The organism is Cellvibrio sp. OA-2007, assembly GCF_000953825.1.
Lineage (GTDB): Bacteria > Pseudomonadota > Gammaproteobacteria > Pseudomonadales > Cellvibrionaceae > Cellvibrio.
Map to the genome: position 1 here is coordinate 1 of NZ_BBUL01000081.1, position 98910 is coordinate 98910.

General features: G+C 47.5%; 78 protein-coding genes, 1 other RNA gene and 1 riboswitch. Of the genes, 47 read left to right on the forward strand and 32 right to left on the reverse strand.

Features of this window, described 5'->3' with window-relative positions; all coding sequences use genetic code 11:
- The first annotated feature begins 266 nt into the window (after positions 1–266).
- Genes AWU77_RS05690 through rimI form a run of 3 tightly spaced genes read left to right on the forward strand, consistent with a single transcriptional unit; the run spans position 267 to position 3111 of the window.
- Positions 267–1817 carry a 2-isopropylmalate synthase gene (locus AWU77_RS05690; protein WP_062060220.1) on the forward strand — a complete coding sequence of 517 codons (1551 nt, stop codon included), beginning with the start codon at positions 267–269 and terminating at the stop codon, positions 1815–1817.
- A 7-nt stretch (positions 1818–1824) separates the two neighbouring features.
- The gene (locus AWU77_RS05695; RefSeq protein ID WP_062060222.1) at positions 1825–2583 is read left to right on the forward strand and encodes a hypothetical protein; all 759 of its coding nucleotides are present in this window, start codon (positions 1825–1827) and stop codon (positions 2581–2583) included.
- Between the two features lie 42 nt (positions 2584–2625).
- A complete protein-coding gene (gene rimI / locus AWU77_RS05700) occupies positions 2626–3111 on the forward strand; it encodes a ribosomal protein S18-alanine N-acetyltransferase (RefSeq protein WP_062060224.1) in 486 nt (161 codons plus the stop codon).
- A gap of 13 nt (positions 3112–3124) precedes the next feature.
- On the opposite strand, the gene AWU77_RS05705 is transcribed toward rimI, so the two are convergent.
- Positions 3125–3664, reverse strand: a complete 540-nt coding sequence (locus AWU77_RS05705) for a response regulator transcription factor (protein ID WP_062060226.1) — start codon at positions 3662–3664, stop codon at positions 3125–3127.
- The gene (locus tag AWU77_RS05710; RefSeq protein WP_062060228.1) at positions 3661–4986 is read right to left on the reverse strand and encodes an ATP-binding protein; all 1326 of its coding nucleotides are present in this window, start codon (positions 4984–4986) and stop codon (positions 3661–3663) included. Before AWU77_RS05710 ends, AWU77_RS05705 begins: the two co-directional genes overlap by 4 nt.
- 197 nt (positions 4987–5183) lie before the next feature.
- Between AWU77_RS05710 and AWU77_RS05715 the strand changes: the two genes are divergently transcribed.
- The 4 genes from AWU77_RS05715 to AWU77_RS05730 all read left to right on the forward strand — a co-directional run bounded on the left by AWU77_RS05715 (position 5184) and on the right by AWU77_RS05730 (position 9197).
- The gene (locus AWU77_RS05715; RefSeq protein WP_062060355.1) at positions 5184–6542 is read left to right on the forward strand and encodes an MATE family efflux transporter; all 1359 of its coding nucleotides are present in this window, start codon (positions 5184–5186) and stop codon (positions 6540–6542) included.
- Between the two features lie 112 nt (positions 6543–6654).
- Positions 6655–8232, forward strand: coding sequence for a peptide chain release factor 3 (locus AWU77_RS05720; RefSeq protein ID WP_062060230.1), 1578 nt, complete (start codon positions 6655–6657; stop codon positions 8230–8232).
- Between the two features lie 5 nt (positions 8233–8237).
- Positions 8238–8567 (forward strand): hypothetical protein, encoded by a 330-nt coding sequence (locus tag AWU77_RS05725; protein ID WP_062060232.1) that lies wholly within the window; start codon positions 8238–8240, stop codon positions 8565–8567.
- Positions 8568–8636: 69 nt separating this feature from the next.
- Entirely contained in the window at positions 8637–9197 is a 561-nt protein-coding gene (locus tag AWU77_RS05730) for a hypothetical protein (RefSeq protein WP_062060234.1), read from the forward strand.
- A gap of 91 nt (positions 9198–9288) precedes the next feature.
- Here AWU77_RS05730 and AWU77_RS05735 read toward each other — a convergent pair whose 3' ends face one another.
- Positions 9289–10491, reverse strand: a complete 1203-nt coding sequence (locus tag AWU77_RS05735) for a TonB family protein (RefSeq protein ID WP_084618118.1) — start codon at positions 10489–10491, stop codon at positions 9289–9291.
- 261 nt (positions 10492–10752) lie between these two features.
- On the opposite strand from AWU77_RS05735, the gene AWU77_RS05740 reads away from it, so the two are divergent.
- Positions 10753–11439 (forward strand): cyclic nucleotide-binding domain-containing protein, encoded by a 687-nt coding sequence (locus AWU77_RS05740; RefSeq protein WP_062060238.1) that lies wholly within the window; start codon positions 10753–10755, stop codon positions 11437–11439.
- 91 nt (positions 11440–11530) lie between these two features.
- Positions 11531–12205 (forward strand): flagellar brake protein, encoded by a 675-nt coding sequence (locus AWU77_RS05745; protein WP_062060240.1) that lies wholly within the window; start codon positions 11531–11533, stop codon positions 12203–12205.
- A gap of 67 nt (positions 12206–12272) precedes the next feature.
- Here the strand turns inward: AWU77_RS05745 and AWU77_RS05750 are convergent, their stop codons facing one another.
- Positions 12273–13142: a hypothetical protein gene (locus AWU77_RS05750; protein ID WP_062060242.1), complete on the reverse strand. Its 870-nt coding sequence runs from the start codon at positions 13140–13142 to the stop codon at positions 12273–12275.
- A gap of 1455 nt (positions 13143–14597) precedes the next feature.
- Here AWU77_RS05750 and AWU77_RS05755 point away from each other — a divergent pair.
- A complete protein-coding gene (locus tag AWU77_RS05755) occupies positions 14598–15023 on the forward strand; it encodes a biopolymer transporter ExbD (protein ID WP_062060244.1) in 426 nt (141 codons plus the stop codon).
- A 75-nt stretch (positions 15024–15098) separates the two neighbouring features.
- On the opposite strand, the gene AWU77_RS05760 is transcribed toward AWU77_RS05755, so the two are convergent.
- The 8 genes from AWU77_RS05760 to AWU77_RS05795 all read right to left on the reverse strand — a co-directional run bounded on the left by AWU77_RS05760 (position 15099) and on the right by AWU77_RS05795 (position 23771).
- Positions 15099–15623, reverse strand: coding sequence for an aminoacyl-tRNA deacylase (locus AWU77_RS05760; protein WP_062060246.1), 525 nt, complete (start codon positions 15621–15623; stop codon positions 15099–15101).
- A 343-nt stretch (positions 15624–15966) separates the two neighbouring features.
- Entirely contained in the window at positions 15967–17250 is a 1284-nt protein-coding gene (locus AWU77_RS05765; RefSeq protein WP_062060248.1) for an aminotransferase class I/II-fold pyridoxal phosphate-dependent enzyme, read from the reverse strand.
- Between the two features lie 126 nt (positions 17251–17376).
- Positions 17377–19323: a M48 family metallopeptidase gene (locus AWU77_RS05770; RefSeq protein WP_062060250.1), complete on the reverse strand. Its 1947-nt coding sequence runs from the start codon at positions 19321–19323 to the stop codon at positions 17377–17379.
- Positions 19324–19461: 138 nt separating this feature from the next.
- A complete protein-coding gene (locus AWU77_RS05775; RefSeq protein ID WP_062060252.1) occupies positions 19462–20055 on the reverse strand; it encodes a LemA family protein in 594 nt (197 codons plus the stop codon).
- 142 nt (positions 20056–20197) lie between these two features.
- Positions 20198–20803 carry a BON domain-containing protein gene (locus tag AWU77_RS05780; protein ID WP_238582317.1) on the reverse strand — a complete coding sequence of 202 codons (606 nt, stop codon included), beginning with the start codon at positions 20801–20803 and terminating at the stop codon, positions 20198–20200.
- Positions 20803–21387, reverse strand: coding sequence for an SIS domain-containing protein (locus tag AWU77_RS05785; protein ID WP_062060254.1), 585 nt, complete (start codon positions 21385–21387; stop codon positions 20803–20805). The genes AWU77_RS05780 and AWU77_RS05785 overlap by 1 nt, the downstream gene beginning before the upstream one ends.
- Positions 21388–21452: 65 nt before the next feature.
- The gene (locus AWU77_RS05790) at positions 21453–21857 is read right to left on the reverse strand and encodes a YraN family protein (protein ID WP_062060256.1); all 405 of its coding nucleotides are present in this window, start codon (positions 21855–21857) and stop codon (positions 21453–21455) included.
- Between the two features lie 24 nt (positions 21858–21881).
- Positions 21882–23771: a penicillin-binding protein activator gene (locus tag AWU77_RS05795; protein ID WP_062060258.1), complete on the reverse strand. Its 1890-nt coding sequence runs from the start codon at positions 23769–23771 to the stop codon at positions 21882–21884.
- A gap of 85 nt (positions 23772–23856) precedes the next feature.
- On the opposite strand from AWU77_RS05795, the gene rsmI reads away from it, so the two are divergent.
- On the forward strand, positions 23857–24711 hold the full coding sequence (gene rsmI, locus AWU77_RS05800; protein ID WP_062060260.1) for a 16S rRNA (cytidine(1402)-2'-O)-methyltransferase: 855 nt from the start codon (positions 23857–23859) through the stop codon (positions 24709–24711).
- Positions 24712–24799: 88 nt separating this feature from the next.
- Here the strand turns inward: rsmI and AWU77_RS05805 are convergent, their stop codons facing one another.
- Complete coding sequence (locus AWU77_RS05805) at positions 24800–25756, reverse strand: DMT family transporter (RefSeq protein ID WP_193747504.1); 957 nt, start codon at positions 25754–25756, stop codon at positions 24800–24802.
- A 215-nt stretch (positions 25757–25971) separates the two neighbouring features.
- Positions 25972–28320, reverse strand: a complete 2349-nt coding sequence (locus tag AWU77_RS05810) for a TonB-dependent receptor (protein ID WP_062060262.1) — start codon at positions 28318–28320, stop codon at positions 25972–25974.
- 239 nt (positions 28321–28559) lie between these two features.
- Between AWU77_RS05810 and rnpB the strand changes: the two genes are divergently transcribed.
- From rnpB to AWU77_RS05915, 21 genes are all read left to right on the forward strand, one after another.
- Positions 28560–28943, forward strand: an RNA gene (rnpB, locus tag AWU77_RS05815) — RNase P RNA component class A.
- A 353-nt stretch (positions 28944–29296) separates the two neighbouring features.
- On the forward strand, positions 29297–29737 hold the full coding sequence (mraZ, locus tag AWU77_RS05820; RefSeq protein WP_084618121.1) for a division/cell wall cluster transcriptional repressor MraZ: 441 nt from the start codon (positions 29297–29299) through the stop codon (positions 29735–29737).
- Positions 29738–29745: 8 nt separating this feature from the next.
- The gene (gene rsmH / locus AWU77_RS05825) at positions 29746–30675 is read left to right on the forward strand and encodes a 16S rRNA (cytosine(1402)-N(4))-methyltransferase RsmH (protein WP_062060271.1); all 930 of its coding nucleotides are present in this window, start codon (positions 29746–29748) and stop codon (positions 30673–30675) included.
- A gap of 77 nt (positions 30676–30752) precedes the next feature.
- The gene (gene ftsL / locus AWU77_RS05830) at positions 30753–31109 is read left to right on the forward strand and encodes a cell division protein FtsL (protein ID WP_062060273.1); all 357 of its coding nucleotides are present in this window, start codon (positions 30753–30755) and stop codon (positions 31107–31109) included.
- The gene (locus tag AWU77_RS05835; protein WP_084618124.1) at positions 31106–32929 is read left to right on the forward strand and encodes a penicillin-binding protein 2; all 1824 of its coding nucleotides are present in this window, start codon (positions 31106–31108) and stop codon (positions 32927–32929) included. Before ftsL ends, AWU77_RS05835 begins: the two co-directional genes overlap by 4 nt.
- A complete protein-coding gene (locus tag AWU77_RS05840; RefSeq protein WP_238582318.1) occupies positions 32929–34506 on the forward strand; it encodes a UDP-N-acetylmuramoyl-L-alanyl-D-glutamate--2,6-diaminopimelate ligase in 1578 nt (525 codons plus the stop codon). The genes AWU77_RS05835 and AWU77_RS05840 overlap by 1 nt, the downstream gene beginning before the upstream one ends.
- Positions 34503–35894, forward strand: a complete 1392-nt coding sequence (murF, locus tag AWU77_RS05845) for a UDP-N-acetylmuramoyl-tripeptide--D-alanyl-D-alanine ligase (protein WP_062060277.1) — start codon at positions 34503–34505, stop codon at positions 35892–35894. Before AWU77_RS05840 ends, murF begins: the two co-directional genes overlap by 4 nt.
- Positions 35894–36976 carry a phospho-N-acetylmuramoyl-pentapeptide-transferase gene (gene mraY, locus AWU77_RS05850; RefSeq protein WP_062060279.1) on the forward strand — a complete coding sequence of 361 codons (1083 nt, stop codon included), beginning with the start codon at positions 35894–35896 and terminating at the stop codon, positions 36974–36976. Before murF ends, mraY begins: the two co-directional genes overlap by 1 nt.
- Before the next feature lie 58 nt (positions 36977–37034).
- Positions 37035–38372 carry a UDP-N-acetylmuramoyl-L-alanine--D-glutamate ligase gene (gene murD, locus AWU77_RS05855; RefSeq protein WP_062060363.1) on the forward strand — a complete coding sequence of 446 codons (1338 nt, stop codon included), beginning with the start codon at positions 37035–37037 and terminating at the stop codon, positions 38370–38372.
- Positions 38369–39568 carry a putative lipid II flippase FtsW gene (gene ftsW, locus AWU77_RS05860; RefSeq protein WP_062060281.1) on the forward strand — a complete coding sequence of 400 codons (1200 nt, stop codon included), beginning with the start codon at positions 38369–38371 and terminating at the stop codon, positions 39566–39568. Before murD ends, ftsW begins: the two co-directional genes overlap by 4 nt.
- A complete protein-coding gene (gene murG / locus AWU77_RS05865; RefSeq protein WP_062060283.1) occupies positions 39565–40671 on the forward strand; it encodes an undecaprenyldiphospho-muramoylpentapeptide beta-N-acetylglucosaminyltransferase in 1107 nt (368 codons plus the stop codon). The genes ftsW and murG overlap by 4 nt, the downstream gene beginning before the upstream one ends.
- Before the next feature lie 4 nt (positions 40672–40675).
- Positions 40676–42097 carry a UDP-N-acetylmuramate--L-alanine ligase gene (murC, locus tag AWU77_RS05870; protein WP_062060365.1) on the forward strand — a complete coding sequence of 474 codons (1422 nt, stop codon included), beginning with the start codon at positions 40676–40678 and terminating at the stop codon, positions 42095–42097.
- 14 nt (positions 42098–42111) lie between these two features.
- Positions 42112–43083: a D-alanine--D-alanine ligase gene (locus AWU77_RS05875; RefSeq protein WP_062060285.1), complete on the forward strand. Its 972-nt coding sequence runs from the start codon at positions 42112–42114 to the stop codon at positions 43081–43083.
- A gap of 24 nt (positions 43084–43107) precedes the next feature.
- A complete protein-coding gene (locus AWU77_RS05880; protein ID WP_062060288.1) occupies positions 43108–44214 on the forward strand; it encodes a cell division protein FtsQ/DivIB in 1107 nt (368 codons plus the stop codon).
- A 60-nt stretch (positions 44215–44274) separates the two neighbouring features.
- Entirely contained in the window at positions 44275–45513 is a 1239-nt protein-coding gene (ftsA, locus tag AWU77_RS05885) for a cell division protein FtsA (RefSeq protein ID WP_062060290.1), read from the forward strand.
- Positions 45514–45562: 49 nt separating this feature from the next.
- Positions 45563–46744, forward strand: a complete 1182-nt coding sequence (gene ftsZ, locus AWU77_RS05890) for a cell division protein FtsZ (RefSeq protein WP_062060292.1) — start codon at positions 45563–45565, stop codon at positions 46742–46744.
- A 131-nt stretch (positions 46745–46875) separates the two neighbouring features.
- Positions 46876–47787, forward strand: coding sequence for a UDP-3-O-acyl-N-acetylglucosamine deacetylase (gene lpxC / locus AWU77_RS05895; protein ID WP_062060293.1), 912 nt, complete (start codon positions 46876–46878; stop codon positions 47785–47787).
- 333 nt (positions 47788–48120) lie between these two features.
- A complete protein-coding gene (locus AWU77_RS05900) occupies positions 48121–49050 on the forward strand; it encodes a M23 family metallopeptidase (RefSeq protein WP_062060367.1) in 930 nt (309 codons plus the stop codon).
- Positions 49051–49207: 157 nt separating this feature from the next.
- Entirely contained in the window at positions 49208–51937 is a 2730-nt protein-coding gene (gene secA / locus AWU77_RS05905; RefSeq protein ID WP_062060295.1) for a preprotein translocase subunit SecA, read from the forward strand.
- A gap of 97 nt (positions 51938–52034) precedes the next feature.
- Complete coding sequence (gene argJ / locus AWU77_RS05910; RefSeq protein WP_062060297.1) at positions 52035–53255, forward strand: bifunctional glutamate N-acetyltransferase/amino-acid acetyltransferase ArgJ; 1221 nt, start codon at positions 52035–52037, stop codon at positions 53253–53255.
- Between the two features lie 17 nt (positions 53256–53272).
- Entirely contained in the window at positions 53273–54226 is a 954-nt protein-coding gene (locus AWU77_RS05915) for a Nudix family hydrolase (RefSeq protein WP_202966628.1), read from the forward strand.
- Positions 54227–54275: 49 nt separating this feature from the next.
- Here the strand turns inward: AWU77_RS05915 and yacG are convergent, their stop codons facing one another.
- The 5 genes from yacG to pilB are packed head-to-tail and all read right to left on the reverse strand — an operon-like array spanning position 54276 to position 59030.
- Positions 54276–54488: a DNA gyrase inhibitor YacG gene (yacG, locus tag AWU77_RS05920; protein ID WP_062060299.1), complete on the reverse strand. Its 213-nt coding sequence runs from the start codon at positions 54486–54488 to the stop codon at positions 54276–54278.
- Between the two features lie 6 nt (positions 54489–54494).
- Complete coding sequence (gene coaE, locus AWU77_RS05925) at positions 54495–55121, reverse strand: dephospho-CoA kinase (protein WP_062060301.1); 627 nt, start codon at positions 55119–55121, stop codon at positions 54495–54497.
- Positions 55122–55130: 9 nt separating this feature from the next.
- Positions 55131–56027 (reverse strand): A24 family peptidase, encoded by an 897-nt coding sequence (locus tag AWU77_RS05930; RefSeq protein WP_062060303.1) that lies wholly within the window; start codon positions 56025–56027, stop codon positions 55131–55133.
- A 2-nt stretch (positions 56028–56029) separates the two neighbouring features.
- On the reverse strand, positions 56030–57301 hold the full coding sequence (locus AWU77_RS05935) for a type II secretion system F family protein (RefSeq protein ID WP_084618128.1): 1272 nt from the start codon (positions 57299–57301) through the stop codon (positions 56030–56032).
- A 4-nt stretch (positions 57302–57305) separates the two neighbouring features.
- Positions 57306–59030 (reverse strand): type IV-A pilus assembly ATPase PilB, encoded by a 1725-nt coding sequence (pilB, locus tag AWU77_RS05940; RefSeq protein ID WP_062060305.1) that lies wholly within the window; start codon positions 59028–59030, stop codon positions 57306–57308.
- A gap of 330 nt (positions 59031–59360) precedes the next feature.
- On the opposite strand from pilB, the gene AWU77_RS05945 reads away from it, so the two are divergent.
- From AWU77_RS05945 to AWU77_RS05960, 4 genes are all read left to right on the forward strand, one after another.
- Entirely contained in the window at positions 59361–59888 is a 528-nt protein-coding gene (locus tag AWU77_RS05945) for a pilin (protein WP_062060307.1), read from the forward strand.
- Positions 59889–59934: 46 nt separating this feature from the next.
- Positions 59935–61152 (forward strand): serine hydrolase, encoded by a 1218-nt coding sequence (locus tag AWU77_RS05950; RefSeq protein ID WP_152625284.1) that lies wholly within the window; start codon positions 59935–59937, stop codon positions 61150–61152.
- A gap of 37 nt (positions 61153–61189) precedes the next feature.
- Complete coding sequence (tfpZ, locus tag AWU77_RS05955) at positions 61190–61894, forward strand: TfpX/TfpZ family type IV pilin accessory protein (protein WP_062060311.1); 705 nt, start codon at positions 61190–61192, stop codon at positions 61892–61894.
- 203 nt (positions 61895–62097) lie between these two features.
- Positions 62098–62568 (forward strand): pilin, encoded by a 471-nt coding sequence (locus AWU77_RS05960; RefSeq protein ID WP_062060313.1) that lies wholly within the window; start codon positions 62098–62100, stop codon positions 62566–62568.
- Here the strand turns inward: AWU77_RS05960 and nadC are convergent.
- A complete protein-coding gene (gene nadC, locus AWU77_RS05965; protein WP_062060315.1) occupies positions 62541–63422 on the reverse strand; it encodes a carboxylating nicotinate-nucleotide diphosphorylase in 882 nt (293 codons plus the stop codon). The two genes, AWU77_RS05960 and nadC, sit on opposite strands and share 28 nt — an antisense overlap.
- A 213-nt stretch (positions 63423–63635) precedes the next feature.
- On the opposite strand from nadC, the gene AWU77_RS05970 reads away from it, so the two are divergent.
- A complete protein-coding gene (locus AWU77_RS05970) occupies positions 63636–66164 on the forward strand; it encodes a DUF1631 domain-containing protein (protein WP_062060317.1) in 2529 nt (842 codons plus the stop codon).
- A gap of 62 nt (positions 66165–66226) precedes the next feature.
- Here AWU77_RS05970 and uca read toward each other — a convergent pair whose 3' ends face one another.
- The 6 genes from uca to AWU77_RS06000 form a co-directional block, all read right to left on the reverse strand.
- Positions 66227–69841 carry an urea carboxylase gene (gene uca, locus AWU77_RS05975; protein ID WP_062060319.1) on the reverse strand — a complete coding sequence of 1205 codons (3615 nt, stop codon included), beginning with the start codon at positions 69839–69841 and terminating at the stop codon, positions 66227–66229.
- A gap of 79 nt (positions 69842–69920) precedes the next feature.
- Positions 69921–70562 carry an urea amidolyase associated protein UAAP2 gene (locus AWU77_RS05980; protein ID WP_062060322.1) on the reverse strand — a complete coding sequence of 214 codons (642 nt, stop codon included), beginning with the start codon at positions 70560–70562 and terminating at the stop codon, positions 69921–69923.
- A 13-nt stretch (positions 70563–70575) separates the two neighbouring features.
- Positions 70576–71310: an urea amidolyase associated protein UAAP1 gene (locus AWU77_RS05985; RefSeq protein ID WP_062060324.1), complete on the reverse strand. Its 735-nt coding sequence runs from the start codon at positions 71308–71310 to the stop codon at positions 70576–70578.
- Between the two features lie 3 nt (positions 71311–71313).
- Positions 71314–72090, reverse strand: coding sequence for an ABC transporter ATP-binding protein (locus AWU77_RS05990; protein WP_062060373.1), 777 nt, complete (start codon positions 72088–72090; stop codon positions 71314–71316).
- A gap of 106 nt (positions 72091–72196) precedes the next feature.
- Positions 72197–73018, reverse strand: a complete 822-nt coding sequence (locus tag AWU77_RS05995; protein ID WP_062060326.1) for an ABC transporter permease — start codon at positions 73016–73018, stop codon at positions 72197–72199.
- A gap of 95 nt (positions 73019–73113) precedes the next feature.
- Positions 73114–74175: a putative urea ABC transporter substrate-binding protein gene (locus AWU77_RS06000; protein ID WP_062060328.1), complete on the reverse strand. Its 1062-nt coding sequence runs from the start codon at positions 74173–74175 to the stop codon at positions 73114–73116.
- Between the two features lie 70 nt (positions 74176–74245).
- Positions 74246–74387, reverse strand: a riboswitch (guanidine-I (ykkC/yxkD leader).
- Between the two features lie 498 nt (positions 74388–74885).
- Between AWU77_RS06000 and AWU77_RS06005 the strand changes: the two genes are divergently transcribed.
- Both AWU77_RS06005 and AWU77_RS06010 read left to right on the forward strand, forming a co-directional pair.
- On the forward strand, positions 74886–77336 hold the full coding sequence (locus tag AWU77_RS06005; protein WP_062060375.1) for a DUF1631 family protein: 2451 nt from the start codon (positions 74886–74888) through the stop codon (positions 77334–77336).
- On the forward strand, positions 77333–77695 hold the full coding sequence (locus AWU77_RS06010; RefSeq protein ID WP_062060331.1) for a PilZ domain-containing protein: 363 nt from the start codon (positions 77333–77335) through the stop codon (positions 77693–77695). The genes AWU77_RS06005 and AWU77_RS06010 overlap by 4 nt, the downstream gene beginning before the upstream one ends.
- Positions 77696–77729: 34 nt before the next feature.
- On the opposite strand, the gene AWU77_RS06015 is transcribed toward AWU77_RS06010, so the two are convergent.
- Complete coding sequence (locus AWU77_RS06015) at positions 77730–78785, reverse strand: phospholipase A (protein ID WP_084618130.1); 1056 nt, start codon at positions 78783–78785, stop codon at positions 77730–77732.
- A 79-nt stretch (positions 78786–78864) separates the two neighbouring features.
- Positions 78865–79833, reverse strand: a complete 969-nt coding sequence (locus tag AWU77_RS06020; protein ID WP_062060333.1) for a hypothetical protein — start codon at positions 79831–79833, stop codon at positions 78865–78867.
- Between the two features lie 238 nt (positions 79834–80071).
- Between AWU77_RS06020 and AWU77_RS06025 the strand changes: the two genes are divergently transcribed.
- The 5 genes from AWU77_RS06025 (at position 80072) to AWU77_RS06045 (ending at position 92130) form a co-directional block, all read left to right on the forward strand.
- Positions 80072–81556: a tryptophan halogenase family protein gene (locus tag AWU77_RS06025; protein WP_062060335.1), complete on the forward strand. Its 1485-nt coding sequence runs from the start codon at positions 80072–80074 to the stop codon at positions 81554–81556.
- Positions 81557–81859: 303 nt separating this feature from the next.
- Positions 81860–84214 (forward strand): glycoside hydrolase N-terminal domain-containing protein, encoded by a 2355-nt coding sequence (locus tag AWU77_RS06030; protein ID WP_062060380.1) that lies wholly within the window; start codon positions 81860–81862, stop codon positions 84212–84214.
- Positions 84215–84270: 56 nt separating this feature from the next.
- Entirely contained in the window at positions 84271–87255 is a 2985-nt protein-coding gene (locus AWU77_RS06035) for a TonB-dependent receptor (protein ID WP_062060337.1), read from the forward strand.
- 102 nt (positions 87256–87357) lie between these two features.
- Positions 87358–89070, forward strand: a complete 1713-nt coding sequence (locus tag AWU77_RS06040; protein ID WP_062060339.1) for a DUF5597 domain-containing protein — start codon at positions 87358–87360, stop codon at positions 89068–89070.
- 75 nt (positions 89071–89145) lie between these two features.
- Entirely contained in the window at positions 89146–92130 is a 2985-nt protein-coding gene (locus AWU77_RS06045; RefSeq protein WP_238582321.1) for a TIM-barrel domain-containing protein, read from the forward strand.
- Between the two features lie 487 nt (positions 92131–92617).
- Here AWU77_RS06045 and AWU77_RS06050 read toward each other — a convergent pair whose 3' ends face one another.
- From AWU77_RS06050 to AWU77_RS06060, 3 genes are all read right to left on the reverse strand, one after another.
- Entirely contained in the window at positions 92618–93826 is a 1209-nt protein-coding gene (locus AWU77_RS06050; RefSeq protein ID WP_062060341.1) for a hypothetical protein, read from the reverse strand.
- Positions 93826–94173 carry a hypothetical protein gene (locus AWU77_RS06055; RefSeq protein WP_062060343.1) on the reverse strand — a complete coding sequence of 116 codons (348 nt, stop codon included), beginning with the start codon at positions 94171–94173 and terminating at the stop codon, positions 93826–93828. Before AWU77_RS06055 ends, AWU77_RS06050 begins: the two co-directional genes overlap by 1 nt.
- 172 nt (positions 94174–94345) lie before the next feature.
- Complete coding sequence (locus AWU77_RS06060) at positions 94346–95119, reverse strand: LuxR C-terminal-related transcriptional regulator (protein ID WP_062060345.1); 774 nt, start codon at positions 95117–95119, stop codon at positions 94346–94348.
- A 340-nt stretch (positions 95120–95459) separates the two neighbouring features.
- On the opposite strand from AWU77_RS06060, the gene AWU77_RS06065 reads away from it, so the two are divergent.
- From AWU77_RS06065 to AWU77_RS06075, 3 genes are all read left to right on the forward strand, one after another.
- The gene (locus AWU77_RS06065; protein ID WP_062060347.1) at positions 95460–96365 is read left to right on the forward strand and encodes an RluA family pseudouridine synthase; all 906 of its coding nucleotides are present in this window, start codon (positions 95460–95462) and stop codon (positions 96363–96365) included.
- Between the two features lie 63 nt (positions 96366–96428).
- A complete protein-coding gene (locus AWU77_RS06070; RefSeq protein WP_062060349.1) occupies positions 96429–96608 on the forward strand; it encodes a DUF6435 family protein in 180 nt (59 codons plus the stop codon).
- Between the two features lie 261 nt (positions 96609–96869).
- Positions 96870–98555: a carbohydrate-binding protein gene (locus tag AWU77_RS06075; protein WP_062060351.1), complete on the forward strand. Its 1686-nt coding sequence runs from the start codon at positions 96870–96872 to the stop codon at positions 98553–98555.
- Positions 98556–98645: 90 nt separating this feature from the next.
- Here the strand turns inward: AWU77_RS06075 and AWU77_RS20700 are convergent.
- On the reverse strand, positions 98646–98910 hold a 265-nt coding region (locus tag AWU77_RS20700; protein ID WP_238582322.1), incomplete at its 5' end, for a hypothetical protein.

Consider the following 98910-nt stretch of genomic DNA (forward strand, 5'->3'; position numbering starts at 1 on the left):
TGGTAGTGTGGGGTCTCCCCATGTGAGAGTAGGTCATCGTCAAGCTTCTAATACTAAAAACGCCCTGTAGAATTATCTGCAGGGCGTTTTTTTATGCCCGTCTTTTTCGTTTGACGAAAACTTTTTGGTTTTTAGCCGCGATAACTTTTGGCTCTTATTTTATTTTTCTTCCAAACTTTCCTTCCGGGCTGATTGGGTGCCCACGTTAATACTTATTGCTTTTGTATTGATCTATAATTGTCAAAATTTCTCTCGAGTAAATACCGATGACTCAAAAAGATAAGCTTGTAATTTTCGATACAACTTTGCGTGATGGCGAACAAAGTCCCGGTGCGTCGATGACACGCGACGAGAAGGTGCGCATTGCAAAGATGTTAGAGAAGATGCATGTCGATGTCATCGAGGCGGGATTTGCAATTGCCAGCCAAGGCGATTTTGAGTCAGTACGAGCTGTTGCTGAAGTGATTAAAGACTCAACCGTCTGCAGTTTGGCTCGTGCAATTAAGGGTGATATTGAGCGCGCGGGTGAAGCGATTAAACCTGCAAACTCCGGGCGTATTCATACGTTTATCGCAACCTCTCCGATTCATATGAAATACAAGCTGCAAATGGAGCCGCCCAAAGTATTGGAGCAGGCAGTTGCGGCGATTAAATTAGCGCGTCAATTGACCGATGATGTTGAGTTTTCCCTCGAAGATGCCAGTCGTTCCGAATTTGATTTTATGTGCCGCATTATTGAGTCGGTTATTAATGCCGGTGCGCGCACTATTAATTTACCTGATACGGTTGGGTACGGTGAGCCTGGCGAATATGGATTGTTATTTCGCCGTTTGATTGAGGCAATCCCCAATTCTGATAAAGCTATTTTTTCAACCCATTGCCATAATGATCTCGGTCTCGCCGTAGCAAATTCACTTTCTGCGGTCATGCACGGTGCGCGACAAGTTGAGTGCACAATTAATGGCTTGGGTGAGCGTGCTGGGAATGCTGCATTGGAAGAAATTGTAATGGCAGTTAAAACACGCAAAGATTTAATGCCTGTTGAGACCCAAATTGATATTAGCCACATTGTTCCCACATCGCGCTTGGTGTCCAGTATTACCGGTTTCCCGGTGCAGCCTAATAAAGCCATTGTTGGTGCAAACGCATTTGCACACGAGTCAGGTATTCATCAGGATGGTATTTTAAAACATCGTGAAACCTATGAAATTATGCGTGCAGAAGATGTGGGCTGGAATACTAATAAATTAGTTTTGGGTAAACACTCTGGTCGTGCAGCAGTTAAGACGAGGTTTGAAGCACTGGGTATTAGTTTTGCGGATAATGATGCACTCAATGCAGCCTTTGTAAAATTTAAAGATTTGGCCGATAAAAAACACGAAATCTTTGATGAAGACCTGCAGTCACTCGTCAGTCATGCTCACTCTCACACTTTGGTGGATGTATATGAGTTGGGGGCGATGGAAGTTGTGTGCAAAACTGGCCAGAGCCCTCGCGCAACGGTCGAAGTAAAAATTGATGGTAAATCTGTAACGGCTGAAGCGATTGGCTCAGGTCCAGTTGATGCGACGTTTAAAGCGATAGAAAGTTTGGTCAAGAGTGGCTCGAATTTAAAACTCTACTCGGTGAATGCGATTACCCAAGGCACTGATTCGTTGGGCGATGTAACCGTGCGTTTGGAGCACGATGGTCAAATTGTAAATGGCGTTGGTGCAGATACGGATATTGTCACCGCATCAGCAAAAGCCTATTTGCATGCGCTTAACTTGCTCAGTGCACATGCGGCTAAAGCGCATCCGCAACGCGACGGAATCTGAGCTGTTTATGAATGAGTTACAGCGGCAAGCTTACTTATCTGCGCTCGGCATAGAAAACTATGCCCCGCGGTGGTTATTGCCTTCTGCACCTGTATCTATTGCCTGTGTGATGCCGGCATTTGATATTCCTGTCGTCGATCCAGTGGCAACAATAGCGCCTTCTGTAACGACCGCAATTGATAGCCGTATAGAAAGTAATAATTCGGCCTCTGAGTTATTAACGGCGATTGTCGATATAGAAGAACCCAAAAAAGCGCCTTTAGCAATCAATGCGGCTTCGATTCTGCAGCAGTTAGAAGAAAAAAAAGCGCCTGTCGTCCAGCCTTTTTCGCTGAGTGTGTATCGGCCGCAAGCGGGTTTTTTAATTGTCGATACGCGAAATACGGCCTTGGCATTGCCGACAGAATTACTGCTCAATAATCTTTTGCGCGCTCATTTAAAAGCGAGTCAATTTACACTGGCTGAAGAGACTTTACGCTGGCCGATGATTGAAAATCGCTTTGTATCGCGCACAGAAGATGATGCGCGCAATGAATTGCAGACCTGGCTTGCGGTAGAAAATGAATTGCGACCTATTCAGACGCTATGGTTAATGGGCGATAACGCTGCGCGTTACTGGCTGGAATCTGGCAGTGATTGGTCAGCAGTATGTTGGACAATTCAATCTATCAATGATTTACCGCTACAGGCGTTGATTTTACCTAGCCTTAATCAGTTGCTACAAAATCCCGCGCAAAAATCCAAGTTATGGGCTTGTTTGCCATAATCTACTCCTGCATCAATTGCTGCTTATGTTGAAGTTAATGTCATGACTGAAGATCTTTCTCTGGTGTGCGAAACCTATACGGGCATGACACTAGATTTTCGCCTAATTACCGCCGAGGATATTTCGCAAGTAATGCTGTTGGAGCGCAGCGCGCATTCGCATCCGTGGCGGCAATCCAGTTTTGAAGATTGTTTGAATGGCAGGCAAAAGTGTTGGTTGGCAGAATATAAGGGTATTTTAGTGGGGTATGTGGTTGTTACCCATGGCGGTGGCGATGCAGAGTTGTTGAATATTTCTGTCGCGCCTAATTATCAGCGCAAAGGAATAGGTCAAACCTTACTGTCTCATGCAGTGAATTGCGTAAAAGAAAAAGCGGACATGTTATTTCTGGAAGTGCGTAGATCTAACCGTAAGGCGATTGCACTTTATGAGCGCGAAGATTTTTTTGAAGTCGGCCAGCGCAAAAATTATTATCCAACAGCAAATGGCCACGAAGATGCCATCTTGATGGCGCGACAGCTTTTATAGACAGCTTATCTTGTTATTGTTTTACCGGACGCTTGTGTAATTTTCGCTGCAGTGTGCGGCGATGCATACCTAGCGCTCTCGCAGTGGCTGAGATATTGCCATCATTTTCCTGCAGTATTTTTTGTATGTGTTCCCACTCCAAACGATCAATCGAGAGCGGCGTATAGTTTGCCTCTGAAACTGCCGATAATTTTTGTTCGCCGAAGGCCGCAAGAATTTCATCGGCATCAGCCGGTTTACACAAATAATTTACTGCCCCCAGTTTTACTGCTTCTACGGCGGTTGAAATACTGGAATAGCCAGTCAGCATCACAATTGCGATATTGGGCTGACGCAATTTTAATTCGCGAATTAACTGTAGGCCGGAATCATTGCCCAGTTTTAAATCGACAATTGCCCGTGCAAACTGGGTATTGCTTATTAATTGTAATGCCTGAGCTGCATCGCTGCCCGATTTTGTTGAAAAGCCGCGTCTCTGCAATACGCGCTCAAGCATGCCTGCTAGAGTCGGATCATCATCGACAATTAAAAAATCTGTTGTGGTCGCACTCATAGTGTATTTGGCTCGATAGATGTACCACGCGTGATGGGCAAAGTGAGTTGTGTAATGGTGCCGCGCGGTATGCGGTTGTGCAGTGATACAGTGCCGCCATAGCGGTTAATCGTCGCTTGCGTGAGCAGCAAACCAATACCCAGCCCTTTGGTTTTGGTTGAGATAAACGATTTTCCGAGATGAGCGGTGACCTCTTCAGCAATACCTGCACCCATATCTTTAATTATCCAGATAAGTTTTTGTTCGTCCCAATTAATTTCAATGTCAATTTCTTGCGGGCTGGCATCGGCGGCATTGTTTAATAAATTAATAATGGCCTGCGCGATAGTGGGATGAAACTGCGCGCGAATATCGGTGTTGGTGCCCTTATTGGTGTTGTGATCGGCAAGATGAATACGGGCAATCACATCCGGGCGCATAATTTTCCAGCGTTCAATTAGGCTTGCGCAGTAGCTGCCAATATCTTCGCTCGGTAATTGCCCATCTTTGGTGTGCTCTGCAGTAGCAACTAATTCGCGCAAGGTATTAGCGCACTGGTTTACCTGGTCTTGTAAAAGTTTTAAGTCGTTTTGCAGCGGCTCTACTTGCTGATACTCGGTGCGCAGTTCGCTAAGTAAAAGTTTCATGGTAGATAAAGGTGTGCCCAGTTCATGGGCAGTTCCCGCTGCGAGTGTGGCAACTGCCATGACCTGCTCATCGCGCAACTGATCTTCGCGCCAGCGATTTAATTGCGCTTCTTGTGCGCGCAGATCGCGTGCCATTTTCACAATAAAATAGGTAATCAAACAGGCGCTGATAAAAAAGTTCAGCCACATGCCCATCACATGCAGGTTGATAGAATTGTCGGCTTGATGATGGTGTGGCGAGAGGATTGGCAGCGGGATGTGAAAAAATAATAACAGCGAATAACTCAGCACACTCAAACCAGCAATCGCCAGGGTGTAAGTGCCACTTAAGGTTGCCGCACAAATACAAATAGGCACCAGAAAATAAGACACAAAAGGATTGTTCGCGCCGCCACTAAAATAAAACACGGCGCTCAAACAGGCTAAATCCACCAATAACTGGATAAAAAATTCCAGCTGGGCGACCGGCAAGGGTTTGCGTAGGCGCATAAACGTAAGCAGATTGACGCTGGTTAAAATCACCAGCGCAGTAAGAATTTCGCTAAACGGCAGATTGACCGTGCCATCCCACAAAAAAATTACCACCGCAATGCCAAGGCAAATCAAAATTAACGTGCGGATAATCACCCAATAGCCCAGATGCTGCGCGTGATCAGCCAGCGTAAAAGGAGGATTGATGATGGGTTTATTGGGCATTGGCAATCGATACGTCAGTAGGGATCAGTGTTTGATTATAGCGAACTGAGGCCGCGCAAAGTGCTAATCAACCATATCTGAGTGCGACACTTTGTCGCGCTTGGTTATTGCTTGGGCAGGGCGCGGTGAGGGGACTGGTGTATACTGCACGCCATTTTTTGATCATATTTTTCTGGTTACAACATCCGGCAGTGTTTATGGCAACCCCCTTACAAGCAACTCTCACCGAAGGACGGGTCTCTGAACAGCTAAAAATCCTCGCGTTGCCGCTGGTTTGGGGCTTGATGGCGACCATGTCGCTCAATGCGATAGAAACTTTTTTTATCGCTCAGTTAGGGCGTGAGCCGCTCGCCGCGCTCAGCTTTACCTTTCCTGTGATCATGGTGCTCACCAGTTTAGGGATTGGCTTGGGCGCTGGCACTTCATCGGCGGTAGCCAGAGCTATAGGCGAGGGTGATTCGAATAAGGCGCGTCGGCTTGCTACTGATGCCATGAGCCTGACCTTTATCATTTCTGCCAGCGTCTGTTTACTGGGCTGGCTCACTCTCGAACCACTGTTTTTTGCACTGGGCGCAACACCAGATTTAATTCCATTGATCCGCTCTTACATGTCCATTTGGTATTTCAGTGCACCCTGTTTACTGGTGCCCATGGTGTGTTTGTCGGCCCTGCGTGCAATGGGAATGAGTCAGGTGCAAGGCTATTTAATGGGCGGCGCTGCACTACTGAATGTGATGCTCGATCCCATCTTGATTTTTGGTCTGTTTGGTTTTCCCGCGCTGGGATTACAGGGCGCAGCGCTGGCCACTCTGATCACTCGAGTACTGATGCTGGTGGTGGCGCTGTATATTTTGCACACGCGCGTACATATGCTGGTCAATCCATTTTTGCCCTGGGAAAAGTTAAAACATTCATGGATGACGATTGTAGAAGTCGGGCTACCTGCAATGGTTGCCAATGTGATTATTCCGTTTGCGAGCGCTATTGTGGTCGCGATGGTAGCGGCCTATGGCACAGATGCAGTGGCCGCATTGGGTATTGCTATGCGTATCGAGCCGCTGGCGTTAATTGTGTTTTATGCGCTCTCCGGTGTGGTCGGGCCTTTTTTCGGGCAAAACTTTGGTGCAGGAAAATTAGAGCGGCTCTATGACGCGCTGCGAGTGCTCACGGTTTTTTGTTTGGTATTTGGTTTGTTGTTGGCATTGATTCTTGGTGTGTTTGGAGCCGAAATCGCCGGAGTGTTTGGCGGTCACGCCGAAGTAGTGACCATCACTGCAACCTATTTAATGATTGTGCCGATTAGCTACGGCGCCTATGGTTTGGTGATGGCTGTTAATGCCGCGTTTAATGGATTAGGCCACCCCTGGCCGGCGATGATTATTTCGGCCGGACGGGTACTTTACGTGTATCTACCACTCGCATGGTTGGGGCAGCACTGGTGGGGCATAACAGGTCTTTTCATCGCCACTGCACTGGCTAATTTTTTGCTCGGCCTCTGGGCATGGTTGTGGCTGCGCAAGCATATTCAGCAGCAGACGGCTTCTGCCGAGCCATAGCACGCTAATAATTCTCCCCCGGCGTTAGCCACTAAGTGAGCGCCCGCAGGGTATAATTCCCGCACATTTTTTCTCATCTTTTTTATTCTTTGTCTTTTAGCGCGATATTTTTATGATTAATTTAACTGCTGAGCTTGCCAAGCGTCGCACCTTTGCGATTATTTCCCACCCGGATGCCGGTAAAACCACGGTAACTGAAAAGTTATTGTTGTGGGGTAATGCCATTCAATTAGCTGGTTCGGTTAAGGGCAAACGCGGCCCCCATGCCAAATCAGACTGGATGACCATGGAGCAAGAGCGTGGAATTTCGGTAACCTCATCGGTGATGCAGTTTCCCTACAAAGACCGCATCGTCAATTTACTCGATACCCCCGGCCATGAAGATTTCTCGGAAGATACTTATCGCACACTCACTGCAGTGGACTCGGTATTGATGATGATCGACGGCGCCAAAGGTGTTGAAGATCGCACCATCAAATTGATGGAAGTATGCCGTCTGCGCGACACGCCAATTTTAACTTTCATCAACAAAATGGATCGCGAAAGCCGCGATGCCGTTGAGTTGCTCGATGAAATTGAAAGTGTATTAAAAATTTCTGCGGCACCGATTAACTGGCCCTTGGGCAGCGGCAAAGAATTTGTCGGCGTTTACAATTTTTACACCGATGTTATTCATGTTTATCAGCAGGGTATGGGGCACACCATTCCCGATGATATCCAAATTAAAGGCTTGGATAGCGATGAAGCGACTAAGTTGTTGGGCGCTTATGCGCAGGACGTTCGCGACCAAATTGATTTTGTGCGCGGTGCAACTAATCAATTTGATTTAGAAGAATATCTTGCCGGGCGAATGACGCCGGTATTTTTTGGTACGGCCTTGGGTAACTTTGGTGTGCGCGAAATGCTCGATGGTTTTGTCGAGTGGGCGCCAACACCGCGCGCGCGCGCTACTCATGAGCGTGTGGTTGAGCCGAGTGAAGAAAAATTTAGCGGATTTGTGTTTAAAATCCAGGCCAACATGGATCCTAAACATCGCGACCGTATTGCCTTTATGCGTATCTGTTCCGGCACCTATTCGCAGGGTATGAAAATGAAGCACGTGCGTTTGGGCAAGGATGTAAAAATCGCCGATGCGGTGACCTTTATGGCGGGCGACCGCAGTGCGGTCGAAGAGGCAATTGCGGGGGATATTATCGGCCTGCACAATCACGGCACGATTCAAATTGGCGATACCTTTACCGAAGGTGAAGGCTTGAAATTCACTGGTATTCCGCACTTCGCGCCAGAATTATTTCGCCGTATACGCCTGAAAGATCCGCTTAAAATGAAACAGTTGCAAAAAGGTTTGCAGCAGTTGTCAGAAGAGGGTTCTACGCAAGTATTTTTCCCCGTTAACAACAATGACATTGTTGTAGGGGCAGTTGGTGTGCTGCAGTTTGAAGTGGTCGCTTACCGGTTGAAAGATGAATACAAAGTTGAAGCGATCTATGAGCCGGTGAATGTGACCACGGCGCGCTGGTGCGATTGTACCGACTTCAAAAAACTGGAAGAGTTTAAACGTAAGTGTGCTGAAAATTTGGCATTGGATGGCGGCGGTCATCTCACTTACCTCGCGCCATCGCGGGTGAATTTATCGCTCACTCAAGAGCGCCACCCTGAGGTGGTCTTCCGGGCAACTCGCGAGCATTAATATCTATGCTAGTGTTTATTGGCACATTGGTAGTATTTCTGGGTGTGATAAGTGTTTTGCTTTGGGTAAAAACACCGCACTACCAAATGGGCCGGGCAGACTTGATACGGCTCTTGCAAAATATTTTGGTGGGGCAGGCAAGTGAAAATGACTGGGCGATTTTTTTGTCCTCATCCTTTCGTCACTGCCCTGAGCTAGAGCCCTTTCGCGATGCCTGCGTCGCTATAGATGAAAAGGAATATCTTGGTCACACCCGCACAGGCTTTTTATTAAGCGAGAAGGGCTTGGCACAAATTCGCTGGATTTTGGAAGAAGTGAAGGCGCTGGATTGCTAAGCTGAGTGTTAGCGAGAGTCTACTCAGCTATACTCAACCTATTCATTATTAATCAAAACAGGTTCTGCCTTGACCGCAACTTCCGATAATAAGGATCTTATTTGGGATCTGGATGCCTTTAACCAACGCCAGCGTGCGGTGGATTTTGTTATGGGGTTTGAAAACAAACTCTGTGTTTATTCCAGCTCGGTAGATCAACTCTACACTAACTACAATATTTTTTTTCCTAAAGAAGAAGATAGAAAGTTGGTTATTTTGCCTAATCCTTATATGCCGCACGATACTTTTAACGGCATACCCTCTAGTGCGGTTACCCCCACAGGGATGGAAATAATTCCCGGCGTCTATCAATCGCGCCCCTGTTTGTTTCTGCGGATTCCTTTTCGCAGTGGCACGGTTAAATATCGCGCGGTGCCACTACAAATGGGTTTAAACATCGTCCGGCAAAAGTTACCGCCCCATAAACCCTTTTTGCCGGTGTTGATGAAAGGGGATTTGCGTGAGTTAGATGCATCAACCCCATGTTTACATTTGCATGCAATTCATGTGGATCGCTTAATTGAACATTCGACATTGGAGCGCAACGGGATTCATAAGGTAATCGAGCAGCGCTTGCGACAGCTGAGCTAAGCCTTGCAGTTAACTCGATATCATAAAAAAGCCACCGCAATGGGTGGCTTTTTTATACATGCGATTTTGCTCTGCGAAGAGCTGTGAACATCTATTCTGGCAATGCCCAGCGCATGGGTACAGTAAACTCGAATCTCGCGCCTGCTATTTCTACTGGTAATGGAGGGAATGGCGCTGAGCGTTGGAGCGCATCAAGAGCCTCTTTGTTTAGCATGTCATATTTACTGCTTTCCAGCAGCTTGGTGCTAAGCACGTTGCCTTGACGATCGATCACAATTGCAACCCGCACGTTCCCAGCTTGACCGCGATCCAATGCTCGCTGTGGGTATCTGGTTTTGCTTCGAATTTTTTTGATGGCATCTGAAACATAAAATTGACGAGCCAATAATGTTTGTGCTGTTAGCGCTGGCCCTTCTTCTTCATCCTCTTCTGCGGCGGCAACTACAGGTTTTGCTGCTGTAACCGCAGGTTTCGCGGCGGCACTGCTCGTTGCTGCAACAGTTGTAACAGATGAAGCTTTTTCTGCTTGAGTGGTCGGGATTGGGATATTCAATGTTGGTTTTTCAATCGTCGGCACATCAAATTTGGGTACTTCAGGTTTTGCTATTACAGCAGTTTCTGTTTTCGCTTTTGCTGAAGACTTAGCTGAAGAGGCCTCTGCAGTTTTTACTTCAACTTGAGTGCCGGTCCAAGTCTTAATTTCTGCAGTACGTGCTGCAGTTGTCGATATTGCACTGTAACGGCCGCGTAAACCTGCATCCACATCACCGACTTTGAGCAAGCTGTCGCGATAATCAGAAGACAGAGGAATCTTTCCTATCCAGGTCGATAAAAGCATAGAAAAAAATTCGTTGTCACTAATATTGCCAAGCAGAACACCGTTGACGGCGACATCCACGCCTTTGCCAGGGTTGTTAGCAAAGCTAATGAAATCATTTTTTTGGAAGCGGCCTTTAAATAAGCCATCAAACTTCACCATGTTGTCAGCCTGAGCGGTGAGTACATCTACCTTGCTGTTCACTGCCATACCTTCGATCCACATGCGACTAAAGCGGCGGGTGGTCAATCCATCTGGCGCCACAATTTTTAACTCCATGCGCATAGGTTGGGCGCTGGTCATTAATGTATCAGCATCATTACTGAGTGATTCAGAATAGAGTGCGCCAATAAATACTTCTTGGCCCAACTCCTGATGCACGCCAATACCATTGAGCATAGGCTCGGCGCGGGCGATCTGGCATAACATAAGTAATACGACACTGGTAAAAACTCGGAATAGATGGTTGAAGCGCATAGTCTTGCTACTCTCTATACTTTTAGGGACTTTGTGGTTTTAGTTTAGTGTATCGTCCAGTCTTTAGGCTGAATTTTGATGGTACAACCCGGATATCATATAGAAAAAAAGCACTGGAGCGTACATCAGTGATAATTTCACTTATAGTTGTTATATGAATTTTCAGTAGTATCATACCTGCAGGAGTTTTTGAGACGGGAAAACTCATGCCAACCTGATCACCTCAGATGCATTAATAAAAACATATATTACGAGTAGATGATGGAAACGAAACCTCTGCATAAGGTACCGAGAGAGACGTTAGAACACTTATTATCGGGTATCCCATTCTTTAAATCTGTCAGGCAGCAGGACTTGAAGCAATTTGAGTTGTTGCTGCAAGCTTCGCGTATTGTTTCCTTTGTTCCTGGAGAAATTGTTCTGCAAAAAGGCGATACGGGTAATTGGCTCTATTTTTTACTCAAAGGAAAGTTAGCGGTTTACGTGGATCAGGCATTACAAGGTGACCTGATAAACTATGTGACACCGGGAGAAGTGTTTGGTGATTTGGCGCAACTGATGGGGCAGGCGCGGACGGCAACGGTAATTGCTGATCCGGCGGCGAAAGAATCAATGGTGCTAGCATTGGATTTCAATGTATTTGGACCATTAAACTCTGTGACCCCAATATCTCGGCAAACCAAGCTCACTTACTATCGCAATACCGCACACAATCTACGCTGGAAGCTAGAAGTTTATCGATCCCAGCACTTACAGCATGAGTTGGCCAATAAGCATCGACAAATAAAATTATATATTGGCCCTAAGGATACATTGGAAGAGCTAGTGTCGCTGCATGAACAATCCCAAGCCTTGGCATCGCTGCTACTGGAATGGAATAAAGAGTTTGGTGTGTTATCGGCAGAAACCTTAAATCAAAACCGACATATAACAGAGTCTGAGCACTAGATTAGCAACTGCTCCTTGCTCTTACAGCAATCCTGCCATCTGCTGCTACACTGCTTAAAATAACATCTCAATAATCGGCGTAGTTGCAGCGATGAAATTTGAAGAACTCAAACTCACCTATGGTTATCCATTGCAATTGCAGACTGCTGCTGTGGCAGGGCAGGTAGAGCGCTTTTCTTGCCGTTTGATTGGATGTTTGCCCGGACGAAGTGTTTTGCTCTCGGTGCCGAAGCAGGCCGGAAAATTGATTAGGTTCCGGGCGGGACAAAAATTAGTTGTACGCTTTATGATTGATAACGGTATTGGCGTTTTTGCTGGTGTTGTTGAAAGTCAAACCCAAGATCCATACCCAATTTTGCATCTTAGTTACCCTGACGCCGTAACCTTTAAGGGGATTCGTGGTGCGACCCGTGTTGCCGTGCGCGAAAAAATTGATGTTACCAATATTAGTAGAGAGGGAAAAACAAAAGTATCTGGTTTCATATCTGATATGAGTATCAGTGGCACCAGAATAGAATTGGGTGACGACATTGCTGAAATCGGGGATACACTTGAGTTGAAAGCGCTGGTGAGCATTCGCGACATAAGGCAAGAGCTAACCTTAATTGGCGTGATTCGGTCTCGTGTTGATCCGACGGATAATCTTGCAGATGGAGCGTTGGTTAGTTATGGCCTGGAGTTCGTGAGCCAGTCAGATGAGCAGCGCCTGATAATGTATGCATATGTATTCAATCAAATGGTGTTGCAGGAGAATTCAGTTCCATAGTTATTCTTTGTGTGGCACTAACAATAAAAAAGGCACCCGAGGGTGCCTTTTTTATTGGTGCTTGGAGTTAAGCGGCAGCTACAGGAGCGGCAGCTTTTGGCTTGCGGCCACGTTTAGCTGGTGCGGTACCAGCTGGCTTTTTAGCGGCTACTTTTTTTACTGCAACTTTCTTAGCAGCTGGCTTTTTGGCTGCTGCTTTCTTTGCAACTGGCTTTTTAGCAGCTACTTTTTTTACAGCAACTTTCTTAACAGCTGGCTTTTTGGCGGCAACTTTGGCTTTAGCTGCGGTTTTCTTGGCGGCAGCTTTTGCTTTAATTGCAGCTTTTTTTGCAGCGATTTTAGCTTTAGCAGCAGCTTTCTTAGCGGCAGCTTTGGTTTTTAAAGCAGCTTTTTTCGCGGCAGCTTTAGCTTTAACAGCTTGTTTCTTAGCAGCTAATTTAGCTTTGGCAGCAGCTTTCTTAGCTGCCAACTTGGCTTTAGCTGCCGCTTTTTTCTCAGCTACTTTGCTTTTTGCAGCAGCTTTCTTAGCTGATGCTTTCGCGCGTTTAGCAACAGCAGCTTCTGCTTTTGCAACTGCTTTGTCATGAGCCGCAGCAAGTTTGGCAGCAGCTTTAGCAGCAGCGGCCTCTTTCTTGGCAGTAACAACTTTTGCTTTAGCAGCAGCAGCTTCTTTCTTAGCAGAAGCAACAACTGCCTTGGCTGCAGCAACTTGTTTCGCAGCGGCTGGGGTTTTTTTCTTGGCAGCGGCAGCCAATTTACTTTGCGCAGCTTTCAATGCAGCAGTTGCTTTTGCCGCATCTTTTACCAAACCTGCAACAGCTTTACCGGCATCAGCCGCTTGAGCTGCGCGAGCTTTTGTCAGTTGCGCTTTCAGTTGAGCCAATTGCTGTTCCAAACTTGCAACAGTATTAACAGCGGTTTGTTTACGTGCAGCCATGGTGTGCTTCCTTTATAGTTTTCGAAAAGTCGATAAATGGATTAAAAAGTCCAACATGTATAAGTTAAAACTTTATTAAAAAAATTCAAGTTTTTTGCGTTAAATAGTCAATAAAAATGTGCTTTTTTGATGAATTTAAGTGAAAAAATGTCTTTTCCTGAAAATTCAGTAAAGTTTTTGTGACTGTTTCGTTCTGCATTAGAAAAAACAAGTCATCCTGCCGCGCAGCTTTTTAGTTGTTGTAACGGTCAATATTTATTTGAGCGTGATATTTTTAAACCTTTTTTAGGTTATTTGGTGGCTCTAAATGGTTGTTGTATTTTTGGTTTGAAGTGCTGTTTCACTACTTCATTGCTACGACAGGGAAGCTAATAATTTAATACCTATCGATCGGAGAAATATTAATTCGGCGATTATGGGCAATTGTCCAGATGTTTGTTTTGGGTGAAGGGCGTGCCCTTTACGCAATTTCAGATTGCGTTGTCAGATAGCTTTGCGATTTTCCCCGTGAGGCTTATTTGCTTTACGTTCGATTGGGGTAATGTAAATCAGCCGTGGGATAGCTTTTACTCGAATCGCTATAAGCCAGCAGTATTTGTAGTTATGTGGGTAAGCTTGTGAGGTGAGCGTGATTTGTAGTGTGAGTGGTTTGCTGTCAGAGTGAGTGTTAGAGGTCGCCTATTGGTGGGTGGAGGTTATCGCGCGGAGTTAAGTTTGATTTTGTATTGACTGCGTAATACAAACTATATTCTATTGCGGTTATCTCTAGTCGATGTTCATGTGTCCGTGTACTGTGAGAATTAGTTCATTCCCGGTGAGTGTGTTTAGGGAAATAAACTTTTATCGCAGCAAGGTTAGCCGTTAGCTTGCCTAATGAATCTGCAACAAATGTAGCTTTGTTGTCTTAACGCTCCACTTTATCTGGATGTATGTTTTTGTTGCGATGCGAGCCGAGGTGTAGTTGATGGGTTTCAATGTTTATTTATTCGATACTTCGTCCAATATTATTTTTTGGTGCTCGGCGTGTTTTACTGAATGAGTGCATAAAATTAGTTTTGTCCTGCGGCACGGCTGCATCAAACCTACGGCTTGCACGCCAGAAAAACTTTGCGTCGCAATGAGTTTTTTGTCGCTGGTATGGTGATTAATATATGGGAGCCAAAGAGGTGGATAGCCAACAGAGTTGAAATCTGGCTAGCAAGAGAAGTGAGCGGGTGTCCTACCTTTGCGTTCCCTAGAGGGGTGACTGATTTTTGACGGTACTACTGATTTTTGAGGGATGCTCATTGTTTGGTCAATAAGTGAGCTTGCCAGTTGGGAGGCCTGAATATTTCACGTAAATTCATTATGCTGGCCGGATAAAGGGTTGGTTTTTGCTTCGGCAAAACTGCTAGAATTGATGTTTTACCCCCTAGACTTACTATAACGTTCTATATAACACGAGGAGTTCCCACAGTGAGCCGCAGAAAAAAGAACCGTGCTGGCGATGATACTAATGAGATTGACCTGACGCCCATGCTCGATGTGGTGTTCATCATGCTGATCTTCTTTATTGTGACCGCTTCCTTTGTGAAAGAGTCAGGCATCAATCCTAACGTTCCTGAGCCAAACAATAATCCTCCGCCGGATGATGCTGAGCCTAACATTCTGGTGCGTATTTCTGCGGACGACCAAATTTGGTTGTTGGAGAAAGAGGGCGAGCGTCGCGTTGACGCACGCGCAGTGCGCTCCAACATCGAGCGCTTACGTGCTGAACTGCCCAAGGCTGCGGTAATTATTCAGGCAAGTGGTGCGGCTAATACCGGCGTTTATGTGACGGTTGCCGATGCTGCCCGTGCTGCCAATGCACCAAGCGTGGTGCTGGTGCCTATGAAAGATTGATGGTCGATTCTGCGCCATAAAAAACCGCCTGGCGACAGGCGGTTTTTTTATGCTCGTCAATTGGTCGTTGTGTAACTAAAGTTCGTATTCGTGGCGTATGTATTTCTTGGGGAGGGTGCTAAAACGGGTGCGTTCAGCACTGAAGTGATCGTGCAGCTTGTTTTGCATCAGTTGTACAAAGTCGGGTTGCTTAAGGCGGATAAGGTGGCGATGATCACCTGCTTCGATATAAATCTCTTCCACGCCCAGCAGCTCCTCGTCCCAAATTACGTCAAGGCCATAGGCCTCACCTAATGCGGGGATTGCCCCTTCTGCGCAGTCTTTAAATATTTCAATTAACTCCTCTTCATCAACTAGTTCCATGTGGCGATCAAAAATTTGGTTCAGTGTGTGGCGGAGGATCTTATTGCGCGTTGGCAATATACAAAGTGTGTAATGGAAATCTTCATCGCGTAGCAGTACGCCTTTGGCAAGGCAATGATCATCGATTCGGGCAACACGTGCAGTGTTGTATGACCCTTCACAATAATCGTGTTCCAGCAGCGTGAAGTTGATTTGTTTTGCTTTTAAATATTTTTCTACAGTAGCAGCAACACCCATACTTATATCTCCTGTGGCGAGACGCGCAGAGAAAAGGGTTGAACACTATTTCTTACAGTCATAACCAATAGTTAATACGCATCGGATCCATAAATAGTTAAGCAAATGAATTAATAGCGCCATTAGTAATTAACTGCTGGTTAATTGGAGTATAGAAAGGATTCAAAAAAATGCGCCAAGTGTTTTGGAATTAATCGCCATTTGTTAGAACTGATTGTTGTGAGGCCGGGGTGCTGAAGTAACGCTGAAGTGCTGTGACTTGCAGGGCAATAATATATAAGCAATAAAGCAAAAAGCCGCTGTAAAAGCGGCTTTTTGTTATTTGGCGATTAGCTGTGGGCAATTAGCTGATGCTGGCTAGTTGCTGTTTTACTGATGCCAATTTTACGCAGGTTACGAATACTTCCATTGCGCCAACAACTTCAGGCACTGTGGGTACTGAAGGTGCGATACGAATATTGCGATCTTCAGGGTCTTTGCCGTAGGGATAGGTTGCACCTGCAGGTGTTAATTTCACGCCTGCTTCTGCGGCGAGGCGAACTGTTTCTTTTGCGCAATTTTTGCGTGTGTCAAAAGAAACAAAATAACCGCCAACGGGTTTTTCCCATGCGCCTAAATCAGTGCCATCGAATGCTTTGCTTAATGCTGTGAGTACTGCATCAAAACGTGGATTCAACAATGCAGCGTGTTTACCCATATGTGCCATCAATGCTTCTTTGTTTGGCAGCAAGCGAGTGTGGCGAATTTGATTTACTTTGTCCGGGCCAATGGTACAGCTGTTCAAAAACTTTTTGAAACCGGCAAGGTTGGCGGCGCTGGCAGCAACAAAAGCAACACCTGAGCCGGCGTGAGTGATTTTTGAGGTCGATGCAAATTGCACAACTGAATCTTCAGTGCCGTTGCGACGAGTTGCTTCGAGGATACTTGCCAGCTGTGGTGCGTTTGCGGTCAGGTCGTGAACTGAGTAGGCGTTGTCCCAGAAGACGCGGAAGTTAGCGCTGGCGATTTGGCCGAGTTTGGCGATGCGCTCAACAGTTTCATCGCTATACACCACACCGGTAGGGTTAGAGTATTTAGGTACACACCACATGCCTTTAATAGACTTGTCGGCTTTGAGCAATGCTTCAACCGCATCCATATCCGGGCCAGTAGAGGTCATAGGCACATTGATCATCTTGATGCCGAGTTGCTCGCACACGGTGTAGTGGCGGTCATAACCGGGAACCGGGCAGATAAACTTTACTTCGCCTTCGTTTTTCCAGGCGCTTGCAGCATCCTTCAAGCCGAATTGATAAGCGGTCAGCATCATTTGGAACATCAGGGTCAAACTGGAGCTGCCACCTACCAATACGTTGGCTGGCTCAACACCCATGATATTAGCGCCCAATTGTTTGGCTTCGGGCAAACCGTCGAGGCCGCCGTAGTTGCGGGTATCGGTGCCGTCAGCAGCGATGTAGTTGCCCTTCAACAAACCATCCAGCTCATCTGACAGATTCAATTGCTCTGCCGAGGGCTTACCGCGGGTTAAATCCAGGTTGAGTTTTTTGGCGAGGATAGCCTGATATTGTTCAGTCAGTTGGCTTTCCCATTCGCGCAATTGCGCTACAGATGCGTTGTCCAGTTGCAAGGCGAGTACCTCAGTTTGGTTGGCGAAGTTCTTTAGGGGTGCAAATTAAGTATTGCGAATTAAGTGCGGCGCATTATAACCGGTCAGACCCTCATTGTTGTAGAGCGTTTGCTTGCAAATACACACTTACTGATTCATTCGGGGAATGAGTGGCGGTATGGGGCAGTCGAGGCTATCGGCGATTGCGCGAAATACTTCTGCCTCGATAGTTGATACCTTGCCGTCATGCAAAATACATTGGCTCATGGCTTTCAATATTTGTGGCTTTTGCAGCGGTTTGATGAGGTTTAGTTGTTCCAGTGCGGTATCGGCAAGTGGCAGTTTAATCTGGTTGCGCGGTAAAAGTTCAAGCTCGGGAAAGTTCAAGATAGCAGCAGCTTGGGAAAATGCTGCATTGGCTTCTGTCTCACTTGCTGCACCCGCGTAAGCCAGTAGTGAGAGCAATAGTTGACATTCATTTTGCAGGTCGCGCAAATTGTGTTTGCGAATTTGTTGGGTGTGCGGGCGGGTGTTGTGCAGCACTATGCGATAAATCGCCCATTCCATCAGGCTGACTTTATTGTCGGCGCGAATTAATAAGTGCACACAATTCATAAACGTATTTTGCTGATCTGCCGACAACTGTTTTAGTGCACTTAAACACAATTCAATTAAGGGCAGGCGCAGGCTTGCATCCACATCGGCAGTGCTGGTGACTATATGTGTTAAGCCATTTACATCGGCTGGCGATAAATGTTCGCTCAGCAATGCGAGTTGCTGCTGGCGCAATTCGCGGTGGCGATCCAGCAGTAATCCAAAAATGATTCCGCGTGCGCTGAAGGGTTCTTGGGTTGCAGCTTTTAAATATGGCGGTATTTCGGCGATGCGCTCGCGTGCATATTCAATTTGGGGTTGGCTGGGTTGTGCAATCTGATTCAGGGTTGCATCTACATCAATTGCAGCGTTGATGGGTGCTTCATCGGCTGTAGATTCTCCAGCGCTAAAACCCATTGCGCCGGATTCACCAAATGAAGTCTTGCTTCTTATATTACTCATCTGTGTAAATTCGCCATCCCAGTTGGGGATAATGCGTTTAATGCGATCTTCAAGTGGCGGGTGTGTCGCCATTAAATTGAAAAACGATTTTACCCCCTGCCCAAAATACATATGGCTGAATTCAGCGGCATGTTCATTCTGTAATTGTGAGCCGCTGCTGCTGCCACCGATTTTTTTCAGCGCGCCCGCTATGCCATCGGGGTTGCGAGTAAATTGCACGGCAGAGGCATCGGCGAGAAATTCACGCTGGCGGCTCACGGCAGCTTTAATCAAATTGCCAAAAAAGATTCCGCTGTAACCAATCACCAATAAACCCAAACCGAGCGCTAAAAGCGCGGCGGGGGAGTTATCTTTACTGGAGCGACGAATGCTGCGATTGCTCGCACTGCGCATTAAAAACTCGCCGATCAAACCGATTACTAAAATGCCGTGCAAGAGGGCAATCAATCGCATATTGATGCGCATGTCACCGTGATAGATATGGCTAAACTCATGGGCAATGACACCCTGTAACTCATCGCGACTTAATGCATGGATGCAGCCGCGAGTAATACCTATGACGGCATCCTGGGGGTGATAGCCTGCGGCAAATGCGTTAATTGCATCATCTTCAATCAGGAAAACCGGCGGGACCGATGTGCCGGAAGCAATTGCCATTTCTTCAACTACGTTCAGTATTTTGCGTTCGTCGGCATCTTGAGTATTGCCTGATAACAGGTGACCGCCCAAGGCTTCGGCGATTGCTTGGCCGCCAGCGCGCAGTTGGAAAAAGCGAAATAAACTGCCGATAAACACCACGCTGCTAACACTCAGTGCAATCCAGAGAAAGGTTTCAAAACTGAGGGCGTGGATAATTCCTTGCCAGATACTCGGTGTTGTTGTGCTCGCATTGACCGAGTTTTGCTCCTGACCAAAATAGACAAATGCAGCAAATAATAAAGTCGTGATGGCGATGAGGGTAAATGCTGCCAGGATTAACAACAGAATCAGGTGATGGGTTTTGCGTCTGGCGCGATCCTGATGTTCGAAAAAATTCATGCGCTCAACCTATCAATGAAAAGTGAGTAATGACTTTATATAAAGAAGGAAGACTTGGTGGTAGGCGTTGGTATTATAGGCTTGGTATTAAAAGTCTTCCTTCTATATATATAGAAGGAAGACTTTCATCGTACACAGTTAAAATTGAACTTTGGGAGCCGCTTGGATCTCGGCGCTGTCGGCAAATACCAAGAGACTTGCATTTTCACTGTGGCCAAAACTTTTTGCGAACACCACTGGCGGGAAACTTTGTTTGTAAGTGTTATAACTGGTGACTGCATCGTTAAACGCTTGGCGTGCGAAGGCGATTTTATTTTCTGTGCTGGTAAGCTCTTCGGATACCTGCATCATATTTTGTGAAGCTTTTAAATCCGGGTAGGCTTCCATCACCACATTTAAGCGCCCCATGGCACTGGTCAGTAAACTCTCCGCACCGGCGAGATCGCTCATCGCAACTGCACTGCCGGGGTTGGCCGCTGCGGCTTGCAAACCATTCATTGCTTGATTGCGCGCGCTGATTACCGCCTCAAGTGTTTCGCGCTCGTGTTTGATATAGCCTTTTGCGGTTTCGATTAGGTTGGGAATTAAGTCATAGCGGCGCTTTAATTGCACCTCGATTTGTGAAAACGCGTTTTCAAAACGGTTTTTTAAGGCAACCAATTGGTTGTAAACCCCAATCACGTAAAACACCAATACAGCAATAATCACAATAAAAATGATGGTAGAGATCATGGATGTTTCCTTTGAGTAGGGATGAAATGAAAAACGTCTGCCTGCAGGATACTAGCAGGATGTGCAGATAATGCCAGAGGTAGATAGAGCGGTTTGGTGCTAGTCAGGCTGGCAGCGTGATGCTCTGGGCTTTAAATACAATTCAATCAACGTATTCAAATACTTTGACAACTTGTTTTACTCCAGCGGTATTTTGTGCAACCTTGGTGATGCGATCTGCTTCGTAACGCGATACCAAACCCATTAAAAATACCGTCTGCGCCTCAGTAGTAATCAGAATACGGCGGCTTTGAATGCTGCTGACAACTAATTTTGTTTTAATTTTGGTGCTGATCCAGCTGTCTTTGCTGCGTGCTTTAAGAAAAGCGGCAGGGCCCACCGTGAGTTCGTTATGTACTTGTCGCACGGAATTTATTTTACCGACAGTTTCACCCGCGAGTAGGCGTAATTGCTCAGTAGGAGCTTGGCCAGTTAATAAAATAATGCCGTTAAAACTGTCGATATTGATATGGGCGTCCGCAAGCTGTTGGCTCGCCTTATTCAGATTGACTCGCGCTATAGTTTCCAGTTGTGCGTCATTAATTTTGGTGCCGAGGGTGCGTTTGTTGGCGCTGATTTGAATTGGTTCACTGGTGGTGACAGTGATAATTTTGGCGCAGCCAGTAAGCATTGCCGCCATTGCAAACACCATTGCCAGCACCTTGCCCATTTGAATTAGCTTGGGAGTGATAGGGCTGGCATTGGGCATTAGAAACCTCCAAATAATTGTTGGTCGATTAAGTCGCATAAACAAAAAATACTGAGCAGGTGAACTTCATGAATACGGGGTTTGGCCACAGAGGGTACCCGAAGTTCCAGGTCACCGCGGTCGAGTAGTGCGGCAACATCGCCGCCGTCGCCGGCGGTCAGTGCAATTACTTGCATTTCTTTGTCGTGTGCCGCGCTAATCGCCTGCAATAAATTGCTCGCTTTGCCGGTGCTGGTGAGCAGCAATAACACATCGCCAGGTTGACCCAGTGAGCGAATTTGTTTGGCGTAGACATCATTAAAACTATAGTCGCTACCAATCGCCGTTTGGGTGGTGAAGTCTGCACCCAAATTGAAGGATGGCAGGCTCGGGCGTTCTTGCTCAAAAGGATTGATGAGGCTGGCGGTAAAAATTTGCGCTTGTGCTGCGGAAATGCCATTGCCGCAGGTGAGAATCTTTTTTTCGTAGAGCAGCGCCTGCACAATAGACTGGCTCGCTTGCGCGATCAGCGGCGCAAGCTCTTCACCGGCATGCATCTTCGCTTCAATACTTTCGTGAAACAGGGTGATAACACGTTGATCCATAATATTTCTACTTGTTGTACAGGCTAGTGTGGCTGACTAAAACAGGGCACCTGCGCGATTGTGCATCAAGCGCCGAATGCATTTTGAATCCATTGAATGGGTGGCGCGGTGCCGGTTTGATCCAATGCTATCACATCAAAACGGCAGGCGACTTTATCAAACAGTTTGTGCTCTTGTAAAAAGCGAGTGGCAGTGCGAATAATTTTTTTCTGTTTGCGATAATCCACCGTTTCTACCGCTGGCGCAAAACGTTTGTTAGTGCGCAAACGCACTTCAACAAACACCATGCAGGTTCCTTGCGCTGTTTTCTGCAGCATGATTAGATCTATTTCGCCGAGTTTACAGCGGTAATTTTTGCTGCGGGTAATTAAACCTTGCTGGTGTAAAAAGGCTTCGGCCTGTGCTTCGGCTTGCGCACCTATGCTGATAGCATTGTGAGGTTCAGCATCATCCTTGTTGCGGGTAAACATCATTAATCCTCAATGTGTGTTGCGTTAATATTGAATGTCATTTTGGTTGATGACCATGGGTAGTGGCTGTGCTTCGCCATTGCGAAATCTCACCCACATTTGCTCGCGCTCGATGCGCCTGTCACTCAGCATATGCAATGCGCCGGTTGCGCCGTAAATGCGCATATCGGGCACTTGTTCTAATTGCGGCAGGCGCGCGTAAAGGCGAAATGCATCTGCGCCCAATGCATGCAAACGGCCATACACTGCAGCGGATTTTGTGTGTTGTGCAACGGCTTGTTTTTCTTTGCTGGTAGTGTCAAACAACCACGGCATAGTATTAAAACGAACGCCATTTAAATCGCGGTCTGCTTTAGGGTTAGGTTGCCCCGAGTAAATTTGACTGGTGGCATACACCGGAATTTTCCCCGCGTAGTGAAAGGCAAAGGTTGGTTTGATTTGGCGCCCCTGCGCTGGATCGGCGATTAAAAAAATCATATCCACATCGCTGCGGCTGCGCGGCGAGGATTGCAGTGGAATACCCAATAAAGCCTGCATTTCGCGGGTGCGAATTTGGCTCTGTTCGATTTGCATCGCATCTTTCACTAGGCGGGAATAATTGGCGCCAGTTTGAAATTGGGTGCGGTTTACTACTGTACCGCCCAATTGCTCCCACTCGTTGGCAAATGCGCGCGCACTGCGTTCACTCCACTCTTGCGAGGGGATAATCACCATTGCCTGGCGATGCCCTTCCAAAAATGCCTGACGTGCAACTTGTCGCGCTTCATCTTCAACCGCTAAACCAAATTGATAAAATCCTTTGAGCGGTTCTGCAGGTGGAGTATCGGGATAATTGAGCGATAACACCGGCACTTCCAGCGAGGGCATCAAACTTATTTCTGTGACTTTTTCTTTATCGATAGGGCCGATGACTAGATCGGCACCATCGGCGATAGCTTGTTGATAGGCGGCAATCACATCGACACTACTATCGTATTGGCGCACTTCCGGTGTTTGGCGGCCATTGCCGAGGGCTTCAAAATAGGCAGCGAAAAAGCCATCGCGCACTGCTTCACCTGCTTCGGCGAGTTTGCCTTGCATTGGCAGTAGTAGTGCAACTTGTCGCGGTTGTTGTTCAATCAGGCTTTGCAGTAAACGCAAATCGCTGGGCAGGTTGTTGTGCGCAGGATGCTGCCGCCACATGCTCAACCATTGCTGCAATTGTTCGCGCTGTTGTTCTAAATCTATTTGATTATTTTTATTGATCGCTGCGAGGCTATACCAACCGCGCGCCGCTTGACCATGTTCGTTTTCAGCCAGTTGCTGTAGCTCCGCAAATGGAATACTCATAAGATTTTGCCAGAGCGAGTCCTGATTGGCTTGATGCTGAATTTTATTGTCGATTAGGCTGCTAAGTTGAATGCGCTCATTAACACTGCTTTGCGCCTCGCCCAGTAACGCAAATACCTGCGCGCGCTTTTCGCGCAATGCTACTTCAGTTTGCGGCTCCATGATTTGCCATTGTTGTTCCAAGCGCGGCTTGGTTAGAATGCCGTGCGCTAGAAAATTGGAACCCTCCTGCAGCGCGACTGTGCTGAACAAATCGGTGTGCTTGATATAGGCTTGGTCGGGCAGTTCATCGGTATTCATATCGACCAATAAATTGCGCGCACGGCTGAATTTTCCCGCATCGATATACACCTGCGCCGCCTGCAAAACCAGGCTCTCCCTCTCGGGTGATTGCGCTTGATTAGCCATCGCTAGCAGTTTGCTGGCGCTGAGGCTAGCCGGTTGGCTTTTTGCTGGAGTCTGGCTGTGAGTGGTGGGTTGGGTAGGATTGTTACCGCAACTGGCAAGATTGAGTGTCAGTGTCGCGATTGCCAGTGCAATCAATGAGTTTGTCGATAAAGTGCTAAACAATGGCCGTATCGGCATGAAAACCTCGGTAAAAACCTGCAGTGATGAATCAACATGTAGAGCCAGCGAGCTGGCTTGAAACCTAAATTTTTCGGAGTCCGGTATGACATCAGTAGCCTCAAACCCAGGCATTCTTTATGTCGTGGCGACCCCGATTGGCAATCTGGGCGATATGGTACCGCGAGCGGTAGAAACACTACAAACAGTAGCGCTAATTGCCGCTGAAGATACGCGACACAGTTCCCGTCTGTTGTCCCACTTTGATATCAAAACGCCCTGTATTGCCTACCACGACCACAGTGATGATACGCGGGTAGATCAGTTGGTCGCGCGCTTACAGGGTGGCGAGTCCATCGCACTGATTTCAGATGCGGGAACGCCATTGGTATCTGACCCAGGTTATCGTCTGGTGCGTTCGGCGCGCCAGGCGGGTATCCAGATCGTACCGATTCCCGGCGCTTGCGCCATGATCGCCGCCTTAAGTGCTGCCGGCTTGCCCTCGGACAGATTTGCCTTTGAAGGTTTTTTGCCCGCCAAACAAGTCGCGCGCTGTGCGCAACTACAATCCTTGGCGGCTGACCCGCGCACGCTGATTTTTTATGAGGCACCACACCGCATTCTGGAAACCCTGCAAGACATGGCGCAGGTGTTTGGCGCGGATCGTGAAGTGGTGATGGCGCGTGAACTGACCAAGACGTTTGAAACAATAAAAGGTAATAAAGTCAGTGAGTTGGCCTCATGGGTGGAAAGTGATAGCAACCAACAGCGCGGCGAAATTGTGCTGTTGGTACACGGCGCGCCGAAGCCGGAAAACGAGGCGATGACACCAGAGCAAATGCATATTATGAAAGTGTTGTTAGATGAGTTGCCGGTCAAACAAGCGGCCAGCATCGGCGCCAAGTTAACCGGGCTGAAAAAGAATTTTTTATACGATTGGGCGCTGCAGCAAAGCGAGTAAAGCGCTTGCTTGACCCTCCCTCCGGCGGGGGGCGGTGTAAACCATCAGATTTGAGTATTACGAACTCACCTGAACAGTGCTGTTGGAATCAAAGTTGATCAGCTTCGGCCTTGACCGGTATAGCTCGGCTAAAGCGCGATTTAAATGCGATGATCAAACCCGACGCTGCTACTATCGCCATACCTACCAAGCTCATGCTGTCGGGAATGGTGCCGAACACAATCCAGCCCAATAACCCTGCCCAGATTAATTGCAAATAAGTCATGGGCGCCAACATGGAGGCTGGTGCGTGGCGATAAGCGAGGGTAAATAAGTAGTGGCCGAGCCCGCCGCTGACCCCCATGCTTAACAGCAATATCACTTCTAAGGTGCTAGGTGCGTCATTTTCCCAAAACCAGGGTAGGGCGATACCAAATATAATCGAGCCGATGAGCGCGGTGTAAAACAACAGCGTGATGGCCTTTTCGGTGCTGGCGAGCAGGCGGGATAACAATTGGTAAGTGGCATTGGCCGCTGCTGCCCCCAGCGCAAACATAATGCCGATGGCATCCAGGCCGCCACCCGGGCGTGCGATCAGCAATACGCCGATAAACCCCGTCACTATCGCCGCCCAACCCCATGCGCCGATTTTTTCTTGCAGCATTGAGCCCGCCAGTAGCGCCACGAGTGTGGGCGCTAGAAAGTTGATCGCGGTAGTCTCTGCCAACGGCATGCGGTGCAGTGCCATGCCCATGCATAGCGAAGCAATGCTCAACACCACAGCACGTGCAATCACCAGCCCGGTGCGCTGGGTGTGAATAAGCTGAGCCGAGTGGCGCGGTGCCAGAATCATCACCATCAACAAAAAATGGACGATATAGCGCATCGCCACTACAAAGGGCACGTTGTAATGAATGGTCAGGTATTTGGTGGTGCTGTCCATGCAAGCAAACAGAAATAATCCGGCAGCAGCAAGCAGGAAACCTTTAAGTGCGTTGTGTTGCAGCGGTGTGGTGATATGCAGAGCTTGGGTTGGCGCGGGTTGCCCTGCAGGGGGGTTACTCATTGCTGTATTCCGATAGTGAAGCTAAAAATAAATCATATTAATGATAGCAGCAATGCCCCGGGAAGATTAGCTAAAAACAGCCAAACAGATTATTTATCTAGGCTCCAAAATTCATTTGTCGCCGTTCTAACCTGAAAGCTAATCAATGCGTTTTCGCTAATATAAAAAACCCAGCGCAAAGGCTGGGTTTATATTGCGAGTTCAATTGCGGGTGTTTAAAAGCGGATGGTGCCTTGCACTGCAATGCTTCTTGGGCGTTCATAGAATGCGTAATAGCCGGTGCCGCTAGATACAGTGGTTGCCACAGGCAATCCATTGGCGTAGGTAACGACGGATTCGTCAGTGAGATTCTTGCCAATTAATGCCAGTTCCCACATGTCATCATTTCCAGTTAATGCAATGCGTGCATTAATCTTGGTATAGGACGGCTGTTCAAACTTTGGGTCAAGCGATGGTGTGGTTAGGTAATCTGAGCTGTAGATTAGGTCTAGGGTATTTATCAGCTTGAGGCCGTTACCGAAGTTAACAGTGTAGTCGATACCCGCATTGCCTTGAATTTCCGGAGTGAATTCGCGGCGCTTGCCTGTGGCATCGCACACGGTTGGATTAGTCGGATTACGCTCAGATGCTGGTTGGCCGAAATAGCATTGTGAATTGGGGAAGTCGGTGTATTCGAAATCAATGTACGCTGCACCACCCCGAAGCATGATGTTATCAATCACTGCCCAGCGACCGTCTATTTCAAGGCCCTGCACTACAGCTTGACCGGCGTTGGTAACGTTAAAGCTGAGGCTTCCGTCGAACTGGCTTGTCTGCATATCTTCAAATTCGGAGCGGAAAGCAGCTACATTCAGCTCTGCAGCGCCATCGGCCAAAACAAACTTACCTCCTACCTCATAATTTTTTACACGTTCTTCTTCAAATTCCCATGTCCCTTCGATGTTTGGATAGATGCCATCAAGTTCATTAGGGGCTGCGTTCGCGCGCACATCAAAACCGCCCGATTTAAAACCGGTAGTGTAGCTTGCGTAAAGCATATCGGTGCCATTGAGGTCGTGCTGGAATGTGACGAGGGGAGTAAATCCGTTTTCATCTCTATCCCCTTTTATCTGGTGCGGGTCAATTTTGAATTGGCTCCATATCAAATTGTAGGGCTGAGCTGTTGTGCCTTGCGGCAGTGCCACGCCAGTGTTACTAACATGATACTGGTGGCGGCTAGCTTCTTTAGTCTCTTGGGTGTAACGAGCCCCCACAATTACCCGTGATAAATCGGTAAAGTTCCACGTTCCCTGGATAAAAATAGCCGCCAGATCGGTATCTTGTTCAAAGTCGCGCTGAGTTGACGCGCCACGCAGTAACGCGGCTGCTGGAGCACCAAGCAGCGAGGAGAAGGCGGTAGCGATAAAGCTGTCAGTGGGAACACGCACGGCATCGTGAAACTTCAGATTGCTGCTTTGGAAGAATACGCCGCCGAGATAGCTGATTGTCCCATCTTCGGGCGATGTGATTCTGAGCTCTTGGCTGACTTGGCTGTAATCCTCATCGGAGAGGATGTTAAAGCCGGATGCGCCGGTAAAATCGCAGTCACACAGTTCCTCATAGGTGTAGGCGTTGTACCCAGTAACAGAGGTAAACGTGTGCTCACCTATTTCCCGCTCGATATTGAGTGTAATGTTTTCGGTATCGTTGTAGCTGTAATCGCCGTTGGATTGACGTTTAAAATCATGTGTTGTGTCTAGCTGATAGGCGCCTTGAGTGAATGTTGCCAGAGCGTTTGCATAAGAACCACCGACCGGTTTCACCACTTCAATATTCCGCCCATCACTATCAAACGAGCCGTCTTCCAGCTTGAGGGTAATATCCCAAAGATCAGTTGGTTGCCATTGCAAGGTGGCGCGAATTACGCGATTTTTATCGCCTGATTCGTCGCGATTGAGTGTGGTGTTCTCCATAAAACCATCGATGCTGCTCTGCATAATTGCCAGACGCCCGCCGACGGTGTCGGAGATGGGGCCAGACAGTATCAGGCGCACATCTTGCTCGCCGTGTTCTGGCTCGTAGAGTGCGCTGAGCTTCCCTTCCAGTTCATCGCCTGGCTTGGCAGTGGTGATGCTCACTGCACCAGCGGTCGAGTTTTTACCAAACAGAATACTTTGTGGGCCGCGCAGAACTTCGACTCGCTCGATATCAAGGAAAGGCGCGCGTGATAATTGCGCACGGCCATAGTGAATACCATCGATAAATTGCGCAGCAGATTGTTCAAAACCTTGGTTAACACCTGAGCTAATTCCGCGGATGGCGATATTGGTGCCTATACCGGTTTGAGTCATATTGAAGCTGGGAATGTAATCCGCCATGGTTTCAATATTGGTGATACCTGCCGATTCAAGTTTTTCTCCTGACAGGGCATTAACTGACAAGGGTACATCGCGCAGACTTTGAGGTCGTTTTTGCGCGGTTACCATTACTTCTTCCAAAGCAGGGCCGGCATCTTGAGCGATTGCGGGAGCAGCGAGAGATAAGGCTATGGCCGCTGCAAGAAGATTGTGTTTATGCACTTTCACGGAGAGTCTCCTGAACTTTTATTGTAAAGGTTGGGCGAATGTAAGTCGGACTGCCTAAATTGGGCAATAAATACTTATTAATTAATAGCTTAAAGTGGCAAAAATACCAGTTAATAGCCAGCTTTACTCTCTGTAGGTAATAAGCCTGCCACTTTTGGTGACGAAGTTCGCAAAGAAAGTGGCTTTTGCTCAAAATCCACGCTTGCACTTGCGGGTTCCGGCGGGTAATGTGCGGCCTCGGAGTCGGCCCGACAGTCGCTCCAGTGTTAACTAAAAAAACTCTCTTGAGTGTTGCTTGGTGCATTGGGGAGGAAAGTCCGGGCTCCATAGGGCAGAGTGCCAGGTAACGCCTGGGAGGCGCGAGCCTACGGAAAGTGCAGCAGAGAGTAGACCGCCTAAGTACTCGCAAGAGTAACGGTAAGGGTGAAAGGGTGCGGTAAGAGCGCACCGCGCGACTGGTAACAGTTCGTGGCATGGTAAACCCCACTCGGAGCAAGACCAAATAGGCCTCCATTGGTGCGGCCCGTATCGGAGGCGGGTAGGTTGCTTGAGGCTAGTGGTGACACTAGTCCCAGATGAATGACTGTCCACGACAGAACCCGGCTTACAGGCTGACTCCGCTTTATCTCTGCAGTTTGTGGTTTGTTTTGATGTTTTCAGATCTGCATAGATCTAATCCTTCTATAAATCCTCTTTTATCACTGCTAAATAGTTTCAAACTTAATGTATTACATTAGGTTTGAGTTCTATCATTTTGTTTTTGTTGTTTAAGTTGGTTTTTGTGGCTCTTCTCTTTTGCATTTTCCCTTCTTGTTTGACGAAATTTCCCGAAGTTTCCCGTGATTTTCCACGCCTTTCGGCAATTGCTTGCTTGACTTTGCACCACCCCGATTTATAGTGAGCACCGTGGGGAAAAGTGGGTATTAGTGGTTTTTTGTGGGCTTTTGTGAAAAATAATCCCGTCAAGTGGTGAAAAGTGGCTACAGGCAGTTATTCCATCAGCATGGACCCCAAGGGTCGCATGGCGATACCAGCGCGCATTCGCGATTCGCTGCTGTCGTCTGGCGCCGGGAGTTTATGGGTGACTGCACACATGTATGAGCGCTGCTTGCTGGTGTACGCCGAATCTGAATGGGAGCCGGTGCTCGCAAAAATTCAAGCTTTGCCTTCTGGCAATGAACAAGTCCGCAAGATTCAGCGCCGCTTTATGGGGCAGGCAGTGAATTTGGAGATGGACGCTAATGGCCGGATTCTGGTTCCCCCCACCCTGCGCGACTTTGCGCATCTGGATAAAAAACTGATGTTGGTCTGTTTGGGCAATAAGTTTGAGCTGTGGAATGAAGACAGCTGGAACGCGCTCATGGATCAAAGCATCGATGGCGATATGCCAGCCGAATTACAAAATCTTTCTTTCTAGGTATCTACGTGTCTGACGCACAACACATCACCGTACTTTTGAATGAGGCGGTAGAGGCACTGGTTACTGATACCTCCGGTTTTTATGTGGATGGCACTTTCGGTCGCGGTGGTCACAGCGCTTTGGTTATGCAGCAGCTATCTGCCGATGGCCGGCTGCTGGGGATCGATAAAGATCTTGCCGCAATCGCTACCGCCAATGCCCGTTTTGCCGGAGATGCGCGTTTCTCCATCGCTCACGGCTCCTTTGCGGAGTTGGCGCAATTAGTCGCCGAGCGCGATATGACCGGCAAGGTTGCCGGTGTATTGCTGGATTTGGGGGTGTCGTCGCCGCAATTGGATGAGGCTGAGCGCGGTTTCAGTTTTATGCACGATGGCCCGCTCGATATGCGTATGGATCAAACCCGCGGCCAGAGCGCTGCCGATTGGGTCAATAGCGCCAGCGAAGATGAGATGGTCTGGGTGTTTAAAGAGTACGGCGAGGAGCGCTTTGCCAAACGTATGGCGCGCGCGATTATCGCCGAGCGCCAAAAAACGCCGTTTGCCCGAACTAAACACTTGGCTGAGGTGATTAAAGAGGCCAATCCAGCGTGGGAAAAGGGCAAACATCCGGCGACCCGCGCGTTTCAGGCGATTCGCATTCAAGTGAATAACGAGTTGACCGATCTGGATTCGGTACTGGAGCAGGCATTGGCGGTTTTGGCTCCCGGCGGGCGGCTGGTGGTGATTAGTTTTCACTCGCTGGAAGATCGTGCAGTTAAGCGTTTTATTCGTCGTCAGGAATTAGGTGACCCGGTGCCCAAAGGTCTGCCGATTCGCGATGACCAGCTCAATAAGCGGATGCGTTCACTCGGTAAAGCCATCAAAGCGAGTGATGCCGAGGTAAATGCCAATGTGCGCTCGCGCAGTGCGGTGATGCGAGTGGCGGAGAAGTTGTAAATCTCGTTTTGCTTTGCGCCTTATTGCCAGTCTATTGAACACGTTTACTCGATACATTTATCAACTCCAGGGATTCTATGAACCGCAGTCATCCATCACAACAACAGGCACCATCGCCAGCAATCATGCTGTTGGCGGCGGTGTTGTGGTTGGCGACTGTTGCGTCTGCTCTTGGTGTGGTTGCCACTACGCAGGTGGTGCGCCGCGATGTAAATAGCCTCGAAACATTGCGCCGTGAAGCTTCCCAATTACAAGTGCAGTGGGGGCAATACCTACTGGAGCAAAGCACTTGGGCTGCCTATGGTCGCGTTGAAAATGCGGCGGTATCTGAGCTCAATATGATGGCGCCGACCCCGGAGGAGATGGTGATGATCTCCGGTAACCATGTGCTTGAAAATCGCGCTCAAGCAGCGCCTGCGGCAGGTGGGCAATGAGCCGTCGCTCCGCATTTGAGCCGCGCACAGCTCGCCCTGCCGCGCAGCCTGCGGGCAAACCTTTGAAGGTTGCGCGCTGGCGTTTTTATGGCGTTGGTGTGCTGTTGGCTGCGCTGGTGATGGTGCTGATCGCGCATGTGGCCAGCTTGCAGGTTCTCCCAAATGCCGACAAAGGTTACGAGTTTCTGCAGGATCAGGGTGAGTCGCGCACTTTGCGCACTGAGATTATTCCCGCCTATCGCGGTGTGATCACCGATCGTAATGGCGACCCATTAGCAGTTAGTACGCCGGTCTCTACCCTCTGGGCAAATCCAAAGGTGTTGCTGCAAGCCCCCCATCGCTGGGGTGAATTGGCTCAGGCATTAAAATTCAACAAAGCCGAGTTGGAAGCACGCTTGGCTCGTTACGGCACCAAAGAATTTATGTACCTGCAGCGTCAAATGTCTCCTGAAGCCGCGCAAGCGGTTTTGTCGTTAGATATTCCTGGGGTATACGAGCAAGTTGAATATCACCGCTATTATCCAGCCGCAGATGTTGCGGCGCATTTGGTGGGCATGACCGATGTGGATGATCGCGGTCAGGAAGGCATGGAGTTAGCTTACGATGCTTGGCTCACTGGTGAAAACGGCGCAAAAGAAGTCGTAAAAGATTTGCGCGGACGCACGGTAAAAGAATTGCGCTTGGTGAAAGCAGCGCGCCCCGGGCAAAACCTCACTTTAAGTATCGATCTGCGTCTGCAATATCTCGCGCATCGCGAATTAAAAAAAGCAGTGGAAGATGCGGGTGCAGTGGCGGGTTCAATTGTGATTCTGGATGTGCTCACCGGCGAAGTGCTCGCCATATCTAACTTGCCATCTTACAACCCGAACGACCGTGGCCGCGCACGCGGTGCTGGCCTGCGCAATCGTGCGATTACCGATTTGTATGAGCCAGGCTCCACGGTAAAACCCTGGGTGGTTCTCGCTGCGTTGGAAAGCGGAAAATTTAAACCGGAAGATATTATCGATACCAACCCCGGCTACATCATGGTTGGCAGCAAGCGCATTCCCGATCACCGCAATTATGGTGCGATGGATTTGGCGATGGCGATTGCGAAATCCAGTAACGTCGCCATGACCAAAATCAGCTTTGCATTGGATACCAATACCGTGCGCGATATGTTTGCCCGCTTGGGTATAGGTCAGCCAATCGGTACGGGATTTCCGGGTGAATCCGCTGGGCGTTTACCGGTATTTAAACCGGCACAAAAAATTGAGCGCGCCAACGTTTCTTATGGCTATGCCTTAAATAGTACGGTGCTGCAAACTGTGCAGGCTTACGGTGTTATCGCGACCGGCGGAATTAAACGTCCTATCTCTTTGTTGCGTGTTGATGCATCGCCAAATGGTGAGCGCGTCGTTGAGAAAAAATACGCAGATCAAGTAAAAGAAATGCTTAAGCGTGTAGTTTCAGCAGAGGGTACCGGCAGCAAAGCGCAAGCTATTTCATATTCGGTTGCAGGAAAGACAGGAACTGCATTTAAAGCGGTAAACGGAAAATATTCCAGCCTGCAAATCAGTTCGTTTATCGGTATGGCGCCAGTGGATAATCCGCGCATTGTGGCCATGGTAGTTATTGATGAGCCAAAAGGCGGCGGCATTATGGGTAACGGCGGTATTGTTGCTGCGCCTGCATTTTCTAAAGTGGCCGAAGATGCGCTGCGTATGTTGCAAGTTCCGCCAGATAATATTCGCAAAGACGATGACAAAGCCTTGATTGCCGAGCCTGCACTTCCCGCCACTCCCAAAAATACGTTACGCGCAGAGAGGTCAGAAACCTGATGGCCGCTCATTATCAAACCCGCAGTGTCGCACTTGCTGATTTATTGCCTGAGCTTAGTTTAGATAAGGCGGCAAGTATTTTGGTGCGCAATTTATGCTTGGATACGCGCATCTTAAAAACCGGCGATGCATTTATCGCACTGGCTGGCACGCAAGTAGATGGACGCAATTTTATTGCTAAAGCGATTGAATTAGGTGCTGCAGCAATTTTGGTTGAGGCCGATAAAAACTGGCACGGCATTGATTGGCTAGGTGCCGTACCTGTTATCGCAATCGATCATTTGCCTGCGCGTGTCAGCGAAATTGCCGGCCGTTTTTTTGGTGAGCCCAGTAAAAAAATTCCACTGATTGGCATTACGGGCACCAATGGTAAAACCACTTGCAGTTTATTGGCGGGGCAAATGCTCGCTCGGCTGCAGCAGAAGTCGGCGGTGATTGGCACCATCGGTTATGGCTTGTTGGATACCAAAGTAATTGCGCCGCTCGCGCAACAAATTACTTTGTTAACGTCAACAGGTTTAACAACACCTGATCCGATTAGTTTGCAGCGTATGCTGAGTGAATTGGTTGGTGCTGGTGCGGCTAGTATTGCGATTGAAGTTTCATCGCATAGTTTGCAACAACAGCGTGTCGCAGGGTTGCATTTTTCTTGCGCTATTTTTACCAATCTCACCCAAGACCATTTGGATTATCACGGCGATTTACAGCGTTATGGCAATGCTAAAGCGATGCTGTTGCAAATGCCGCAATTGCAAACTGCCATTCTTAATCTCGATGACAATTGGGCGAGCAGTTTGGTAGAAAAAGCACCGGCCAGCGTCAAGATCATTACTTATTCCACTGAAAAAATTGCCGACGTTTATGCAACCAATATTGAGTTGCATGCACAGGGTGTGCGCGCCCATTTGCATACCCCGTGGGGTGAGGCTGATATAGATTCTCCGCTGCTGGGTCACTTCAATCTGAGCAACTTGCTTGCGGTAATTGCTGCAGTTGGCGCGCAAGGTTTTTCATTGTCGCAACTCCTGCCGTTAATTGCACAGCTGGAGCCTGCGCCCGGGCGCATGCAGTTAGTGACGGTTGATTCCGCTGCGCAAGAAGTGCAAGTGATTGTGGATTACGCCCACACACCGGATGCGCTCGAAAATACACTGCAAGCCATTCATCAACACAAGGCCGGGCGAGTGTGGACAGTGTTTGGTTGTGGTGGTGATCGAGATAAAAGCAAACGTCAGCAAATGGGCAAAATTGCCGAGCGTTTGAGTGATTATGTGATTGTCACTAATGATAATCCGCGCTCGGAAGATCCTGCCAGTATTGCAGCAGAAATTGTGCGCGGTATGAATCATCCAAGTGGTTGCTTGGTGATTGCCGACCGCGCTCAGGCAATTGATTTTGCCGTACAACAAGCCAAGGCGGGCGACATAGTGTTAATTGCCGGAAAAGGTCACGAGGATTATCAAATCTTCGCCACCCAAACCTTACCGTTTAGCGATAGTAAACATGCGCGCTTGTCGCTGCAGCGCCGTATCGCCAAACATGAAACTGACCATCAGTCACCAGAGGCTCACTCATGATCAAGCCTCTTACTTTAAAGTGGGTTGAAGAATTTATTGCCACACATAAACCTTTGCGTGCCGTTACTGCACAGCTAAAACAAGGTGATGTGGAGTTTACTCGCGTGAATACCGATTCGCGCACGCTGGCTGCAGGCGAATTATTTGTCGCACTGCGCGGTGAGCGTTTTGATGCGCATGATTTTATTCAAGATGCAGTGGCCAAAAAACCCTGCGCCTTAGTAGTAGAGCGTTTCTTTCCGGAGATTAAATTACCGCAATTGGTGGTGAGTGATTCGTTGTTAGCGCTCGGTCAAATTGCTGCGCTGAATCGCAGTTTATTTTTGCGCCCGATTATTGCAATCACCGGTAGCAGCGGAAAAACCACGGTAAAAACTTTGCTGGCTGGCATTCTTGCTGAGTGCGGTTCAACCCACGCGACCAAGGGTAATTTTAATAATCATATTGGTGTGCCGTTAACCTTGCTGCAGCTTGAAGCCCATCATGAATTTGCGGTAATCGAAATGGGCGCAAGTGGTCCGGCAGAAATTGAATATCTCTGCTCCCTCGCTAAACCGCAAATCACCATGATTAACAATGTAATGGCCGCGCATATTCAAGGTTTCGGTTCACTGCAAGGTGTGGCGCGCGCAAAAGGTGAAATCTATGCCGCGCTGCCAACAACCGGCACCGCAGTGGTCAATATTGATGATCGCTTTGCACCCGATTGGTTGGCAGCCTTAACGAATCGTAAAGTTATTCGCGTTGCTTATCAAAATCGCGACGCTGATTGTTTTGCACAGGATATTGAGCCAAGCGCAAACAGTATTGAATTTGCTATTAATTTGCAGGGCGCATCAACCCAAGTTAGCGTCAACGCGCAAGGCGAACACAATGTACGCAATGCATTGATGGCTGCAGCTTGTGCATCGGCAGTAGGGGCAACATTGCAACAAATCAAACAAGGTCTGGCGAATTTTGCTCCAGTTGCTGGGCGTATGAGTCGCCATGTCGGTATCAATAACGCACAGATTATCGATGACAGTTACAACGCTAATCCAGGTTCAGTGCGTGCCGCGATTGATGTGCTTGCGCAAAAATCACAGGGCATTTTGGTGCTGGGTGATTTGGGTGAATTGGGTACAGAGGCGCCGCAGTTGCACACTGAATTGGGTGAATACGCTCGCGCAAAAAAAATCGCACACTTATTCACTGTCGGTAAGCTGAGTGAAAATGCTAGCCGTGGTTTTGGTGAGGGCGCGCAACATTTTGTCGATCAAGCCAGTTTGGTTGAGCATTTGAAAAAAATTGCAAATAAGGACACCACTTTGCTTATAAAAGGTTCGCGCAGTGCCGCTATGGATTTAGTCGTGCGCCAGCTCTGTGACTCAGTGGAGGGTGCACACTAATGCTGTACTGGCTATCAGAATACTTACAAGAATATCTGCGCAGCTTTGCAGTGTTTCAATATCTCACCGTGCGCGCCATTTTGGGTGTGCTTACCGCATTAGGTATTTCGTTGTTAATGGGCCCTTGGTTCATTCGCCGTTTAACGGAATTGCGTATTGGTCAATCGGTGCGCAATGACGGACCGCAATCGCATTTGAGTAAATCGGGCACACCTACCATGGGTGGTGCATTGATTTTAGCGGCCATTTTTATCAGTACTTTGTTGTGGGCTGATTTATCCAATCGCTATGTATGGGTAGTGTTAATTGTCACCGCGATTTTTGGCGCGGTAGGTTGGGTGGATGATTATCGCAAAGTAGCAAAACGCGATTCGCGGGGATTGCCAGCTCGCTGGAAATATTTTTGGCAATCTATCGCCGGTTTTGGCGCGGCGATTTTTTTGTATTACACCGCACAAAGTCCGGCAGAGACGCAACTCTTTATTCCTTTCTTTAAACATGTCGCGCTTGATCTCGGGATTTTTTACATCGTCTTTACCTATTTTGTAATTGTGGGCACCAGTAACGCGGTGAACTTAACCGATGGTTTGGATGGTTTGGCGATTATGCCGAGCGTAATGGTTGCTGGTGCTTTGGCATTAATTGCTTACCTCACTGGTCACTCACAGTTCGCGCAATATTTGCAGATTGCCTACATTCCCGGAGCCGGTGAGCTGGCGGTTTTTTGTTGTGCATTAGTCGGTGCCGGTTTGGGTTTTTTGTGGTTCAACACTTATCCCGCACAAGTGTTTATGGGTGATGTAGGTGCGCTGGCATTAGGTGGAGCTTTAGGTGTAATCGCCGTGATTGTTCGTCATGAAATTGTACTGTTCATTATGGGCGGGATTTTTGTGTTAGAAACTGTATCGGTCATTTTGCAAGTTGCGTCATTCAAATTAACCGGGCGTCGCATTTTTCGCATGGCGCCAATTCACCATCACTTTGAATTAAAAGGCTGGCCGGAGCCGCGCGTCATTGTGCGCTTCTGGATTATCACCTTGGTATTGGTATTGATTGGTCTGGCGACATTAAAACTGCGTTAGATTTAAATTAACTATTTTTTTGATACAAGAATACAAGAGAGAAAAAACTGTGAGCCAAATGATTGCCACCAGCAAAGTAAAAGCGATTATCGGCACCGGCATTACCGGTTTGTCGGTTGCGCGCTTTTTGGCGGCGCAAGGGCAGGCATTTGTATTATTGGATACTCGCAGCAATCCGCCCAATCTTGCAAAAGTGCAGGAGGAATTTCCAGGAGTTTCGATTATTTGCGGTGAGCTGGATGTAGATACCTTGCTCGCTTGCGATGAAGTTATTGTCAGCCCCGGTATTGCAATCGCAACGCCTGCCATTGAACAAGCAAAAGTAGCAGGTGTTTCAGTTGTAGGCGATATCGAATTATTTGTGCGTGCCGCAAAAGCGCCGATAGTCGCTATTACCGGTTCCAATGCCAAAAGTACCGTCACTACATTGGTTGGTGAAATGGCTAAAACCGCGGGCATCAATGTTGCGGTGGGTGGCAATCTGGGTACACCTGCATTGGAATTATTAAATGATTCCGTTGAACTGTATGTAATGGAGCTGTCCAGTTTTCAATTGGAAACCGTCACCAAACTGAATGCAAAAGTGGCGACAATTTTGAATATCAGTGCTGATCATTTGGATCGCTACGAAAATATGCGCGCCTATATTCTCGCCAAATTGCGCGTGTATTTTGGTGCTGAACATATTGTTGTTAACCGTAAAGATGTGCTGACACATCCTCCATTGGCCGCAGCTGTTAAACCTGTTTTTTTTGGTGGTAATGCGGATTTTGGTGGTTTCGGTTTGATCCAGGATGGCGAGGAGTTCCTCGCAAAAAATCTCACACCATTAATGGCTACAAAAGAATTAAAAATTCGTGGTCGTCACAATATGGACAACGCACTTGCTGCGTTGGCACTAGGTGATGCAGCGGGTATTCCTATGGATGCCATGTTGACTACCTTGAAGCGTTTTGCTGGTTTGCGTCATCGCTGTGAATTTGTCGCCGAAAAAAATGCGGTGGAATTTTATAACGATTCAAAAGGTACCAACATAGGCGCAACTCTCGCGGCGATTCAAGGTTTGGCGCGCAACCCGCAACACCTGATTGTGATTTTAGGTGGTGAAGGCAAGGGGCAAGATTTTACCGAACTGACACCTGCATTGCGTGCGATTAATAGCAAAGTTATTTTGATTGGTCGCGATGCACCTGTTATCGCTGAAGCTATTGGTGATGCTGCGGCAATTATGTATGCCGACTCAATGCAGGATGCAGTGAATAAAGCGTTTGCCTCTGCAAATTCTGGCGATGCGGTGTTGTTATCCCCCGCCTGTGCCAGCTTCGATATGTTTAAAAATTACGAAGATCGCGGTGAGCAATTCTGTTTGGCTGTGCAGGAGTTAATCGCGTCATGATTAACGCCACCACCCATATTAACCAAATCCCCTTGAGCCAGCGTATTGACTGGACACTCATGTGCTTATGGTTGGCACTGATGTCGATTGGTTTAATTATGGTGGCCTCCGCGTCTGTTTCTTTTGCGGCATTGACCTATAACGACGCATGGTTTTTTGCCAAACGTCATGCCGTTTATATGCTGCTCGGTATGTTGCTGGCAATTTTCGTTGTGTGCGTACCGATGAGTGTGTGGCAGCGATATTCAGGGCATTTTTTACTGTTGACTTTTTTCCTGCTGGTCATTGTGTTGATTCCCGGCATTGGAAAAAAAGTTAACGGCAGTCAGCGCTGGTTCGGTCTGGGTGTAATTTCGATTCAAGTCTCCGAAATTGCCAAGTTCTGTGCGGTGGTATTTTTCGCTAGTTTTTTTGCGCGCCGTTATCAAGAATTACATTTTGGCTGGCAAGGCTTTTTAAAGCCCTTGATGGTTGTTGGTGTATTTGTTGGTCTGTTATTGCTCGAACCAGATTTTGGTAGCTCAGTGGTATTGAGTGCAACTGTATTTGCAATGATGTTTATTGCCGGTGTGCGCATGTTGCATTTCTTGTTGCTGATCATTATTGGTGTTGGCGGTTTGGCTGCGGTAGCGGTGCTTTCACCTTATCGTATGCAGCGCTTGATTACCTTTCTTGACCCCTGGGCAGATCAATTTGACACCGGCTACCAATTGACTCAATCGCTGATTGGTTTTGGTCGCGGTGAGTGGTTTGGTTTGGGATTGGGGAACAGTTTACAGAAGTTGTTCTTTTTACCTGAAGCCCATACCGATTTTATTTTTGCCATTATTGCCGAAGAGTTTGGTTTGATTGGCGCCATTGCGCTGTTAGGAATTTTTGGTGCGTTGATCCTGCGTATTTTCAATGTGGCAAAACAAAATTTGGCAGCTGGAAAAATGTTTCCTGCCTTGGCGACATTTGGCATTGCGATTTTGTTTTCGTTTCAAGTCTTTATCAATATGGGTGTTTCATCTGGATTGCTGCCAACCAAAGGTTTGACCTTGCCGTTTATTAGTTATGGCGGCAGTAGTTTGTTGATCTGTTGTGTGTTGATGGCATTTGTAACACGAGTGCAGTGGGAGCTTGCCGGGTTTACCCCAGCGGTGCCAGAAGTATCAAAACCTTCACGCAGAAGTTTAATGGAGGTCACTACATGAGTGCGCCAGTTGCACAACCAATATCCGTATTAGTTATGGCGGGTGGTACCGGTGGCCACGTATTTCCTGCGCTATCTGTTGCCGATGAATTGCGTGCACGGGGCGCCACTATCAATTGGCTGGGAACTGGGCGCGGAATAGAAAACCGTTTAGTGCCAGCAGCCAATATTCCTCTGCATTTAATTAAAGTGGAAGGCGTGCGCGGTCGCGGTGTTATCGGATTGCTGAAAGCACCGTTTTTAATTCTTTATGCCTTGCTGCAAGCAGTACGCATTATTCGTCAAATCAATCCCGATGTTGTGTTGGGGTTTGGTGGCTTTGCTTCCGGCCCTGGTGGCTTGGCAGCAAAAATGTTGGGCAAACCATTAGTTATTCACGAACAAAATGCGGTAGCGGGAACAACCAATCGTTTATTGGCCAAAATTGCCAATAAAGTGTTAGCCGCATTTCCGCATGCATTTGGCAGTGCGGGGCGCGAACAGGTTGTTGGCAATCCGGTGCGCACGCAAATAAAAAATATTGCATCTGTACAAGGTCGATTTGACGAGCGCGCACAACAAAAAATGCCCTTACAGTTGTTGGTGGTGGGCGGCAGTTTGGGCGCAAAAGCGATTAATGAATTGTTGCCAAAAACCTTGGCTGAATTGCCAATTGCATCGCGCCCGGTAGTTTGGCATCAAACCGGTAAGGGGCATGCAGAAGCGACCACTTCTTTATATATGCAGCATCAGGTTAATGCCAAAGTAACGGAGTTTATTGATGACATGGCTGCTGCTTACGCTTGGGCGGATTTGGTGATTTGTCGCGCGGGTGCATTGACTGTATCGGAATTAATGATGGCTGGTGCGGCATCAATCTTAATTCCACTGCCGAGCGCTATTGATGATCATCAAACATTTAATGCAAAAAATTTAACAGAAGCCGGTGCGGGTATTGCACTGGTGCAAAAAGATTTAACGGCGGAAAAATTGGCCGCCTTGTTATTAACCGAATTAGCTGACCGTAATCACTTGATGTCGATGGCGGAAAAAGCACAGCAATTGGCCAAGCCAGATGCTGCTGCGCAAGTGGCTGATATTTGTGAGGAGGTAGCCCGTGGATAATTCTATGCAGACATCCATTGGTCATTGTGTGCCGGAAATGCGCCGTATTCGCCGCATTCATTTTATTGGGATTGGTGGTGCCGGTATGAGTGGCATTGCCGAGGTGTTGTTGAATCAAGGTTACGAAATTTCTGGTTCGGATATTAAAGAGTCGAGCGTCACTGCGCGTTTGGCTAACAAGGGCGCAAAAGTATTTATCGGTCATTCAGCGGATAACGTGCGCGATGCTGATGTGGTGGTGAACTCCAGCGCAGTGAATGAGAGCAATCCGGAAATGCTGGGCGCGCGCGAATCGCGCATTCCGATTGTGCGCCGCGCCGAAATGTTGGGCGAATTAATGCGCTATCGCCACGGCATCGCCGTTGCGGGTACGCACGGCAAAACCACCACGACTAGTTTGTTGGCTTCCATTTTGGCTGCGGCAAAACAAGACCCGACTTTTATTATCGGCGGTTTGGTTAATAGTACCGGTACTAATGCGCAACTCGGTGCGAGCCGCTATTTAGTCGCCGAAGCCGATGAGAGCGATGCATCGTTTTTACATTTGCAACCGATGGTTGCGATTGTGACTAATATCGATGCAGACCATATGGAAACTTACGGCGGCGATTTTTCCAAACTGAAAAAAACCTTTATCGAATTTTTGCACAACTTGCCGTTTTATGGTTTGGCAGTGCTCTGCGGTGAAGACCCGGTGATCCGCGACATTATTCCAGATGTGTCGCGTCCGATTTTGACTTACGGCTTTAGTGATAACTGCGACTTCCGCGCAATCAACATCAAACAAGACAAAATGCATTCCGAGTTTGATGTGTTGCGTCCAGGCCATGAAAAGCCGTTGCATATTCGCATTAACATTCCCGGCATTCACAATGTGTTGAATGCAACATCCGTTATTGCTGTGGCGACTGATGAAGGGATCAGTGACGAAGCGATTCAAGCTGGCCTTGAAAATTTCCAGGGTGTTGGTCGCCGTTTTCAAGTTTACGGCAACTTCCCCGTGGGAGATGGTGAAGCCATGTTGGTGGATGATTACGGTCATCACCCGCGCGAAGTTGCTGCTGTGATTAAGGCGGTGCGCGATGGCTGGCCGGATCGCCGTTTAGTCATGATTTATCAACCGCATCGTTATACACGTACCCGCGATCTTTATGAAGATTTTGTTGAAGTACTTTCGACTGCAGATGCGTTGGTGATGCTGGAAGTGTACAGCGCGGGTGAGGATGCAATTCCCGGTGCAGACAGCCGTCATCTCTGCCGCAGTATTCGCGCGCGCGGTGTGATCGAACCGATTTTTGTGGAAACGGTAGACGGTGTTCCCGCAATAGTAAAAGACATAGTGCGCGCGGGTGACATAGTGATTACTCAAGGCGCAGGTAATGTGGGTGTTTTATCCCCTGAATTAGCAAAACGACAATTGCGTTAGAGGTTAATGAAGTGATGCAAGCAGTAACTCTGCCGATTAGCGAAACGTTAAAACTACAATTGGGCCGTGTAGGTGTGCTCTTTGGTGGCTTGTCGGCTGAACGGGAAATTTCGCTACAAAGTGGCGCAGCGGTGATCGCAGCGTTGGTTGAAGCAGGCGTTGATCATGTTGCAATCGATGTGGGCAATAACATTATTGCCGATATCCAAGCGGCAAAAATTGATCGCGCTTTTCTGATATTGCATGGCCCCGGCGGTGAAGATGGCCGCATCCAAGCGCTGCTTGAATTTTTAAATATTCCTTACACCGGCAGCGATGTTGCGTCATCGGCCTTGGCAATGGATAAGTTGCGCACCAAACAATTGTGGCGCGGCATTGATATCAATGGGCGGCAGGGATTGTCTACTCCGGAATTTGCGGTGCTCACCCAAGGTTCGGATTTTGCCAAAGTACTGGCCACTTTGGGTGGCGATGTAATGGTAAAGCCCGCCAATGAGGGTTCCAGCATCGGCATGTCGCGAGTGAATACTGCGGCCGAATTGGAAACGGCATTCCAAAAAGCAGCGCAATACCAAGGCAGTGTATTGGTTGAGCGATTGATTGTGGGGGCTGAATACACAGTCGCTATTTTGGATGGTGAGGCATTGCCGCCAATCAAATTGGAAACTGACCATACGTTTTATGATTTCAACGCAAAATATATTGCTGACGATACTCGTTACTTGTGCCCTTGCGGTTTATCTGCTGAGAAAGAACAGGAATTAAAAACGCTCGCGCTCAATGCATTTAATGCTGTCGGCTGCCGTGGTTGGGGGCGAGTGGATGTTATGGCCGATATGCAGGGCAATTTCTATTTGCTTGAAGTCAATACTGCGCCGGGAATGACCAGCCATAGTTTGGTGCCAATGGCAGCCAAGGCCGTCGGTCTGTCATTTGCAGAATTAGTACTTAAAGTGTTGTGCGCAAGTCTTGCGGTAAAAGTGTAATGACTAATTGCTGCGTGAAAAAATATGCGTGATATGAGAGGCGAACGCATCGAGCCGCGCATAGGTGCTGAACGGCGCGACGCTGAAGCGGTGAAATCGGCGCGGCGCAATCGCGCTACTGAAGCGACGCACGATAATCACAATGAGCCAGTTGCGGAGACGCGCATAGTGCGCGATGTGTTATTGGAAGGTTCGTCATCGCGCTATATCGCGCCTGATTTGCCCGTTGCTAGGCAAGATGGGGCTGCAAAACGTGAACGTGGTTATGCCAAGGCATCACCGCAAGGGCGAAGAGAGCGAGAGCCGAGGCAAACAAGCGCGCAATCCGGAAACAACGCTTGGTACTCATGGCGTTTTTCTTGGGTGAATCGCAAATTGGGTACGGTTATTTTTGTAATCGCACTGTGTTTTGGAATCTATTGGGTGAGTGGCCCTGTTGCCAAAGTGTTTGAGCGGCCGATTAAAAGCGTGGTAGTGGAAGGGGAATTTAATTTCATCACAAAACAGCGCGCGACTGAGCTTATCGGCAACGAAATTGACGATGACTTTTTACAGCTTGACTTGATGCGACTAAAAAATGCATTGCTTAGCGATCCTTGGGTTGAAAGTGTGACGTTAAATCGCCGCTGGCCGGACACCTTAGTTGTTAAGGTTTCCGAGCAAAAACCGATTGCCCGGTGGGGGGATGGTTTTTTAAATCAGCGTGGAGAGATTGTTTTGATTGATGAGGCAAGCAAGCTTTCGGGCTTGCCTTGGTTGCAAGGAAGTGAAGCGGATGCGCCAGAAATTTTGCAGCAATATCAGGATTTATCCCAGCTTTTGCGCTCGCGTGGACTGGAAGTGATCGCATTAAAGTGCGATAACAAAAAATCATGGCGTTTAACGATAAAAAATCATGTAGAAATTGCACTTGGACGCGATCAAGTGATGGAAAAAATGCGTAGATTTGTTACTGTATACGACACGCATTTGGGTAATGTTTGGCAGGATGTAAAAGCGATAGATTTGCGATACACAAACGGAGTTGCGGTGCGTTGGGTAACAGACTCTGCGATGGCAAAAAAGTACATAAAAAGCCAAGCGCAAGTAAGTTTGCCCACTCCAGCAGCCTCGGTTATTCCACACAATTAATTGATTAAGAAAATTGCCAGTTGCTTGAATTGGCTAACTACTGGCAAAAGAGGTTTATGAATGGCAAACGCTAGCGACAACAAAATGATCGTAGGCTTGGATATAGGCACATCCAAAGTTGTTGCTATCGTCGGCGCGATTACCCCAGAAGGGCAGCTGGAAATTGTAGGTATAGGTTCGCATCGTTCCAATGGATTGAAAAAAGGGGTGGTGGTGAATATCGAATCGACAGTTTTATCGATTCAACGCGCAGTGGAAGAGGCGGAGTTAATGGCCGGTTGCCAAATTCACTCTGTTTATGCGGGAATCGCCGGTAGTCACATTCGCAGTTTGAATTCGCATGGAATTGTGGCAATTCGGGATCGCGAAGTGTTTTCCCAGGATCTGGAGCGCGTGATCGATGCCGCACAAGCAGTTGCGATTCCTGCGGATCAAAAAATCCTGCACATTTTACCGCAAGAGTTTTTAATTGATGATCAAGACGGCGTAAAAGAGCCTTTGGGAATGTCGGGTGTGCGCTTGGAAGCTAAGGTGCATTTGGTGACTTGCGCAGTCAATGCGGCACAAAACATTGAAAAGTGTATTCGTCGCTGTGGTTTGGAAGTTGAAGACATCATTCTGGAGCAGTTGGCTTCAAGTTATTCGGTGTTAACCGACGATGAAAAAGAGCTGGGTGTCTGTGTAGTTGATATCGGCGGTGGTACTACCGACATCGCGATTTTTAAAGACGGTGCGATTCGTCATACCGGAGTGATTCCGATTGCGGGTGATCAGGTGACCAATGACATCGCCATGGCATTGCGCACTCCGACTCCTAATGCTGAAGAAATCAAAATTAAATATGCCTGCGCGCTAGCTAAACTAACCAGTCCAGATGAAACCATTAAAGTGCCGAGTGTTGGCGATCGCCAACCGCGCGATTTATCTCGCCAAGCATTGGCGGAAGTTGTTGAACCGCGTTACGACGAATTGTTTACCTTGATTCAGGCGGAGCTGCGCCGCAGTGGTTATGAAGACTTAATTGCAGCGGGTATTGTTTTGACCGGTGGCACTTCCAAAATGGAAGGTGTTATCGAATTGGCCGAAGAAATTTTCCATATGCCGGTCAGGCTCGGTGCCCCGCAAAATATTCGCGGTTTGTCCGACATTGTGAATAATCCCATTTATTCAACGGGTGTAGGTTTACTGATTTACGCCATGAAGCAACAACAGGGCAGTGGGCGTGCATCGTCCACCGCCAAAGAATCGCAAGGTTCAATTTTCAGCAAGATTAAAAAAATATTTCAGAGCAATTTTTAACCAAATTTATTTCACAGATTGAGTCAAGGGAAACAAAAGGGGTGTGGCCATGTTTGAATTAGTTGATAGCATTCATCAAAACGCAGTAATCAAAGTGATCGGTGTTGGTGGTGGCGGCGGAAACGCAGTTAAACACATGATCGCGAGTAAAATTGAAGGCGTAGAATTTATTTGCGCCAACACCGATTCGCAAGCATTGAAAGATATAGATGCGCGCACTGTGTTGCAGCTCGGCAACACCATGACCAAAGGTTTGGGTGCTGGAGCCAATCCGGAAATTGGTCGTCAAGCAGCGATGGAAGATCGCGAGCGCATCGCCGAAGTATTGCGCGGTGCCGATATGGTGTTTATCGCTGCCGGTATGGGCGGTGGTACAGGTACGGGTGCGGCACCGGTGGTGGCAGAAGTAGCACGTGATCTCGGTATTTTGACTGTTGCTGTCGTCACCAAGCCTTTTCCTTTCGAAGGTAAAAAGCGCATGTTGATTGCTGACGCGGGTATTAAAGAGTTGGGCGAACGCGTTGACTCTCTAATTACAATTCCGAACGAAAAGCTGCTGTCGGTTTTGGGAAAATCAACTAGCTTGCTCGATGCTTTCAAGGCTGCAAACAATGTATTGCTGGGCGCTGTGCAGGGTATTGCGGATTTGATTATTCGCCCAGGTATGATCAACGTAGACTTTGCTGACGTAAGAACTGTCATGTCGGAAATGGGTATGGCGATGATGGGAACTGGCCGCGCAACTGGCGAAAATCGTGCGCGTGAAGCAGCTGAAGCCGCTATTCGCAGTCCGTTGTTGGAAGATGTGAACTTGCAGGGTGCGCGCGGCATCTTGGTGAACATCACTGCTGGTATTGATCTGTCACTCGGTGAATACTCTGAAGTCGGTAACATTATTGAAGAGTTTGCTTCCGGCGATGCTACCGTGGTGGTGGGTACTGTAATCGATCCAGAAATGACCAATGAATTGCGTGTGACGGTAGTTGCAACTGGTTTGGGTGTTATTGCTAGCGCTGTTGCGCCACTAAAAGAAACTAAGCCAACTCCAACCAAAGTTGTCGATAACACTCGTCGTACTTCGCCGCCTGTTGATTATGCGGCACTTGATCGCCCTGCACATTTGCGCGCTAACGCACAGTCATCCAGTGCAGCTGCGTTGGCTGCACCTTTGGGCGACAAAGAGTTGGAGTATCTTGATATTCCTGCATTCTTGCGTCGCCAAGCTGATTAATCGGCTTTTAGCTATAGGGGAGATTGCCAGTTTTAACTGGTTCGTGGTTTCTCTGATTGGTAATATGCCCACGAAAATCAGGCCGTACCTGTTGTGCGGTATTGAAGCGGTGAGACGAGTAAGGGGTTGAAATGATCAAACAGCGAACGCTTAAAAATGCGATACGTACGACTGGAGTAGGGCTTCATACGGGTGATCGAATTCATCTAACCCTGTTACCAGCTCCAGTCGATACGGGCATAGTTTTTCGCCGGGTGGATTTAAATCCGCCGGTAGAAATCAAAGCAACCGCTAAAAATGTAGGTGAAACGACACTTTCTACCTGCCTGATTAAAGATGATGTTCGGGTCTCTACTGTTGAGCACTTGATGTCAGCTATGGCTGGGCTGGGTATAGATAATGCGATTGTCGAATTAAATGCGCCTGAAATTCCGATCATGGATGGCAGCGCCGGTCCCTTTGTGTTTTTGATTCAATCTGCCGGTGTTCAGGAACAGAATGCGCCCAAAAAGTTTGTTCGTATTAAAAAAGAAGTAACATTGAAAGATGGCGATAAATTTGCCAGTTTTGCTCCTTTCGATGGCTTCAAAGTCTCGTTCTCTATCGAGTTTGATCACCCTGTATTTAAAGATCGTCGTCCCCAGACTGAGCTGGAATTCTCCAGCTCAACCTTCGTCAAAGATATCAGTCGTGCGCGTACCTTTGGTTTTATGCATGAAATTGAATACTTGCGCTCCAAGGGGCTTGCCCGTGGCGGCAGTATGGATAATGCAATTGTAGTGGATCAATACAAGATTCTTAATGAAGACGGTCTCCGCTTTGATGATGAGTTTGTGAAGCACAAGGTGCTCGACGCCATCGGCGATTTGTATATGCTCGGCAATAGTTTGATTTGTGAATATAGAGCGCATAAGTCAGGCCACTCACTTAATAATCGCGCCTTAAGGCTGTTGATTGAGCAGCCAGATGCGTGGGAGATAGTGACTTTTGAAGAGGGGCAGCAGGTACCCATCGCTTATATGCCTCCAATAGCCGCTGCCTGATAGGCTTCGGTATTATGTCTAATTTTTAAACGACGGCTAAATTTACACTTGTTAAACCCTTCCTATCTATGCGATATTTCGAGCTTATGCCGCTTTAGGCGTATTGCAAGGAATCTCCGCACTGCCACATTTCTTCTGAGAAACTGTTGTAACTGGCTGATTTAAAACACTTTTTATTAGTTATTTAATAAGGTGAAAGTGTTTTCATTGGATGTCCAACTGCGTTTCACCCGAGGGTGAAACGCGATCTGAGAGTCGAATTTTTTATCGAAAACTCATCGGGCAAGACCCGAGGTGAATGGTTTTTTAACCTATAAAAAAGTAGATTTCCAAATGAAGATTATTATCGTCAACAAAGACCATGCACAAGCTCGCAGTTTCACCTTGGGTGGGTGGACACGCGCGTTTCTGTCTGTGTGTCTGTTGGGAATTCCCACTTTTGTTGGCGCCTGGGGCTATAGTTGGCTGGTATCTGATGAGCGGGATGGCTTTTTTAACACTGATACTAAAGCCTGGATGGACATTCTCTCTGCACGAGAGTCTGAAATTGAGCAGGAGCGAGCAGCGTCAGAAGCACAAATCGCTGCGCTAACAAGTAAAATGGGGGAGTTGCAGGCACGATTAATGCGCTTGGATGCCCTTGGTGAAAAACTCACATCTGCGGCAAACTTAGAGCAAGGCGAGTTTGATTTCAGCCAAATTCCAGCACTCGGCGGCCCTTCTAAATCCAGTCCGGAAACGCTTTATTCTGCGCCCGATTTTTTCACTGCAATAGATCTACTTTCCCAGCAAGTTGACAGTCGCGAACAGCAGCTCAACACAATAGAGTCCCTACTTGCCAACCGTAGCTTGCAACAAGAGACACTTGTGTCTGGTGCTCCTGTCGCCAATGCTTGGGTTTCATCTCGCTATGGCTACCGCAAAGATCCATTTACCGGTAAGACTGCATTTCATTCGGGTATTGATTTCACTGCACGCCAAGGCAGCAAAGTTAGCACGGTAGCTGCCGGTGTGGTGAATTGGGCTGGGCGTCATCCTGAATATGGCAATATGGTGGAAATTAAACATGGCGACGGGTTGGTTACTCGCTATGCGCACAACACCACTAATCTTGTTAAGGCGGGTGATGTTGTAAAAAAGGGACAAGTGATTGCCCTGTCGGGATCAACGGGGCGATCAACAGCGCCTCATGTCCATTTTGAGGTCTACAAAAATGGTCGCGTAGTAGATCCAGCCAGCTATATCCGCCGCACTAATCGCTAAAATCATCTCTTCAGCTGAGAAGCATATTTCGTTCTTGCTTTACTCGGCTCCTTCCTATTTACTTGCCAGCCTTACCTTAGGGTACTTCTAGGTTATTTCGCCTGTATTTCGCTGTGCAAAATGTATTCAGTCTATGGAATTTTTACGGTATTAAAAAATGATCGGTAAGTTAATCAAGGCAGTTTTTGGTTCAAAAAATGAGCGTGAGCTAAAGCGCATGAATAAAGTTGTGCAGCGTATTAATGCGCTTGAGCCAGATATGCAAAAGCTCAGTGATGATCAACTGAAGGCAAAAACAACAGAATTTCGCGAGCGTTTTCAAAAAGGTGAAACCCTTGATCAATTGTTACCGGAAGCTTTTGCAACAGTGCGCGAAGCTGGGCATCGTGTTCTTGGTATGCGCCACTTTGATGTGCAAATGATTGGCGGTATGACTCTGCACGAAGGGCGTATTGCGGAAATGCGTACCGGTGAGGGGAAAACTTTGGTGTCTACACTGCCTAGTTATCTTCATGCATTGACGGGAAAAGGTGTCCATATAGTTACAGTGAATGACTATTTGGCAAGTCGTGATGCTAACTGGATGATGCCGTTGTACGAGTTTCTCGGAATGACGGTGGGTGTTATTCAATCTATGCAGCCACAAGCGGTTAAACGTGCAGCCTATGCCGCAGATGTGACCTACGGCACCAATAACGAATACGGTTTTGATTACCTGCGCGACAACATGGCGCTTAGTAAGCGTGATAAAGTTCAGCGCGAACTTAATTTTGCTGTTATCGATGAGGTAGATTCGATCCTTATCGATGAAGCGCGTACCCCGCTTATTATTTCTGGCGCAGCAGAAAATAGTGCGGAGATGTATAAGCGCGTTAATCAGTTGGTACTAAAGCTGAAGCGCCAAATTGATAACGGGGAGGATGGTGATCGTCGAGTGATTAGCGACCCTGGTCACTTTACGGTCGATGAAAAATCACGTCAGGTTGAATTGACCGAAGACGGCCATCAAAAAGTAGAAGATTTATTAATTCAAGCTGGCTTGCTGCAAGCAGATCAAAATCTTTATGCCGCGAATAATCTTTCGCTGTTGCATCACGTCAATTCTGCGCTGCGTGCTCATGCGCTTTTCCATCTCAATGTTGAATACATTGTTCAGGAGGGGCAGGTAGTGTTAATTGATGAGCACACTGGCCGTACTATGCCAGGGCGTCGCTTATCGGAAGGTTTACATCAGGCGATTGAAGCTAAAGAAGGTGTGGCAATTCAAAGCGAAAGTCAGACACTTGCGTCTACTACCTTTCAAAATTATTTCCGTCTCTACCCAACCTTATCCGGTATGACCGGTACGGCCGATACCGAAGCCTATGAGTTCCGTGAAATTTATGGCTTGGATGTGGTGGTAATTCCTACCAATAAAACTGTGCAGCGTTTGGATATGAATGATAAGGTTTTCTTATCGCTCGAAGAAAAATACCTTGCCATTGTTGAAGACATTAAATTATTTCAAACTAAAAATGCCCCTATTTTGGTAGGTACAGCATCGATTGAAACGTCGGAAGAAATGTCGCGCCGCCTGACTGCTGCAGGCATTAAACATCAAGTGCTCAATGCAAAATTTCACGCTCAAGAAGCTGAAATTATTGCCCAGGCTGGGCGCCCAGCTACGGTAACTATCGCCACCAATATGGCCGGTCGCGGTACCGACATTGTGTTGGGAGGACGCTGGGAATCAGATGTTGCAAAGTTGGAAAATCCAACGCCAGAGCAAATCGCAGCAGTTAAAGCTGAATGGAAAATTCGCCATGAAGCCGTGTTGGCTGCGGGTGGGTTACACATTATTGGCACCGAACGTCATGAGTCGCGCCGTATCGATAATCAGTTGCGCGGTCGTGCGGGGCGCCAAGGTGATCCGGGTTTAACGCGTTTTTATCTGTCCTTAGAAGACAACTTAATGCGTATTTTTGCATCCGAGCGTGTGCGTAATTTTATGCAGGCATTGGGGATGGAAAAAGGTGAGGCAATTGAGCACCGCATGGTTAACAACGCTATCGAAAAGGCGCAGCGTAAAGTGGAAGGGCGCAATTTTGATATCCGTAAACAATTACTTGAGTTTGATGATGTTGCCAATGATCAACGTCAGATTATTTATCATCAGCGCAATGAATTGTTAGACGCAGATTCAATTCGCGACACCATTACTGCCGTGCGCGAAGAAGTAGTTGATGATTTGGTAAGTGAATTTATTCCGCCGCAATCAATTGAAGATCAATGGAATATTCCTGGTCTGGAAAAACAAATTGAAAGCGATTTTGGCCTGCGTCTGCCTATCGCCAAATGGTTGGAAGAAGATACTCGCCTGCATGAAGAAACGTTGCGCAAGAAAATCCTTGCTGAAATTCAGGGCGCGTATGATGCGAAGTGTGAGCGTGTTGGCGAAATAATGTTTGAGATTGAAAAGCAAGTTATGTTGCAGGTGTTGGATAATGCTTGGAAAGATCACCTTGCCACTATGGATCATCTGCGTCAGGGAATTAATTTGCGCTCCTATGCGCAAAAAAATCCTAAGCAGGAATACAAGCGTGAAGCATTTGAACTTTTCCAAAGTTTATTGATGACGGTGAAGCGAGAAACTGTACATTTAATGGCGCGGGTTGAACCTATTTCACGCGAACAAATGGAAGAGATGGAAAATCAACGTCGCGAGGAATTGGCGCGTCAAAAAATGCAGCTGCGTCACGATGAACTTTCGTCCTTGGGGCAACCTGAGGCCCAACGGGCAGCGCCACAAAATCAAGTGGTGCGCGAAGGTCGTAAAGTAGGGCGCAACGATCCATGCCCTTGTGGCTCTGGGAAAAAATTCAAAAGTTGTCACGGTGCTTTAGAGTAATGTTTTCCACCAGAGCCTCGCAATTGCGAGGCTCTGTGCATTTGGCTAGGCTTTCTTATTAGAAAATTGATTCTGAACAAATATCGAGATTTATATTATGGCCGTAGGTGAATATCCATTTCCGCACATGCATCCAGTAAAGGGTGTGAAATTAACCGCAGTGAGCGCCGGAATTAAAAAAGTCGGTCGCCGCGATGTGGTTTTATTTGAGCTGGCCGAAGGCAGTAGTGTTGCCGGTGTGTTTACAAAAAATGCCTTTTGCGCGGCACCGGTGACTGTCTGCAGAGAACATTTGGCGGCACAGCCTATTCGCTTTTTGATAATCAACTCGGGCAATGCCAATGCCTGTACTGGTGAACAAGGTTTGCTGGATGCCAAAGCGACCTGCGCTGCAATTGCTGAGCGCGCGGGAGTTAAGCCTGAGCAAGTCCTGCCCTTTTCAACGGGCGTTATTGGTGAGCCATTGCCGGTGCAAAAAATTATTGCGGTAGTTCCTGAGGCATTGGAAAAGGCGAATGAAAATGGCTGGGAAGATGCGGGCGCTGGCATTATGACCACCGATACACGCCCCAAGGGTTTTAGTCAGCAGTTTGAATATCAAGGTAAGCTGATTACCGTTAATGGTATCTCCAAAGGCGCGGGCATGATTAAGCCCAATATGGCGACCATGCTCGGTTATATCGCCACTGATGCAAAAGTTTCGCAAGAATTGCTGCAACAGTTAGCTCGTGAAGCTGCCGATAAATCGTTTAATCGCATTACTATTGATGGCGATACCTCGACTAACGACTCTTGCATTTTAATTGCTACCGGTCAGGTGGATCTGCCCGAGGTGAATACTGCCAGTGGCGAACTCTACGAAAAATTGCGTGAAGTTATTCTCGCTGCGCATGTGCATCTTGCTAAAAGCATTGTTAGTGATGGCGAAGGCGCAACCAAGTTTGTTACGGTTGCAGTCAGTGGTGGTGCTAATCGCGATGAGTGTTTGGATGTCGCCTATGCCGTGGCGCATTCACCCTTAATTAAAACTGCACTTTTTGCTTCAGACCCTAATTGGGGGCGCATTGTGGCGGCAATCGGTTATGCTGGCGTGCCTGATTTGGATGCGACCAAAGTTCGTGTGCATTTGAACGATACGCTAATCGTTGAAAACGGCGGCCGTGCAAAAACCTATACGGAAGAGCAGGGGCAAGCGGTGATGAGCCAAGCTGAAATTGCGATTAATATCAATTTGGGCCGCGGCGACTTTGCTGAAACTGTGTGGACGACCGATCTCTCCTATGAATATGTGCGCATCAATGCGGACTACCGCTCTTAATTGTTTTGCATTTCATCGTGACTAAATTACTGCATGTTGCCGTTGGTGTGATTGTAAATGCTGACGGCAAAATTCTTATCGCCAAACGTCCGCTAAGCGCCCATCAAGGTGGCTTGTGGGAGTTTCCTGGCGGTAAGGTCGATGCTGGCGAAACAATTGAGCAAGCGCTAGTGCGTGAATTGCATGAAGAGCTTGCGATTAATGTGCTCGCCAGTCAGCCGCTTATTCAAATTCGCCATCACTACCCAGATAAATCCGTTTTGCTGGATGTGCACAAAGTCACCCAATTCTCGGGTGTTCCGGTGGGCAATGAAGGTCAGCCTGTTCAGTGGGTAGATGCCAAAGCGCTGCCGAGCTTTGAATTTCCCGCTGCGAATCGCCCGATTATTTCTGCGATTAATCTGCCGGAAAAATATCTGATTAGCGGCACTTATCGCGATGAAGATGATTTTATTGCGCGATTAAACAAGGCGTTGGCACAAGGCTTATCTATAGTGCAGTTGCGTATTGGCGATTTTAATTTGAATACGCATCGGCCGTTGCTGAATAAGACGCTGGCAGCGGTTAACCAAGCCGGTGCGCGTTTAGTTGTTAATTGCTCTCTCGCTGAATTTACTCGAATTGCAAATTCTCGCCCTGAACAACATATAGGATTACATCTCAATAGCCATCATGCTGTGGCTATACATCAGCGGCCTGTTGCTGCGCAGGTGTTGTTTGGTGTTTCCTGTCACAATGCAGAAGAGATTATTCATGCACAACAGATAGGTGCAGACTATCTCGTCTTATCGCCAGTATTGCCGACCCACTCTCATCCATCCGCGCAGCTATTGGGCTGGGAGCTGTTTGCCGCGCTTGTAGAGCAATCAAATGTGCCTGTCTATGCCTTGGGCGGAGTTGGCGATGAACATTTAACTGTTGCGCGCTCGTGCGGCGCACAGGGTGTTGCGGGCATTAGTGCTTGGTGGTAGCTGGTCGGTGAAAGGTAGAAGTTGCGCTCTGAGTTCAGTAGGGCAGCGATTACTGATGCTGTTCATCCTCTGAATTAATATCCAAATTGTCCCCCGCGATGCGATGGTTTTCGCTCGCCCATTCACCTAAATCAATCAGACGGCAGCGATCACTGCAGAAGGGGCGATGAGGAAAGTCATCATTCCAGAGCACTGTTTTTTTACAGCTGGGGCAGGCGAGTTTGAGCGATGTCAGGTCAGAGTCGGACGATGTATTGTGCATAATGAGTCAGTTTGTTTGAGTGTGTGATTCTGCGCTGGACTGCGCCAATTCAAGATAAAGTTGATGCAGCCGTTCAACTTGGATTTCCAAGGCGTCAATACTGCCGTGGTTTTCAATAATGTCAGTTGCTCTTGCGCAACGTTCTTGGCGCGTGAGCTGGGTTTGCATAATGGCTTTGATTTGCGCCTCGTTGTTTTTGTCGCGCTGAGTGGCGCGCTCCAATTGCAGTTGCTCGCTAGTATCGATTACTAAAATGCGATCCACTAATTGATATTGTTGTGTTTCCAGTAACAGCGGCGACGCAAGAATCGCGTAGGGGCTGGTGGCATTGGCAAGTTGGCGGCGAATTTCGGCGTTAATAATCGGGTGTAATAGGGCTTCGAGCCAGTGTTTTTCTGCTGGGTCGGCAAAGATAATGGCGCGCAGCTTGGCGCGGTTGAGATTGCCAGCGTCATCAAGAATGTCTGCGCCAAAGTGAGCGGCAATCTCTGCTAATGCCGGCTTTCCTTGAGCAACTACTTCGCGCGCGACTATATCCGCATCAACAACCTGTATACCGCGCGCGATGAATCTGTTGCTCGCTTCAGACTTGCCGCTGCCAATGCCGCCTGTGAGCCCAATAATCAGAGGCATTTATACCACCTAGTGGGCGACAAACAGTTTTAAATAGGATTGATTGATGGTGTCGCCCCAGATAAAGGCAATCCAGCCGGCGATGGCTAGATAGGGGCCAAAGGGAATGGGGATATTTTTATCGCGACCACGAATAACAATCATACCGATACCAATCACTGCGCCCACAAGCGACGACAGCAAAATAATCTGCGGCAACATTTGCCAGCCCATCCAGGCACCGAGCGCGGCGAGTAATTTAAAATCGCCGTAACCCATTCCCTCTTTACCCGTTAGCAGTTTAAACAGTTTATACACCGACCAGAGCGCCAAGTAACCCGCTATAGCCCCCCAGAGTGCGCTGGGCAAATCCGTAAATGCGCCAAAACTATTGGCGATTAAGCCGAGCCAAAGCAGGGGAAGGGTAATATCGTCAGGCAGTAAGTAGGTGTCAAAGTCGATCATAGTCAAAGCGATAAGCGACCAGGTAAATATGAGTGCCGCCAAGCCATTCCAGTTAACACCAATATAATAAATAACGGCGATAGACAGTAAGCCTGTCACTAATTCAATGCTGGGGTAACGAATAGAAATCTTGGCCTTACAATTGGAACATTTTCCACGTAAAAACAAATAACTAATGACAGGAATGTTTTCCCACGGTTTTATCTTGTGGCCGCAGTGAGGGCAGCGAGAAACAGGAACCATTAAATTAAATGGTTCCTGCTTTGCATCGTTAGTCGGGAGTGACGCAATATCGCCATCATTGGCTAAGAAATCGCGACATTGATTTTGCCAGTCGCGTTCCATCATCTTGGGTAGACGATAAATAACAACGTTTAGAAAACTACCCACGAGCAAGCCGAGAACTAAAGTGCAAGCCATTCCTAAAAGTGGATAGGCTTGTAAAGCTGAAAATAACGTCACGTTTAGACAACCGCACCGAGTTGGAAGATTGGGAGGTACATAGCAATCAACAGTCCGCCCACTAAAACGCCGAGTACAGACATAATGATAGGCTCTAAGAGAGAAGTGAGCGTGTCTACCATGTTATCTACGGCTTCTTCGTAATACACCGCCACTTTGTCCAGCATTGCATCCAAGGCGCCAGATTCTTCACCGATAGCGGCCATTTGTATCAATAATGTAGGAAAAATGGCGCGTGCTTTGAGTGCAGTATTCAGTTGTATGCCGGTTGATACATCTTCGCGAACTTTTATTATCGCGTCAGAGTAGATTTTATTTCCTGCTGCGCCGGCTACGGAAGTCAGTGCATCAATAAGCGGTACGCCTGCAGCGAATGTGGTCGCAAGTGTACGTGCGAAACGAGCCATAACAGACAAGTAAAGAATTTTACCTATAATGGGTAGTTTGAGAAGATATTTGTCTATTGCATATGCCACTGCCGATGAGCGACGAGCGGCTTCTCTAAAGAGAAAAAATCCACCAATCATCCCAACAAGTATTATTAACCAGTATGCCTGCGCAAGCTCTGATAGGTGTAAAACAAATAAGGTAAAAGCCGGAAGTTCGGCGCCAAAACCGCTAAATGTTTCTGCGAATTGCGGTACAACCTTAACGAGCAGTATGCCTGTCACAACAATGGCCACAATCACAACTGCGATGGGATAAGTCAGCGCTTTTTTGATCTTGGCTTTTAATGCTTCGGTTTTTTCTTTATAGGTGGCAATTCTGTCGAGCATGGTTTCAAGAGCACCGGCTTGTTCACCAGCGTCAACAAGGTTGCAGAATAATTCATCAAAATATTTAGGATGATCTTTTAATGAGTTTGCAAAACCTCCGCCTGCGGCAACGCTGTCTCTAATTTGCAGAACGAGTTTCTTCAAGTTTGGATTTTCAAGCCCGTCTGCAACTATGTCGAACGCCTGAACCAGTGGAACACCAGCTTTCATCATGGTGGCCATTTGACGGGAAAAAACGGCAATATCTGCGGGTTTAATGGCCTTTCCGCTTGATCCAAATAGAGGCTTTCCTTTTTTCGTGACAGATTTTGCCGTTATGCCTTGTTTGGCAAGAAGGGTTTTAACAATTGTTGGGCTGCCGCCATTGATTTCGCCCTGAATTTTATTGCCCTTTTTGTCTACACCTTTGTAGGTATAGGTATTTGTAGTGGGCACAGACTTTACTTTTGCTTTGCTAACTGCGGCGCTAGCCGATTTGCTGGTTGTGGTTAATGCCATGGAATTAATCCTTGGTTACTCGGTTGGCCTCTTCGAGGCTGGTTAATCCCATTGCCACTTTGCGCAATGCGGATACCCTAAGGTTATTAAAGCCAGCTTCCTTCGCGGCACGCGCAATTTGCAGTGAATTGCCTCCTTCCATTATAAGGTTGGCAATCAGCGGGGTGATGCGAACTACTTCATATACACCAACCCGTCCTTTATAACCTCCGTTGCATTTTTCACAGCCAACAGGGTGAAAGAGTTGGAATTCTGCGCGCGGTATACCTATTTCGTCAAATCCCTCTGCGGTGAGTATGTCATCGGGAATATCTGTAGCTACTTTTTTACACGCTGGACACAGGCGCCGCGCGAGGCGCTGCGCAATAATCAAGCTGACGCTAGTGGCAACGTTAAATGCTGGAACTCCCATGTTCAGCAAGCGAGTTAATGTTTCTGGTGCCGAGTTTGTATGCAAGGTGGATAAAACCAAGTGGCCTGTTTGCGATGCTTTAATTGCGATCTCGGCGGTTTCCAAGTCTCGAATCTCCCCCACCATGATGACATCCGGGTCTTGCCGTAAGAACGAGCGCAGTGCTTCGGCAAAGGTGAGGCCTACTCTTGCATTCATTTGTACTTGGTTGATGCCTTCAAGGTTGATTTCTACGGGATCTTCCGCAGTCGAGATATTCACTTCATGTGTGTTCAGTATATTAAGCCCCGTGTAGAGCGATACGGTTTTACCGCTACCGGTAGGGCCGGTGACCAAAATCATTCCTTGCGACTGGGCTAACGCATCCATGAATAATTGTTTTTGGTTATCTTCATAGCCAAGTGCATCGATTCCCAGTTTTGCTGAGCTTGGATCAAGAATACGCAATACAATTTTTTCACCGAAAAGTGTAGGTAAGGTATTTACACGAAAATCGATAGCCCGCGTTTTGGATACTTTAAGTTTAATCCGGCCATCTTGCGGCAGGCGGCGCTCGGATATGTCCATTTGCGACATAACCTTCAAGCGAGCCGCCATCCTTCCCGCTAAGTTAACCGGCGGGCGGGACATTTCGGTTAATACGCCATCGGTGCGAAAGCGAATGCGGTAGGTTTTCTCGTAAGGTTCAAAATGAATATCAGACGCGCCTGTTTTTATCGCATCCAGAAGCACCTTATTGATGAATTTTACAATGGGGGCCTCGTCAGCCTCCGCTTCATCATCACTATTGGCTGCCTCATTAACAGATTGGATGTCCAAATCATCCAGGTTGTCATCCAACCCTCCCAGCGCATCACCGAGTGTTTCTTCTTGGGATGTTAGGTATTTCTCTATCGCGATTTTTAATTTATCAGCTTCAACTAGCACGGCCTCGGTGTTTATACCGGTGTTGAACTTTATCTCGTCTAGCGCGTGCAAGTCAGTAGGGTCGGTAACTGCTAGGAATAATCGGTTCCCTCTCCGTGCAATGGGCAGCGTTTGGTGCTTACGAATCAGTTTTTCGTCAACCAGTTTTAAAGGGATTGTGTCTTTATTTAGTGAGTCCAGATCAAAAACGGGAGAGCCAAACTCCTCAGACGCGATGCGCGCAATGGTGCGCGCATCCAGCAATCCTCTTGACACCAACAATTGAACGAAAGGAACCCCTTCTTTTTTTGCCATGGTTACTGATTTGCTGGCGATATCGAGCTCTAGCAGATTGTCGGCTACCAGGCGTCTTGCCAGGCCATTAAGCAGAGGAGCAGATTGGGTTGTCATCGTTGTCGAGCCTACTTGAATGCGGAGTTGTCAGCGTGAATGCTTGCAATAGTAACCTAACTTTAGCAGTTGTTAATGCCCTTGGCGCAGTTTTGGTTATTATCCTTGCGCTACTAAAGCTGGAAGCTTTTCCGACAAAAAATGTCACTTTTGTAGCTTTTGCGTCGCCTTGTGTGCTGTTTTTATAAGTTGTTTGAGTGCGCTCAGGTGTAAAGCACCCGTAAATACCGATTGTGCAGCCTATGTATCCAGTTGGCATAGCGATTGCCTCATACTCGGTGTTATCCAACAAAAATGCTTTTTACCAACCCTTACTCTTTCGGAGTTTTTATGAAAAAGTCAGTACAAAAAGGTTTCACCCTTATCGAATTGATGATCGTAGTAGCGATCATTGGTATTTTAGCTGCAGTAGCACTACCGCAATATCAAACTTATGTTGCTAAGTCACAGGTCTCTCGTGTGATGACAGAGATCGGTGCATTGAAAACTATCGTAGAGACCTGTCTGTTGGAAGGTAGATTGACCCCAGTTGCGCCAACAGCAACGCCTACTGCAACTCAATGCTCAATAGGCTTCACAGGTAGCAGCTTGCTGGGTGCGGCACTAGCTAATATTGGTGATGATACCGCTAAAAAATTAGGTGGGGTTGACGTCACTATCGGTGAGACGGCTGCCGCGGATTCTACGTTAATCGGCACATTCGGTAACAGTGCTGCAACTGCAATCGCTACTAAGACGTTCACTTGGACTCGCGACGGTGCTGCAGGCGGTACTTGGAGTTGCTCGACTAATGTCGAGGCGAAGTATGCTCCAAGTGGTTGCACTGTGGTGGCAGCTGGCGGCGGCGGCGGAGCTTAAGGCTTAGCTTTTAACTGGAAGCCACCCTCGGGTGGCTTTTTTATTTATGAAATCAAAACTTATAAAATATGTCTTTACCTCGGTAGTGATTTGCGGAAGTTTTTGGTTTTACTTCCAAGTAAATACCTACCCTTATAAAGTGGCTCGCTGGTTTCAGCCCATAGAAGCTAAGTTAGTGTCTGTGACCGCAAAAAGTTGTTCACCTGAAGCATCTTGGTTAAATCTATTTGTCGATCATGGAGTAACACATCTGGGGGCTTACTCTGCGCAGGTGGCTTTTCTGGATGTTGAGAATGCACTGTCGCATTGTGAAATTGGTTATAAAAATGAGCTGTTTGGTATTCAGGTAAGTGCAGATCATCGATATCGCTATGCAAGTACAAGCAAGCTGATAACGACTGCTGAGATTCTTAAGTTAGTAAGTCAGCATAAAATCCACTTGGACGATACATTAATCAGCTTTTTCCCAGAGTTGACCCAATTTAAAGACGAGCGTATTGCTCACATCACTATCTCGCAGTTGTTGAACCATAAGGCAGGTTTTAATCGCTTGACGCTCAGTGGCGACCCTATGTTTTTGCGCCGGAACAAACCTTGGTGTCCACAGAACTTAATCGAGTTACAGACACTGACGCTGGCAGTTAATCCGGGAGAGAAACAAATTTATTCCAATCTCGGGTATTGTTTGCTAGGAGAAGTAATTCACCGTGTCACCGGCGAACCGTATCGTGATGTTGTAAGCCGTGAATTTTCACTGCCTAAGCGCGATATTAAATTTATAAATGACTTTTATTATGCCGATGAAGTGAAATATGACTATCGCTATGAAGAATGGTTTAACGATTCTTATTTAACATTATTTGATTTTGATGCAATCGCTTCGTCTGCAGGTCTATCTGGCTCTGCAACTGCCTTAGCTCAACTGCTTTGGGATATTCATCATCGACAAAGTCCATCGCCATTTATGCTTAACAATCCTGGTGCTGATTGCAATCTGCAGAAGCCAATAGGTTGTTTGCATTTGGGTGTGTTTCATTATCAACCCGAGAAATATGGCATTGCGCTCCATTTTCACCAAGGTTATTTGCCTGGTTCTTCATCGTTGGCGATTGTTGATAGTTTTGGTGGTGTGACTGTATTGGTCAAAAGTGGCGCCGATCGCGACCAGCAAAATCCAGAGAATGAATGGATAAGGTGGATGTATAAACGCTTGAGTTTGTATTACACCTTACAGGGAAAGTTACCTATACTAAGTTCTCACTAGTTAAAATAACGGTAAGACTATTTTTAAGAGTGCTGATATGAAGTTTCGATTGTTATGTTTTGCTTCTCATTTGGCGGTGTCATTTGCCATTGCTCTTTGTGCATTATTGATGGTGTTTTCGTTTTGGTACCCAGCACCTTTAGATAAAGCGTTGGGAGTTGTCAGCATATTTTTATTGTTGCTTTCGATTGATGTAATTGTTGGTCCATTGTTGACACTGTTAGTCGCCAAGCAAGGAAAAAAAACGCTAAAAATGGATTTGCTAATTATTGGGGCGATTCAATTTTTGGCGTTTGCTTATGGTTTGCATACGGTCGCGCAGGGGCGGCCAGTATGGTTGATTTACGATGCTGGTCGCTTCGAGGCTGTTCAGGCGTATGAGGCTGTCTTGAATTCAAATGTTGCCCCCGAATCGGAAGCTTTTGGTTTGGGCTTGACTGGCCCTGTGTGGGGTGCTGTAGCAAATGCGGTGCCCCCATCTGTGGCCAAGGGCGATGCTTATTACAGGGCTGAGTTTTTACAGCCTTACGATAAAAAAGTTGCAGAAAATGTTGCTCTTCATTCTCTTCCGCTAGAGATACTTAATCGTTTCAATGATTCTGCGAAGGTTGATGCGATATTGAAGGCCTATCCTGAGGCAAATGGATTTGTACCTATGGCGGCGAAACAAAAGTCTTTGTCGGTGTTAATTAATAAAGATGGCGGGAGGCTAATCGCTATAGTGGATTTGTCTCCTTGGTAGTTAATACATTTGCTTTGATCGTTGCCGCGCTCTAGTGAATGTGACAAAAAATGACAGGATGTGACCTGCTGCACTTGGTGAAAATCTAACGACGCGTTGCTTGGTGTGAAGTCCAAGCATTAGTCGTTGTTTTATAAGTGTTTTTAGAATTGGTTTGAATATTGCTGTAACACAAGGAAGCAAATTTTTTGCAGGAAACTGATATGAAGAATACATTCTCGGCTGGATTCACACTGATTGAACTGATGATTGTGGTAGCCATCATCGGAATTTTGGCGGCCGTTGCATTACCTTCTTATCAAACGTACGCCGCTAAGTCGCAAGCCTCTCGAGTGATGTCGGAATCTGCAGGGTTGAGAGCGTTGGTTGAAACTTGTATCAATCAAGGGGCACTGGTGATTGGCGCTGCAGCTGGGCAGTGTGACCCCGGTGCTGTAGGTTCTACGCTTTTAGACGGCACCTCACAAACAGGAGCCACTTTGCCTGTTGGTACAGGGGTTCCGCAGGTAGCAATTGCTGCCGATGGCGCTGTCACAATTGTGGCAACATTCGGTAATAATGCAACGCCATTTTTTACGGGTGAGAGTTTAACTTGGGCTCGTACTGTGGATGGCGCATGGTCTTGTTCTACTACAATTGATGTGGTTTATCGCCCTAAAGGTTGTGACTTGTGATTGACTACCCTCATCGACAAATCAACCGCCTTGCAATGCTTAGTCAGCGCACCAATAGAAATATAATCCACCCCGGTTTCCGCTGTTGGAACTAATGTCTGCGCGTCAATATTTCCTGATGCTTCAAGTTTTGCTCTTCCTGCATTTATCGCAACTGCTTTTTTCATGTCTTCAATACTGAAATTATCCAGCATGATGATGTCCGCTCCGGCTTCCAGTGCTTGATTTAGTTCAGTAAAACTTTCTACTTCTACTTCAACCGGTTTTTCTGGGGCGATGACTCTGGCGTTAGCCACTGCGTTAGCAATTCCATTGCAGGCTGCAATGTGGTTTTCTTTAATTAAAAAGGCATCGTACAGGCCAATGCGATGATTGTGGCAGCCGCCGCAGGCTACTGCATATTTTTGCGCGCTGCGCAGACCGGGGATGGTTTTGCGAGTGTCGAGTAGTTTCACCTGAGTGTGCGCTACTAGCGATGCATACTGGCTGCTAATCGTCGCGGTGCCCGATAAGGTTTGTACAAAGTTCAATGCGGCACGCTCACCTGTCAACAGGCTGCGAGCGCTGCCTTTCAGCGTGAACAAAGGGCTATTGGCTGCTGCGCGTTGCCCATCTTCTATATGCCAGGTGATGCGAACTTGTGGATCAAGTTGACGAAACACTTCCTCTACCCAAGCCTTACCGCAAAAAATGCACTCTTCGCGAGTAATAATATTCGCCTCGGCGATTTGCTCGGCTGGAATTAGCTGCGCGGTGATGTCGCCCGAACCTATGTCTTCGGCAAGCGCCATCGCCACGTTTTTGGCTATGTCGTCAATGAGGCTGGGTATGCTTTTACTAAATGTAGGGTTCATGGTGTCGAATAATTAAACAATGTGTGGTTGATTGTGGCCATTTATGGCGCGGAAGTCTTCGGCTAATTCCAAAACATACTTAAAAAACCATAAGATAACGTATTGGTTATAGCCTTTTGTGATATGTCTCTCGATCTTATCATTTGCTTACTTGGAGTGTCTTGCCCTTAGTTATACTCAAGTTACGCAAGTTTTTACTAATGGTAATCCGCCATGTCCGAACAGATGAAATCCGACCCCAAAAAGGTTGTCCATTTAAACGTAGAGCGCAATTCCACCGCTAACTCCCAAGTGGCACTTGCTCGCTTGCCCGCGGCCATGCATACCTTGCGCGATAAGGCGCGGCAGCAGCTGCAGCTTTTTTTGCGCGAGTTGTTCGATAAGGTCGATGATGCCATGTTTGAGTTGGCTGACAAAGCTAATAACAACCATGACCAAAATATCTTTTTTGATTCCATGCGCGAAGTACGTATTCGTCGCCGTGCGATGGAAGCTTCTTTTTTTCGCAGCATCGATATAGGTTTTGCGCAATTGCTTGACCCAACGGCTTATCGCGACGAGCAGCAAGCTCCCGATAAGTCCTTGTCGCTGGATGATTTGTCTCTGGTTAAAAACGATGAACTGGAAGAGATGGTTGCGGTTGATGGCATGGTCAACAAGGCCAATGAGCAATTCGCCGAGCCCATTCAGCATTTGACTCTGCGTATCGATCATTTGGTGCCGACCAAGGTTTACCAAAAAAATAATCCTCTAGGTGTGGACGTGATCTGCAATGCCTTTACGGATGCAACTAAGGCATTGAGTATTGATGTAAAAGCCAAGTTGGTGTTGTTTAAATTGTTCGACAACATTGTAATGACCAAGCTCGGTAAACTTTTTGATGTACTCAATCAAACCTTAATCGATGCCAACATTTTGCCGTCGCTAAAACAGGACGTGCGGGTTAAGCGGTCTCCAGCTCCTTCGAGCGCTGATCTCTATGGTCAAGGTATTAGCGCCCAATATGGTTTAGGTGGGCAGCAAGCGGGCGCGGAAACAGGTGGCCTGAATCAGAGTTATGACGAGCAAACCAATCAGGTTTTGCATCACTTGCGCGATTTACTGGGCGCTAATCGTAGTGCGCCCCAAGCTCAGTTGCCAGGCGAGGAAATTACCACGCGGGATTTGATTAAAATTCTGTCGCTGGCGCAACAACAAAATACCACCAATAATTCTATAGCGAGTGGCGCTCCTACCAATTTGCGCAACTTATTGACAGATTTACTGCGCAATGAAACCCAAACTGCGGCCGCTATTAACCAGGTTGATGATGATGTAATCAATTTGGTTAGCATGATGTTTGAGTTCATTTTGGATGACCGCAATCTTGCGGCGCCGATGAAGGCGCTTATTGGCCGCTTGCAAATCCCAATGGTTAAAGTGGCAATTGCGGACAAAGCCTTTTTTAGCAAAGGCGGTCACCCTGCGCGTCGGTTATTGAATGAAATGGCAATGGCTTGTTTAGGCTGGCAGGAATCCAGCGAGGAAAATCAACGCAAAGACAGTCTCTTTAATAAGATGGAAGAAACGGTACGCGCGATCCTCACCGATTTTGATACAGATATGAGTATCTTTGATCGCTTGCTGGTGGATTTCCGTTCGTTCCTTGACAAAGAAAAACGCCGCGCCTCCATTCTTGAGCAGCGCACCATTGATGCTGAAGATGGCAAAGCAAAATCTGAGCGTGCTCGGGCGCAGGTGGATGCAGAGTTGAATCGTATCTGTGCGGGTAAAGAGCTGCCCTTGGCGGCAACAAAACTGCTGCGTGAGGCATGGGCGAATGTCATGTTTATTACTTCGCTTAAACAGGGTGTAGAAAGTGACGAGTGGCGCAGCAACTCTGTAACAGCACAGCAGCTGGTGTGGAGTGTTACGGCCACGATGGACAAGGATAATCGCCAAAAGTTATTAAAGCTGGTTCCTGAGTTGTTGCAAAAATTGCGTACCGGGTTGGAAAGTATTTCATTCAGCCCCTTTGAAACGACCAACTTGTTTAAGCAATTGGAAGTTGCCCATTTGGCACGCTTGCGCGGCGAAGTAAAACCTCAGGGTAATGCTGCCGTATCGGCGCCGTCGGTAGACAATGCTGTGAAGGCAAGTGAGATGGCTGCTAAAAGTGCCATGCTGAAAGCCGCTATAGCGGACTCACCAAAAGTTGCGCAACAAGTCGTCACTGCAGCTGTGCCAGAAGCTAAGCAACAAAGTAATGCAGTGCCACCAGTTGACCCATCGTCTGAACCTTTAGTTGCAACAGTCGTAGAATCATCACCTGTGAGCCAAGCTGTAATTGAGTCGGACGAGCCGATTGCCGCTCAGCCAATTGAACCGACAGTTACTGCAGAAGTGAGTACGGTTTCGCAAGCAGTAGGTGAGGTTGTTACTGTAGACGAAACTGTCAGTAAACCTGTTCAGGCGGATACACAGCATTTGGCGTTGGTAAACAATATTACCCAAGGCACTTGGTTTGAAATGCAGGGCGAGGCGGGCGAAAAATACCGCTGTCGTTTGGCGGCGATTATTCGCTCGGTTGGAAAATATATTTTTGTAAACCGCTCCGGTATGAAGGTCGCAGAAGAAAGTCGTGAGAGTTTGGCGATTGCATTGCAAACCAAACGATTGACAATTTTAGATGACGGCATGTTGTTTGATCGTGCGCTGGAAGCGGTAATTGGTACCTTGCGCGAGCAGCGCACGCTAAATTAGTTTCTCCTCAGATGCTTACCCGGCCTTGCGCCGGGTTTTTTATATCTTGCGCTGTTAAGAGTTTAAATCGCTTCCAACACCACTAATGTTTGCCCCGCCTGCACGCGTGCGCCATCGGCTTTTAACAGGTGGGTGACCTTGCCCGCGCAGGGCGCGGTAATATTAATCTCCATTTTCATGGATTCTAAAATCAGCAACACATCGCCTGCTTTTACTGTTTGTCCAATCTTCACCTGAGTTTGCCAAACACTGCCAGAGACTGAGCTGTCTATGCGAATGGCATCTTCAGGTAAGTCGGTTTCTGTGCTTTCTTCTGCAACTTCTTCCTGCACATAATTAAATTGGCCATCGGCGTGCCAGCGTGCCAGTTCATCATTAAAGGCCTGTTCACGCTGGGCGGTAAAGGCGCTGATGGAGTCCTGATTGGCAGCCAGAAAATCCTGATACTCGCTCAAGCTGAAATGGCTTTCTTCTATCTTGATTGGGTAGCGCCCCTGCGGGAAGTCGCGGCGAATTTGTTGCAGCTCATCGCTGCTCACTTCATAAAAACGAATTTGATCAAAAAAGTTGAGCAACCAAGGTTGTTTAAATTCCTTGGTTTGGCGATAGCGATTCCACATTTGCAATGTGCGCCCGACAAATTGGTAGCCGCCCGGGCCTTCCATACCATAGACACATAAATAAGAGCCGCCGATACCCACGGAGTTTTCGGCTGTCCAGGTGCGCGCCGGATTGTATTTGGTGGTTACCAAACGATGGCGTGGATCAACTGGTGTGGCGACCGGCGCACCCAGATACACATCGCCCAAACCCATCACCAAATAAGAGGCGCTGAACAGAATGTTTTTCACCTCGGCGATGGAATCCAAGCCATTAATGCGGCGAATAAATTCTAAATTGCTCGGGCACCAGGGCGCATTGGCGCGCACTGATTGCATGTATTTTTGAATTGCCAATTGACAGGCTTCGTCATCCCAGCTCAGGGGGATGTGCACAATGCGCGAGGGCACACTCAGTTGCGCTAGCTGCACAATTAATTCGCGCTCAGCGCGTTCAAGGTGGGCTAATAATTTTTCCAGCGATAATTGTTGGCTGTCGTAGTGCAGCTGTAGCGAGCGAATTCCCGGCGTTAATTCACGCAGGCCGGGCAGGGTGTTTTGCTCCAACCATTGCATTAGGGCATGGGCGCGGAAACGCAATTTAATATCCAGTTCCAGCGCGCCATATTCAACCAATAAAAAGTGATCGCCGGCGGCGCGGTAGACAATCTCTTCACCAAATTCAGCTGCCGCCAAGGTTTTTACAATGGGCGAGCTTAATTCACTGGGGCTCTGTACCTCATATTGATGGGATTTCTTTTCTAGCGAACGCAAGGATTGATTTTGTGTTGCTTCAATAGCTACAGCATCCGCAATGCTCACCGGTAAAAAGCGAATTTTATCGCCCGCGCGCACCTGGCCGAGTTTCCAGAGGTCGGCACTGATTACGGTTGCTGGGCAGACAAAACCGCCGAGCGATGGGCCATCTGGGCCGAGAATAACTGGCATGTCGCCGGTAAAATCGACGGTGCCAAAGGCGTAAGCATTGTCGTGAATGTTAGATGGATGCATGCCCGCTTCGCCGCCGGAGCTGCGCGCCCACTCGGGTTTGGGGCCAATCAAACGTACACCGGTGCGGCTGGAGTTGTAGTGCACTTCCCAGTCGGTGGTGAAAAAGGTGTTGATGTCATTGTCGGTGAAAAAATCCGGTGCACCATGGGGGCCGTAAATAACGCGCAACTGCCAGAGATTATTAATCGGTGGTTTTAATTCATCGCTAACTATTGCCGCGTTTATTTCTGCGTTGCAATTATTTGTATCTAGCGCGAGCACATCACCGGCGCGCAATGCACGACCGTTGTGGCCGCCAAATTGACCGAGGGTAAAGGTGGATTTTGAGTTGAGGTAATCCGGGCACTGAATGCCGCCAGCGACACATAAATAGCTGCGCGCCCCTTGATCGGTGATGCGCCCTAATTGCAATTGCTGGCCGGCAGCGACTGAGATAATTTCATAAAGTGGAATTGCACTGCCGTCGAGTTTTGCATCAATCGCAGCGCCGGTTAAGATAATTTTTGTCGCGCAGCCGAACTTTAAGGTTGGCCCTTGCAGCGTAATTTCCAAACCTGCAGCATTTTCATCGTTATTTAACAGGCGATTGCCTAAACGAAATGAATAGCTGTCGAAGGGGCCGGAGGTGGGTACACCTACATGCCAATAACCGGAGCGGCCTGGATAATCTTGAATGGTCGTTTGGGTGCCGCCTTGAATCACATCGATGCGCGCGGGTTGATAGACAAAGCTATTTAAATAGCGAGTGGTCATTTTGCCTTGCACCAGGGTTTGATCCTGTAACAGCGCGCGCAAATAACCAATATTGGTTTCAATTCCGTAAAGATAAGTGTTGTTTAAGGCGCTTGCTAATTGCGCGAGCGCTTGTTCACGATCGCTGCCGTGCACAATAATTTTGGCCAGCATAGGGTCAAAAAACGCCGGTACTTCAATGCCGCTTTCAATCCAGTGATCGATGCGCAGATTGTCATTTGCGGCGGGAAATTCCACTTTGCTCAGCAAGCCTGCGCAAGGCTGGAAATTTAATGCAGGGTCTTCTGCATACACACGCACTTGAATGGCGTGGCCGTTTGGTGTGAGTTGATCGCGCAGTGCTTTGATGTCACCGAGATCACCTGCGGCCTGGCGCAGCATCCACTCGACTAAATCCACACCATAGACTTCTTCGGTAACACCGTGCTCCACTTGCAAGCGGGTATTCACTTCGAGGAAATAAAACTTGTCATCGAGTGAGTCGTAAATAAATTCCACTGTGCCCGCATTGCGATAGCTAACCGATGCTAAAAGTTGCTCTGCAGTGCGCTGCATGGCCTTGCGTTGCGCGTCCGATAAATTTGGCGCGGGGCATTCTTCAACGACTTTCTGGTTGCGCCTTTGGCTGGAGCAATCGCGTTCACCAATGGCTACAGCAGTGCCTTTTCCATCGCCAAACACTTGCACTTCAATATGGCGCGCGGCGGCGATAAATTTTTCTAAAAATACCCCATCGTCGGCAAAATTATTTTTGCCCAAGCGTTTTACCGATTCAAATGCGCCTTCCAGATCGGCTTGGCTATTGCACAATTGCATACCAATACCGCCACCACCGGCGGTGCTTTTCAGCATAACCGGATAGCCGATTGCAGCTGCGGCGGTTACGGCTTCATCGAGACTGGTTAATAAATCTGTGCCGGGGCAGAGCGGAACATTGGCGGCTTGCGCTAGTTCGCGCGCTTTGTGTTTTAAACCAAAGGTAATCATCTGCTCTGCTGTGGGGCCGATAAAAACCACACCAGCTGCTTCGCACTCGGCCACAAAACTGGAATTTTCACTGAGAAAACCATAGCCGGGGTGAATCGCCTGGGCGCCGGTTTGCTGGGCGATGGCGATAATTTTTTTGCGGTCCAAATAAGTTTGCGCGGCTGCACCCTCACCCAAGGAAAAGGCTTCATCGGCAATACGCACATGCAGTGAATCTGCATCTGACTCGGCGTAGACGGCGACGGATTTGATATTGAGTTTTTTCAGGGTGCGGATAATACGAGTGGCAATGGCGCCGCGATTGGCGATAAGCACTTTGGTAAACATAGTCTGCTCCGGCAGGTCGTCCCGCTGGGATTGATTACGACAATGGTCGTCCATTGAAGACATTCAATTTAAATAAAGATTAATTCCAAACAATCACTTCAATCGGTGTCGGGTTGTAGCCATTACAGGGATTGTTCAATTGCGGGCAATTAGAAATCAGCATGACTATATCCATTTTGGCTTTCAACTCGACATATTTTCCCGGTGCGGAAATGCCATCTTCAAAGGTGAGGCCGCCATCGCTGGTAACGGGTACGTTCATAAAAAAATTAATGTTGTGGGTGATGTCGCGTTTGCTAATACCAAATTCCGGGTGCTCGGCAATAGCGAGCATCCAGCTGTCGCGACAGGCGTGCATGCAGCGTTTTTCCAAACTGTAGCGCACGGTATTACTTTCGGTGGCGCAGGCACCGCCGAGGGTGTCGTGGCGGCCACAGGTGTCGGCGACAATTTCCAGCAGCTCATTATTGGCGTTAGACATTAATTTGGTGCCCGCCGTTAAATACAAATTGCCTTGAGTGCGAATAGTGTCCATAGCGCTGTAGCGCTCGCTCGGGTCTTTGGCGTTATAAAATAAAACGTCGGCGGCCTGGTTGCCTTCTAAATCGACAATGCGAAAAGTTTGGCCCTGTTTTATTTCGCCCAGAAAATAATCGCCCGCGGGAACATGGTGTGTTGAAAATGCGGTTTCAGGATGCAAATTGCTTTGAATATGTGACATGTGCGCGCCTCAATTATTTCGCCGATAGGTAATACAGTGCATTATTTTGGAATCCGCGCTGGTTTTCTGCGCGGAAATTTTTGCAGTAGTCATCGTCGCTGACCGGGTCTGCTTCACCTAATTCGATTTTTACTGAGGTGAACGGATAAGTTTCTGATTGGTTGAGCGGGTGCGGGCAGGCGTGCATCACCACGAGCGTATCCATTTCAAAACGCAGGGTGACACTATTACCGGCGCAGCGGTTTTTTGTATCGAGTTGAATGTTGCCTTGGTTATCAGCAATCACTTTACTGAACCAATTGATGTTGGCAGCCATGTCGGCGCGCCCCAAACCGTATTTGGCCAGTTCAACTAAAAAGGCATCGTAACCATTTTGCAGCCATTGATTGTGGTGGCTTTGATAATCGCGCTTGCCCCATTGCTGTTCGACTTGTGCTGCGGTGCTATTGCCGCAAATAGTATCGTGCCAGTTGCCTTCGCCATTAGCAGAGTGGTCTTCAACAATGGAGGCGAAAATTCGCCCCATATCGGAATATAAACAATTGCCGCGTTGCAATTTAAAGGTGTGCTGGCACTTGAGGGTGTCGGGCGCGTTGTAGCGCTCTAATAAATTGCGCGGGTTATAAAACAGCATGCCCACATTGGCGCCGCCTTCGAGATCGGTAATTTTCATTAGGCTGCCGCGGCGCAGTTCCAGTGACCAGTGGCCATTGCCCGGCAGGGTGGTGGTGTACAGCATTTTATTCATGAGTTAAAAATCCCGTGAGTCTTGGACAATGGTTTGTAATTCGGTGGGCACTTCACTTTTGCGGCGAGTAACCGGCAGGTCATAGGTTATGTTCGCACCGTAGGCGCCGGGCGCTTGATTGTCGTGACGCAATTTGTCGAATACCCAGAGGCGGGTGCCCAAATAAAAACCTTCGCTGAGATCGTGGGTCACCATAAATACAGTGAGCTGGTGTTCGCGCCAGAGCTCCAAAATTAATTGGTGCATATCGGCGCGAATACCTGGATCGAGTGCACCGAAAGGTTCGTCGAGCAATAAAATGCGCGGTTGGCGAATCATTGCTTGGGCGATAGCCAAGCGCTGTTTCATCCCGCCGGATAATTCGTGTGGGTAGCGATTAATGGCATGAGTTAAACCAACGGATTCCAGCAGTGCTTTGGCTTCAGCGACGACTTTGCGTTTTTGACTGCCAAACAACTTTCCGAGAAGCGGTGAGTGTTCAAACTCGCGCGCGATAATCACATTTTCCAACACCGTTAAATGGGGGAAGACGGAATACTGTTGAAACACAATGCCGCGCGATTGATCGGGTTCGCTGCGGATAGGTTTGTTATCCAGTAATAGCTCCCCGGAGCTCGGAGATTCCATACCCAACAGCATTTTTAAAAATGTGCTTTTGCCACAGCCGGAGGTGCCTACCATGGTAATAAATTCACCGGCGTTTACGCTTACGTTCATGCGCTCCAGCACTACGTTCTCGCCGTACTTTTTCCACAGGTTTTTTGCCTGAATCATGGGCATAACTTTCGCTCTTTTTTCATAGAGGTATTTTTTATCAAAAGGGATAACGGTCATATCTTGTATTCCGCATTCTTTTGCTTGTCATTTTTGTTCAGCTGCATGGGTTTTATTTGCTAGTTAATTGATAGTGCCATGGAAAACACTTGGTGCTGAGCTTAACTAGGAGCCAATCCACTAAAAAGGCGAGCAGGGTAATCCAGGCTACATAGGGCAGAATCACATCCATCGACATATAGCGACGCACTAAAAATATGCGATAGCCTAAGCCATCGGTTGATGCGATTGCCTCGGCTGCAATTAAAAATAACCAACCGGCGCCGAGTGATAAACGCACTGCATTAATTAAGCGCGGCAGCAGTTGCGGAATTAATACACGCACTAAAATTTGCCAGGTGGATGCACCGAGAGTTTGTGCTTTCACTAATTGTTCGAGAGGAATTTCTTGTGTGCAGCGCTGAATATCGCGCGCAATAAAGGGCGCAACACCGATAACAATTAACGCCACCTTAGACAGTTCGCCTAAGCCAAATACAATAAATAACACCGGCAGCAGCGCCATGGGTGGCACCAGCGAAATAACGGTGAGCAACGGCGCTATAGGGGAATAGAGGGTGGGAATCGCACCGGTTAAGATACCGATGGTGAAACCTAAAATCGCGGCGATAAAAATGCCGAGTGATAAACGATACAAACTGCTGAGTGTATCCTGCCAAAATAAATAGTCGCCACTGCGTTTACTCGGCTCAAAGGCAAGGTTGCTAATTGCATCGCCCATTTGCGCAAAACTCGGTAAGAGTTTGTCGTTAGCATTTTCGGCGAGGCGTGCATCGGAGGCGACTAGATAGACAACAAGCAATAGCGCAAACGGGAGAATGCCCAACAATAACTTGAGTGGTTTGGAGGGCGTTAGATTGATAAGTCTTTTCATGGCATTGCTCTTAATTGGCAGTTGCGTGTAGCGGTCTTGTTATATTTTTTAGTCAAGTGTTCCCAAGCGAGGCTTGGGAACAGGGTTAGAGTGCATTACAGTTTTTTGTCGGCCGCCATTTGCATATAGGTTGGATCAAAACGCAGTTTTACGTTTTTCTTATCACCATACACACCTTTGGGACCTGCTACACCGATAAATCCAGCATCGGGTGCGCCATCGCCTAGCAAGCCGTGATCAAAGGAAAACTCAGCTACTTTTTGCATGGTTTTTAATAATGCATCGCTGTTGATGAGCTCCAGTGCTGAAGCGGGGGTATAGAACATTTTGGTGCTGGCGAGCTGCGCTTCAAAACCGGCGAGGTCAGTACCAGATGCAACGGCCATTGCGGTTTTGGCGGCGGTAGCGGCTTTGTCCGATGCGCTCATCACGCCCATAATTTCGTACCAAGCGCCGACTAATGCTTTGCCGAGTGCAGGATTGGCTTTTAATGTTTCGGTATTAACAATCATCAAATCCATAATTTCACCGGGGATTTGTGATGAATCGAATACTTTGGTGCTATTAGGTTGTGCGAGGATTTCGCTGAGCAGCGGATTCCATGTAGTGACGGCAGTGACATCTTTGGTGCCGTAGACAGCGACCATATCGGCATCGGAGGTGTTGACGACTTTAACATCGGACTCTTTCAGGCCGACTGTTTCCAAACCGCGTGCGAGCAAGTAGTGGGATACACTGAGTTCAACCAGATTGATTTGTTGGCCTTTAATATCCTTCAAGGTTTTGTTGGCGCCTTTAAGCACAACCCCATCATTACCGTTGGAGAAATCGCCCACAATCAGCGCGGTTGAATCCACCCCACCTGCAGCAGGAATAGTGAGGGCATCCATGTTAGTCATCACACAGCCATCAAATTGACCGGCGGTATATTGGTTGATGGATTCGACGTAATCGTTGATTTGCACCACTTCAATTTCGATGCCGTATTTTTTCGCCCATTTGTCGACAATTTTTTGCTCGGCACCATAGCCCCAGGGCATCCAACCAACGTAAATAGACCAGCAGACTTTAAAGGGCTCGGCGGCACTGGCGACAGCGGCAGAAAAGGAGAGTGTAAGAGCGAGTAATAGCTTTGAAAGGCGGGATTGGTGCAACATGAATAACCTCCAGCGGTTTTGGTGACATCGGCGCAAGCAAATGGGAGCACTCTGGCGATTAAGCCATTCCATCTCCCGGGCTTTTATCCCGCCGTGTAACCTCAAGACAGTTACCGGCGTTTAGCCATGTGCCTGCCTTGGGAGGTCGGAAGCTCTCGGACCAGACATCAACTTGATGGTTTCAAGTGACCGGAACCCTAGCCTCCTATTAGTAAAACATTGTGTTTACAGCTTGTTGAATAGCTAAAACCACCCAGAGTGCGAATCAGTTATTACAGGTTACTAATCGCAATATGAGTGCCAATTATTTAATTTGCTGATTTTGTTGGCATTTTTGTGAATTTAGGCGATTGCAGCACGGGTAGGAGTGCCTGATTATGGTGCGCACTGCTGTGCATGGTTGTTTGTTTTGGTGCAAATGACGGTGGAGTTGTTTGTTTGCTGATTGTAATGGACAAGGGGCAACAGCCTTTTAATTTGGTTAGGTGGGCATCTTTCAAGCGAATTGCGTAGATCGTGCTATTTTTAATCTAACTGTGAGCTGGTAGTCGTATTGTCTGGAAGAAATCTCACAAGCTGTTAAGATTGTCGCTCAGGACAACCTACGCAAAAGACTGGTTCATCTAGTCTCTAGGTTTGCAGGCTCTGATTCCTGGCGCGGTTGAAGCGAACCTAGCTTGGTAGGAAAAGGTGCTAGGAAAATGAATTTCATGGAAAAACACGGAATAATTATGCATAACTCAGGCTTACCTGGCTCTGAACCTAACAAGTCCTCTCCGTATTCTGCGGTGGCCATGTCAGAGCAATTGGTCATTCAACATTTAAAGCATTGCCGCGATTTAACACGCGGTTTTGCCTACCGCGTTTTTCCTAATTTTTGGCGCCAGTGGTGCAAACAGGTGTTGGAGATTGCCGAGCAGGCTAAATCCAATAAAGACCAGATTGCCCTCTATGAAACCCAAAATTTGCTGGCAGCGGTCCAGCAGGCCGCCGAACAAGAATTCTGCCAACATCTGGCTAATGGCTTCGTCAAATTCAAAAATAAATCTCTCAATACTTTGACTGGCGAAGAGCGCTTTAGTGGCGATATTCTTTCATTAGTTGAACATTCCGATCTTGAAGAAACTATCGCAATTACCTCTATTACTCATCGCGCCGATAATTTTTTCGCCGAGCATTTGTGGGCATTGCAGCAGCGCTTGGCGCTATTAAATGATGGCGAAAAAATTGATGAGCGCGCAAATCCGGCCAGCCCGGTACAGTTTTGTGAATCCTTGCGCAAACTGCTCGCCAATTTGGATGTCGATGTTAAAACCAAAATTATCGGCTACAAGCTGTTCGATCAGGACGTGATCGGCATGCTCGACGGGCTTTATGATGAGCTGAACGATTACCTGATCCGCCAAAATTTATTGCCCAATCTGCGCTTTGTTCCCGCCAGTGATAAACCCGCTGAGCACAAGCCAGAAGAGAAGACGATGGAGGATGATCCGTTTGAGCGCAATGATCAGCCGGTGGATGAGCAGCAGCAAGCCGAAGAGCAACAGCAGCACCAGCGTCGCGCGAGCGACAAGTTATTAAGTGGCGCGCTCAACCCCAATGATGTTCAGTACCAAAATAGCTTGTTGAATGCGATTCGCCTGTTGCAGACCCATGTTACCCAAGCCCTGCCTGCAATTCAGGCGGCGAACTTCACACCTCAAACCATGACAACAGCGCAAGCGGCGAATAGCCCTGCGATTAATCCTGAACGCGCTCCCGCAACCCCGGCTGTGCCTACCGCGGCGCCAGCTAATTTGCAGGTTTACACCCAGACCCAATTGGTTGGTGTGCTCGAGCAAATGCAGACACAAGCGTTTGACGCAACCCATCAGGCGCTCGCCCATCATGAGTCTGGCCCGGTGCCGATTGTGCCGCAAGCGGTGGCCGATGTCGGGCGCAAAATGATGGAGCAGATCGCCAGCGAGAATGAAAATGGTGCGGTAGAAGCGGGCGATATGCAGACCATCGATTTGGTTGGTATGTTGTTTGAGTACATGCTGTCAGACGATCACTTGCCCGACTCCGTCAAGGCGCTGTTAAGTTATTTACATACCCCTTTCCTGAAAATTGCATTTATCGATAAAGGATTTTTCGAGCAGCCCGAGCACCCGGCTCGTGTGTTGCTTAATAGTCTTGCCGAGGCTGGTGTACGCTGGGTCAGTAACGATGGCAGTGATCAATACGATATTTTCACCAAGATCAAAACAACCGTGTTCCGCTTGCTGCAAGAATTCAAAAATGACGTGCGTATCTTTGCCGAGTTATTAATTGAGTTTAATGCCTATACACTCAATGTGGCGCGTCGTCAGGAATTAATGGAGCGCCGCGCGCTGGAAAAAGCCCAGGGCGAAGAAAAACTGCGTGAAGCTAAAATTCAGGTAAACAATGAGGTGCGCAATCGCACCGATGAGCGCGATATGCCCTCGGCTATCTTGCTGCTGCTGTTGCAGCCATGGTCGGACTATCTCTCTTTTGTGTTGCTGCGTTACGGCGATAAATCCGATAGCTGGACCCGCGCGCTGCAAGTTATCGATGATCTTCTTTGGACGTTGGAACCCAAAACCAATCCGCAAGATAAAACCAGGCAGATGGAATTGCAGGATTCGCTGCTAACCGCGATTGAACGTGGTTTTGAAACGATTGGATACGAACAGGCGAAAGGCCGAAAACTACTTGATGCAGTCATCTCACTCCAGCGAATGGCACTTTTAAGCCGCAAAGCGGAACCAGCTCCTGCACCTATGCGCACCAAGCTGGAATCTCTGGCGGCAGAAAAAGCCGGGCATTCAGTTGCGCATCTGCAACCGGTTTTGCCAGAAGAGGCCAAAATTGTCGATAGTTTGAAAATGGTTGAGTTTGGCACCTGGTTTGAATTTGAGGGCGGTAAACGCTTGAAAGTGGCCTGGTACAACAAAAAGACCCAGCACTATATGTTGGTGGATCAGCAGGGGCGTAAAGTGTCACTTGCGGCAGGACTGCAATTGGCGCGCGATATGCTCGCTGGGCGCGCGCGGATTATCGCCGGCAGCACCAAGCCGTTTTTTGAACGCGCACTGGAAAATATTTATCACACCCTTAATGAACGAGCCGATCATCTTAAAACCGGTAAAGCATCATGACTCACAACTGCTCGCGTGAACATGACAGGGAGTTGGAGCGCCATACAATCAATGGCGATGTCGATGTGTACGACAATTTGCGCGACCAATACATTGGTCGCTTGGTTAATATCCACACTCAGGGGTTGATGATTGTGGGGGATGTGGCAGTCGAGGAGGATCATCTTTATACCCTCGATTTGCACGTGCCTGAGCCGGTCAATGGGCAGATGGTAATCCAGTTGGGCGCCGATTGCCTTTGGGCGCGGGATGCTGACTTATCGGGCAAGCACTGGATTGGTTTTTCTATCATCGACGCCTCGCCTCAGGCAGCTGAGTCGATCCGCGCTCTGGTGGATTTACTTGGCGAAGCTTATTAACAGCTTCGCGCATCCATCACTTGTATTTGCATAACTAGAACAAATCCGTAAACACAATGCCGAGCGCAAGCACTTCCATATCGGTGTTGTAATCAATCAGGCTATGGCCGTAGCCGTTAAAGTATTTAAATTGGCCGCGCAAATTTGCGCTAATTGGAAAGCTCCATGCCAATTCCAGCGCACCTTTATTATCTCCATCCAGATTGTTGCGCAGCATAATGCTGTAAATATCATCGCTGTGTTGATAGGCACCGTTGAATTCAAAATTCCCCATGTAGTCAGATATGTCTGGATTGTCGTCGCCATCCGGGTCGCCCGGATATTCCTGCTCAGGCTCGGGAATGCGATACCAGGGGGTGAGGGAAAATGCGAAATTACCTCGCTCAAATACCGTATTTAGCATCACTCGGTTCCAGCTGCGTGATAACAATCCCCCTTGGCCATTGGATTGGTGGTTCAGCATGACTTCGTTGAGCGCATTGCGAAAACCCAAAATTTCCCAATCGTTGGTGAAACTTAAAATCAATTCGGGTTGATGGTTGCTCTCGCGAAATGGGGCTGAGTCTGAATCGCTATAGACTTGCCACAGCGAGTGATTGGTATAACCCATATAAAGATGGCCGTTATCGCCAAAAATATCTTCGCGGATAAGAATCTTAACGCTCAGTTGGAAGTCAGCCTCGGTTTTGCTCAGGTCACTCAGGGATTTGGAGTCAGTATCCTGATAGGGGGCGACATTGGGGTGGCGGGTATAGCTGACGGGGAAAAAATAATTGCGCTTATGCGGGGTCAACATAAAACGATTGGAGCGGTTGAGAGCTTCCAGCGTCATGCGTTTTCTGAGAACGGGCGTTTGCGGTGCTTCCGCCAGCGTTTGCTCCTCAATTTCTGTAGTGGATATTTTTTCTGCATGCAGCAGCCGACAAGCCTGTTTTAAGTCGGCAACAGTCATCGATTCGGCAGCACTGGCAACTGAGCTTTGCAGGCAATGATTTAATTCGCCATCGGTCATTTCGATGGCTGTGTTGGTATCGGCAAAGGCGGGCAGTGCGGATAACAAAAGCAAACAGCTAGGCCAAGTGTGGCGCATGAGTAGCTTCCCTAGATGGTGGCGGCAAATGAGCCCCATTGTAGGGAGCAGGGTTTAAGAGGCAAGTATTTTCCCGGTATTAATAAGATTGCACCCACACTTCTATATCTTGTTCATGCCACTGAGTTAATAGTTGTACACCCTCATCTACTACCTTCAAATAGACATCGATAATATCGGTAGCCAAGCTGAACAAGCGGCTACTATCGGCATTAATTTGGTGTGGATTGACCACATCGCTCTCCACCATTGAGAGCAAAAACTCCAGTTTGATTTCATAACTTTTGAGTTGGCTGAGCAGGCTGAGGTCGCTATCGAGTAGGCCTTCAAGGCGCTTGGTCTGGTGGCGCAGCTTTTCATTGTTAACTCGTGTGCATTGAATGACGTAGCGCAGTTTGCTGGCAAAGTCTTTGTCGCAATAGCCGAGTGCCGAAGCATAGGTGGCTAGCGCGCGAATGCGGCCTATTTGCTCCGCTACAGCGGGCATTAAACGGGTTGCAAAATGAAGCACTTCCAAATACTTGAAACGATTAGGGTAGTGGATTCCATCGGCGTGGATCACCGCTGTTTCAATCATATCCGGGATGGATTGTGAGGTTGGCTGTTCCAGCTGTTTCCCCAGTGCGGCCACCATCGCCAGTAATTGTTCGATCAGATGGCAGTGCAGCTCGTAATTGTCGATTACCGCATCTTCCTGCCAATCACGGCTAATCGTGAGCCAGGCGTTGCTCAGGTTTTCCTGATCGCGTGGGCTCAGCAGGGCGGAGCTGCGCGCCGAAAAGGCCTGTAGGAGTTGCAGGCGGCGCTCCAACTGGATTTGCAAATGCGCCAACTCCTCGCGGAATTGTTCATTGCCTCCCAAGGTGCCCATGGTCATACCGCGATGGCGTTGCACCGCCTTGATCATGTGAATTAGCTGCTTCGCCAGTGTAAGTGCATCAAGTCGTTGCTGGTATTGTTCGCAAAACAGGGCGAATTGCTGCGAGCCCTTGCTGCCTGATGGTGCACTTGTGAGTGGTGCGTGTATTTTGATGGTGCCTGTTGCCATTATCTATACCGTTTTTCTCATGAAATCGCCTGCATTTCGCTGCATTTTGGCGCTTTAGAAAACCAATGGTTAAGTTGCTGGAGAAATCATCGCAACAGACGTGCCAGTTAGAATTTCCATGTGTTGCATGGGTGATAATCCTTGCGCAGATAAAATCAGCTGCTTAAGATCCATTCTGAATTAATATGATAATAATGCTGGCGTTGGTCGTCAGGCCATTTGCCCGGAGTTGAGATACATGCAAGCTACACCTGTTAGTCATATTGTCATTGCTGGCGGCGGTACCGCAGGTTGGATGACAGCAGCCTATTTGGCGCGTTGGTTGGATGGCGTCGATATCTGCGTCACCTTGGTTGAATCGGAACTAATCGGCACAGTCGGGGTGGGTGAAGCAACCGTGCCCGGCATTCGCCAATTCATCAAGCATCTTGAAGTTAAAGAGAGCGAATTCATCAAGGCAACCAATGCAACGTTTAAGCTTGGCATTCACTTCGAGGGTTGGGCGGCGCCTGAGCAGTCTTTTTTCCACCCGTTTGCTGGCTATGGCGTGGACTTGGAAGATCGCCCGTTTTATAAAAGCTGGTGGTCGGCAAAGGCGCAGGGTTATAGGGCGGAGCTGGACGAATTTTGCTTGTGCACTCAGCTGGCCAAGGCCGGAAAGTTTGCCCAGCCCAGTTTTGATTCGGCGAGTCGTTTGGCCTGGTACAACTATGCCTATCACTTTGATGCATCGCTCTTTGCCAAATACCTGCGCGGTTATGCTGAACAGCGTCAGGTTAAGCGGGTTGAAGGCAAAATCAGTCAGGTTCATCTCAATCCAGATAGTGGTTGCATTCAGTCGCTGGAGTTGGAGTCAGGCGTTTGTGTTGAAGGCGATTTATTTGTCGACTGTTCTGGCTTTAATGCGCTCTTGATTGAGAAGGCGTTGGGGGTGGCGTATGAAGATTGGAGCCATTGGCTGCCCTGCGATTCGGCGCTTGCCGTGCAGACCCGCAGTAATATCGCACCCGACCCCTTTACCCGCTCAATTGCCCGCAGCGCGGGTTGGCAATGGCATATCCCACTGCAACATCGCGCGGGCAATGGTTATGTTTATTCCAGCCAACACATTACTCATGATCAGGCGCGCCACGAGCTTCTATCCAATCTGCGCGGCGAGCCAGTGACTGATCCGCGATTGATTCGTTTTACCACGGGGATTCGCACGGAGTTCTGGCATAAAAACTGTGTTGCGATTGGCTTGTCCAGCGGTTTTTTGGAGCCATTGGAGTCCACCAGCATTTCCCTTATCCAAACGGGGATTAACAAATTGGCCGGTTTTCTGGTCAATTTTGAAATTCAGGCCAAACATGTAGCCGAGGCCAATCGTCTCAACCGCTTGGAATACGAACGTATTCGCGACTTCATCATTCTGCATTACGCGCTCAACGGGCGCTCGGAGCCTCTTTGGCAGCAGGTGCGAGCCATGCCTATTCCCGCAACTTTGGCTGAAAAGGTTGAAATTTTTACGGCGACTGGCGATATCCATCTTTTGGAGCAGGAGTCTTTTGTGGAAGGGAGTTGGGTCAGTATGTTCTATGGTTTTGGGCTGAATCCGCGGGATGCGGGAGCGGTGCAGGATGCGCAAAAGCTGCAGTTGCTCATGGATAAAATGCGCAGTGCAGTTTATCAGGGCGCTCAGTACGCTCTCTCTCATCAAGAGTTTTTAAAAACCCTGTCGTAATCCCCAATCGGGGCTACGGCTCCGATCACTCCCCCTCCGCTTCTGCTTCCCGCTATTTTCCGGCACTTCTCTATTTTCCTGCCTTTTAACTCTGCTCAGCTTTGTCGTGTGTTTCCTTTTGTAGCATGAAGATTCAATCTTTTTTATTGCGGGTGATAAGTCTTGCACAGATAAAAACATTGACTTAAGATTAATCGAAATAGTCATATATACCATATTAAACTAATAAAATTTACGTCTATGAAAATGCCATCCTTACAGATCAGCACTCTTTTGACGCACGGCTTAAACGCTTTGGTCGTGATGCTATCTGTGCACTGGTCAGCTGCTCATGCTGAACCTGCGCCGGTTGCGACGCCCTTGTCGATTCGCTTTGATCGTCCTGCGAGCGATTGGGAAAGTGAGGGTTTGCCGATTGGCAATGGCGCAATGGGGGCGGTAATTGCGGGCGGCCTGAGTCGCGACCTGATTCAATTTAATGAAAAAACCTTATGGACTGGCGGCCCGGGAGCGGAGGGATATGATTTTGGAATCCCTGCCGAATCTCAGGCAAAAGCGCTGGCAGAAGTTCGCGCAGGCATTGCCGAAAAAGGCTCGATCACTCCGGAGCGTGCCGCTGAATTGCTGGGGCGAAAAATCACGGCTTATGGCGACTATCAAACATTTGGCGATCTCATTATTGATTCGCCAATAAATGACAGCGATGTCATTGCTTATCGCCGCGAGCTATCGCTGGATGATGCGCAAGTCACGGTGAGTTTTACTCTTAACGGGGTGAATTATCGCCGCGAGTATTTCGCCAGTTATCCCGATGGGGTGATCGCCATAAAACTCAGTGCCGATCAGCCGGGCAGTATTTCTATCGCAACGAGTATTGCCGTGCCCGACAATCGCTCATTTACGCAGAACATAGAAACGGGGCGGTTGACAGCGACAGGGCAACTCAACAGCAATCAATTGGCTTATGAGATGCAAGTGCAAGTTTTGCCGCAGGGCGGTGTGTTAACAATAATCGACAATAAAAAAATACAAATTACCAACGCCGATTCAGTGGTGATTTTGTTAGCGGCGGGAACCAACTATGCGCAGCGCTATCCCCACTATCGCGGCGCGCATCCACATCAAAAAGTACAGCAAATACTAGATGCCGCCGCCACAAAAAGTTTTGCGCAATTACAAGCGGCGCACCGCCAGGATTATCAACGTCTGTTTAACCGCGTTACATTAAATATTGGCCAAGGTGCCAGCGATACATCTACACCGCAGCTATTAGCCAACTATAAAAAAGGCAATAGCGTATGGGATCGCAGCCTTGAGGCGACTTATTTTCAATTTGGTCGTTATTTGTTAATTGCCTCCTCACGCGCTGGTTCACTGCCCGCCACCTTGCAAGGTGTTTGGAATAACTCCACTACGCCGCCCTGGAATGCCGACTATCACGTCAATATCAATTTGCAGATGAATTATTGGCTGGCAGAGACCACCAACTTGCCAGAGTTGATGAGCCCTTATTTTGATTTTGTCGATAGTTTGGTTGAACCGGGAAAAATCTCTGCCCAGAAAATTGCCGGCGTTAAAAAAGGCTGGACGCTTTTTTTAAATACCAATGTCTGGGGTTTTACCGGCGTGATCGATTGGCCAACTGCTTTCTGGCAGCCGGAAGCTGCCGCCTGGTTAGCGCAACATTATTACGAGCACTATGTGTTTTCGGGTGATGAAAAATTCCTGCGTGAGCGCGCTTATCCCTTAATGAAAAGTGCTACAGAGTTTTGGTTGGAGTTTTTAATTAAAGATCCGCGCGACGGCAAATGGATCGTCTCGCCCAGTTTTTCCCCGGAGCAGGGCGGCTTTACTAACGGCGCGGCCATGAGCCAGCAAATTGTGTTTGATTTGTTGCGCAACACCTATGAAGCAGCACAAGTGGTTGGTGATAAAACATTCGCGCAACAAGTGCAAAAAAAATTAACCCATCTGGATGCGGGTTTACGCATCGGTTCATGGGGACAATTGCAAGAGTGGAAAGAAGATGTTGATGATCCTAAAAATGATCATCGCCATATCTCACACTTATTTGCCTTGCATCCCGGCACGCGAATTAACGTACACAAAGATCCGCAATTATTACAAGCGGCGCGCACCACACTTAACGCGCGCGGTGATGGTGGTACTGGTTGGTCGCAAGCCTGGAAAGTCAATATGTGGGCGCGCGCGCTAGATGGCGACCGTGCATACAAAGTGTTGGGCGAACAACTGCAGTGCAGCACGCTGAGTAATTTATGGGATAACCACCCGCCGTTTCAAATCGATGGCAATTTTGGCGCGGTTGCCGGTATTGCCGAAATGTTATTGCAAAGTCACAACGGTGAATTGCATTTCCTTCCTGCATTGCCCAGCGCGTGGGCGACGGGTTCGGTAACCGGATTGCGCGCACGCGGCGGTATCACTGTGGATATGAATTGGGCGAAGGGGCAGTTAATCAGCGCTCGCATCCACACCACACGCCCGGGAGAAATTAATTTAAGAACCCAATTACAGGCAGAAAAATATTCTCTGACTGTAACGCAAGCTGGTGCCGCTGTCGCACTAAAACGCAAGGGCACCAATGGGAGCTTTAGCGCAAAAGGAGAAAGCACATATCTCTTAAATGTTGGCAAATAAAAAAACAGCAAGAGATAACTTTAGGGGTAGTTCAATAATTCTAACTGGAGAACATCATGACAACTAACAATAAGCCTGACCACAAAAAAACCTTTCTAAAAAAACAACTGCCAATGTATATCAAAATGGCCTCAAGCCTTTCATTGGTTGTTAGCACTATGGGTATGGCTACCCATGTGTTGGCGCAAGACACAGCCGATGAACAAGTCGAAGAAGTAATTGTGACTGGCCAGCGTGCGAGTATTCAATCAGCGCAAGACATTAAACGAAACTCTTCCACTATTGTGGATTCAATCGTCGCAGAAGATATTGGTAAGTTGCCTGATCGCAGTGTCACTGAAGCGTTACAGCGCGTTCCCGGTGTCACGGTGGGCCGCTATACCAATAACGATGCCGAACACCCTGCAGCAGAAGGCAGCGGCGTGGCAGTGCGCGGTTTATCGCAAGTTCGCGCTGAACTAAATGGTCGCGATGTATTTTCTGCCGCAAGTGGTCGTGGCCTTAGCTTTGAAGATGTTCCAGCAGAATTAATGTACGCGGTTGACACTTATAAAAGTCCATCGGCCGATATGATTGAAGGTGGTTTGGGCGGCACTGTAAATCTGCGCACGCGTATGCCATTTGATTCCGATGGCCAGTTGGTTAGTCTTTCTGCAAAAGCGAATAGAGGTGATCAATTAAAAGAAACCAACGGCGAATATTCTGGTTTGTACAGCAACCGTTGGGAAACAGATTTGGGTGAATTTGGTATTTTGGTAAATGCCTCTACTTCGGAATTGGCAAGTCGCTCGGATCAGGTCTACAGCCGCGCATTTTTGCCACGCAATATTAATGGAAAAAATGTTTGGGTATCTAAAGGTGTAGATTGGCGTCGCAACGATTATGAAAGTACACGTGAAGGTGGTTACCTCGCATTGCAATGGGCGCCTAACGATGCCACTGAACTTTATTTCACTGCATTCCAGAGTAAACACGATACAGTTTATGATGAAAATGCTTTCTTCCTGGAAGGCGCTAATGGCGATCAAGCTCTGCTTCCTACCGCTGCAGATGATTGGGTTTACGATGCCAATGGCGCTATGCAATCCGGCACGGTGACAGTTGCCAATCCTGCGCAATGGGGCTTGGATTTTGGCACCAGTACACGTTGGGCAAACAACGTATCTACAACAACGGATTATTCTGCCGGTATCAAGTGGTCGCCAGATGATCATTGGAAATTTTCCGCCGATGTGCAATATGTAAAAGCTGAAGCCGATGTGGACGATTACACATTAGGTTTGAAAGTTATTCCAGAAAAAGGTTATATGGATGGGATTGGTACCGAGACACCATCCATCCTGCTAGATTCGAATTACATGGCAAATTTTTCGAACTACAGTTTGGGTCAGGAAATGACTCATTTCGAACGCAACCAAGCTGAAGCAAAAACGGGTCGGTTTGATGCTGAATATGATTTTGATGGTGCAGTTATCAAATCAGTTAAAGCGGGTATGAGATTTTCCGAAAAAACCGCAGACAATATAGATACTGGATATGACTGGAATACACGTTACGCAACTTGGTTTACCAAGTTAGACTGGAGTGGCTATGACAAAACCAATTTGCCGCGAGTTAATGCGGATGAAGCTGCAAAATATTTAAATCTATATTCTTTCGGCAATTTTCAGCGTGGAGATGTTGCGGTTCCTGCCGCAGGTTATTTATATTCCAGCGCCGCAGTAAAAGATTTTGTTGCAACTACTAATGCAATTAATGGCGATCGCGCTACGACCTGTGCGAATTATCAATCATGGATTTGTGATGCGATATATCCAGATGCAGACCGTTTGGCCAATCCAGGTTATGTGAATACTCAAGAGGAAACTACCACAGCAGCTTATGCATTGGTCAATTATGGTTTTGATGACCTGTCCATGCCAATCGATGGTAACGTGGGTGTGCGTATAGTTCAAACTGATAGTTTGGCCGTGGGTAGTTTGGTTGTTAATCAATTGGCGGCATTGGGCATTCCGTCAAGCACAGAAGAGTTTGAGGCAAGAACAAATAAAACTCATGTGCTGCCCAGCTTTAATTTACGCTTGCGTGCAACCGATGATCTCTACATTCGTTTTGCAGCATCGAAAGCCATTTGGGCTCCATCATTCAAAGACAAACAAGCGCGGATAACACTGGCAAACTCGGTAAAAGATGGAGTCACAACTGCTACCAGTATTAATGATTACAAATTCACCTTAACTCAAGATACCAATCCTTATCTGGAGCCAATGACTGCTAATCAATTTGACCTTTCTGCAGAATGGTATTTTGATGATCACGGTGGTATGGCTCACTTCGCGGTATTTAAGAAAGACGTTAAAGGTTTCTTCCGTCGCGGGGCAACACCATTTTCATTCGATGCGGTGGGGGCAACTGTTGGCGGTGAGGCCACATGGCTGGCAAATATTGGTTCCGGTGACATAAACGGTGCCGAGATTGGTGTTAGTAAATTTTTCGATTCGCTGCCAGCGCCTTTCGATGGTTTAGGCCTGCAAGCCAACTACACCTACATTGATAGTAAAGCCGATATTCCGTTGCCAGTTCAAGATCCCAGTAAGCCGACGGTGGGTGGTGCGGCGCCAATAGACACAGATCATTCGACCTATGGAAATTTACCAATTGATCAGTTGTCCAAAAATGCGTTCAACCTTGTTGGCATGTATGAAAAAGGTGGTTTCTCTGCGCGCTTGGCGTATTCATGGCGCAGTAAGTATCTGATCACTTGGGGGGGCAATGGTTTTGACCCAGACTTTAACTTCTGCCAAGGCACATCAACAGATTGTGGTAAAGCTCGCTTGCCGGTGTACAACGACGACTACGGCCAACTGGATGCGTCAGTCAGTTATACCTTCCTCGATAATTACACAGTGACGGCGGAAGCCACTAATTTGTTGAAAGAGAAAACGGTGGGAATTATTGACCAAAATGGTGCGGGCGATCACGTTGCTTACTCCTATGCTCAAGATGCCCGTTTTGCAGTGGGCATTCGTGCTAAATTTTAATTAGTGCTATGAAGTTCTGCCCTGCATCGCTTTAGCGATGCAGGGCATTTTAGTTTTTACCTGCCACGAAATTCCAAGAAAAATCAGCTTGAGGCTTCACCTATGAGATTTCCCACTCAATTGTTTAAAAAACTAGTGCCGTTAATGGCGATTATTTTTATGCATCAGCTACAAGCGAGCGAGTTGCCGCAACTGGTAACAAACAACGGCAAACACGCCCTCATGGTAGATGGTGCGCCTTTTATTATGCTGGGTGCACAAACAAATAATTCCAGTAATTATCCTGCTGCACTTAAGGATGTGTGGCCAACAGTGGAAAAAATGGGTGCTAATACCCTGAGTATTCCGGTTGCTTGGGAGCAAATTGAACCAGAAGAGGGGCGCTTTGATTTTTCTTATTTGGACGTACTGTTAAAAGAAGCGCGCCAGCATAAAGTAAAAGTTGTTTTGCTGTGGTTCGCCACGTGGAAAAACAACGCGCCACATTATGCCCCTGCATGGGTAAAGTTGGATAACAAACGTTTCCCGCGTGTAGTAAAACAATACGGCGACACCTTGAATTCACTTTCGCCACTGGGAAAAAATACGCTAGAGGCCGATAAAAAAGCATTTATTGAGCTGATGAAATATTTGGCCAAACGCGATAAAGATCACACCGTGATTATGGTGCAGGTGCAAAATGAAGTGGGCACCTATGGTTCTGCGCGGGATTATTCCGCTATGGCGCAACAACAGTTTGCGGCACCGGTGCCCACTGATCTAATCGAATCATTGAAATTAAAATCCGGCAGCTGGGCACAAGTCTTTGGTAAAGATGCCGACGAATTTTTTCACGCCTATTACATCGCCAAATACTGCAATGAAATCACGGCGGCCGGTAAGGCAATCAAAAATTTACCCATGTACGTGAATGTGGCACTGCGCAACCCATACAATCCGGGATTGCCGGGGCAATATTCCAGTGGTGGTGGCACGGATAACGTAATGCATATTTGGAAAGCGGCTGCACCAGCAATTGATTTAATCGCGCCAGACATTTATTTCCGTGATTACAAAACCGCGAGCAAAGTATTGGATCTTTATGCACGTCCCGATAACGCATTGTTTGTGGCGGAAATCGGCAGCGCGCAACCTTACGTTCGCTACTTTTTTCCAACCTTGGGCAAGGGGGGTATTGGCTTTTCCCCGTTTGGTATGGACGATACCGCCTACACAAACTACCCACTTGGTGCGCAAAATTTAAATGATGAAACCATCGAAAACTTTGCTCAGGTTTATCGTTTGGTATCACCTATGATGCGTGAATGGGCCAAGTTAAGTTATGAAAGTAATGTATGGGGCGTCGCTGAACCGCTGGATACAGCAACCGACACACAAAAGGTTTGGAATGCTGAGGCAACACCAGAAGAAAAAGAGCAGCAGGTTAAAGATCGCGCTGCCGCACTAACCCAGCATTTGGATCTGGGCTTGTGGGATGCGGAGGTCACTTACGGTCGCCCTATGTTTTGGATTGATCCGCCCAAGGGTAATACACCTGCATCAGGCGGTGCATTAATCGCCCAGTTAAGTGAAAACGAATATTTAATTACCGCGTATAACGCGCGTGTAGAAATTAAACCGTCTGCGGAATTGGCTAATAAAAAAACTATGATCCTACGAGCGGAAGAGGGGCATTTTTCATCTGATGATGGCAAGAACAGTAAATGGATTATGCATCGCGTGTGGAATGGTGACCAAACCGACTGGGGTCTGAATTTTCCCAATCGTCCATTATTGCTGCGTATAAAAATGGCGACTTACGAGACCAATAATTAATCACTCCAGCCCCCTTTGAATAATAGGTTTAGGGGGCGATTCAAAAAATTTACATCGCAAAACGAGGAAATAAAAATGCTATTTGCATTAAAACGGCTTTCAAGCAAAGCCATGATTACATTCTGCCTCATCGGAGTAGCTGCTATTGCGCTCTTACAGGGCTGCTCTAAACAATCGGGCAGTGAGAGCAGCGCAGAAAATTCCGCTCCTGCCAAACAAATGGAATATGCCCCTGAAGTGGATGTAACGCCCGATGGCGTGGTGTTAACTCTGCATGATGGCCGTGTTAAAAAAGTGCGTCTGCAAGTTATCAGCGAGAAAATTATTAGAGTAACCGCGTTGCCCGGTGACGATTTTTCTGTGTTGCCTGAATCGATTCAAGTTGTCGCCAACGCGGTAGGTAAAGTGCCATTTAGTACTGAGCAGGATAAAGAATCGCTCATATTAAAAACTACCCAGCTTGCTGCCGAATTATCGTTGAAATATGGCACGGTAAAATTCCGCAATGCCAAAGGCGAGGTGCTACTAAAAGAAGAAAATCGCGGCAGCTTCACCGAGGTGACCGCTGATCCAATCAAGCCTGATGCAGATTCATTTGCGATTCGCCAGGAATTTAATCGCGGTACAGACGAGGGCTTTTTCGGTTTAGGGCAGCATCAAAACGGCCAAGTAAACTATGCGGGCGAAAATGTTGAACTCACTACATATAATTTGGTGATTTCAATTCCATTTGTGGTCTCTAGCCGCGATTACGGTGTCTTGTGGGATAACAACTCAGTAACTCGCTTTGGTGACCCGCGCGAAACCCAACCACTGAATGCATCACTCAAGTTATTTGATGCAGAAGGCAAAGAGGGTGGTATGACTGCGCGCTACTACGATGGTGATAAATTATTGCTCACCCGCGTAGAGGCCGATTTGAACTACCAATTCTTTAGCAACAACAGCGTGCGCGAATTTCCTTTCCCCGATGAAGTGAAAGATGCAAAAGACCTGCGCATCGAATGGGAAGGCAGTATCCAATCCGATGAGCCGGGCACGCACCATTTCAAAATGTATAACTCCGGTTATGCAAAACTCTATGTGGATGGTCAGTTAGCGCTGGATCGTTGGCGTTTGAACTGGAACCCCTGGTACCACACCTACAATATGGACATGAAAGCAGGCGAGAAAAAAGCCATCAAAGTGGATTGGACAGTGAGTGGTGGTTTCTTCCGTTTAACGCATCTTGACCCTCTGCCAGTAGAAGAGCAGGGCGAATTGTCGCTTGCGTCTGACACGGGCAAAGCCATCGACTACTACTTTGTGGTTGGCGATAACAAAGATGACGTAGTCGCGGGTTACCGTCACTTAACTGGTAAAGCAGTGATGTTGCCAAAATGGGTCTATGGTTTCTGGCAGAGCCGCGAGCGCTATAAAAATCAGGACGAAATCGTTAACACTTTTAAATACTATCGCGAGAAAAAAATCCCTATCGATAACATCGTATTGGATTGGTCTTACTGGCCGGAAAATGCCTGGGGCAGTCATGACTTTGATAAAAAGCACTTCCCTGATCCAAAAGCCATGACCGATAAAATCCATGCAATGAACGGCAATATTATGATTTCCGTCTGGCCAAAATTTTATCCCACAACCGAAACCTATAAAGAGTTGAATGATAAAGGCTATATGTTCAACAAAAATATCGAAGAAGGTAATGTGGATTGGATTGGCAAAGGCTACCCCAACGCGTTTTACGATCCGTACCCGAAAGAAGCGCAAGAAATTTTTTGGAAACAGCTGAACGAAAAAATTAAATCCAAAGGCTTCGATGCCTGGTGGTTAGATGCAGCCGAGCCGGATATTCACTCAAACTTGTCATTCACCAAGCGCAAAGAATTAATGAGCCGCGAAGGTGGTATTGCTTCAGGTGCAGAGAATTTCAACTCCTATGCCATTCCAAATGCAACTGCGGTGTATAACGGTGAGCGTGAAACCAGCCCCGAGAAGCGTTCATTTATTTTGACTCGCTCAGGCTTCGGCGGCATTCAGCGTACTGGCTCTGCTATCTGGAGTGGCGATACTTCGTCAGATTGGGATAACTTGAAAGACCAGGTTGCTGCAGGTGTAAGCACGGGTATTGCCGGTATGCCTAACTGGAGTTTTGATATAGGCGGATTTACCCCGGAAGATAAATATCGCTGGGGCCATAAAACCGGCGGCGAAGTATTTAACATCCGCGATCTAAAACCCGAATTGGTTGCAGATTGGCAAGAGCTAAATGTGCGCTGGTTTCAATTCGGCGCCTTTGTGCCATTGTTTCGTTCGCATGGACAATATCCTTACCGCGAAATTTTTAGTCTCGCGGATGAAGGCACCGAGGTGTACAACACGCTCGAAAATTACATTAAATTGCGCTACCGCTTAATGCCTTACATCTACACCCTGGCGGGCGATACCTATCACAAAGACGGCACAATTATGCGCCCCTTGGTAATGGACTTCCCTGAAGATAAAAACGGTTGGAACATCAATACCCAGTACATGTTTGGCCCCTCGATTTTGGTCAACCCTGTCTATAAAAACAAAGCGCGTTCACGTGAGATCTATTTGCCTGCGGGCAGCGATTGGTACAACTTCTACACCGGTGAAAAGTTAAGCGGCGGTCAAACCATTACCGCTGCTGCACCCTTGTCGCAAATGCCGCTGTTTGTAAAAGCGGGCGCAATTATTCCAACCGGTGCCGCGATTCAACACGTGGATGAAGGTTTGAATACACCCTTAACCTTGAACATCTACACAGGTGCAAACGGCAGTTTCGAGATTTACGAAGACGATGGCCGTTCAACCAAATACGAGCAAGGCGAGTGGGCACGCATTCCCGTTAGCTACGATGATGCCACCGGCACAGTCACCATTGGCGACCGAATCGGCAGCTTCACCGGTATGGCCAACGAGCGCAGTATTAGTGTTCGCTTTATCAGCGGCGCATCGAAAGATGCCGCGAATTTCGATGCAGGCGTGCAAGGCACTATCACTTATTCCGGCAAAGCAGTAACCATAAAAATGGAAAAGTAATTCGCGTTTGGTTAGCGAAAAAACCCGGTCATTGAAAAATGATCGGGCTTTTTTTTTGGTGGGTAAAAACGATTTTTGGCAGTAGTTTGAGTGCGCAAGGCTGAACAGCCGCAGGCCATTTAATTGGCAATCAGGTGCGATTGGGTGTTATTGTGGCGACCTACTGAATATTTTTCCTTTCTCGTCTGAGCTTCCATTTTGGCTCTTCCGACTATGGTCAAGCATTCTTGACCATTCCTTTACAGAATTTTTGCATTGATGAATTAAACCATTGTGAAGGCGGTGGTTAAAAAACCGGTGAAGTTTGCATCGCATAAATAGCGCATTGAACCAAACCCGCGTGGTTGTCGTAATGGCCAGTTAATTCATTAACAGAAAATCACTATGTTCTCCTTCTTAAAAAAAACCGCTTAAAGAAATGTTCAGTATGTAGGGCTCTTTTTGGACTAACCTAGCGTTATTATCTTCAGTAAGTAAGCTGTTCATGCTAAAAATAGGTTTTAAAGCCTAGAGCAATTACATCATCACTTTGTAGATCAAAGGGTAACTTACCTGATGAATAACTCACGAATAGACCATTTGGATTTGATAGGCTAAATGTTCGCAGATTGTAAGAATCGAGGTCGGCATTTTTAACTATATCTGAGGGATCTAGTTCACTGTAGAGACGATAATTCGCTGTGAAAACCACAATTCGATCGTAAAAAGTACCTAGCGGAACCCATGCTGATATTTCACCAGAAAAGCGATAGTAAGAAGAGTTGTCCCCTGCCTGAGCGCGAGGGGTATCATCATTAGGGTCAATTCTATCAATAGCCAATCGCAATGACGGGGTCACTTTGAGTAAGCCTGCCCATGAGTGTGTGCCCCAGTCTTCATATTGCCCATAGAAATAGGCACCGAAGGTCGATTGTTTGGCTTTAAACTTTTGATCTGTTTCATAGCCTGCTTCCAAGCCTCCCTTCAAATATTGAAACGAAGTAAGGAAGTCGCTGGTAGAGTCAAGCAGAGCGTAAATATTTTCTTCCGCCTTTTGACAGTCTGGTGTGACAACTGCTGTTTCATAGTCACAGGCAGCATCAACCAATGCCATCTTAGTTATTGCGTCCTGAAATACTGTTGGCTGCATGGGAATTCTGGTGCTGTAAGACTGGGATAAAGTTAATTTAGTTTCCAAAAAATTTCTAGGATTACTATCTGAATCTTCAGTTATAGTGCCGGAGGCTTTAAAGCTACCTTCCCGCTCAATAACATAATCAGTGGTACTCTTAATTTCATCTCCTTTGAAAAAGGAGTGATCAATATTGTAAGTAAGACCCAGTACTGTCTCATTGTTCTTGTCGGATTCCAGCGATTTGAACTCGAAACCAAAAGGGGTCTTGTTCCCTATCCATTTGTTAAGGGCGCTGTTTAAAAATTCCGGTTTTTTTAATTCTTTACTGGCGGTTATTTTTAGATTTTCTTTATCACAATTGTTTCCTGTGATTGATTGGGAAACGCAAATTATAACTTCATTGCATAAAGAAACAGGAAGTCTTTCCAGTTCTTTTTCGCATTTTTGTTTTGGCCCTTCTTTTTCAATATATTTTTCTATTATGATTTTTGATATGTCGTTTTCATCTGTATCTTGAGCTTGAGATTCTCCGCTTGAGACTGCAAAAAGTGCAATACACGAAAATGCAAATACTGACTTCATTACAGTTCTCCTCTGAATTTATAGGCTTCATCAACAGGATCGCCGAGATCCGCCAAAGTTTTTCCTTGATCATTAAGTATGCTTTCCATGCTGCTGATTGCCGAAATTCTTTTGAATCCATTCGAATAGACGGCACCAAATAAAGCAGTGAAAACTTGATCCAGCTTTCTGGCATGAGATTCAACTTTCTCTTGTCTGACTGTGGCTGAATCCCCCGCAACGAAACCAATCAAAAAATCAGTTGACCAATTGCCGACTGTTTCAAAGTTTTTTCTTTTAACATTGTGATTCCATTTTTCAAAGGAATATAGTGCTGCATGCGCTGTATTGTTGCTATTCCAAGACATAACTCATCTCCTTAATTAGAGTATCTATATTTTTTAAAGGCTATATTTTTTTCAAAAAAATTTTTGACTATCACAAACTTATTGATTGTGAAGGTAAATCTGCTGCTGCCTTCGATCCTAGGATACTTGCTGGTTGCCGAAAATAGCCCCAAAGAGCCATTTTTATAGTTCGTTACACCAAACAATCCATCACACACCTCACCACCAGTTGCCCAACATTCTTGCAGTTGGATTTTTTGAAGATGTTTTTGCGATGATTTTTCACCGTGTTTACGGCAATAAAAAGTTTTTCGGCGATTTCTTTGCTGGTAAAACCGTCGGCCATTAATTGGATGATTTGTTTTTCGCGTTTGCTGAGGGCGGGAGTGCTTGATGCTGGTGCGGGTGTGTCGTTTAAAACGTCCATGTTGAGATAAGATGGTTCACCGAACATACCTATAGCTGATACTTTAAAATTATTTTTATTGGTTAAATGGTTTAGGTTGGTGTGGATGTTGAGGGATTTGGCAATGCGTCCATGTTCGTCGGTGGTGAGGATGATGGCTTGGTGATTGAATAGTTGATAGCTGCCATCGGCGGTTCGGAAACGGAAACAATAAGAGGTTTTGTATTTTTTGACTTTGTCTGGCCCCAGGCCGCCGATGATATCAAATACTTTGGCTTCGGCGCGGGCGACAAAATCCATATCGTCAGGGTGCATTTGATCGAGAATATCCTGAAAGCTGGTGGTTTCAGGGTTTAGCCCGTGAATACCTTCGACCAAAGGGCTCATGTATTTTATTGAAAAGTCAAAAAAATCAACGATGTAAAAATAGTAAGGACCGGCACTAAAGGCGGATGAAATTAGCTCATCCAGTTGGAACTTATCAAGGGCAATATCTTTTTGGGTGATGAGGTCTTGCGAATTTTTCCATACGTTATGTAGCAGTTGCGTATTTGGTTTCATATTGTTTTTCCCTATCGTGACGGACAACAACAATAAAACAGCGACAGACCAGATTGATCTTATACTTTTTCGTTGATTTGGCAATTAGTAGCAAACCCTATGGGGCATAGCTATTACTCGTTATTACAGGGGTGATGTTAATTAATGCGAAAGGGGGGACGCGCTAGTTAATTGGCAATAGGGTGCAGTTGGGTGTTATTGTGGCGGCCTACTGAATATTTTTCCTTTCTCGTCTGAGCGTCCGTTTTGGCTCTTCCGACTATGGTCAAGCATTCTTGACCATTCCTTTTAAGCTTGTTGTGCGCCGCGCGCCTGAGAGCTTAACGCCAGAGCCAAGCTTATGTCGGAAAAATTGCACGTTAATGAGCCTGCCGGGCTTATGGTGTTTCTCAGTGAACAACTGCAGGGTTGGGCGCGCAGTAAAATTAAACAGCGCTTGCAAACTGGTTGTGTCAGTGTAAACGGTTCATCCACTACCCAGCACGATTACGCGCTTAATGCAGGTGATTTGGTAGAGGTTGGCGCAACCGCTAAAACAGCCAATAGCTCCCCATCACAATTGGAAATTTTATATTCAGATCGCGATGTGATTGCGATAAATAAACCCGCGGGTTTGTTATCCGTAGGCAACCCCAAAGAAACGCAACAACACGCGCTGGCTATTTTGCGCAAGCAATTATCCCACCGCACGCAAGCCATAAAATTATGGCCAGTAAACCGGATTGATCGCGACACTTCTGGCGTTTTGTTATTCGCCACTTCACGGGAAATGCGTGAAGCGGTGATGGACAAATGGGATCAAGCCGAAAAAACCTATTTAGCGATTGTAGAAGGCTGCCCAACCCCCGCGCAGGGAACCATTGATCAACCCCTGCGTTTGGATGAGGTGGAATATCGCATGTACGTAGGCGCACATCCTGATGCAAAACTTGCCATCACCCATTACAAAACCGAGCGTACCAGTAATGCGCGCACGCTATTGCAAGTACAAATCGACACGGGTCGTCAGCATCAAATTCGCGCACATTTATCCTGGTTGGGTTATCCAGTGGTAGGCGACGAACGCTACGGCACCAAAGGCAGTCGCATGGGTTTGCATGCATTGCGCTTAAAAATAATTCATCCAAAAACCGGCAAAGAATTAATGTTTGAAACACCCGCACCGGCGGATTTTTTTGCGCTGATGAACCAAATCAATGCGAACGCGGCGAGTAAGAAGCCGGTTAAAACTCGACCGCGTAAATAGTACATTGAACCAAACTCGCATGGTTGCCGTAACAGCTATCCTCTACGCCAATGGATAATCACTATGTTCTCCTTCTTAAAAAAAGACCCACGTAAGCAGCTCAATAAGCAATATTTACAAAAACTGGAAGAGGCCATGCATGCACAGCGCAATGGCGATATCCGTTCCTATTCGATGCTTACGAGTGAGGCAGAGGAGATTTTGAAGAAGATTGAGGCGTTAGATCAGCCAACGAAAAACTAATCTACAGGTCATCGGTAAGAGCCAAACCTGCGTAAACGCCAATAAAATCATAACGATAGACTAGGTGTCCCACTTATTTTTTTCCAACTGGCACACCTGCGTTATTCAATCACTTTATCGCCCAGCCTAAACTGACTAACAAATCACTCGCCGTTGGCGCTAGGCTCCCGCACTCGTAGCTTGCAGTTCTTTAACTGCGGCCCGTTGTTCCCATACTAATAATTGATTCAACCTTTCTACTGCCATTATCGGAGAATCTCCATGCATCCCTTTTTAAAACGTCCTGCACGGCTATTGCCTTTTATTCTATTTGCCAGCTTGGGTTGCGCTGAAATGTGTTCCGCAGCGCGCTTTCAAGCGGAGGATTACACCGCTGCGTTTGATACCACTACCGGCAATGTGGGCAATGTGTATCGCACCGGTGATGTTGATATTCAGGCAACTAACGACACCGGCGGTGGTTTTAATGTGGGCTGGGTTGAGCCGACGGAATGGCTCAGCTTTAAAAATTTGAGCATTCCCACCACGGGTGATTATTTAATCAGCGCGCGTGTCGCCAGCGAAAGCGGTGGTACTTTGTCACTGGATTTAAATGGCGGCTCTATTCAGTTGGGGCAGCTTGCGATAACTGGTACTGGCGGTTGGCAAAATTGGAAAACCTTTTCCAAGGTGGTACGGATTAATTCTGGCACCTATAACCTGGGTGTCTATGCAACTACCGGCGGCTGGAATTTAAATTGGGTCGATGTAGTGTCTTGCCAGCAAGCTGATTGTGGCCATGCGATTCCGGGGCGCGTGGAAGCCGAGCGTTACAGCGGTTTTCTGGATACCACAGCGGGCAACACTGGCGGCCAATTACGTAACGATAACGTGGATATAGAACTCACAAATGATTCAGGTGGTGGTTACAACGTAGGTTGGATCGACGCAGGTGAATATTTGCGTTACAACCTCAATGTAAACACCAAGGGACGCTACAAAATTACTGCGCGAGTGGCATCGCCGAATAGCGGCGCCTATTTCAAATTAAAAATTAATGGTCGCGATCTTGGCAGCCGTATTGGTGTGCCCAACACCAGTAATTGGCAAGCTTGGCAAAATGTGAGTATTGAGGCATCGCTTGATCAGGGTATGCAGGAATTGGAAGCTTATTTTGAAACCGGTAATTTCAATTTAAATTATGTGGATTTTGAATACCTCGGTCCAACTGACGGTTCGAGTAGCAGTTCAAGTAGTAGCTCCAGCAGCGCTGGTACACTTAAAGTGATGACCTATAACGTGCGCACCACACCAGCGGGTGGTGATATAGGCGAGCGCTATTGGGACAACCGTAAAGCCGAGTTGGTGAAGGCCATTAATATCCAGTTACCGCAAGTAATTGGTTTTCAAGAAGCAACCAGTGAGCAGCACGATTACATCAGAAACAATTTAGGTAGCCTGTGGAGTTCATCGCCCGCGCGTCAGATTATTTATCGCAACGATGCATTTGATGCGGTGCAGAGCGGCATCATTGAATTGATTGCCGATGAATGGGGCAGACGTACCAGTGAATGGATAAAGCTGCGCAGAAAATCTGACAGCCGCGAATTTTTGTTTTTGAATAATCACTGGGGAGTTGATGGCAATTCGCAACAAGGCTCTGCCAATATTATTCGCGATAGAATTGCCAACCTGAATCAAAATTGGTCTGTGCCAACAGTGTTGCTGGGTGATTTAAATGCTATACCTAGCAGCGGCCCGATTAATACGCTAATGAAACAAACGCAGCTTATCAATTTGTTTACCGGCAATACCTTTAACGGTTGGAGCGCGACGGCCAATGTGCAATTGGATTACATCTTTGCCAGTAAATTTACTGTGTCTGGCTGTAACCTCATCACTTACCGCGAAGGCACTACACCGCCATCCGATCACTTTCCCATATTTTGTGAGCTGAATTTTTTGTAGGCCAACATCAATTTTGCAGAGCTCAAAGCGCGAAAATTAACCCAATACATTAACGGGCAAAGCGTCGCTTTTATTAATAACTCAGGGGTTTCATTCTTGTTTGCAAAAAAGCATAGAGTGAAACCCCAATGTTTTCGTTTTTGGTAAGAATTTTCTTATCGCACGCTGCGATAATTTTTTGCTTGAAGAGTTCTTTTGTTGCCAATTGTTTTCATAGGGACGGGCGCGCTTCGCGCAGCAAGCCGTTGAATGTCGCAATTCGGCCAAAAGCGGACCTTGGTAACAGGAAGTTTCACTGGATTTAATGATTGTTTTAGTGCCAATCATTCCTAGTTTTCGCCGCAGCCGCTTGAAT

Excerpts from the sequence above, each read along its gene's own strand:
- AWU77_RS05690 (WP_062060220.1), top strand. The coding sequence starts at position 267 with ATGACTCAAAAAGATAAGCTTGTAATTTTCGATACAACTTTGCGTGAT.
- AWU77_RS05695 (WP_062060222.1), top strand. The coding sequence starts at position 1,825 with ATGAATGAGTTACAGCGGCAAGCTTACTTATCTGCGCTCGGCATAGAA.
- rimI (WP_062060224.1), top strand. The coding sequence starts at position 2,626 with ATGACTGAAGATCTTTCTCTGGTGTGCGAAACCTATACGGGCATGACA.
- AWU77_RS05705 (WP_062060226.1), bottom strand. The coding sequence starts at position 3,664 with ATGAGTGCGACCACAACAGATTTTTTAATTGTCGATGATGATCCGACT.
- AWU77_RS05710 (WP_062060228.1), bottom strand. The coding sequence starts at position 4,986 with ATGCCCAATAAACCCATCATCAATCCTCCTTTTACGCTGGCTGATCAC.
- AWU77_RS05715 (WP_062060355.1), top strand. The coding sequence starts at position 5,184 with ATGGCAACCCCCTTACAAGCAACTCTCACCGAAGGACGGGTCTCTGAA.
- AWU77_RS05720 (WP_062060230.1), top strand. The coding sequence starts at position 6,655 with ATGATTAATTTAACTGCTGAGCTTGCCAAGCGTCGCACCTTTGCGATT.
- AWU77_RS05725 (WP_062060232.1), top strand. The coding sequence starts at position 8,238 with ATGCTAGTGTTTATTGGCACATTGGTAGTATTTCTGGGTGTGATAAGT.
- AWU77_RS05735 (WP_084618118.1), bottom strand. The coding sequence starts at position 10,491 with ATGCGCTTCAACCATCTATTCCGAGTTTTTACCAGTGTCGTATTACTT.
- AWU77_RS05740 (WP_062060238.1), top strand. The coding sequence starts at position 10,753 with ATGGAAACGAAACCTCTGCATAAGGTACCGAGAGAGACGTTAGAACAC.
- AWU77_RS05745 (WP_062060240.1), top strand. The coding sequence starts at position 11,531 with ATGAAATTTGAAGAACTCAAACTCACCTATGGTTATCCATTGCAATTG.
- AWU77_RS05750 (WP_062060242.1), bottom strand. The coding sequence starts at position 13,142 with ATGGCTGCACGTAAACAAACCGCTGTTAATACTGTTGCAAGTTTGGAA.
- AWU77_RS05760 (WP_062060246.1), bottom strand. The coding sequence starts at position 15,623 with ATGGGTGTTGCTGCTACTGTAGAAAAATATTTAAAAGCAAAACAAATC.
- AWU77_RS05770 (WP_062060250.1), bottom strand. The coding sequence starts at position 19,323 with ATGAATTTTTTCGAACATCAGGATCGCGCCAGACGCAAAACCCATCAC.
- AWU77_RS05775 (WP_062060252.1), bottom strand. The coding sequence starts at position 20,055 with ATGATCTCTACCATCATTTTTATTGTGATTATTGCTGTATTGGTGTTT.
- AWU77_RS05780 (WP_238582317.1), bottom strand. The coding sequence starts at position 20,803 with ATGCCCAATGCCAGCCCTATCACTCCCAAGCTAATTCAAATGGGCAAG.
- AWU77_RS05785 (WP_062060254.1), bottom strand. The coding sequence starts at position 21,387 with ATGGATCAACGTGTTATCACCCTGTTTCACGAAAGTATTGAAGCGAAG.
- AWU77_RS05790 (WP_062060256.1), bottom strand. The coding sequence starts at position 21,857 with ATGTTTACCCGCAACAAGGATGATGCTGAACCTCACAATGCTATCAGC.
- AWU77_RS05795 (WP_062060258.1), bottom strand. The coding sequence starts at position 23,771 with ATGCCGATACGGCCATTGTTTAGCACTTTATCGACAAACTCATTGATT.
- rsmI (WP_062060260.1), top strand. The coding sequence starts at position 23,857 with ATGACATCAGTAGCCTCAAACCCAGGCATTCTTTATGTCGTGGCGACC.
- AWU77_RS05805 (WP_193747504.1), bottom strand. The coding sequence starts at position 25,756 with ATGAGTAACCCCCCTGCAGGGCAACCCGCGCCAACCCAAGCTCTGCAT.
- ftsL (WP_062060273.1), top strand. The coding sequence starts at position 30,753 with ATGAACCGCAGTCATCCATCACAACAACAGGCACCATCGCCAGCAATC.
- AWU77_RS05835 (WP_084618124.1), top strand. The coding sequence starts at position 31,106 with ATGAGCCGTCGCTCCGCATTTGAGCCGCGCACAGCTCGCCCTGCCGCG.
- AWU77_RS05840 (WP_238582318.1), top strand. The coding sequence starts at position 32,929 with ATGGCCGCTCATTATCAAACCCGCAGTGTCGCACTTGCTGATTTATTG.
- murF (WP_062060277.1), top strand. The coding sequence starts at position 34,503 with ATGATCAAGCCTCTTACTTTAAAGTGGGTTGAAGAATTTATTGCCACA.
- mraY (WP_062060279.1), top strand. The coding sequence starts at position 35,894 with ATGCTGTACTGGCTATCAGAATACTTACAAGAATATCTGCGCAGCTTT.
- murD (WP_062060363.1), top strand. The coding sequence starts at position 37,035 with ATGATTGCCACCAGCAAAGTAAAAGCGATTATCGGCACCGGCATTACC.
- ftsW (WP_062060281.1), top strand. The coding sequence starts at position 38,369 with ATGATTAACGCCACCACCCATATTAACCAAATCCCCTTGAGCCAGCGT.
- murG (WP_062060283.1), top strand. The coding sequence starts at position 39,565 with ATGAGTGCGCCAGTTGCACAACCAATATCCGTATTAGTTATGGCGGGT.
- murC (WP_062060365.1), top strand. The coding sequence starts at position 40,676 with ATGCAGACATCCATTGGTCATTGTGTGCCGGAAATGCGCCGTATTCGC.
- AWU77_RS05875 (WP_062060285.1), top strand. The coding sequence starts at position 42,112 with ATGCAAGCAGTAACTCTGCCGATTAGCGAAACGTTAAAACTACAATTG.
- AWU77_RS05880 (WP_062060288.1), top strand. The coding sequence starts at position 43,108 with ATGCGTGATATGAGAGGCGAACGCATCGAGCCGCGCATAGGTGCTGAA.
- ftsA (WP_062060290.1), top strand. The coding sequence starts at position 44,275 with ATGGCAAACGCTAGCGACAACAAAATGATCGTAGGCTTGGATATAGGC.
- ftsZ (WP_062060292.1), top strand. The coding sequence starts at position 45,563 with ATGTTTGAATTAGTTGATAGCATTCATCAAAACGCAGTAATCAAAGTG.
- lpxC (WP_062060293.1), top strand. The coding sequence starts at position 46,876 with ATGATCAAACAGCGAACGCTTAAAAATGCGATACGTACGACTGGAGTA.
- AWU77_RS05900 (WP_062060367.1), top strand. The coding sequence starts at position 48,121 with ATGAAGATTATTATCGTCAACAAAGACCATGCACAAGCTCGCAGTTTC.
- secA (WP_062060295.1), top strand. The coding sequence starts at position 49,208 with ATGATCGGTAAGTTAATCAAGGCAGTTTTTGGTTCAAAAAATGAGCGT.
- argJ (WP_062060297.1), top strand. The coding sequence starts at position 52,035 with ATGGCCGTAGGTGAATATCCATTTCCGCACATGCATCCAGTAAAGGGT.
- yacG (WP_062060299.1), bottom strand. The coding sequence starts at position 54,488 with ATGCACAATACATCGTCCGACTCTGACCTGACATCGCTCAAACTCGCC.
- coaE (WP_062060301.1), bottom strand. The coding sequence starts at position 55,121 with ATGCCTCTGATTATTGGGCTCACAGGCGGCATTGGCAGCGGCAAGTCT.
- AWU77_RS05935 (WP_084618128.1), bottom strand. The coding sequence starts at position 57,301 with ATGGCATTAACCACAACCAGCAAATCGGCTAGCGCCGCAGTTAGCAAA.
- pilB (WP_062060305.1), bottom strand. The coding sequence starts at position 59,030 with ATGACAACCCAATCTGCTCCTCTGCTTAATGGCCTGGCAAGACGCCTG.
- AWU77_RS05945 (WP_062060307.1), top strand. The coding sequence starts at position 59,361 with ATGAAAAAGTCAGTACAAAAAGGTTTCACCCTTATCGAATTGATGATC.
- AWU77_RS05950 (WP_152625284.1), top strand. The coding sequence starts at position 59,935 with ATGAAATCAAAACTTATAAAATATGTCTTTACCTCGGTAGTGATTTGC.
- tfpZ (WP_062060311.1), top strand. The coding sequence starts at position 61,190 with ATGAAGTTTCGATTGTTATGTTTTGCTTCTCATTTGGCGGTGTCATTT.
- AWU77_RS05960 (WP_062060313.1), top strand. The coding sequence starts at position 62,098 with ATGAAGAATACATTCTCGGCTGGATTCACACTGATTGAACTGATGATT.
- nadC (WP_062060315.1), bottom strand. The coding sequence starts at position 63,422 with ATGAACCCTACATTTAGTAAAAGCATACCCAGCCTCATTGACGACATA.
- AWU77_RS05970 (WP_062060317.1), top strand. The coding sequence starts at position 63,636 with ATGTCCGAACAGATGAAATCCGACCCCAAAAAGGTTGTCCATTTAAAC.
- uca (WP_062060319.1), bottom strand. The coding sequence starts at position 69,841 with ATGTTTACCAAAGTGCTTATCGCCAATCGCGGCGCCATTGCCACTCGT.
- AWU77_RS05980 (WP_062060322.1), bottom strand. The coding sequence starts at position 70,562 with ATGTCACATATTCAAAGCAATTTGCATCCTGAAACCGCATTTTCAACA.
- AWU77_RS05985 (WP_062060324.1), bottom strand. The coding sequence starts at position 71,310 with ATGAATAAAATGCTGTACACCACCACCCTGCCGGGCAATGGCCACTGG.
- AWU77_RS05990 (WP_062060373.1), bottom strand. The coding sequence starts at position 72,090 with ATGCCCATGATTCAGGCAAAAAACCTGTGGAAAAAGTACGGCGAGAAC.
- AWU77_RS05995 (WP_062060326.1), bottom strand. The coding sequence starts at position 73,018 with ATGAAAAGACTTATCAATCTAACGCCCTCCAAACCACTCAAGTTATTG.
- AWU77_RS06000 (WP_062060328.1), bottom strand. The coding sequence starts at position 74,175 with ATGTTGCACCAATCCCGCCTTTCAAAGCTATTACTCGCTCTTACACTC.
- AWU77_RS06005 (WP_062060375.1), top strand. The coding sequence starts at position 74,886 with ATGGAAAAACACGGAATAATTATGCATAACTCAGGCTTACCTGGCTCT.
- AWU77_RS06010 (WP_062060331.1), top strand. The coding sequence starts at position 77,333 with ATGACTCACAACTGCTCGCGTGAACATGACAGGGAGTTGGAGCGCCAT.
- AWU77_RS06015 (WP_084618130.1), bottom strand. The coding sequence starts at position 78,785 with ATGCGCCACACTTGGCCTAGCTGTTTGCTTTTGTTATCCGCACTGCCC.
- AWU77_RS06020 (WP_062060333.1), bottom strand. The coding sequence starts at position 79,833 with ATGGCAACAGGCACCATCAAAATACACGCACCACTCACAAGTGCACCA.
- AWU77_RS06025 (WP_062060335.1), top strand. The coding sequence starts at position 80,072 with ATGCAAGCTACACCTGTTAGTCATATTGTCATTGCTGGCGGCGGTACC.
- AWU77_RS06030 (WP_062060380.1), top strand. The coding sequence starts at position 81,860 with ATGCTATCTGTGCACTGGTCAGCTGCTCATGCTGAACCTGCGCCGGTT.
- AWU77_RS06035 (WP_062060337.1), top strand. The coding sequence starts at position 84,271 with ATGACAACTAACAATAAGCCTGACCACAAAAAAACCTTTCTAAAAAAA.
- AWU77_RS06040 (WP_062060339.1), top strand. The coding sequence starts at position 87,358 with ATGAGATTTCCCACTCAATTGTTTAAAAAACTAGTGCCGTTAATGGCG.
- AWU77_RS06045 (WP_238582321.1), top strand. The coding sequence starts at position 89,146 with ATGCTATTTGCATTAAAACGGCTTTCAAGCAAAGCCATGATTACATTC.
- AWU77_RS06050 (WP_062060341.1), bottom strand. The coding sequence starts at position 93,826 with ATGAAGTCAGTATTTGCATTTTCGTGTATTGCACTTTTTGCAGTCTCA.
- AWU77_RS06055 (WP_062060343.1), bottom strand. The coding sequence starts at position 94,173 with ATGTCTTGGAATAGCAACAATACAGCGCATGCAGCACTATATTCCTTT.
- AWU77_RS06060 (WP_062060345.1), bottom strand. The coding sequence starts at position 95,119 with ATGAAACCAAATACGCAACTGCTACATAACGTATGGAAAAATTCGCAA.
- AWU77_RS06065 (WP_062060347.1), top strand. The coding sequence starts at position 95,460 with ATGTCGGAAAAATTGCACGTTAATGAGCCTGCCGGGCTTATGGTGTTT.
- AWU77_RS06070 (WP_062060349.1), top strand. The coding sequence starts at position 96,429 with ATGTTCTCCTTCTTAAAAAAAGACCCACGTAAGCAGCTCAATAAGCAA.
- AWU77_RS06075 (WP_062060351.1), top strand. The coding sequence starts at position 96,870 with ATGCATCCCTTTTTAAAACGTCCTGCACGGCTATTGCCTTTTATTCTA.